Origin of the sequence: Cumulibacter soli (genome assembly GCF_004382795.1) — a bacterium.
Classification (GTDB): domain Bacteria; phylum Actinomycetota; class Actinomycetes; order Mycobacteriales; family Antricoccaceae; genus Cumulibacter; species Cumulibacter soli.
Map to the genome: position 1 here is coordinate 1 of NZ_SMSG01000001.1, position 115343 is coordinate 115343.

At 63.9% G+C, this 115343-nt stretch carries 110 protein-coding genes, 1 tRNA gene and 1 other RNA gene (1 of these 112 running past the window's edge); 39 read left to right on the plus strand and 73 right to left on the minus strand.

The features are described 5' to 3' along the window. Positions 1–106 precede the first annotated feature (106 nt). Genes E1H16_RS00005 through E1H16_RS00015 form a run of 3 tightly spaced genes read right to left on the minus strand, consistent with a single transcriptional unit; the run spans position 107 to position 2930 of the window. Complete coding sequence (locus tag E1H16_RS00005) at positions 107–1108, minus strand: alanine racemase (protein ID WP_134321660.1); 1002 nt, start codon at positions 1106–1108, stop codon at positions 107–109. Positions 1109–1140: 32 nt separating this feature from the next. Further along, entirely contained in the window at positions 1141–1785 is a 645-nt protein-coding gene (locus tag E1H16_RS00010; protein ID WP_134321661.1) for a response regulator, read from the minus strand. Next, positions 1782–2930 (minus strand): sensor histidine kinase, encoded by a 1149-nt coding sequence (locus E1H16_RS00015; RefSeq protein WP_134321662.1) that lies wholly within the window; start codon positions 2928–2930, stop codon positions 1782–1784. The genes E1H16_RS00010 and E1H16_RS00015 overlap by 4 nt, the downstream gene beginning before the upstream one ends. 129 nt (positions 2931–3059) lie before the next feature. On the opposite strand from E1H16_RS00015, the gene E1H16_RS00020 reads away from it, so the two are divergent. From E1H16_RS00020 to E1H16_RS00030, 3 genes are all read left to right on the plus strand, one after another. Next, complete coding sequence (locus E1H16_RS00020) at positions 3060–3986, plus strand: ABC transporter ATP-binding protein (protein WP_134321663.1); 927 nt, start codon at positions 3060–3062, stop codon at positions 3984–3986. Further along, entirely contained in the window at positions 3961–4872 is a 912-nt protein-coding gene (locus E1H16_RS00025) for an ABC transporter permease subunit (RefSeq protein ID WP_134321664.1), read from the plus strand. The genes E1H16_RS00020 and E1H16_RS00025 overlap by 26 nt, the downstream gene beginning before the upstream one ends. Positions 4873–5233: 361 nt before the next feature. Then, positions 5234–6781 (plus strand): ABC transporter substrate-binding protein, encoded by a 1548-nt coding sequence (locus E1H16_RS00030; protein ID WP_134321665.1) that lies wholly within the window; start codon positions 5234–5236, stop codon positions 6779–6781. A gap of 72 nt (positions 6782–6853) precedes the next feature. On the opposite strand, the gene E1H16_RS00035 is transcribed toward E1H16_RS00030, so the two are convergent. From E1H16_RS00035 to E1H16_RS00045, 3 genes are read right to left on the minus strand one after another with little or no spacing between them, the layout of a single operon-like run. Further along, on the minus strand, positions 6854–7771 hold the full coding sequence (locus tag E1H16_RS00035; RefSeq protein WP_208378766.1) for a hydroxymethylglutaryl-CoA lyase: 918 nt from the start codon (positions 7769–7771) through the stop codon (positions 6854–6856). Between the two features lie 25 nt (positions 7772–7796). Beyond that, positions 7797–9035, minus strand: a complete 1239-nt coding sequence (locus tag E1H16_RS00040; protein ID WP_134321666.1) for an acetyl-CoA hydrolase/transferase family protein — start codon at positions 9033–9035, stop codon at positions 7797–7799. 37 nt (positions 9036–9072) lie between these two features. Next, on the minus strand, positions 9073–10239 hold the full coding sequence (locus E1H16_RS00045) for an acyl-CoA dehydrogenase family protein (protein ID WP_134321667.1): 1167 nt from the start codon (positions 10237–10239) through the stop codon (positions 9073–9075). A gap of 203 nt (positions 10240–10442) precedes the next feature. On the opposite strand from E1H16_RS00045, the gene E1H16_RS00050 reads away from it, so the two are divergent. Continuing rightward, positions 10443–11153: a FadR/GntR family transcriptional regulator gene (locus E1H16_RS00050; RefSeq protein WP_208378767.1), complete on the plus strand. Its 711-nt coding sequence runs from the start codon at positions 10443–10445 to the stop codon at positions 11151–11153. Between the two features lie 8 nt (positions 11154–11161). Here the strand turns inward: E1H16_RS00050 and E1H16_RS00055 are convergent, their stop codons facing one another. The 8 genes from E1H16_RS00055 to E1H16_RS00090 form a co-directional block, all read right to left on the minus strand. After that, positions 11162–11944: an enoyl-CoA hydratase/isomerase family protein gene (locus tag E1H16_RS00055; RefSeq protein ID WP_134321669.1), complete on the minus strand. Its 783-nt coding sequence runs from the start codon at positions 11942–11944 to the stop codon at positions 11162–11164. Between the two features lie 114 nt (positions 11945–12058). Continuing rightward, entirely contained in the window at positions 12059–14323 is a 2265-nt protein-coding gene (locus tag E1H16_RS00060; RefSeq protein WP_134321670.1) for a CoA transferase, read from the minus strand. A gap of 30 nt (positions 14324–14353) precedes the next feature. Beyond that, positions 14354–15283, minus strand: a complete 930-nt coding sequence (locus E1H16_RS00065) for an SDR family NAD(P)-dependent oxidoreductase (RefSeq protein ID WP_134321671.1) — start codon at positions 15281–15283, stop codon at positions 14354–14356. A 49-nt stretch (positions 15284–15332) separates the two neighbouring features. Then, on the minus strand, positions 15333–16172 hold the full coding sequence (locus tag E1H16_RS00070) for a MaoC/PaaZ C-terminal domain-containing protein (RefSeq protein WP_134321672.1): 840 nt from the start codon (positions 16170–16172) through the stop codon (positions 15333–15335). Between the two features lie 24 nt (positions 16173–16196). Further along, on the minus strand, positions 16197–17345 hold the full coding sequence (locus E1H16_RS00075) for a thiolase C-terminal domain-containing protein (protein ID WP_134321673.1): 1149 nt from the start codon (positions 17343–17345) through the stop codon (positions 16197–16199). Beyond that, complete coding sequence (locus E1H16_RS00080; RefSeq protein WP_208378768.1) at positions 17339–17737, minus strand: Zn-ribbon domain-containing OB-fold protein; 399 nt, start codon at positions 17735–17737, stop codon at positions 17339–17341. Before E1H16_RS00080 ends, E1H16_RS00075 begins: the two co-directional genes overlap by 7 nt. Next, positions 17734–18861, minus strand: a complete 1128-nt coding sequence (locus E1H16_RS00085; RefSeq protein ID WP_134321674.1) for an acyl-CoA dehydrogenase family protein — start codon at positions 18859–18861, stop codon at positions 17734–17736. Before E1H16_RS00085 ends, E1H16_RS00080 begins: the two co-directional genes overlap by 4 nt. Next, complete coding sequence (locus tag E1H16_RS00090; protein WP_134321675.1) at positions 18861–20012, minus strand: acyl-CoA dehydrogenase family protein; 1152 nt, start codon at positions 20010–20012, stop codon at positions 18861–18863. Before E1H16_RS00090 ends, E1H16_RS00085 begins: the two co-directional genes overlap by 1 nt. Positions 20013–20278: 266 nt before the next feature. On the opposite strand from E1H16_RS00090, the gene E1H16_RS00095 reads away from it, so the two are divergent. The 4 genes from E1H16_RS00095 (at position 20279) to E1H16_RS00110 (ending at position 25992) form a co-directional block, all read left to right on the plus strand. Then, positions 20279–20488, plus strand: coding sequence for a heavy-metal-associated domain-containing protein (locus E1H16_RS00095; RefSeq protein ID WP_134321676.1), 210 nt, complete (start codon positions 20279–20281; stop codon positions 20486–20488). Then, positions 20488–21402, plus strand: coding sequence for a hypothetical protein (locus E1H16_RS00100; protein ID WP_134321677.1), 915 nt, complete (start codon positions 20488–20490; stop codon positions 21400–21402). The genes E1H16_RS00095 and E1H16_RS00100 overlap by 1 nt, the downstream gene beginning before the upstream one ends. A gap of 69 nt (positions 21403–21471) precedes the next feature. Further along, a complete protein-coding gene (locus E1H16_RS00105; RefSeq protein WP_134321678.1) occupies positions 21472–23739 on the plus strand; it encodes a heavy metal translocating P-type ATPase in 2268 nt (755 codons plus the stop codon). 105 nt (positions 23740–23844) lie between these two features. Beyond that, on the plus strand, positions 23845–25992 hold the full coding sequence (locus E1H16_RS00110) for a heavy metal translocating P-type ATPase (protein ID WP_208378769.1): 2148 nt from the start codon (positions 23845–23847) through the stop codon (positions 25990–25992). Between the two features lie 83 nt (positions 25993–26075). On the opposite strand, the gene E1H16_RS00115 is transcribed toward E1H16_RS00110, so the two are convergent. Then, positions 26076–27221 (minus strand): serine hydrolase domain-containing protein, encoded by a 1146-nt coding sequence (locus E1H16_RS00115; RefSeq protein WP_243837634.1) that lies wholly within the window; start codon positions 27219–27221, stop codon positions 26076–26078. A 147-nt stretch (positions 27222–27368) separates the two neighbouring features. Here E1H16_RS00115 and E1H16_RS00120 point away from each other — a divergent pair, with 147 nt between their 5' ends. Then, on the plus strand, positions 27369–28913 hold the full coding sequence (locus tag E1H16_RS00120) for an acyl-CoA synthetase (protein ID WP_134321680.1): 1545 nt from the start codon (positions 27369–27371) through the stop codon (positions 28911–28913). Between the two features lie 249 nt (positions 28914–29162). Then, complete coding sequence (locus E1H16_RS00125) at positions 29163–29675, plus strand: hypothetical protein (protein WP_166741557.1); 513 nt, start codon at positions 29163–29165, stop codon at positions 29673–29675. On the opposite strand, the gene E1H16_RS00130 is transcribed toward E1H16_RS00125, so the two are convergent. Then, positions 29672–30457, minus strand: coding sequence for a helix-turn-helix domain-containing protein (locus E1H16_RS00130; protein WP_208378770.1), 786 nt, complete (start codon positions 30455–30457; stop codon positions 29672–29674). The genes E1H16_RS00125 and E1H16_RS00130 overlap by 4 nt on opposite strands. A gap of 120 nt (positions 30458–30577) precedes the next feature. Between E1H16_RS00130 and E1H16_RS00135 the strand changes: the two genes are divergently transcribed. From E1H16_RS00135 to E1H16_RS00150, 4 genes are all read left to right on the plus strand, one after another. Further along, the gene (locus E1H16_RS00135; RefSeq protein WP_134321682.1) at positions 30578–30928 is read left to right on the plus strand and encodes a nuclear transport factor 2 family protein; all 351 of its coding nucleotides are present in this window, start codon (positions 30578–30580) and stop codon (positions 30926–30928) included. A 109-nt stretch (positions 30929–31037) separates the two neighbouring features. Further along, positions 31038–32180, plus strand: a complete 1143-nt coding sequence (locus tag E1H16_RS00140; RefSeq protein ID WP_134321683.1) for a helix-turn-helix domain-containing protein — start codon at positions 31038–31040, stop codon at positions 32178–32180. Positions 32181–32214: 34 nt separating this feature from the next. Beyond that, the gene (locus tag E1H16_RS00145) at positions 32215–33831 is read left to right on the plus strand and encodes a flavin-containing monooxygenase (protein ID WP_134321684.1); all 1617 of its coding nucleotides are present in this window, start codon (positions 32215–32217) and stop codon (positions 33829–33831) included. Between the two features lie 90 nt (positions 33832–33921). Continuing rightward, positions 33922–34902, plus strand: coding sequence for an alpha/beta hydrolase (locus E1H16_RS00150; protein WP_134321685.1), 981 nt, complete (start codon positions 33922–33924; stop codon positions 34900–34902). Here the strand turns inward: E1H16_RS00150 and E1H16_RS00155 are convergent. The 10 genes from E1H16_RS00155 to E1H16_RS00200 all read right to left on the minus strand — a co-directional run bounded on the left by E1H16_RS00155 (position 34899) and on the right by E1H16_RS00200 (position 44053). After that, positions 34899–35525 carry a transcriptional regulator gene (locus E1H16_RS00155; RefSeq protein ID WP_134321686.1) on the minus strand — a complete coding sequence of 209 codons (627 nt, stop codon included), beginning with the start codon at positions 35523–35525 and terminating at the stop codon, positions 34899–34901. The genes E1H16_RS00150 and E1H16_RS00155 overlap by 4 nt on opposite strands. Beyond that, on the minus strand, positions 35522–35914 hold the full coding sequence (locus E1H16_RS00160) for a DNA-binding protein (protein WP_134321687.1): 393 nt from the start codon (positions 35912–35914) through the stop codon (positions 35522–35524). The genes E1H16_RS00155 and E1H16_RS00160 overlap by 4 nt, the downstream gene beginning before the upstream one ends. A 184-nt stretch (positions 35915–36098) precedes the next feature. Then, on the minus strand, positions 36099–36716 hold the full coding sequence (locus E1H16_RS00165; protein WP_166741558.1) for a TetR/AcrR family transcriptional regulator: 618 nt from the start codon (positions 36714–36716) through the stop codon (positions 36099–36101). Positions 36717–36724: 8 nt separating this feature from the next. Then, positions 36725–38197: a PH domain-containing protein gene (locus E1H16_RS00170; protein WP_166741559.1), complete on the minus strand. Its 1473-nt coding sequence runs from the start codon at positions 38195–38197 to the stop codon at positions 36725–36727. Positions 38198–38274: 77 nt separating this feature from the next. Next, on the minus strand, positions 38275–38778 hold the full coding sequence (locus E1H16_RS00175) for a PH domain-containing protein (protein ID WP_208378771.1): 504 nt from the start codon (positions 38776–38778) through the stop codon (positions 38275–38277). A gap of 104 nt (positions 38779–38882) precedes the next feature. Beyond that, a complete protein-coding gene (locus tag E1H16_RS00180) occupies positions 38883–39608 on the minus strand; it encodes a VIT1/CCC1 transporter family protein (protein WP_134321690.1) in 726 nt (241 codons plus the stop codon). Positions 39609–39677: 69 nt separating this feature from the next. Beyond that, the gene (locus E1H16_RS00185) at positions 39678–40133 is read right to left on the minus strand and encodes a GNAT family N-acetyltransferase (protein ID WP_134322322.1); all 456 of its coding nucleotides are present in this window, start codon (positions 40131–40133) and stop codon (positions 39678–39680) included. A 5-nt stretch (positions 40134–40138) separates the two neighbouring features. Continuing rightward, complete coding sequence (locus E1H16_RS00190) at positions 40139–40708, minus strand: TetR/AcrR family transcriptional regulator (protein WP_134321691.1); 570 nt, start codon at positions 40706–40708, stop codon at positions 40139–40141. 34 nt (positions 40709–40742) lie between these two features. Continuing rightward, positions 40743–42239 (minus strand): MFS transporter, encoded by a 1497-nt coding sequence (locus tag E1H16_RS00195; protein ID WP_134321692.1) that lies wholly within the window; start codon positions 42237–42239, stop codon positions 40743–40745. Positions 42240–42385: 146 nt separating this feature from the next. Further along, the gene (locus tag E1H16_RS00200; protein WP_134321693.1) at positions 42386–44053 is read right to left on the minus strand and encodes an ABC-F family ATP-binding cassette domain-containing protein; all 1668 of its coding nucleotides are present in this window, start codon (positions 44051–44053) and stop codon (positions 42386–42388) included. A gap of 391 nt (positions 44054–44444) precedes the next feature. On the opposite strand from E1H16_RS00200, the gene E1H16_RS00205 reads away from it, so the two are divergent. Both E1H16_RS00205 and E1H16_RS00210 read left to right on the plus strand, forming a co-directional pair. Beyond that, positions 44445–44801: a VOC family protein gene (locus tag E1H16_RS00205; protein ID WP_134321694.1), complete on the plus strand. Its 357-nt coding sequence runs from the start codon at positions 44445–44447 to the stop codon at positions 44799–44801. A gap of 174 nt (positions 44802–44975) precedes the next feature. After that, complete coding sequence (locus tag E1H16_RS00210) at positions 44976–45716, plus strand: sulfite exporter TauE/SafE family protein (RefSeq protein ID WP_166741560.1); 741 nt, start codon at positions 44976–44978, stop codon at positions 45714–45716. Positions 45717–45843: 127 nt separating this feature from the next. Here E1H16_RS00210 and E1H16_RS00215 read toward each other — a convergent pair whose 3' ends face one another. Together E1H16_RS00215 and E1H16_RS00220 are read right to left on the minus strand one after the other, a co-directional pair. After that, positions 45844–46416, minus strand: coding sequence for a DUF6928 family protein (locus E1H16_RS00215; protein ID WP_134321696.1), 573 nt, complete (start codon positions 46414–46416; stop codon positions 45844–45846). Positions 46417–46529: 113 nt separating this feature from the next. After that, the gene (locus E1H16_RS00220) at positions 46530–47072 is read right to left on the minus strand and encodes a hypothetical protein (protein ID WP_134321697.1); all 543 of its coding nucleotides are present in this window, start codon (positions 47070–47072) and stop codon (positions 46530–46532) included. Between the two features lie 172 nt (positions 47073–47244). On the opposite strand from E1H16_RS00220, the gene E1H16_RS00225 reads away from it, so the two are divergent. The 5 genes from E1H16_RS00225 to E1H16_RS00240 all read left to right on the plus strand — a co-directional run bounded on the left by E1H16_RS00225 (position 47245) and on the right by E1H16_RS00240 (position 51542). After that, positions 47245–48435: a PEP/pyruvate-binding domain-containing protein gene (locus E1H16_RS00225; protein WP_134321698.1), complete on the plus strand. Its 1191-nt coding sequence runs from the start codon at positions 47245–47247 to the stop codon at positions 48433–48435. A 16-nt stretch (positions 48436–48451) separates the two neighbouring features. After that, positions 48452–48610: a histidine phosphatase family protein gene (locus tag E1H16_RS18515; protein ID WP_208378772.1), complete on the plus strand. Its 159-nt coding sequence runs from the start codon at positions 48452–48454 to the stop codon at positions 48608–48610. Beyond that, entirely contained in the window at positions 48591–49052 is a 462-nt protein-coding gene (locus E1H16_RS00230; protein ID WP_208378773.1) for a histidine phosphatase family protein, read from the plus strand. The genes E1H16_RS18515 and E1H16_RS00230 overlap by 20 nt, the downstream gene beginning before the upstream one ends. A gap of 205 nt (positions 49053–49257) precedes the next feature. Continuing rightward, the gene (locus tag E1H16_RS18985) at positions 49258–50931 is read left to right on the plus strand and encodes an ABC-F family ATP-binding cassette domain-containing protein (RefSeq protein WP_134321699.1); all 1674 of its coding nucleotides are present in this window, start codon (positions 49258–49260) and stop codon (positions 50929–50931) included. 5 nt (positions 50932–50936) lie between these two features. After that, positions 50937–51542: a TetR/AcrR family transcriptional regulator gene (locus E1H16_RS00240; RefSeq protein ID WP_134321700.1), complete on the plus strand. Its 606-nt coding sequence runs from the start codon at positions 50937–50939 to the stop codon at positions 51540–51542. A gap of 173 nt (positions 51543–51715) precedes the next feature. Here the strand turns inward: E1H16_RS00240 and E1H16_RS00245 are convergent, their stop codons facing one another. From E1H16_RS00245 to E1H16_RS00280, 8 genes are all read right to left on the minus strand, one after another. Then, on the minus strand, positions 51716–51955 hold the full coding sequence (locus E1H16_RS00245; RefSeq protein WP_134321701.1) for a toxin: 240 nt from the start codon (positions 51953–51955) through the stop codon (positions 51716–51718). Continuing rightward, a complete protein-coding gene (locus E1H16_RS00250) occupies positions 51952–52209 on the minus strand; it encodes a ribbon-helix-helix domain-containing protein (protein ID WP_134321702.1) in 258 nt (85 codons plus the stop codon). The genes E1H16_RS00245 and E1H16_RS00250 overlap by 4 nt, the downstream gene beginning before the upstream one ends. 366 nt (positions 52210–52575) lie before the next feature. Further along, positions 52576–52648 (minus strand) — tRNA-Ala (locus E1H16_RS00255). Positions 52649–52741: 93 nt separating this feature from the next. Further along, the gene (locus tag E1H16_RS00260) at positions 52742–53995 is read right to left on the minus strand and encodes a hypothetical protein (RefSeq protein ID WP_134321703.1); all 1254 of its coding nucleotides are present in this window, start codon (positions 53993–53995) and stop codon (positions 52742–52744) included. A gap of 20 nt (positions 53996–54015) precedes the next feature. After that, on the minus strand, positions 54016–54648 hold the full coding sequence (locus tag E1H16_RS00265; RefSeq protein ID WP_134321704.1) for an SCO family protein: 633 nt from the start codon (positions 54646–54648) through the stop codon (positions 54016–54018). 19 nt (positions 54649–54667) lie between these two features. Continuing rightward, the gene (locus tag E1H16_RS00270) at positions 54668–55219 is read right to left on the minus strand and encodes a copper chaperone PCu(A)C (protein ID WP_134321705.1); all 552 of its coding nucleotides are present in this window, start codon (positions 55217–55219) and stop codon (positions 54668–54670) included. Next, positions 55209–56975 (minus strand): copper resistance CopC/CopD family protein, encoded by a 1767-nt coding sequence (locus E1H16_RS00275; RefSeq protein ID WP_134321706.1) that lies wholly within the window; start codon positions 56973–56975, stop codon positions 55209–55211. The genes E1H16_RS00270 and E1H16_RS00275 overlap by 11 nt, the downstream gene beginning before the upstream one ends. Further along, the gene (locus tag E1H16_RS00280; protein ID WP_134321707.1) at positions 56972–57643 is read right to left on the minus strand and encodes a hypothetical protein; all 672 of its coding nucleotides are present in this window, start codon (positions 57641–57643) and stop codon (positions 56972–56974) included. The genes E1H16_RS00275 and E1H16_RS00280 overlap by 4 nt, the downstream gene beginning before the upstream one ends. 72 nt (positions 57644–57715) lie before the next feature. Here E1H16_RS00280 and E1H16_RS00285 point away from each other — a divergent pair, with 72 nt between their 5' ends. The 4 genes from E1H16_RS00285 to E1H16_RS18525 all read left to right on the plus strand — a co-directional run bounded on the left by E1H16_RS00285 (position 57716) and on the right by E1H16_RS18525 (position 61099). Next, a complete protein-coding gene (locus E1H16_RS00285) occupies positions 57716–58267 on the plus strand; it encodes a sigma-70 family RNA polymerase sigma factor (protein ID WP_134321708.1) in 552 nt (183 codons plus the stop codon). A 195-nt stretch (positions 58268–58462) separates the two neighbouring features. Next, positions 58463–59110, plus strand: a complete 648-nt coding sequence (locus E1H16_RS18520; RefSeq protein WP_208378774.1) for a hypothetical protein — start codon at positions 58463–58465, stop codon at positions 59108–59110. A gap of 223 nt (positions 59111–59333) precedes the next feature. Beyond that, the gene (locus tag E1H16_RS00295; RefSeq protein ID WP_134321709.1) at positions 59334–60098 is read left to right on the plus strand and encodes a hypothetical protein; all 765 of its coding nucleotides are present in this window, start codon (positions 59334–59336) and stop codon (positions 60096–60098) included. A gap of 221 nt (positions 60099–60319) precedes the next feature. After that, on the plus strand, positions 60320–61099 hold the full coding sequence (locus E1H16_RS18525; protein WP_208378775.1) for a hypothetical protein: 780 nt from the start codon (positions 60320–60322) through the stop codon (positions 61097–61099). Between the two features lie 67 nt (positions 61100–61166). Here the strand turns inward: E1H16_RS18525 and E1H16_RS00305 are convergent, their stop codons facing one another. Next, positions 61167–61565, minus strand: coding sequence for an MmcQ/YjbR family DNA-binding protein (locus tag E1H16_RS00305; protein ID WP_134321710.1), 399 nt, complete (start codon positions 61563–61565; stop codon positions 61167–61169). Positions 61566–61634: 69 nt separating this feature from the next. Here E1H16_RS00305 and E1H16_RS00310 point away from each other — a divergent pair, with 69 nt between their 5' ends. Together E1H16_RS00310 and E1H16_RS00315 are read left to right on the plus strand one after the other, a co-directional pair. Beyond that, positions 61635–64019, plus strand: coding sequence for an ATP-binding cassette domain-containing protein (locus tag E1H16_RS00310; protein ID WP_208378776.1), 2385 nt, complete (start codon positions 61635–61637; stop codon positions 64017–64019). Between the two features lie 245 nt (positions 64020–64264). After that, the gene (locus E1H16_RS00315; RefSeq protein WP_134321712.1) at positions 64265–65053 is read left to right on the plus strand and encodes a 2-keto-4-pentenoate hydratase; all 789 of its coding nucleotides are present in this window, start codon (positions 64265–64267) and stop codon (positions 65051–65053) included. 56 nt (positions 65054–65109) lie between these two features. Here the strand turns inward: E1H16_RS00315 and E1H16_RS00320 are convergent, their stop codons facing one another. Together E1H16_RS00320 and E1H16_RS00325 are read right to left on the minus strand one after the other, a co-directional pair. Continuing rightward, positions 65110–65709: a TetR/AcrR family transcriptional regulator gene (locus tag E1H16_RS00320; protein ID WP_134321713.1), complete on the minus strand. Its 600-nt coding sequence runs from the start codon at positions 65707–65709 to the stop codon at positions 65110–65112. Next, entirely contained in the window at positions 65709–69236 is a 3528-nt protein-coding gene (locus E1H16_RS00325; RefSeq protein WP_166741561.1) for an indolepyruvate ferredoxin oxidoreductase family protein, read from the minus strand. The genes E1H16_RS00320 and E1H16_RS00325 overlap by 1 nt, the downstream gene beginning before the upstream one ends. 226 nt (positions 69237–69462) lie before the next feature. Between E1H16_RS00325 and E1H16_RS00330 the strand changes: the two genes are divergently transcribed. Both E1H16_RS00330 and E1H16_RS00335 read left to right on the plus strand, forming a co-directional pair. Beyond that, the gene (locus E1H16_RS00330) at positions 69463–71037 is read left to right on the plus strand and encodes an ABC transporter substrate-binding protein (RefSeq protein ID WP_166741562.1); all 1575 of its coding nucleotides are present in this window, start codon (positions 69463–69465) and stop codon (positions 71035–71037) included. Between the two features lie 195 nt (positions 71038–71232). Continuing rightward, positions 71233–72096: an NAD-dependent epimerase/dehydratase family protein gene (locus E1H16_RS00335; protein ID WP_134321716.1), complete on the plus strand. Its 864-nt coding sequence runs from the start codon at positions 71233–71235 to the stop codon at positions 72094–72096. Between the two features lie 185 nt (positions 72097–72281). Here E1H16_RS00335 and ssrA read toward each other — a convergent pair. Next, positions 72282–72652: a transfer-messenger RNA gene (gene ssrA, locus E1H16_RS00340) on the minus strand. A gap of 222 nt (positions 72653–72874) precedes the next feature. On the opposite strand from ssrA, the gene E1H16_RS18990 reads away from it, so the two are divergent. Both E1H16_RS18990 and E1H16_RS00345 read left to right on the plus strand, forming a co-directional pair. After that, positions 72875–73120, plus strand: coding sequence for a transposase (locus E1H16_RS18990; protein ID WP_424948518.1), 246 nt, complete (start codon positions 72875–72877; stop codon positions 73118–73120). Beyond that, complete coding sequence (locus E1H16_RS00345; RefSeq protein WP_424948516.1) at positions 73011–73460, plus strand: IS5 family transposase; 450 nt, start codon at positions 73011–73013, stop codon at positions 73458–73460. Before E1H16_RS18990 ends, E1H16_RS00345 begins: the two co-directional genes overlap by 110 nt. A 41-nt stretch (positions 73461–73501) precedes the next feature. Here E1H16_RS00345 and E1H16_RS00350 read toward each other — a convergent pair whose 3' ends face one another. The 9 genes from E1H16_RS00350 to panD all read right to left on the minus strand — a co-directional run bounded on the left by E1H16_RS00350 (position 73502) and on the right by panD (position 81112). Next, on the minus strand, positions 73502–73954 hold the full coding sequence (locus E1H16_RS00350; RefSeq protein WP_243837527.1) for an acetyltransferase: 453 nt from the start codon (positions 73952–73954) through the stop codon (positions 73502–73504). 135 nt (positions 73955–74089) lie between these two features. Beyond that, entirely contained in the window at positions 74090–75007 is a 918-nt protein-coding gene (locus tag E1H16_RS00355; protein WP_134321717.1) for a LysR substrate-binding domain-containing protein, read from the minus strand. Then, positions 75004–76596 carry an alkyl hydroperoxide reductase subunit F gene (gene ahpF, locus E1H16_RS00360; RefSeq protein ID WP_134321718.1) on the minus strand — a complete coding sequence of 531 codons (1593 nt, stop codon included), beginning with the start codon at positions 76594–76596 and terminating at the stop codon, positions 75004–75006. Before ahpF ends, E1H16_RS00355 begins: the two co-directional genes overlap by 4 nt. A gap of 103 nt (positions 76597–76699) precedes the next feature. Next, positions 76700–77275: an alkyl hydroperoxide reductase subunit C gene (gene ahpC, locus E1H16_RS00365; protein WP_134321719.1), complete on the minus strand. Its 576-nt coding sequence runs from the start codon at positions 77273–77275 to the stop codon at positions 76700–76702. Between the two features lie 147 nt (positions 77276–77422). Continuing rightward, positions 77423–78334, minus strand: a complete 912-nt coding sequence (locus tag E1H16_RS00370; RefSeq protein WP_243837529.1) for an amidohydrolase family protein — start codon at positions 78332–78334, stop codon at positions 77423–77425. Positions 78335–78366: 32 nt separating this feature from the next. After that, the gene (gene smpB / locus E1H16_RS00375) at positions 78367–78840 is read right to left on the minus strand and encodes an SsrA-binding protein SmpB (RefSeq protein WP_134321720.1); all 474 of its coding nucleotides are present in this window, start codon (positions 78838–78840) and stop codon (positions 78367–78369) included. A gap of 94 nt (positions 78841–78934) precedes the next feature. Beyond that, a complete protein-coding gene (gene ftsX / locus E1H16_RS00380) occupies positions 78935–79852 on the minus strand; it encodes a permease-like cell division protein FtsX (protein WP_134321721.1) in 918 nt (305 codons plus the stop codon). A 58-nt stretch (positions 79853–79910) separates the two neighbouring features. Next, the gene (gene ftsE / locus E1H16_RS00385) at positions 79911–80600 is read right to left on the minus strand and encodes a cell division ATP-binding protein FtsE (RefSeq protein WP_134321722.1); all 690 of its coding nucleotides are present in this window, start codon (positions 80598–80600) and stop codon (positions 79911–79913) included. An 89-nt stretch (positions 80601–80689) separates the two neighbouring features. Further along, positions 80690–81112 (minus strand): aspartate 1-decarboxylase, encoded by a 423-nt coding sequence (gene panD, locus E1H16_RS00390; RefSeq protein ID WP_134321723.1) that lies wholly within the window; start codon positions 81110–81112, stop codon positions 80690–80692. A gap of 85 nt (positions 81113–81197) precedes the next feature. On the opposite strand from panD, the gene E1H16_RS00395 reads away from it, so the two are divergent. Together E1H16_RS00395 and E1H16_RS00400 are read left to right on the plus strand one after the other, a co-directional pair. Next, entirely contained in the window at positions 81198–81992 is a 795-nt protein-coding gene (locus E1H16_RS00395; protein WP_134321724.1) for a thioesterase family protein, read from the plus strand. After that, complete coding sequence (locus E1H16_RS00400) at positions 81989–82777, plus strand: DUF817 domain-containing protein (RefSeq protein ID WP_166741554.1); 789 nt, start codon at positions 81989–81991, stop codon at positions 82775–82777. Before E1H16_RS00395 ends, E1H16_RS00400 begins: the two co-directional genes overlap by 4 nt. Positions 82778–82882: 105 nt before the next feature. Here E1H16_RS00400 and ccsB read toward each other — a convergent pair whose 3' ends face one another. The 5 genes from ccsB to E1H16_RS00425 all read right to left on the minus strand — a co-directional run bounded on the left by ccsB (position 82883) and on the right by E1H16_RS00425 (position 88417). Further along, the gene (gene ccsB / locus E1H16_RS00405) at positions 82883–83821 is read right to left on the minus strand and encodes a c-type cytochrome biogenesis protein CcsB (protein ID WP_134321726.1); all 939 of its coding nucleotides are present in this window, start codon (positions 83819–83821) and stop codon (positions 82883–82885) included. Positions 83822–84055: 234 nt separating this feature from the next. Then, positions 84056–84880 carry an Fpg/Nei family DNA glycosylase gene (locus E1H16_RS00410; protein ID WP_134321727.1) on the minus strand — a complete coding sequence of 275 codons (825 nt, stop codon included), beginning with the start codon at positions 84878–84880 and terminating at the stop codon, positions 84056–84058. Beyond that, positions 84880–86061 (minus strand): acyl-CoA dehydrogenase family protein, encoded by a 1182-nt coding sequence (locus E1H16_RS00415; RefSeq protein ID WP_134321728.1) that lies wholly within the window; start codon positions 86059–86061, stop codon positions 84880–84882. The genes E1H16_RS00410 and E1H16_RS00415 overlap by 1 nt, the downstream gene beginning before the upstream one ends. Before the next feature lie 63 nt (positions 86062–86124). Then, positions 86125–87330 carry a TerC family protein gene (locus E1H16_RS00420; protein ID WP_134321729.1) on the minus strand — a complete coding sequence of 402 codons (1206 nt, stop codon included), beginning with the start codon at positions 87328–87330 and terminating at the stop codon, positions 86125–86127. 115 nt (positions 87331–87445) lie between these two features. After that, positions 87446–88417 carry a GlxA family transcriptional regulator gene (locus tag E1H16_RS00425; RefSeq protein ID WP_134321730.1) on the minus strand — a complete coding sequence of 324 codons (972 nt, stop codon included), beginning with the start codon at positions 88415–88417 and terminating at the stop codon, positions 87446–87448. Positions 88418–88479: 62 nt separating this feature from the next. Between E1H16_RS00425 and E1H16_RS00430 the strand changes: the two genes are divergently transcribed. Further along, complete coding sequence (locus E1H16_RS00430) at positions 88480–89787, plus strand: MFS transporter (RefSeq protein ID WP_134321731.1); 1308 nt, start codon at positions 88480–88482, stop codon at positions 89785–89787. Here E1H16_RS00430 and prfB read toward each other — a convergent pair. Beyond that, positions 89784–90896, minus strand: a complete 1113-nt coding sequence (prfB, locus tag E1H16_RS00435) for a peptide chain release factor 2 (protein ID WP_134321732.1) — start codon at positions 90894–90896, stop codon at positions 89784–89786. The two genes, E1H16_RS00430 and prfB, sit on opposite strands and share 4 nt — an antisense overlap. A gap of 75 nt (positions 90897–90971) precedes the next feature. Next, positions 90972–91190 carry a CsbD family protein gene (locus E1H16_RS00440; protein WP_134321733.1) on the minus strand — a complete coding sequence of 73 codons (219 nt, stop codon included), beginning with the start codon at positions 91188–91190 and terminating at the stop codon, positions 90972–90974. Positions 91191–91460: 270 nt separating this feature from the next. Between E1H16_RS00440 and E1H16_RS00445 the strand changes: the two genes are divergently transcribed. Then, positions 91461–92546 carry an NAD-dependent epimerase/dehydratase family protein gene (locus E1H16_RS00445; protein WP_134321734.1) on the plus strand — a complete coding sequence of 362 codons (1086 nt, stop codon included), beginning with the start codon at positions 91461–91463 and terminating at the stop codon, positions 92544–92546. A gap of 291 nt (positions 92547–92837) precedes the next feature. Here E1H16_RS00445 and E1H16_RS00450 read toward each other — a convergent pair whose 3' ends face one another. From E1H16_RS00450 to E1H16_RS00490, 8 genes are all read right to left on the minus strand, one after another. Continuing rightward, a complete protein-coding gene (locus E1H16_RS00450; protein WP_134321735.1) occupies positions 92838–93344 on the minus strand; it encodes a pilus assembly protein TadG-related protein in 507 nt (168 codons plus the stop codon). Beyond that, positions 93341–93808: a TadE/TadG family type IV pilus assembly protein gene (locus E1H16_RS00455; RefSeq protein ID WP_134321736.1), complete on the minus strand. Its 468-nt coding sequence runs from the start codon at positions 93806–93808 to the stop codon at positions 93341–93343. The genes E1H16_RS00450 and E1H16_RS00455 overlap by 4 nt, the downstream gene beginning before the upstream one ends. Continuing rightward, positions 93805–94167 carry a TadE/TadG family type IV pilus assembly protein gene (locus E1H16_RS00460; RefSeq protein WP_166741564.1) on the minus strand — a complete coding sequence of 121 codons (363 nt, stop codon included), beginning with the start codon at positions 94165–94167 and terminating at the stop codon, positions 93805–93807. Before E1H16_RS00460 ends, E1H16_RS00455 begins: the two co-directional genes overlap by 4 nt. A 266-nt stretch (positions 94168–94433) precedes the next feature. Further along, positions 94434–95369, minus strand: coding sequence for a type II secretion system F family protein (locus E1H16_RS00470; RefSeq protein ID WP_134321739.1), 936 nt, complete (start codon positions 95367–95369; stop codon positions 94434–94436). Next, a complete protein-coding gene (locus tag E1H16_RS00475; protein WP_243837531.1) occupies positions 95366–96217 on the minus strand; it encodes a type II secretion system F family protein in 852 nt (283 codons plus the stop codon). Before E1H16_RS00475 ends, E1H16_RS00470 begins: the two co-directional genes overlap by 4 nt. After that, complete coding sequence (locus E1H16_RS00480; protein WP_134321740.1) at positions 96217–97455, minus strand: TadA family conjugal transfer-associated ATPase; 1239 nt, start codon at positions 97453–97455, stop codon at positions 96217–96219. Before E1H16_RS00480 ends, E1H16_RS00475 begins: the two co-directional genes overlap by 1 nt. A 208-nt stretch (positions 97456–97663) precedes the next feature. Next, entirely contained in the window at positions 97664–98413 is a 750-nt protein-coding gene (locus tag E1H16_RS00485; RefSeq protein WP_134321741.1) for an alpha/beta fold hydrolase, read from the minus strand. Between the two features lie 3 nt (positions 98414–98416). Continuing rightward, a complete protein-coding gene (locus E1H16_RS00490; RefSeq protein ID WP_134321742.1) occupies positions 98417–99289 on the minus strand; it encodes an LLM class F420-dependent oxidoreductase in 873 nt (290 codons plus the stop codon). A 132-nt stretch (positions 99290–99421) separates the two neighbouring features. On the opposite strand from E1H16_RS00490, the gene E1H16_RS00495 reads away from it, so the two are divergent. Then, complete coding sequence (locus tag E1H16_RS00495; protein WP_166741565.1) at positions 99422–101041, plus strand: acetate--CoA ligase; 1620 nt, start codon at positions 99422–99424, stop codon at positions 101039–101041. A 28-nt stretch (positions 101042–101069) separates the two neighbouring features. After that, positions 101070–102113, plus strand: coding sequence for an amidohydrolase family protein (locus E1H16_RS00500; protein WP_134321744.1), 1044 nt, complete (start codon positions 101070–101072; stop codon positions 102111–102113). A gap of 56 nt (positions 102114–102169) precedes the next feature. Here the strand turns inward: E1H16_RS00500 and E1H16_RS00505 are convergent, their stop codons facing one another. The 4 genes from E1H16_RS00505 to E1H16_RS00520 form a co-directional block, all read right to left on the minus strand. Beyond that, positions 102170–102571 (minus strand): TFIIB-type zinc ribbon-containing protein, encoded by a 402-nt coding sequence (locus E1H16_RS00505; protein ID WP_208378778.1) that lies wholly within the window; start codon positions 102569–102571, stop codon positions 102170–102172. Positions 102572–102648: 77 nt separating this feature from the next. After that, positions 102649–103539, minus strand: a complete 891-nt coding sequence (locus tag E1H16_RS00510) for a glycosyltransferase (protein ID WP_134321745.1) — start codon at positions 103537–103539, stop codon at positions 102649–102651. Positions 103540–103569: 30 nt separating this feature from the next. Continuing rightward, a complete protein-coding gene (locus tag E1H16_RS00515; protein WP_134321746.1) occupies positions 103570–104907 on the minus strand; it encodes a lipopolysaccharide biosynthesis protein in 1338 nt (445 codons plus the stop codon). Between the two features lie 61 nt (positions 104908–104968). Beyond that, complete coding sequence (locus E1H16_RS00520; protein WP_166741566.1) at positions 104969–107275, minus strand: YncE family protein; 2307 nt, start codon at positions 107273–107275, stop codon at positions 104969–104971. 139 nt (positions 107276–107414) lie between these two features. Here E1H16_RS00520 and E1H16_RS00525 point away from each other — a divergent pair, with 139 nt between their 5' ends. Then, a complete protein-coding gene (locus E1H16_RS00525) occupies positions 107415–109943 on the plus strand; it encodes an alpha/beta fold hydrolase (RefSeq protein ID WP_134321748.1) in 2529 nt (842 codons plus the stop codon). Next, on the plus strand, positions 109940–110776 hold the full coding sequence (locus tag E1H16_RS00530; protein WP_134321749.1) for a glycoside hydrolase family 16 protein: 837 nt from the start codon (positions 109940–109942) through the stop codon (positions 110774–110776). The genes E1H16_RS00525 and E1H16_RS00530 overlap by 4 nt, the downstream gene beginning before the upstream one ends. Before the next feature lie 835 nt (positions 110777–111611). Here the strand turns inward: E1H16_RS00530 and E1H16_RS00535 are convergent. The 5 genes from E1H16_RS00535 to E1H16_RS00555 all read right to left on the minus strand — a co-directional run. Further along, positions 111612–111923, minus strand: coding sequence for a hypothetical protein (locus E1H16_RS00535; RefSeq protein ID WP_134321750.1), 312 nt, complete (start codon positions 111921–111923; stop codon positions 111612–111614). After that, positions 111920–112237, minus strand: coding sequence for an AbrB/MazE/SpoVT family DNA-binding domain-containing protein (locus E1H16_RS00540; RefSeq protein WP_134321751.1), 318 nt, complete (start codon positions 112235–112237; stop codon positions 111920–111922). Before E1H16_RS00540 ends, E1H16_RS00535 begins: the two co-directional genes overlap by 4 nt. 392 nt (positions 112238–112629) lie before the next feature. Further along, complete coding sequence (locus E1H16_RS00545; protein ID WP_134321752.1) at positions 112630–112779, minus strand: RHS repeat protein; 150 nt, start codon at positions 112777–112779, stop codon at positions 112630–112632. 92 nt (positions 112780–112871) lie between these two features. Then, complete coding sequence (locus tag E1H16_RS00550; RefSeq protein WP_134321753.1) at positions 112872–115217, minus strand: hypothetical protein; 2346 nt, start codon at positions 115215–115217, stop codon at positions 112872–112874. Then, positions 115214–115343, minus strand: partial view of a glycosyltransferase family 2 protein gene (locus E1H16_RS00555; RefSeq protein WP_134321754.1) — the 3' end only. It continues 851 nt past the right edge of the window; the window shows 130 of its 981 coding nt (coding positions 852–981); its start codon lies off the right edge, out of view; the stop codon is at positions 115214–115216. The genes E1H16_RS00550 and E1H16_RS00555 overlap by 4 nt, the downstream gene beginning before the upstream one ends.

Here is a 115343-nt window from a genome sequence, read left to right on the forward strand (position 1 = left end):
TAACCCACGACTATTTGTGAGTGGGGCCCCGGCCTGCAACCCTCAGGAGCCCTGAGCGGTCACTCCATACCGTCTAGGGCATCGCTGATTCGCGATCGGTCGTTGGTTACCAGCCGCGCAGGTCGACCGGCCATTCATCGATCACCTCATCGTCGCGGACGACGTACATCCGCTCGTGCAATGCGATAGTGGGATCAACGTGCGACGGGGTGATCCGGATCCGGTCCCCTACCATCGGCGCGTGCCCGCCGGCCACGAGGGTGATGTGCTCGTCGGAGACGAACGACACGTCGGCACCATTAATCGCTGGATTGCCGTGGTCGAGGGACATCGCCTTCAAACCGGCGTCCGCCACCTGCCAGCTATCGTTACTGGATATCACTGTGCCGAGCACCCAGAACGCCTGCGCGAAGGGGGTATCGAGTTCTCCGTATTGAGAATCCATTAATACATAGCTTCCGGCTTGAATCTCGGTGACCCATCTGTTCGCGAGATAGGTTCCGGTTCCGCCACCGGTGACCAGTTCGCCGCCGACATTTTGGTGAACGTCAAGCAGGGCGCGCATCGACTCCTCAACCGCTTTCCGCTTGCGGTCGTCCGGCATCGTCATCATGAGGTGGCCCTCGTAGCCCATCACGCCACGTACCCGAAGGCCACGACCACGCGCATGCTCGGCGAGCGATGCGGCGTCGGCAGGGGCGCAACCACAACGTCGCAGCCCCACGTTCACATCGATGACCACCTCACGAACACCCCCGCCGATGGCCGCATCGATGGTCTGTAGCGAATCGACGGCGACGGTTACCCGAGCACCACTGGCGAGAACCGCGCCGATGCGCCGAGCATCAAGAATCTCGTTGGCCAACAGCAGGTCCTCACCCAGACCGGCCGCGGCCATCCCCTCGACCTCGCGGATCGTCGCACAGGTGAAACCGCGATGGCCCGCGTCCTGCTGCCGACGAGCGATCTGGGTGCACTTGTGCGCCTTGACGTGTGGTCGCAGTCGCGCACCAGGAAGAACCGCACTCATAGCGGCAATGTTGCACATCATCACGTCGTAGTCGACGACCAGGGCTGGCGTGGGAATCTCGGCGATGGATCTGGGCATACCCATCCTTATCACGCGTCGGGCGCGGGTCCCTATAGTCCGCTTTGGATCGCGAACACTACGAGCTGCGCCCGATCGCGCGCACCGAGTTTGATCATCGCCCTCGATACGTGGGTACGCACCGTGTCCGGGCTCAAGGACAGTTCGGCGCCAATCTCCGAATTCGATCGCCCGGTCGCGACCCATTGCAGGATCTCGCGCTCACGGCTGGTGAGTTGATCGATGTGTGGATGCGCACCTCCGGTGGTGGCGCGGCCGAAATGCTCGATGACACGACGCGTGACCGACGGGGCCAACAGCGAACCGCCCTCATGTACTACCCGAATCGCGCGCAGTATCTCGGCTGGTTCGGCATCCTTCAGCAGGAACCCGGAGGCGCCGAGGCGCAGCGCCTCGAACACATACTCATCGAGTTCGAACGTGGTGAGCATGACGACTCGGACGCCGCCGAGCGCCGGATCTGCGCCGACGTCATGCAGCATCCCGAGCCCATCCAGGATCGGCATCCTGATATCACACAGGACGACGTCCGGTCGTTCGCGCTCGACCATCTGTAGTCCCGCGCGCCCTTCCTCTGCCTCACCCACCACAGTGATGTCAGGTTCTGAGTCGATCAGCGTGCGTAACCCCATTCGCACCAACGACTGATCGTCGATCAACGCCACCCGGATCGTCACGACTGCTCCTGTCCTGCCGCCGTGAGCGTGGACACCGGGATCCGTGCGCTCACCAGGAAACCGCGGTCAGTGAATCCGGCAATGCATTCCCCACCGAGTTCGGACGCGCGCTGCCGCATACCAGCGAGACCGAGACCTGCGGGCTTCGCGCCGCCCTTCCGAGGAGTGCCGTCGTCGCGCACCTCGATGATGAGCGCTTCCTCAGCCACGTCGATCACCACCTCAACCGCACTCGCATCCGAATGCCGCAGCACATTCGTCAGCGACTCCTGGACGATCGAGTACGCCGCTGACTCCGCCCGGCGTCCACAGCGATCGGAACCGATCCTCGGCAGGTCGACGGCGATATCCAGCCCAGCCGCTCGGACCCGGTCAACCAAAGCCGGAACGTCGGCGAGGGTCCGAGACGTGCTCCGCTGTGGCTGGCCGGCCAGTTTGGAGAGCTCACCACGCAGCGCCTCCAGCGATTCACGTGACGTATCGCGAATAGCTTGCAGCGATCGCCGCACGGCCGCCGGGTCTTGATCCAGCACGTGCAGTGCGACACCGGCCTGCATCGCGATCACCGCTAGACCATGCCCGACGCCATCGTGTAGGTCGCGCGCCATGGCGAGCTGTTCCTCGGTCGCTACCCTCGCCACCCGTTCGCGGGCGCGTTCGACACGACCACGAATGACGCTGCCCAACAGGGCGGCCGCCAGGCATAGCGCGAGTGCGCCGACCGACTGCCACCACGACTGCATCACCGGCGCATCCCACACGAGGGTGCGCATGGCAAAACCCACTAGCACCACGCAGGCGGCGACGACGACTGACCACGCCCAGGTTCGCACGCCTGCGTAGCGCCCCGCGAAGAACGCCGCGGCAATTAACGGGAGCCAGATCGGGCCGTCCGGTAACCCGACGGCAAAGTGCACCGTCATCAGCGCTGCAGTTCCCACGAGCACGAGAGCAGGAACGCGACGCGAGATCAGCAGCAACGCACAGGACGTAATCGCGAGCAGGACCGCCGTTACCACCCCCGGCGCGCCAACATTCCCTACCGAGGAAAACCCGGCACCGACGCCAGTAAGCAACGTCAGTGGCAGTGCCCACGTGAGGTCAGTAATCACCGGCATACGCGGGGTCGAGGCGAATTGGGCCATGCGATCAGACTAGGCGCTGGTTCGACGCAGCCCGTACGTCGAACCGCGCGAGAGCCATACGCAAGATTGCGTACCCGATCGCGCACTGGCGCGGATTCGCCGGCTACGCCCACCGGCAACGCTAAGACCATGAACGTCATCGAAACCACACACCTGACCAAGAAGTACGGCGATCGCGCCGCCGTACTCGACGTCCACTTGACAGTCGCGCGCGGCGAAATCTATGGCTTCCTGGGCCCGAACGGAGCCGGCAAAACGACGACCCTGCGGATGATTCTCGGGCTAGTCCGCCCCAGCAGCGGGGCAATCGACGTCCTCGATGGACATCCTGGGGACGCCGACGTCGCCTACCGGATCGGTGCTCTTATCGAAGGTCCGGGATTCTTTCCCTACCTCAGTGGACGCAACAATCTACGCTACATCGCACGCATGCGCGGTTTGGCAGAGTCCGCGGCTGAGGAGGCCCTCACGCGCGTCGCTCTGACCGACCGCGCCGACGAGCGATACAAGAACTACAGCCTCGGCATGAAGCAGCGCCTGGGCGTAGCGTGCGCGTTGCTCGGCTCACCCGAACTAATCGTGCTCGACGAACCCACCAACGGCCTCGATCCGTCCGGAATGGCCGACATGCGCACTCTGATCGTCTCGCTCGCGTCCGAAGGACACACCGTCCTCCTCTCGAGTCACCTTCTAGCCGAGGTACAGGACATCTGTGATCGCGTGGGCGTCATCGACGGCGGGCGCCTGCTTCAGGAATCGACCGTGGAAGGTTTGCGCGGGGACGCCCAAGTGGTCATACGCGCGACTCCCCTCGACCAAACGCAGCGCATAGCCAACAACTTCTCTGGTTCCGGGTCGGTCATCCGCGAAGACGACCACCTAGTGCTGCCCGGGTCCGTAACTGTCTCCGACCTGGTCGCCGAACTCGTCGGCGCCGGTATCCAAATACACGAAGTAATCAGGCGCGAGCGAAGCCTTGAAGACGTGTTCTTCGAGCTCACTACACCGCGACAAACCGAGGAGAACCACGATGACCATCACGCACTCACAGCCTGAACTCCATTCCAGGCACCATCGACCGACGGGTAGTTCGGGCATCCTGCGCGTTGCGCGCGCCGAGCTGCTACGACTTCGTCGATGGCCGGCCGTCTGGGTCACCGTCGCCACGTGGTTGCTACTGACTTCGTTGTTCGGCTACGTGTTCAACTACGTCAGCTATCTCACCGGCGACGAGTCCTTCGCGAACGAGGGCGTGCCGTCAAGCGCGCTGCTGCACGATGTCCTGCCCATCAATATCGGCGAGGCCATGATGCAAGGCACGCCGATGTTCGGCGGAGCGCTGCTTATGGTGCTTGGCGCGTTGGTGGCAGGATCTGGATTCTCCTGGGGAACCTGGAAGACGTCCTTCATCCATGGACCGAGTAGGGCCCTCACCGTGCTGGGCAACGCGCTGGCGCTCGCCGTTGTTGTGGTCACGACGGTGTTGGTCACCCTCGTGATGTGTATCGCGTTCTCGACCGGAATCGGCCTCATCGAAGGACAACCACTGACGTGGCCCGGGCTCTCCGACCTGCTGCTGGACGTCGGCGCCTCAGCGCTGATCCTGCTCATGTGGGCGTCGGTCGGCTTCTTCCTCGGCATATTGGCGAAAGGTCCGGCGCTGTCCGTCGGCTTGGGGCTCGTATGGGCGCTCGCCATCGAGAATTTACTGCGTGGAGTCGGGTCCGTTCTGGGACCCATCGAAGCGTTCACCACCGTCCTGCCTGGGACGTCGGCGGGCTCACTGGTCGGAGCTCTGGTTGGCGCGGACGCCAGTGGCGAGGGCGCTCCCGGCGTGCTCACCACCGTCGGCGCCGGGCAAGCAACGTGGACGATCGTCGCGTGGATCATCGCAGCGATCGCGATGTCCGTGGTTGTGGTCCGTCGCCGCGATGTTACGTGAACCTGCCAAAACCGACTGGCTGATCGCCGTTCGCCGCGCAGATAAGGATGCGGTCTGCTCAACCAAAATGATCGATAGTGCCTCGAGGCGCTCGTCCACCCGGACGAGCGCCTCACTTTTGTGCATCGGCGTGCTCAGCACTGGTCCTGTCGCGGCGCCGGTCCCAGTCGGCGCGGCACACTCGACTAAACGGTCTGACCAAAAGACTTCCATTGCGGCAATCGCCTTGCTAATTTGGTCAGACCATAACGGATGACGCCGTCACACCACCTCTTGCGTCCCCACAGCGACCAGCTTCTATGCAAACCGCACGCCCTGAGAGGACTAATAATTGAACCGTCTATCGAGACTCGTAGGCACCATGCTGGGCACAAGTTTGCTGATTACCGGCTGCGGCGACGCGCCCGAGCAAAGTTCAGGAGCCGAGAATAACGAGTATGGCAACTCGATCGAGGCTGCCGATGATTTTTATCCAGATGCCCATTTCGACTGGGCCTACCCAGAAGCACTGTCCAGTTGGGATCCGATCGAGAGTCCCAGCGGTAACAACATTATTTTCTACAAGCCGGTGTATGACCGGTTGCTGCACGAGGGCATCGACGGCGATGTCACTCCGATGCTGGCTACCGAGTACACGGCGTCCGAGGACGGCAAGACGCTCACGCTCCAACTGCGCGAAGGTCTCGCCTTCTCCGATGGAGAGCCGTTCAACGCCGACGCGGTCAAATTCAACCTCGACCGGGCGCGAGGAGAGGGAAGCACGCTCAGCGGTGAGCTGACCCAGGTCACATCCGTCGACGTGGTCGACGAGTACACCGTGGAACTGAAACTCTCGGGACAGATCGGACCAATACCGGTTACGCTCTCCAGCCGCGCGGGAATCATGGTCTCCCCCGCCGCCGCAAAGAGCGGCACGTTGGCGACTCAGCCGGTCGGCATCGGGCCCTACTCCGTCACCCAATACGTCCCCGGCGACAAAGCCGAATACGAAAAGACCCCCGACTATTGGGACCCCGACGCCCAACGGGTCGCCAGCATGACCTACTACGCGATGCCCGACGACCAGACCAGACTCAACGCCCTCAAATCAGGCGAGATCGACGCCGCACGGGTCAACGCGGACCAAATGGACGGCCTCGCCACCGACAACTTCACCCCTCTCGTGCAGCCCAGCGCCAGGTACCTCTACTTCATGGTCAACGCGTCGCAAGAACCGTTCGATAACCCCGAAGTACGTAAGGCGCTGAACATGGCCATCGACCGCGAGGCGATCTCTCAGGGCCTTTACGACGGATACTGCACCCCACAGATCCACCCGTTCCCCGAAACAGGTCCCGGCTACAGCAAGACAATCGGCGACGGGCTAGAGGAATTCCCGTACGACCCCGAGGCCGCCAAGAAGGCACTGGAAGACGCGGGCGTCGCAGATCTTCAAATCAGCACCACCACCTCGAACATCACCAGCAATACGAAGCTCGCCGAGGCGATCCAGGAACAACTGTCCGGGGTCGGCATCGACATGACTATTAAGCCGGTCCCCACCGCCGAAATGGTGCAAGCGTTCGTCGTAGATCAGAGCGTCGAAGCCATCACGTCGATCGCCACCGGAATCAATGACCCGGATGTCTCAAACGCCCGGTACGTCAAGCCCGACGCATACCTGAACGCCGGAGGGACCGAGTATCCGGACTTGAACACGTACGGCGACGAAGGTGCGGCCTCGTTGAACCCCAGGGACCGGGCGCCGTTCTACGAGAAGTACCTCGAATCCTGGATCGAGACCCCACCGCACCTGATCCCGATCTGCATGAGCCACGAAGCATCCGCATACGCGCCGAACGTCTCCGGCGTGAGCCAGCGGACCAACGGCTACTCAGATCTTCGCGGTGTATCCATCGCCCAGGAGTAGCACGGCGTTCGGCGTGACAACCGAAGGAACCCCGCTCGATCTGAGCGGGGTTCGTTCGGTGGTACGACGCGGCTACCTCGCCTCGCCCACCCAGTCCACGGGGCCGGCGATGATTGAGTGGCTCGTCAGCGTTCGGCCCAGCACATTCTGAACCTGACGCGCGGCATCAATCAGCGTCGGGAGGTTGATGCCGGTTTCGATCCCCATCTCGTGGAACATCCCGACGAGATCCTCGGTAGCGATGTTGCCGGTCGACCCAGCGGGCACAGGGCAGCCGCCGAGTTCGCCGAAGCTGGACTCGAAACTCGTACACCCTGCAGTGAGCGCGGCATACGCGTTGGCCAGACCCTGGCCGCGAGTGTTGTGAAAGTGCGCGGTGATCTCGACCCCCGGGAGGCGATCAATCGCGGCCGCGAAGAACTCCCCCGCGTACTTCGGATTGCACATTCCAGTGGTGTCGCCGAAGCCGATCTCGACGGCGCCGGCCGCGGCAAACTGCTCAGCTATATCGAGAACGGTGCCGATCGGCACCTTGCCTTCGAACGGACACCCGAAGGACGTGGCAATCACTGCGGCACACCGGAGGTCCTGCTCTCGGATACGCCGGGCGACAATCTCATTTCCTGTCATGGAGTCCCGAACAGATCGGCCGACGTTTCGAAGATTGTGTGTCTCGGAGGCCGACACGAAAATCGCAGCCTCGTCGAAGTACTCTCTGGCACCGAGCGCGTTATCCAGTCCCCGCTCATTCGGAATGAGCACCATACGGCTGACCTCGTTCGGCAGATCAATCCCGTGCAGCACCTCCAGGCCGTCGGCCAACTGCGGGATGACATCGGGGCGTACGAAACTGGCGACCTCTATGCGGTCCAGGCCAGTTCGCCCGAGCTGATTGATCAATTCAATCTTCTGGGCGGTCGGGATTCGCTCTGGCTCATTCTGGAATCCATCCCTCGGGCCGACTTCACGGATGTGTACACGTGCTGGCATGGCGGTAATCATGACCTGTCCTTCCTCATCCTTCTCGAGTGCGCTGGTGTATTGCTCGGCTGAGGCGTTCGCGGTGTTCTGGGGCAGCAATTTCGATCATCCGCCGGGCACGTTCGGCTAGTGAGCATCCAGTCAGATGGGCGGCACCATGCTCGGTGACAACCACATCGACGTCCGCGCGGGACGTGGTCACTGGACCATGAATCAGTTGCGGGGAAATCGTGGACTGTCCACGATTTGTCGAGCGGAGCGCGATGATCGACCTCGAACCGGTGCTGGACGCTGCGCGCGCAAAATCGGACTGACCACCGATCGCGCCGACCTGGACGCCGTTTACCGTCTCAGCTCCGACATTGCCGGACAGATCGACTTCGATCGCAAAATTGACCGCGATCAGCGAACTGAGCTTCGCGAGCATCGATGGATCGTGGGTATAGCTGACCGGGCGGAACTCGACGGGGAGGTCACGAACTGCTCGATATAGTCGGTCGGTGCCCAGCCCGGCGCCTGCGACCAGTAGCCCACCGTCAAGCTCCTTGCGTCGACCGGTCATTACCCCGCGTTCGACAAGGTCGACGACGCCGTCAGCAATCATTCCCGAGTGCAGGCCAAGGTCTCGATGGGACCGCAATCCCTGCAGGATCGCGTTTCCGAGCGTTCCGACGCCCACCTGAAGGGTGGCGCCGTCGTCGATCAGCGCGCACACGTTCTGCGCAATCTGTGCGTCAACGGCACTCGGTTCACGATTGGGCGGGCTGGGAAGCGGACGATCGGTATGGATGACGGCGGCGAATCGCTCCAACGGGATCTGCGGTCCGCCGACCGTCTGGGGCATCTGTTGGTTGACCTCCGCGACGAGCAGGTTCGTCGCAGCGAGCGCGTCAGCGGCGTAGTCAACTCCGATCCCGAGCGTGACTAGCCCAACCTCGTTGGGCGGTGACACTTGCACCAAGCCGACGTCGGCAGCAATTCGTCCCGACCGAAACAGCCGTGGCAGCGCAGAGAAGTGGCACGGGACAACGTCCAACTGATTGGCTGCACTCAATCGACGCAGCGTTCCCAGACCGCCGTACGACCGTATGTGGATCTCCTCTGGCAGCGGTTCACTGAATCGTTCGTGCCAGCTAAGCCCGCAGAACGCAGTTATACCGCCGATCCCGTGCACCTGGTCGATCAGCGTGTCGACGAGTGGATAGGGCTCCGCCGCTCCCTGGCTCCACCAGATGCCTGCGCCGGGCCGAACCGTCTCACGGAACTCAATCATGCGTACTCGCACTCACGAGCGTCGTGCCGGACATCACTCAGTAGCTTCTCGGTAGCTCGAGAACGTGCTCGCCGAGGAAGTTCAGCACCATTTCCTGGCTCAGCGGCGCAATCCGTGTCAGCCTGGCCTCGCGGAAGTATCGTGCGACGTTGTACTCCTCGGAGTACCCCATTCCGCCGTGTGTCTGCAATGCGCGATCGGCCGCGTCAAATCCAGCGTCGGCGCACAGGTACTTCGCCATATTCGCTTCACGAGCGCTGGGCCGGTCATTGTCATACAGCCAGGTAGCCTTTCGCAGCACGAGTTCGGCGGCGTCCAGCCGCGCCAACGAGTCGGCCAACGGGAACTGAATCCCCTGATTCTTGCCGATCGGACGCCCGAACACCTCGCGCTCGTTTGCGTAGCGAACCGCCGCGTTCAGCGACGCCCGCCCAATGCCTAGTGCCTCCGCTGCCACGAGCATCCGCTCGGGGTTCAGTCCATCGAGCAGGTAGTAGAACCCTTTGCCTTCCTCACCGACGCGGTCCTCGATCGACACCGGCAGGTCATCGATGAACAGTTCATTGGAGGTCACCGCGTTTCGGCCCATCTTCCGGATGGGCCGTATATCGATGTGTTCGCGATCGAGGTCGGTGAGGAACAGGGTCAGCCCATCAGTCTTGCGGGTAACTTCGCCGGCGGGCGTTGTACGAGTCAGTAGCAGCACTTTTTCAGACTCGACGGCCTTCGAGATCCACACCTTTCGGCCGTTGACGACGTATTGGTCCCCGCGACGCTCTGCACGGGTGGTGATCTTCGTCGTGTCCAGCCCCGCGCCCGGCTCGGTGACCCCGAAACACACATGCAGGTCCCCGGTCACGATTCGCGGCAGTGTGCGTTCCTTCAGTTGCTCTGATCCGTGCTTAATGACCGGATGCATGCCGAAAATCGACATGTGGACCGAGCTCGCTCCATTCATCCCGGCACCCGAAGCGGCGATCTCCTCCAGAATGATCGACGCTTCTGTAATACCCAGGCCATGACCGCCGAACTCCTCCGGCGTCGTGACACCGAGCCAGCCACCGTCGGCCAGTGCGTCGTAGAAGGCGCGAGGAAACTCGTGGTTGAGGTCGCAGTCCATCCAATACTGGTCGTCAAAACGCGCGGCCAACTCACGCACCGCAGCGCGAACCGTCTGCTGGTCCTCGGTCATCTCGAAGTTCATACAATCTCCTCATAGGTCCGCGACATGCCCGGCGCCGAGGCGGCCGTGCAGGAATGCTCACATCTGACATCGTTGGATCGGCCCGTCGGCGTGCGAGAATGCTTCGACGCTGGCCACCACGCCAGATTCGAACGGGAACGGAAGTACTGCAGGTGACTAGCTCGGGAAAACGAGTAACGCGAGAACCGATTCGGCTTGATCCGGTGTCTGCACCCAAGGGCTCGAACGTGCTTGCCGCAGAGCTGCGTCGACGGATACTTAACGGTGAGTTCCCCGAGGGGACTGCACTTCCCACCGAGCGCGATCTGGTTGAGCAGACCACACTTAGCCGCGCGAGCGTCCGCGAGGCGATTCGGGCGCTCGAAGTCCAAGACTTGGTGACGATTCGAACGGGACGCTCCGGAGGGGCGTTCGTACACCGGCCGAACAGCGAGTCGATGGCGGCGAGTGTTCGCTTGTTGATCCAAGGCAGCCGGCTGGGTTTCAGCACCCTCCTTGAGGCTCGCGAAGGTATCGAGCCATTCTGCGCACTGTTGGCAGCGCGACATCGCACCGACGACGACCTGGATGAGTTGATTGCCATCAACGATCGGCTGTCGCAGGCCGCGGATCTCGAGAATTTCTTGGCCGCGAACGTCGATTGGCACGTCGCCGTCGCAAAAGCCAGTCACAACGAAATCATCGAAGGCCTCATGCTCGCCCTGGCTCCCGCGATCCACACGGCGACAGACAACGAAGCATTCGTGGACGACGAGGTCATGCACAACGTCGCGAAAGCACACACCGCTGTTACCCGGGCAATCGAGAAACAAAACGAGTCCTCTGCGGAACGCAGCATGGCCAATCACATCCACGCCTACGCTGTGCAGATCACGCCAGTCGAGGTACGCACCCGAATCGAACTCGACCGGTAATACACCGCTCATCGGCCAACCCACCGCGGCTCCCGCTTCTCGGTGAACGCGGCCACCCCCTCGCGTAGGTCATCGGTCGAAAAGACCAAGGCCAGTTGGTCACGCATGACATCGAGGGCGCGGTCCAACGGAATGTCGCGCGTCTTGTCGATGGCTTTCTTGCCGAATTGCATAAGTAGCGGCGATTTGTCGGCGAGGCGCCCGGCCAACTCATCGACCTGTGCGTCGAATTCATCAGCCGCGGCGACCTTGTTCACGATCCCCAACTCACGGGCCTGATGCGCGTCGATCAAATCACCGACCATCATCAATTCATTCGCTAGCATCCGTGGCAGGTTGCGGTAGATCAGAGCTGAGATCATGAAGGGAAACACGCCGACGTTGATTTCCGGACAACCAAAACGAGCGCCGTCCTTGGCGACAATCAGATCGCATGCCAACGCGAGCCCGAACGCGCCGGCGAGTGTGTCACCGTTCGCGGCGCACACCACCGGCTTCCCGATCGCTCCAATCAGGCGATACAGCCGCGGAAACCGATCAAGCCCACGATGCTTGTTCATCAATGACTGCGAACTTGCAAATCCCTTCAGATCCCCACCAGCACTGAAGACGCGCTCATGCGATGAGCGCAGCACGATCACCCGCACCGAATCATCATCGCCAACTGTCTGCAGCGCGTCGATGAGATCATCGAGTAAATCGTCACTCAACGCATTACGTGTCGCTGGACTATCGAGAATCACATTCGCGATGGCGTTCACACGCTGGATCTCGACCAATCCATTGCCCATCCGCGGCATGGTTACTCCCTTCGATTGGCTGCCTCCGGGCAGCGCAGCGCTGCCGACGCGCCCCCTCGTCCCGTTCGGGATACCTCAGCGGTGACACGCAGCAACTCCGTACCGCTACCGGTAGACCGGTCCGAGCTGTTGCAACATCGGTTGGCCTTGGGCTAGCGATCCCGACTCCAGTAGCGCATCAATGTGGTCCTGCGCCAGACCGCTGTCCCGCAGCACAGCCACACTGTGCTCCCCGGCGCCGGGGGTGCGCAGCGGGCCGTTACGCTGCGTCCTGCTGAAGGTGGCGCACCTCCCGGGGGCGCTAAAGACCGTGCCGTTATCGGCTGCGACTAGCTGCAGGACGCCTGCCGAGAGCAGTCGGTCGTCCCGAATGACTTCCGTCGCCGCACGGGCACGAGCCGCTGCCAACCCCCGCGCCTCGAGCATCGCGATCGCTTCTTTCCCGCTGCGATCGACAATGAGCTCCCCCACGTCACCATCGACGGTGGGACTGCGGTCTGGTCGCCTAGCCACCCGAATCCACCCATCGGCCACCGGGTACAGGCGCTCGAGTTCGCCGCCGCCCTTGTAGTCCGTCCCGCCCTCACGTCGCTGAGGGCGACCCTCATATTCCACGAGGTCTGGGTACTGGCAGAAGGTAGCGGTGCTCGCCAGACACACGTCAGCTCGCTGCCCGCGGCCTCGGGTCCGCGCGTCGTACACCCCTAGCAGCATTCCGAGCACCGAAAGCGCGGCGCTGGTGAAGTCGGTAATTGCGAGCGTATTGACCATGGGGGTTTTGCCGCCTTGCGCGAGCATCATGCCGCTCATCGCTTGCAGCACCATGTCGACGCCCGGTTTGTCTGCCCATGGGCCGCGGTTTCCGTATCCCGACAGGCGCACGATGGCCAAGTCCGGACGGAAGGACCGTAACTGTTCCTCATCGATACCGAGCTTCTCCGGTACTCCCGGTCGCAGTGAGCTCATCAGGCCGTCACTGGAGCTGACCAGTTCACCGAACGCTGCACGACCATCGTCGCTTGCCAGATCGATCGCTAGGCTTCGCATCCCACGCGAGTACATGAATCCAGCGCTGCGGAACGGATCTCCAGTCGGCTGCTCGATCTTGATGACATCGGCGCCGAGCTCTGCCAGCAGCGACCCGGACATCGGACCGGCCACGAAGGTCCCCATGTTCAGGAATCGGAGGCCGTGCAGTGGTCCCGGCCGAAGCGGCGCACGGGCGCCCGCGGTTCGTTCCACCGGTGCCGTACGCCGTGACGGGAGTTCGGTGCTGCTACCGAGCACGCGAGCGGGCTCGGCCGTCTTGGGTGCATTGGACAGTTCCACCGGACGCGCCGGCATCGCCGTCCGGCCCACGCGCGGGTCCTCGAGTTCATCCCGAAGGTCGAGCGCTTCGACCAGTTCCCCATCAAACCAATCCGGCCGGCGTTGCACGGGGCCACACGGAATTCCGGCACGATCCAGCCGGTCGAGCCACTCGTCGCGAGGGTGCAGTTTGTACGCCTCGGACACCTCTCCGCGAAGCCAGGTCAACGTTTCGGTGGACAGCCCACCCCCTGTGGAATCCGCCAAGCGCGGATCGTCAAGCAAGTGGCCTTTGCCCAACTCATGCAGTAGTCGCGCTTCGAACTTTCCGCCGAGCGCTCCGGCCGCTAGCCAGCGGCCGTCGCCGGCCTCGAAGACGCTGTACAGCGGGTGCCGACCGTACGGCCCAACGGCAGTGTCCGGATCCGGTAGGTCGACATCGATCGACAGGGTCCCGATGCACGCGAGCAAAGCGCCTTGCACACCGTCCACGCTGACTTCTTGCCCCGTGCCACTCGACGTGCGTTCCACGATCGCCGCCATGGTGCATGCGGCCGCCCAGATTCCATGCATGGTCAGGATGTGATCGTGCACGGGTTCGACCGGTGTTCCGCTGAACGAGACTTGACGGGCGGATAACCCATACATAGCGGAGATGAGCCCGTTTGACTCGTGTCCGCCTGCCCATGGTGCGCCGCCGTCGACTGTCGGCGCCTTGAGCACGATGAGGTGCGGGGACTCGTCGCGAAGCGTCGACGAGCGAAGGTCGAGTCCGCGGAGTTGTTCATCATCGTCGACTGCGAGTACGTCGGCTGCCCGAACGAGACGAAGTAGCTCGTCCCGACCGGCTTCAGTCCCCGGCTCCATAGGTGCAAGTAGCTTCCCTCGCCGGCGCATAGCGGCTCCCGCATCGGCCGCTTCCAGCCGCTCGTACTCGATGCGTACAACCTGCGCGCCGTAGTCCGCAAGCAACATCGTCGCCAACGATCCCGCAACCGACGTGGTCAGATCGACGACCTGTATCCCCGCAAGGACAGGATCTGCTTCGCCTTGCCCGTTCACAGCATCACTCCTCGCTTTGGCGTACGCGCGCTAAGACTGCGCTTTGACCTGGCTGGAGAACAGCGTCTCTGGCGGGCCGTCAGCTAGTGGGCGGAACGTGCGCTCGAGTTGGTCCGCGAGGTTGTCAAACTCCCACGGGCCCTCGTTCTCGACGGTGGCAATGGGTTCCGGGTTCGGGAATAACCCGACGGAGAAAGCGCGCGACTCGACGACGCGACCGGTGAGCCAACCCGCTTTCTCGCTGGCCATGTAGAGCGCTAGATCAGCGACGTTCTGCGGCGAACGGCTCGGATCATCATCAGCGGGGCGGCCCTGGATGGCCTTCTTCTCTTCCGGAACTGTATTGACCAGTCGCGTCGCGGCGGCCGGCGCGATCGCATTCGCAGTGACGCCGTAGCGGGAGAGTCCCTGGGCGAGCGAGTAGGTCAAGCCCACGATGCCCATCTTGGCCGATCCGTAGTTCGCCTGGCCCGGCGATCCGTAGAGGCCGGAGTGCGAGGTGAAGTTGATGATGCGGTGGTGGCCCGACTCGCTGCGATTGTTGCGGAAGTACGCCGCCGCAGCACGACTGTTCACGAAATGCCCGCGCAGGTGCACGCGAATGACCGAGTCCCAGTCCTCGTCTGTCATGTTGAAGACCATGCGGTCGCGAAGGATCCCTGCAGAGTTGACCAGGATGTCCAGCTTCCCGAACTCGTCGACGGCGAGTTGGATGAGCTTGTCACCGGTCGCGGTCTCGGCTACATCGCTGCTGTCGGCCACCGCCCGACCGCCGGATTCGCGGATCTCGGCGGCAATAGCCTCCGCGGCCGACACGTCCGCGCCGGTGCCGTCGGTTGCGCCACCGAGATCGTTGACGACGACGGCGGCCCCCTCACGGGCAAAGGTTGTCGCGATCGCGGCGCCTATGCCGCGTGCGCCGCCGGTCACGATCGCGACGCGTCCATCAAGTACTCCCATGGTGCTCCTTCTTTCTTCGAGTGCGATTGCTGCCGAAATGGCGTGGCTACTACTGCGAGATACGGGCTGTTCCCCGGTCCAAGATGACAGCGCCGTCTTGCAGGGTCTGAAAACGCGCCTCGTCACCGTCAACCCAGATCCGCACGGTAAGCGGGATCCCGGTTAGCGCGGGTTTGGTGAATCTGCCCGACATGCCGGTCAGCCGAGCTGGGTCCCCACCGCAGATCTCCCGAACGAGCAACCTCCCGGTGATTCCGTAGGTGCACATCCCGTGCAAGATCGGCTGGGCAAAGCCCGATCGCTGCGCGAACGCAGGATCGCTGTGCAGTGGATTGCGGTCCCCGGTAAGGCGGTACAGCAACGCCTGCTCGGGCCGAACGTTCCCGACTGTCTCCGAGTCGGGTGCCCGATCGGGTACCACCCACGGCTCGCGACGCGGCGCCGAAGACGAACCAAATCCACCTGCACCGCGGACGAACAGTCGCTGGGTCGTACGAGCGAGCACTTCCGCGGACTGCGCGTCCTCGAGCACGCCGTCAATGGAGATAAGCGCGCCGCTACCCTTGTCCTCCACATTGGTGACCTCGGTCCGCAGAGATCCGCGGCCACTCGTGGAAAGCGGATTCGGCAGCGAAAAGTCCTGCTCCGCGTGCACCATCTTGCTCATATCGAGCTCGAACTCGGGGCGGCCGCGAGTGACGATGTTTGCGTAGGTCGGCAGGGCCTGGGTAACCACGCCATCGCTGTTCTCGGTCGTGAGGTTGAGCTCACGAGTCGGGTCATCCTGTCCAGCTCCGACAGCGACCGCGTACAGCAGCACATCGTCGACGTCCCACGACACGTCGCGGGCAGGACTGCAAAGACCAATCAGGTCGGGTGTAATTGCCATTGTTGTGGCCTTTCGGTGGGATCGTCAGGGCTGTCGGTTACTGAGGACGAGGGTTCCCGAGGTCCAGAAGAAGCCGCCCACGCCCTGCACAAGGCTGAGCTCGATATCCGGCAGCTGGTTGAAAGCAGTGCCGCGCAGTTGACGCACGGACTCCTGGATCGCGAACATGCCGTACATCCCTGTGTGGGTGTACGACAGGCCGCCACCATTGGTATTCATCGGAAGTGCGCCGTCGCGCCCGGTCTGCCCGTCGGCAACGAATGCCGCGGACTCTCCACGTCCGACGAAACCGATGTCTTCGAGCATGTACAGCGGAAGGTGCGCGAATGCGTCGTACCCCATGAAGTGATCGATGTCGCCGGTACCGATCCCGGCCTGTGCCAATGCCTCTGCGCTCGAGCGGCGGAACCCTTCGAACGACCCAAGGTCGGGCATCTGGGAGACAAGCGGCGAGCCGTTGGCTTCGCCGGCGCCGAGCAGATACACCGGCGGACTCTTCGGCGATAGGTCAGCCGCGCGCTCTGCGCTGGTCATGATGAGCGCGCCGCCACCGTCTGTGACGACACAGCACATGTCTTTGGTGAATGGATAGGCGATCGGCGCTGCCGCGAGGACGTCCTCGATCGAGACCGGTTTCGTCCGCGCGGCGCGCGGGTTACCGATTGCCCACTTGCGCTGCTCGACGACCACGCTGGCGAGCGCGTCGACACCGAGTCCACGCTCATGCAGGAACCGCATAGCCGGAATGGTGAACGTCGAGTACGGCGTCACCGCTCCATACGGCTTATCGAACTGCCCCACAGGCGTCGCGCTGTCATCCGGTGCCCCAAGCGCCCCGACTCGCGATCGGCCGGACTCGCCATGCGAGATCAACACGACATTCGCTGCCCCGGCGGCGATCGCTGCCGCCGCATGTCGAACGTGGAGTAGGAAGCTAGTACCACCGACCGCCGTACCGTCGATCCAACGTGCGTTGATGCCCAGGTAATGCGCGACGTCGAGCGGAAGTGGTCGTGCGGTCGCGATGCCGTCTATCTCCGACATCGAGATCCCGGCATCCGCTGCTGCGGCGCGCGCCGCCTCGGCGTGCAACTCCAACACCGACATCTGCGGCAATGCACCGAGGCTCGCCGTTTCGCTGGCTCCGACGATCGCTGCGTGCGCCCCTACCATGAGCCCACCGGTCCAAAGACGGCTAGCGACTGCCCATCGCGGTCGACAAACGCGACCTCCAAGGCCATATCCAATGTCAGGTCTTCCGGCACCGGTTCAACGTTGACGATGTTCGTCATCATCCTCGGCCCCTCCTCGAGTTTCACGATCGCGATGATGAGCGGGTCACCTGCGGGTATGGGGCGGTGATTGATGATGTAGCTCTGCAATGTCGCTCGGCCGCTCGCCGCTCGCCATTCGATCTCAGCGCTGCCACAATCCGGGCAGGTCCGTCGTGGGTAAAAGAAAGGGGCCCCGCATGGGACGCACCACGGCAGTCGTAGTTCGCCCATAGCGGTGCCCTCCCAGAACGGGAGTGTTTCGGGCGTCGGTACTGGAACCGCTGGATTCACTGGGTAGCTCCGTTCGTGGAATCGGCGAAACGCGCCACGGCAAGCTGACGCCGCGCCTCCCCTGGCGTAGTAAGAAGGAACTCGTCGGATTTCGCCTTGCGGTAGTACAGGTGCGCGTCGTATTCCCAGGTGTAGCCCAGCCCGCCGTGCAGGTGCAGGGCATCGCGCGCAACCTGGAAGAAGGACGGGCCGACAAAGGCGCCGACCAATGCGGCGGATTCTGCTACGCGCAATCGATCCCCACCGTCGAGGGCGTCGCACGCGTGGCGCACCAGCGATACGGCCTGCTCAACCAACAGCGCCGCATCGGCGCACTGATGCTTCACCGCCTGGAACGATCCGATGGGCCGCTCGAACTGGCGACGGTCTCGGACATAATCCAGCGTCATCTCCAGCACGCTCGTCATCGCGCCAACCTGTTCGGAGGCGAGCAGCACCGCACCGACCTGGTAAGCGCGAGCGGCGGCGTCGGTCGCGGAGGCGACATCCAGCCGGTGCGCTGGCGCGTCATCAAATCTCAGCCGCGCTATGCGCCTGGTCAGGTCGATCGTGTGCAGTGGGGTGCGAACTACCTGCGGGGTGTTCAGCGGCACGGCGAAGACCGCCGGACCGGCGTCCTCTGCGGCGATAACCAGCGCAATGTCTGCCTCGGCTCCGTGCAGGGCGTTCGGCACGTCGCCGGTGATGCGGAAGCCGTCGTCGGAGGTGCGCGCCTTCAACTGGGCGCTCGCCGCTGGGGTGAGCATCGCCGCACCCGCCGGGACACTGGCGATTACACGCCCGCTCACCAGTTGTCGCAGTAGTTCGGCGGAGTAGTCATCAGCACCGGCCGCTGCGAGTTCAACGCCGATCACGCTGGTCGACAGGTACGGTGTCGGCACCAACCGCCGCCCAAGTTCTTCAGCGATAACGGCCTTTTCGCGGTGAGATCCACCGCTGCCCCCGCGATCTTCGCTCACTCCCAGGCCCAGCACGCCGAGTTCATCACCCAGCGCTCGCCAGACGTCGGGATCGAACCCGGTCGGGCCGTCGAGGAACTCGCGGGAGCCCTGCTCGGTACGATCGGTCAGGAAGTCACGCAGCGCGCTCCGCAGAGCTCGCTGGTCATCGGTCTCGGTCAGCATCAGGCCTCCTTCACGATCGGCTCGCGGGGTAACCCGAGGATTCGCTCGGCGATGATGTTGCGCTGGATCTCGTTGGTACCGCCCGCGATTCCGCTCGCCGGCATGCTCAAGATGCCGTGCGAGAGCCGCTCGGCCTGGTGATCATCGGGAGCCCAAGCGACGAGGTCACCAGCGGTGATGACTCCCGCGACGTCGACGGCCTTTCGCAGCAACATCGAGGCCCCCAGTTTTGCGAAGGATCCGCGTGCGCCGATCGGGGTGCCGGCTAAGGCCTCCTGCCGGTAGCGAGCACGAAGGAGCTCGAGTGCGCGTTCTTGCGCATAGATGTCGCCGACCGCGGCAAGCACGCCATCATCCTCAAGAGTGCCCAAAGTGCGTGCGCGCTCGGCCAAAGCGGCTGCGGTCAGCCCTTCGCTGCGTTTCTGGCGCATCTCGCTGATCGATACGCGTTCGTGACCGAGCATGGTGACGGCCGCGGTCCATCCGCCGCCAACCTCGCCTAGCACTGCGGCGTCGGAGAACCGGACGTCGTCGAAGAAGACCTCATTGAACGGGGACAGACCGGACATGTCCTTCAGTGGCCGAACGGTGACGCCCGCCTGACGCATGTCGAGGATGAACATCGTCAAACCCTTGTGCTTCGGAGCCGTTGGATCGGTCCGCACCAGTGCCGCGCCGAAGTCGGCCACATGCGCGTAGGAGGTCCAGATCTTCTGGCCATTCACCAGCCACTCGTCGCCATCACGTACCGCTCGGGTGGTCAAGCCGGCCACGTCCGAGCCGGCACCCGGCTCGCTGAATAATTGGCACCAGATCTCCTCACCCCGTAGCAGCGGCCTGAGGTGGCGTTCCTTCTGCTCGGGTGAACCTAGATCGACGATCGTCGGCCCACACATGCCGAGTCCGATGGAGAACGGTCGCGTTGGCAGCGCGAAGGACGCCGCCTCCTCGTTGAATGCCTGAAGGTGCGCCTGGCTCATCCCCTGGCCACCGAACTCCGCCGGCCAAGTAATTCCCGCCAGACCGGCATCGTAAAGCGCCGCCTGAAACTGTCGCGCCTGATCGAGATCTTCAGACCCCTCACCGCCACGCACCTCGTCGGGCACGTTTTCACGCAGCCACTGATTGACACGCGAACGAAACTCGTCCACCCGATCTCCCACCTTTGCAATCGCTCGACGCATATTTGGTCTGACCTTTTACGCGAATCGAGTCTTACATTCGGGGCTCCGCGTGTCAACACTGCCCCGCAGTCAGCTCCACCCCGCCACAGAAGTCGACTCCTTCGTAGAGCGTGCGCGGGCGCGAGAATGCCCCGCGTCGTCGTCCTACCGAAGACTTGCGGTATACCTATAGGGGGTATATGTTTACCCCTGCACGCATACCCCACCGGGGTACATCACGGAGAGGGAGTCCAATGACGTCCAGCGAATTTCAGGTCACCGGCATGACGTGCGGACATTGTGAAATGTCCGTGCGCGAAGAAGTCAGCGAAATCGCCGGCATCGATGACATCGAGGTCAGTGCGCAGACCGGGAAGCTAGTGGTCAGCGGCGCGAACGACATCGACGACGCGAAAGTCATCGCGGCGGTCGAGGAAGCCGGCTACTCGGCAGTCCGCATCTAATGAACACTGCGGGGCGGCTCACGCTATTCGGTGCTGGACTGGCGGTGGCGTTCGGCGCGGCCTTCGGGATCGCTAGCGTCGCCGTCCCCGACAGCGTCGTAACCGCGTGGGCAGAGGACGGCGAGGCCGATGCACACGGCGGGGGTCACGGCGATGGCGCACACGACGCGTCTGCACCGAACGCCACAGGCCACGCGATCAACGGGGTGTCGACAAGCGCCGAAGGCTACCTTCTGTCGGCCATCCAGGCACCTGACAGCACAGGCTCCGAAGGACAACTGAGCTTTCAGATCCGCGGCGAGGACGGGCAGCCAGTGACGCAATTCGCGACCGCACACGAGAAAGAACTGCATCTGATCGTGGTGCGCAATGACGGCGCGCTGTTCCAGCACGTACACCCGGTGATGGATTCGTCCACGGGTACCTGGTCGATCCCGTGGACATGGCAGGAGCCCGGTACGTACCGCGTGTACGCCGACTTCACTCCGGCAGCGCCGGACGCCGAAACACTCACGCTTACCCGCACCGTCGAAGTGGCTGGCAACGTCGCACCCGTCGAAAAAGGGCCGCAACGCGTCGACGAGGTCGATGGCTACACGGTCACTGTGGCCGGGGACCTGACTGCCGATGGCAGCAGCGAACTGACGTTCACCATCGAGCAAGACGGGCAGCCAGTGACGACACTGCAGCCGTACCTGGGCGCGTTCGGGCATTTGGTTGCGCTGCGGGAGGGCGACCTGGCGTACCTCCATGTGCACGCGCTCGGCAACGAACCGCAATCCGGCGAGAACGCCGCAGCAGAGATCGGGTTCGCCGCTCAGGCACCGTCTGCCGGACGATACTTCCTATACCTGGACTTCCAGATCGACGGCGAGGTCCACACCGCCGAATTCGTACTCGACGCCGAACTCTGAGCAACCGCCAAACCGGCTCATTAGTTGCCGACCCGGCCGCCACTTGAGTGCAGAGAGAAGGAACGGAAAATGACCACACCAGCGCCGCTCACCGCGGATGCCGGTATCGAACTGGAGATCGGCGGGATGACGTGTGCGTCCTGCGCGAACCGGATCGAGCGAAAGCTGAACAAACTTGACGGCGTCTCGGCAACGGTGAATTACGCAACCGAGAAGGCCAAGGTCACCGTGCCTGAAGGGTACGACCCGGCGTTGCTGGTCGCTGAGGTCGAGAAGTCCGGCTACACCGCGGCACTGCCCAGGCCGCAGACGACAACTGCGGGTGAGGCTTCGGATCCAGCCGATAAGGCCGATCCGGAACTGACCTCGTTGCGACAGCGCCTGATCGGTTCGATCGTGCTCACCGTGCCGGTGATCGCCATGGCGATGATCCCGGCACTGCAATTCACGTACTGGCAGTGGGCATCCCTCACGCTCGCGGCGCCGGTGATCGTGTGGGCGGCATGGCCGTTCCATAAGGCGGCATGGATCAACCTGCGGCATGGCGCCGCGACCATGGACACGCTCATCTCGATGGGCACCAGCGCCGCTCTGTTGTGGTCGCTGTACGCGCTGTTCTTCGGCACAGCCGGCACCCCCGGCATGACCCACCCGTTCGAATTCACGATCGCACGCTCCGATGGCGCGGGGAATATCTATCTCGAGGCCGCCGCGGGCGTCACGATGTTCATCCTTGCCGGTCGCTACTTCGAGAAGCGGTCGAAACGCGAGGCCGGCGCGGCGCTACGCGCGCTGCTCGAACTCGGCGCGAAGGAGGTCGCGGTTCTTCGCGACGGCGTCGAGGTCAAGATACCGACGTCCGAGTTGGTGGTCGGCGACGAGTTCATCGTCCGCCCGGGAGAGAAAATCGCCACCGACGGCGTCGTGGTAAGCGGCACCTCGGCGATCGATGCCTCGATGCTCACTGGCGAGTCTGTACCGGTCGAGGTCGTTTCGGGCGACTCTGTCGCCGGTGCGACCGTGAATGCCGGCGGCCGGCTCGTCGTACGCGCGACCCGCGTCGGCTCGGACACCCAACTGGCCCAGATGGCCAAACTCGTTGAGGACGCACAGACCGGAAAGGCAGACGTCCAGCGTCTTGCCGACCGCATCTCGGGCGTGTTCGTCCCGATCGTGATCGTGATCGCCGTCGCCGCCCTCGGTGCATGGCTCGGTGCCGGTTTCGGAGCGTCCGCAGCCTTCACCGCGGCCGTCGCGGTCCTCGTCATCGCCTGCCCTTGCGCACTCGGTCTGGCCACGCCCACTGCCCTGTTGGTCGGCACTGGCCGCGGCGCGCAGATGGGCATCTTGATCAAGGGACCCGAGGTTCTCGAGTCCACCCGCGAGGTCGACACTGTGGTCTTGGACAAGACCGGCACCGTGACCAGCGGCAAGATGACACTGGTCAGCGTCATCACTGAGGCGGGCGTCGACCGCGCCGACCTGCTGCGTTTCGCCGGAGCGCTGGAGAACGCTTCCGAGCACCCCATCGCCGCGGCCATTGCCAAGGGCGCCGCCGCCGAGGTCGGTCAACTGCCGACGGTCGAAGAGTTCTCCAATATTGAAGGTAAAGGCGTGCAGGGCATCGTTGATGGTGTCGCCGTGCTCGTCGGCCGCGAGTCTTTGCTGGCCGGCTGGTCTCAGCGCCTCTCCAACGATGTCGCCGCCGCCAAGGCGGACGCCGAGGCCGAGGGAAAGACCGTCGTTGCCGTCGGCTGGGACGGGCAGGCCCGCGGCGTGCTCGTCGTCGCTGACACCGTCAAAGAGACCAGCGCCGAGGCCATCGCCGGCCTGAAAGAATTGGGCCTGACCCCGGTGCTGTTGACCGGCGACAATGCGGCCGTCGCGAACCGAATCGCCGCGGAAGTGGGCATCGACGAGGTCATCGCTGAAGTCCTACCCCAGGACAAGGTCGATGTCGTCAGCCGCCTGCAAAGTGAGGGCAAGGTCGTCGCCATGGTCGGCGACGGCGTCAACGACGCCCCCGCGCTCGCCCAGGCGGACCTCGGATTGGCGATGGGTACCGGCACCGACGTCGCGATCGAGGCCAGCGACATCACCCTGGTGCGCGGCGACCTGCGCGCGGCGGTCGACGCGATACGGCTGTCCCGCAAGACCTTGGGCACGATCAAGACCAACCTGTTCTGGGCCTTCGCCTACAACGTCGCAGCAATCCCGATCGCGGCCTTGGGCATGCTCAACCCCATGCTTGCAGGCGCGGCGATGGCGTTCTCCAGCGTCTTCGTTGTCGGCAACAGCCTGCGCTTACGCGGCTTCCGCAGCGTGGCGGTGCGGTAACGGCCATCGACTATCCGGTAATACCTCGGATTCCGCTACCGTTGCGCCCTCGCTGGGGTGAATGCGCAGCTTCGAGCAAAACCGCGCGCTGAGAGGAGAGAAGCGATGCCAGACTCGCACCAGGATCACGGGCACGGATCGAGCCCACTCACCCACGGTGAGCATCACCACGAGTCAGCGCCCGCGCAGCATTCGGTGGACACACACGAAGGCCACCGCACCGGACACGCGCCGCACTCCCACCAGGCCGGCCACGACAACCACAGCGAACATGGCGGGCACGCCGACCAGTTTCGGAAGTTGTTCTGGATCAACCTCATCATTGGGATCCCGGTCGTGGTGTTCTCCCCGATGTTCGCGATGCTGCTGGATTACACGGTGCCGAGCTGGGCGACCTGGATCGCGCCGGTGCTCGGTACCGTGATGTACGCGTGGGGCGGCCGACCATTCCTCACCGGTGCCTGGAGCGAGGTCAAGGCCCGCAAGCCGGGGATGATGCTGTTAATCGCGCTCGCGATCACCGTCGCGTTCTTCGCGTCGTGGGCCGCCACCGTCGGCCTGGTCCACCATGAACTGGAGTTCTGGTGGGAACTGGCGCTGCTGATCGTCATCATGCTGCTGGGGCACTGGGTCGAAATGCGGTCGCTGGCGCAGACCACCTCCGCCCTCGATTCATTAGCCGCCTTGTTGCCCGATGTGGCCGAACGCGTCGACGGAGATGAAGTCGTCACTGTCGATCCCGCGGAACTCCGGGTAGGCGACATCGTGATCGTGCGCCCCGGCGGCAGCGTTCCTGCCGACGGCACGGTGATCGACGGCCGGGCCGACATGGACGAGTCCATGATCACCGGTGAGTCCCGAACGCTATCGCGCGGTGAAGGCGATGCCGTCACCGCCGGTACGGTCGCCACTGACTCGGGCCTACGAATAGCGATCACCGCAACTGGCGACGACACCGCGCTGGCAGGCATCAACCGGCTCGTCGCCGAGGCCCAGAACTCTTCCTCACGCGCGCAGCGCATCGCCGACCGGGCGGCGGCCTTGCTGTTCTGGTTCGCGCTGGTGGCCGCCGTGATTACCGCGATCATATGGACCGTCACCGGCGATCCGGACGCGGCCGTGGTGCGCACGATCACCGTGCTCGTCATCGCGTGTCCGCACGCGTTGGGTCTGGCGATTCCGTTGGTGGTCTCCATCGCGACCGAACGCGCCGCCCGCGGCGGTGTGCTCATCAAGGACCGCTTGGCTCTGGAGTCGATGCGTCGGATCGACGTCGTTCTGTTCGACAAGACCGGCACCCTGACCATGGGCGAACCCGCCGTCACCGACGCCGAAGCCGTGACCGGGTACGACGTCGACACCGTCCTGTCGCTCGCGGCCTCTGCCGAGGCTGACAGCGAGCATCCCCTCGCCAGAGCTATTTTGGCAGCGGCGGCCGAACGCGGCCTGCCACTGGAGAGGGGCACCAACTTCTCCTCCTCACCGGCCGTCGGCGTCACCGCCAGCGTTTCCGGTCACGAGATTCGGGTGGGCGGACCACGTCTGCTGGAGGAAGTCGGTCAGCTCGAAATCGCTGCCGCCGAGGCGTGGCGCCTCGAGGGCGCGATCATCCTGCACGTCGTGCGTGACGGCGTGGTGATCGGCGGGCTCAAGCTAGCGGACGAGGTACGCCCGGAGTCGCGTGAGGCGGTGCACGCGCTGCACCGTCTCGGCATCGAGGTCGTCATGATCACAGGGGACGCCGAGGCGGTCGCGAATGAGGTCGCTAAGAAGCTTGGCATCGATCGGGTCTTCGCCGGCGTGCGGCCCGAGGACAAGTCCGCAAAGGTTACTGCGTTGCAGGCCGAGGGTAAACGGGTCGCAATGGTCGGCGACGGCGTCAACGACGCCCCCGCGTTGGCCCAAGCCGACGTCGGCGTCGCGATCGGCGCCGGCACAGATGTCGCGATTGCTTCATCCGGCGTCATCCTCGCCAGTTCCGACCCGCGCAGCGTGCTGTCCATTGTCGAACTTTCCCGGGCCACCTACCGCAAGATGAAGCAGAACCTATGGTGGGCCGCCGGGTACAACCTCATCTCAGTGCCGCTTGCGGCCGGCGTACTCGCACCGATTGGGTTCGTCCTGCCGATGTCCGTCGGCGCCATCCTGATGTCGCTATCGACCGTTGTGGTCGCACTCAATGCCCAACTGCTGCGACGGATCGACCTCACTCCCGAATCCAGCACCCGTTCCGTCTCGGAACGGGTGGGCTAGCGCGCCGCGAGCACGTCCGCAGACAACACTCAAATGGCTACGTCAGGACGCTCGCCGCAAAGGCAACTCGCAACGGACCTCCGCTAGCGCGAGGACCGCCATGACCGCACCAAGTCGATGACGCCGGCGCCCGCGTACCCGGTCTCGTCGAAGCCCCGCTGAGACAGCACGACGACGGTGGCATCGATGTCCGGGAAACTGATCCAGCGGGTACCGAGCCCGCCGTCCCAGCCGTACGAGCCGTCGGCGTACGCCGCGACGCCGAAGCCCCACCCGGCGCCGTCGAGGATGTCGAATCCGGGCCACACCCGAGTCCGCTGCTCGTCGGTGAGGTGATTGCGCGTCATGTCCGCGACGGTCCGCGTGCTGAGGATCGGAGCACCACCGTGCAGCAGCGCCGACCCGAACGTCAGCATGTCATCAATCGAGGACACCAGTCCGGCGCCACCGTCCTGGAACTGTGGCGGCACGCTCCACTGGCCATCGGCCGCGTCGTACACCTGCAGTTCGCCGTCGTGGCGCAGGTATGACGTCGCTAGCCGGTTTGTGTCAGTGGTGTGGAAGGCGGTGTCGCTCATACCCAGCGGATCGAGTACCCGTTCTCGGAGGACGTCGAGCAACGTGGCGCCAACGGCTCGTGCGGCCAGCACACCGAGCACTTGGAATCCGCTGTGATACAGCCATCGCTCCCCCGGCTGGGTCATCAAAGGCAATTCGCCAAGGCGCGCGATCCAGGTATCGGCATCGGGCATCGCAGCTGGGTTGGGTGGGCCGAAAGTCTCCAAGTTACGTTCTGCCGCAGCATTGACGATCGGCCAAGGCGCGCCTCCGAAGAGCGCACCTTGTTGGCCGAAACCCCAGGTGAAGGTCAGCAGATCTCGTGTGGTGATCGCGCGTGTAGCGGGGACCGTGTCCGTGATCGACCCGCTCGGCTCGCGCAACACCTGCCTGTCGGCGAGTTCAGGCAAGAGCCGGTCGATCGGCTCGTCGAGGGCGAGGGTGTTCTCCTCGACTAACGCGAGTACGGCCGCGGCGGTAATCGGTTTGGTCATCGACGAGATCCGAAACAACGAATCTCGGCCGACTGGGCGCCCATCGGTACCCAGCGATCCGGCAGCGGCCACATAGCGCTCGCCGCGCATGAGCACACCGGCGGCGATTCCTGGCGCCTCGTCGCGCGCGACAGACTCGTCCACCAGCGCTTCGATGCGAGCTTGGATTGACATCATCACCCTCTCGACCCTCCTCCTCGGAGGGTATTGGCGCTCCGCTTCGGAGCATATTGCAGAGCGCCGACTATGACGCGCGTCGCATTTCCTGCCATAGTCGGTGCCAGCAGCCCCGACTGCGGGGCCTCGATCCGAAGGGAAGTTCACGTGTATCCAGGAGCGTACGTCGCAACAACTCCCGACAAACCGGCCCTGATCATGGCCGACACCGGTCGCACTTTGAGTTTCGCTGAGCTCGACGAACTGTCGATCCGACTCGCGAACGTGCTGCACGAGCAGGGATTACGGCGCGGCGATTCGTTGGCGTTGCTCTCCCCCAACGACCCGGTGTATTTCGTCGCGTACTGGGCGGCAATGCGCAGCGGTTTGATCATCACCGCCATCAACTACAACCTCAGCGCCGACGAAGCCGCCTATATCGTCAACGACTGCGGAGCTCGCGCGTTCATCGTGCACAGCGCCATGCCTGAACTCGCCGCACAACTGGTTGAGCTCACCGACAAGGTCGAGTTGCGACTATCGGCGGACGGCCCGCTGCCGCAGCACACCGAACTCGACGTCGCCTTGGCGGGGGCGTCGGCAGAGCCGCTGCCCGAGCAGCCGATCGGCGGACGCATGCTCTACTCGTCTGGTACGACGGGCCGCCCGAAGGGCATCAAGGCACCGCTCGGCGAGTATCAGATCGGTGAGGTACAGGAGCCGCTGACGACGTTCTTCGCCGCCGCTTATGGAATGGACTCGAACACCGTCTACCTCAGCCCCGCGCCGATGTATCACTCGGCGCCGTACGGCTTCACTACGATGACCCAATCGCTTGGCGGCACCGCGATCGTCATGTCGAAGTTCGATCCGCAGAACGCGCTGCAATTCATCGAGCGGTTCTCGGTGACGCACAGCCAGTGGGTCCCGACGATGTTCATCCGAATGCTGAAATTGCCAGACGACGTTCGCGCCAAGTACGACCTATCCAGCCACAGGGTGGCGATTCACGCCGCTGCCCCATGTCCGGTCGAGGTCAAGCAGCGGATGATCGAGTGGTGGGGTCCGATCCTGCACGAGTACTACGCGGCGACTGAAGCCGTCGGGGTAACGCTGATCGACTCACAGACGTGGCTGAGCAAGCCCGGCACGGTCGGCCAGTCGAAGCTCGGGCTGGTCCACATTTGCGATGACGAGGGTGACGAACTGCCGACCGGCGAGCGCGGCGTCATCTACTTCGAACGAGACGAGTTGCCCTTCAGCTATCACAATGCGCCGGAGAAGACGGCTGAGGCGACGAACCCGAAACACTCGAATTGGGGCACTACCGGCGATATCGGGTACCTCGATGAAGACGGCTTCTTGTTCTTGACCGATCGCAAGGCATTCATGATTATCTCCGGCGGCGTGAACATCTATCCGCAGGAGATCGAGAACGCGCTTGCCTTGCATCCGAAGGTGCTCGACATCGCCGTGATCGGGATTCCCGATGATGAGATGGGTGAGCAGGTGAAGGGCGTCGTCCAACCTGCTGAAGGCGTCCAGCCCGGACCCGAGTTAGAACGTGAACTGATCGACTTCCTGCGGGAGCGAATCGCGCATTTCAAGGTGCCGCGCAGCATCGATTTCGTGACCGAATTGCCACGCACCCCCACCGGAAAGCTGGTCAAGGGCAAGGTGCGCGAAAGGTACCTCGCCGATCAGGGCAAGTAAGCGGAGCAGAGCGAGTAAGTCCGTCGACCACCATCAACGGCCAAGCGTGCCGAGCGGCGCGAACTCCGACCAGTTCGCGTTGCTCGGTGCCGACGGTCGCCATTCGAGCGCAGCGAGATCCCGGCGGCACGCAGTAGGTATACCTCAGCAATATTGGCGATTAGACCTGTCCACCGGAAACCAAGCCGCTAGCCTCGGCGTCGTAGCCGCACTATCATCGCAATTCATACCGAAGGGCAGCATGCCATGATGGCGCGTCGCATTCTTTCCGTCATTCCGTTACTCCCGGCCGTCGTCGCGCTCATCGGCGTCACTGGCTGCTCGAATAACGACACCGGTGGCGCGGGCGGCGGCTCCGGAGATCAGCAACAACCGGTCGCTGATGAGGTTGACGCGTGCAGCTCGTTGAGTGCCGACACCATCGATCAGCTCGGGCTGAGCCAGGACGACGCGATCGAGCTCACCGATCCGGACGAGCCGGGTTGCGAGTGGAAAGGCATCAACGCTGCCGACGGTGCGGATGCCGACATTCTGTTCTGGGTGCTGGAGCCTGGAAGCCACACAGACTCAGTCGGCAGTGTCACGATCGCCGGGATCGAGGTGACGATCTGGCATATCGGCGATACGAGCGGGCGATACGTGGTCCCCTGCGGCGCCGATGAGCTCGTGCTGAATTACATCCAGAACCACGGACCGCTCACGCCGACCGAAGCGCTGGATCTCGCCGCCGCAGATCTGATTGATGCCTACGGCTGCGCCTAGTTCCCGCCAGTACTGAAGAACGCGCGCGTTGCGTCATCCGCCGGCAGGAACGTCTCCAGGTGAAGTCCCTCCAGCGCCACATCCCAGGCAGTACTCAACTGCGCCGCAACGCTGTACATGCGGAGGGTTTGACCGCCGACCTCGAGGTGCATGGCTAACACCGGTTCGCCGGTCGGTTCGGTCCGCGGGACCTCACCGCGCAGATCGGTGATCTCTCGCGCCAGTTCGCGGTGGCGCGGATCGCGTGATCGGGTGGCTCTGTTGAGCACCTGGTTATGCAGATGTGTCGCCCATTGGTCCAGATTCTGGATACGGCCAGCCAGACCCGCCGGGTGCACACTGAGCCGTACGACGTTCACCGGCGGTTCCAGCAACTCTGGCGCACATCCAATCAGAAGCGCGTCGACGGCGGCATTGGCGTCCACGAGCTCCCAATAGTCGTCTAGCAGCAGCGCGGGATAGGGCAGGTGGGCATCCAGCAGGTCGCGTAGTCCGGCCATGACCGCTGACAGCGAGGGATCATTGAGCGCGGTATCGGCGAACTTCGGCGCGTATCCAGCGGCGAGCAGCAATTGGTTGCGCTGCCGCAGCGGAACCTCGAGGTTCTCGGCGAGATGCAGAATCATCTTCGGCGTCGGATGCGCCTTACCGGTCTCGACCCGGCTCAGATGGCGGGTCGAGACCGTCGTCAGGTTCGACAGATCCTGCTGACTCAGACGGCGACGCTCGCGCCATTCGCGAAGCATCATTCCAATATCCGGTGCTACGGCAGTTGCGCTCATACCCCAACCCTAGGCACCCGGTGGCGCCGTCAACATGACCTGGTAGGTCATGGATTCGACGCGCCTTCGCCCACACAGTGGATGTCGTCAGCGATGAACAACCTTCGAACGGAGCACACCATGACCACCACTGTCGATGCATACCTCGCGAGCTGGAACGCGACCGGAGACGCACGTACCCAGCTGATTGCGCAACATTTCGCGCCCGGCGTTACCTACACCGACCCGATGGCCGAAGTCGCCGGGCACGACGGTCTCGACGCACTCATTGGCGCAGTTCAGGAGCAGTTCCCGGGATTCGTGTTCAGCCCGGTAGGCGAGGCCGACGCGCACCATCGGCAGCTGCGATTCAACTGGGGACTGGGCCCCGCCGGGGAGGAGCCCGTAGTCGTCGGCTTTGACGTCGTGGTGGTCGATGAGGACGGTCGGATTCGCGACGTCCGCGGCTTCCTGGACAAAGTCCCTGCCTGAAGCTTTGAGACCAGCGGCGACATCACCGGTGATGTCGCCGCTGTTCGCGTCTGGTAATTCGGCGATCGCGCACCATAATCGTTTCAACGGGCTGACCTAGGAGGCCGCGGTGCGCGACGAAACGGCAAATCCCCTGCTGGCTGCGGCCTTCGACGCGATTGATGCGCAGATCGAAGTCGACGCCGACCTGCAGCTGATTCTGGATCAGACCGCCGGCATCCTCGGCTGCCGACTCGGCGTATGCGGGCCGGACGACGAACGCACTGCCGGCGGACCGAGCCGGGGTTCCCCGGCCGCCGCCGGGCGTACGACGCACGCGGTCCCCGGCGTCGGCGAGGTCTGGCTTGAGAATGCCGCAGGCCTGTCCGAGCGGGATGCTCGCCGAGTCGCACAGCGCCTCGGGATCGCCGCTAAGTTCGATCGACTCCGCCGCCGCAGTGCTGGGGAGTTACCGCTGATGAGCGTCGTCGACGAATCGCTATCGACGGAGATCCGCGGCTCCGTTCTGCGCCGTCTCGGCATGGAGCCCTCCAGCCTGGTCACGGTGTTCGCGCTGGTTGCGTGCCACGAGGACGCAGCGGTGTTCGTCGCGCAGCTACGCACTCGCGCCACCAAAGTGCTGCACGCCGAGGATCGACAGTTCCATCTCGTCATGGCTACCGACCTCACCGACTACGGCGCGATTGGCGTACCGGTGGGATCTCGGGCTGCCCACTCCGGCCCGGCGCACGCGATCAATGCACCCGCCGCGTGGCGGCAGGCGAAAATCGGGTTACGGTTCTGCCGACCGAGTCGCCATCCTTGCGGGCCCTATGCGCTGGAGGAAGCAACGTTGGTGGACGCCGATCAACTCGGCGGGTACGCCTTGTTCGCCGAAGTCGCGACACCTCAGCAGATACGGGAAGTCGAGGACGTACGGCGATTGAACCGCTTCGTCGACGAAACCGACGACGACGTACTGATTTGCCTGGAAGCCGTAGCGGCTACCGATTCCATTCGTAAGGCCGCACGCCACCTGCATCTGCACCACAACTCGGTGACCGACCGCATCCGCCGCGCCGAGCGCTACCTTGGCTATCGCTTCACCGCGCCGTACGGCCGGACGCGGCTTTTTCTCACGCTGGTGATGCGCAGGCTGCTGGAATCGGCAGACCTCGTCGAGGCCAGTAGCCAGTTGGCTACCAACCCCAGCCATTTGAACAGTGACCCTCATCACGGCCTGAGCGAGTCTGGAGGAAGTCACGGCGCGTGACTGGCACCACAGCCGACAGAGGGATGGGCGAACCATGGCCACGGGAGACACTACAGACCACGACGTCATCGTGATTGGGGCCGGTTTCGCCGGCATGTACCTACTGCACCGTCTGCGCGACGAGCAAGGACTCCGCGTCCAGGTCTACGAGCGCGGCAGCGGCGTCGGCGGCACCTGGTACTGGAACCGCTACCCCGGGGCACGCTGCGACGTCGAGTCGAAGTACTACTCCTACTCATTCGACTCCGAGTTGGAGCAAGAATGGGAATGGACCGAGCGCTTCCCCGCACAACCCGAACTACTCACCTACGCAAACCACGTCGCCGATCGATTCGACCTACGCAAGAACATCCAGTTCGATACTTCGGTCGAATCCGCCGTATTCGACGACGCAACGAACACGTGGTCGGTGACCCTGGCGGACGGAACCACCGCCACCGCGACCTACCTGGTCACTGCCGTCGGCTGCCTGTCGGCCTCGCAGATCCCACCGTTCGACGGAATCGACTCCTTCTCCGGTCCGACCTACCACACCGGTCGCTGGCCGCATGAGGGCGTGGATTTCAGTGGCAAGCGGGTGGGCATCATCGGCACCGGATCCTCCGGCATCCAGGCTATTCCGGTCATCGCCGAACAGGCTGCCCACCTCACCGTCTTCCAGCGCACCGCTAACTTCTCGCTCCCCTCGCGCAACCGACCGCTGAAGCCCGGCGAGCAGGATGAATTCAAGGCCGACTACCCGAGCATTCGCGCGGCGCAGCGCATGGCCAGGGGCGGACAACCGGTGGCCGATCCGATCGGTAACGCACGCGAGATTGACCCAGCGACCCGCGCCAAGACGATGGATGATGCATGGGCAGCGGGCGCCGTCGCATTCATGGGCGTATTCGCCGACACGATGCTCGATGAGGACGCCAATAAGGTCTCGGCAGAGTACGTGCACGACCGGATCCACGACATCGTCGAGGACCCAGACACCGCGGACCTGCTGTGTGCGAAGACCCACCCGATCGGCACCAAACGGATTTGCCTGGATACCAACTATTTCCAGACCTACAACCGGGACAACGTCAAGTTGGTAGGCATCGCCGATACGCCGATCGAACGGATCACCGAGAAGGGGGTTCAGGTCAACGGAACCGAGTACGAGTTTGACGCGATCGTGTTTGCCACCGGCTTCGACGCGATGACCGGCCCGCTCAACCAGATCGACATCCAGGGCGTCGACGGGATCAAGTTGAAGGACGAGTGGGCCGCCGGGCCGCGCACCTATCTGGGTATCGCGTCTGCCGGCTTCCCGAACATGTTCATGGTGACGGCACCGGGTAGCCCGTCCGTGCTGACGAACATGATTCCGACGATCGAGCAGCACGTCGACTGGATTACCGACTCAATTCAGTACAACCGCGAGCACGGAATTGCCCGTATCGAGGCGAAGCGTGACGAGCAGGATCAGTGGGTCCAGCACGTCAACGAGGTAGCGCACACGACGCTGTATCCAAAGGCGGCGTCCTGGTACATGGGTGCGAACATTCCCGGAAAGCCGCGAGTGTTCATGCCGTACATCGGCGGGCTCAACGTGTACCGGGACATCTGTGACGACGTCGCAGCAGATGGATACCGCGGATTCACCCTGAGCCCGGCCGCCTGAGTGCGCGCTGGTACACACGCGGAGGCGCTCGGCCTCCGCGTGTGTCAGCACGCTCCCATGAATTCCTAGCCTTGAAGGAAAGTGAGCAACGTGAGCACTACTGACCAGCCGACGTCCACACGTCACCTCGTCGATCCCGAGACCCTGCCTGTCCTTGATGCATTCCCACCGTTGAGCCTCTCGGCTGAGTCTCTGGCGTCGGTTCGCGAGATGATGGGCGCTCCGGTTCCAGACGCACCTGACCCGGCGGCGCTCTTCCCGGACGTCACTGTCAGCGAGAAGCACATCCCCGGCGTAGACGGCGATCCGGACGTGCGCATCTTGCATTATGACCCCAAGTCGCGCACGACGCCGACGGCCGCCCTGGTATGGATTCACGGTGGCGGTTATGTCATCGGAACCGCAGATTCCGACGAGATGCTATGTCGGCGGATCGCGACCGAGACGGGGGCTGTCGTCGTCTCGGTGGATTACCGTCTCGCCCCGGAAACAGTCGCACCGGGGTTGGTCCACGACTGCTATGCCGCCCTGGCATGGGTCCATCGGAACGCCGATGAATTGGGCGTCGATCCCGCCCAGGTCGCAGTGGGCGGCGCGAGCGCCGGTGGCGGCCTGGCTGCCACGTTGTCGATCTTGGCTCGCGATAAGGGCGAGTATCCGGTCGCGTTCCAGTTCCTGATTTACCCCATGCTCGACGATCGCACCTCAAGCAGCGTGCCCGCGCACGCGTACGCGGGTGAGTACATCTGGACACCGAGCGACAACCGATTCGGCTGGGCGTCGATTCTGGGACACGAGCCCGGCGGGGACGGCGTATCTGCGCACACCGCCGCGGCCCGGGTGGAGTCAGTCGAGGGCCTGCCTCCCGCGTTCATCGCGGTCGGCGCCCTCGATCTGTTCCTAGAAGAGGATCTCGCGTATGCGACACGGCTGATCCGGGCGGGCATCCCCACGGAATTGCATGTGTATCCAGGTGGATGGCACGCGTTCGACATGGTCGCCGATTCGCGGATCGGGCAGGCGTACGCTCGCGACTTCATGGCTGCGTTGAACCGACAGTTCAACGGTTAGGCCTCGGTCGCCCGGTCGATACCCAACGTCGCGATGAGGTCTTCGTGCAATTCGAACCAGACGCGATGACACGAGTCGATATTTGTTCCGTCAACCCAACGCAGCCCGCCGGCCATCGCTTTGGCCAGCGCGGCATCGAAACGGAGGTCGTAGCCGGAAAATCTCGGTAGTGCGTCGACGAGCCGCCCGATGAGCACCCGAAGTTCTGCGCTGAGTTCTCCTAGCTCATAAAGAATTCCCGTGTCACGCGCGATGTCCACGTGCACATTCGGCGCCAGCGGATCGTCGTGCGTCGGGGCGAGTTGCCAGTCCGACACCGCACGCACCAGACGGCCGTTCAATGGCAGGAAATCTCGATACGCGGACGCGACCGCTGCGGTTGCTCCAGCCTGATTCCGTTCCGCGGCAAGCCTGCGTTCATTCTCGGCCCGTCCCGCAGTGGTCAACGACCATCCATCGAGATCGGCGAACGCGGAGCGTTGAACCCACCCGACGTTCTCGGCAGCGTCAAGCGCAGCAATCGCCACGTCAACATCGACCGCTGCTCGTTCGGCAGTGGCAGCGGCATCCGCGAACCCGAGCAGCCGCACTGCATGTAGGACCTCCACGCCGGCAGTCGTCACCTCTCCTCCTGGCGTGCGGTGAGGCGTGCGACGTATTGCTGGCACGCCTGCGGCGAGCGAAACCCCATCGCGTCGGCGATCTGGCTCCAGGTCAGACCCGCACTGCGCGCGATGAACAGCAGTCCTGCCTCCGCTCCATCGACCTCGGCGCGTGCAGCCGGCAACAGTGTCAGCGTTGCCAACACATCATCCGGCGATAGGTCCCCCGCGCGCCACAGCGCAAATTGGGTCAGGTCGACGGCAGTGAGCGGTGCTGGCGCAGGTCGCCACGGACGCGCCTCAAGCTCATCGGCGCCGAGTGATTCCAGACGATTCCGCGCCGCGAACTCTCGCTCGGCCCGTTCTCTGTCCGCATTGCCGTCCGTATCCCATTTTGGCTCGCGACTCATACGGGCCATCCTGGTCCCCTCAACATTCTATTGTCAATACTTTGTTGACCACATCCCGATTCTTCCGCTGACCGAAGCCACCGCACAGATTCGCACCGGCGACCCGCGCACATCGACCCCGCACACACCGACGGCGTGCACGTCAACGGCGGCGCCGGAACGGACCCGGCGCCACGAGCAGTTCCTAGTTTCGGGCCGCAGAACTATCCGGCGCGATACCGCGGAAAACGACCTCGACAATCTCTCGCCGCAGGTCGGTCAAATCCGCACTCAAGTCGCGTTGCAAGGTCGTTGTCGCGATATCGAGTACCGCCTCAACGAGGGCAACCGCGATGCCGATCGGCATCGTACGGAACTGACCTCGCTGGATCCCCGCGCGCAAGATACCCCCCAGGAGAGCTGCCTCCTGCCCCGTATCGGCCAAATACATCGGAACGCCGTCCGCCCCGCGATGGGTAACGACGATCTCGATCCCGGCGACTATGTCCGCACGGTGGGCATCAGCAAAGTCGAGATAGGCCTCGAGATACGCCAGCAACTGCTCGCTCGGCGTCGCGAACCGCTCGACCGCCTGGACCAGTTGCCGCTCGAGTGCTGTGAACACGCGCTCGACGACTGCCAGCAGGAGTGCATCCTTCGACTCGAAGTAATAGACCGTAGCGCTCTTGGCAACCCCAGCAGTGCGCGCGATCGCCGCGAGCGACGCCTTGGGGTACCCCACCTCGTTGACCGTATCGATCGCCGCCCGCAGCAGTTGTTCGCGGCGGACCTGTTCGGTGAAGGTGGGAGTCGAGGACGACATGTCATGCATTATCGCTCGTCGGCCTCGGCCAAGAAGTCATCGAGTACGCCGCCGGTAGTGAGACGCGCGAATTCGATGCCGTTGCTCGTGCTGACATCCGGCGCCTCGTAGACGCCCCATCCGGCAGCCGTCCTGGCCGAGACCGTGCAGAGATTCAACCGCCGCTGCAGTACCGATTGGCGCACGACGATCGTGCTGACGGCATCGCGTCGTAACGCGGTCGTCGCGCGCGCAGCCAGACCCGAGCGAACGACGAGGTACTCGCCGGAGATGGCGTGCCCTAGCGCACGATAGGCAATCCACGCGCCGCCGAGCGCAATCAGCCACGCCCCGACCGCGACCCACACGAGCCACATCGGGAGCAGTCCGGTCGTCCATGGCCAAGCGATCAGGCCAATTGGGATGAGCACGCCCAGCGTGGCCCACCACAACCTGCGGCGCAGAGCCGCGCGGGGATGAGGTTCCAGTACCGCGTCGAGCGGACACGGTTCACCCAGAACGCGGTCCGCGACTCGCCGTGCGACACGAACGGGGCCGCGCGGCAAGATCGCCGTCGGTTCTTCGGGATCCCACACGCTCAACCCGGTCGTCACGATGTTCGTGTCGGCCATACCCATCCACCGCCACAGCAACGGTTCGCTGATCGTTAGACCACGACGACGGGCCTCGTCTCGGTTTACTTCGCGGGTGCTGAGCAGGCCACGTCGCGTGCGCAGGAACTCCTTGTCACCTCGTCGAACTCGGTCAAGTTCGAAGCCCCAGTTCGCAGTCAGATAGCGAACTGCCATCCCCACCGCGCCGAGCAGGCCGCACGCGACCAGGCCAAGGACGATGGTCCACCACCACCCTCGCGAGCCCGGATCCCATGCCCAACTGAGCGCTCCGAGGACGTCCACCCCTACCGAGGCCAGGATCCAGTACGCACCCCAGAGCATTCCGGCGGCCATGACGTACGCCCACACGCTGAACATGTTGTAGACCGCCCACCACGGGCGAGCCTTACCCAGCGGCTCAGCACGCTCCGCAGTGGATCCGGTTGGTTCGGCGACCTCCGTAGACTCTGCCGATCCGCCAGAGAGCAATTCTTCGCGCAGCGCGGCCGCGTCACTCTTGGTCAGCGCATCCAGGCGGAGCGCCGCTTCGCCGGCACCCACTTGCTGACCCGCGCCGATCGTCACTACTCGCAGGCCCGCGATGCGATGGCGCAACTTGGCGTGCGTATCGGCGCTACGTATGCGGTCCCGGCGTAGCGTGCGGGTACGTCGTACGAACACTCCAGTGTGACGCTCGACCTCGTCCTCAGTGACTCGATACCGCGTGAATGCCCAGCGGACGACATCGCCCATGGCGCCGCCGACACCAACGACGGCCACCAGGATCACCGGCCACATCGACGACCACGCGAGATCCACGTTGGTGAACGCAATCACGACGATGCTGGGCGTCAGCGCGAGCATGCTCTTCAGGAGGTCGACCCACACCACTCGCGAGCTCAGACGTCGAAATGGCACACGCTCCGGTGACGGGCGGCCCGTAGTCGACACCGCTACCTGCGATGTCACGTCGCATCGCCCTCGCTCAGTTCAGCAACGGCGGCCAACTGCGAGGCCGCGCGCTCGGCAGTTCGGCGATCGAGTCCGACGATATTGATCGCGCCGGCAGAGGACGCCGTGGTCACACGAAGCGTGGACAGGCCAAGGAATTGTTCGAGCGGTCCGCGAACGGCATCGACGGTCTGGATTCGCGAGGTCGGCGCCACCCGCCACTCTTGCACTACCCACCCCGTCGTTGCGTACGTCGCGCGGTCGGTGATTTCCCAGCGATGAACCCGAAAACGCCACCATGGGGCAACGAACAGCAGCACCAGCACGAGCACGCTCGCGCCGATGATCGGCGCGAGCAGCCATGGCCACGCCGAACTCCACAGCAGCCCGATGACGACTAGCACCACCAGGATTAAGCCCCACGACAATAGCGACCTCAGCATCCACCAGGCGATCGCGCGTCGCTCGATTCCGTTCGCCGCGGGCCTCATCATGCTCGCCACTCGGGTGTCGTCCATCGATCCCCCTGATCGATTAGTCCGCTCGGTCTAACTATAGACCGATCGGACTAACCGTGCCACGCGCTAGATTTGCGGCCCGCGACGTTAATCGACTCGCGCTGTTACCCGACGACCGCGCCGAACAGCGATCCAACGAGGAACGTCGCACCCAACGCCGCGGCGCCACCGATGATCGTGCGCAAGATTGCGCGCCAGCGGTTCGCGCCACCCACCCACGCCGCGACATACCCGGTAATAGCTAAGGCGGTGAGCACGGCGAGGAATGTTCCAAGGATCCGGACACTCTCAGGCAGTAACAAGATTGTGAGCAGTGGTAGCAAGGCGCCGATCGTGAAAGCCACCGCGGAAGCCGCCGCCGCGCGCCACGGGCTGACGACGTCGTCCTGGTCGATGTTCAGCTCGACCGAGAGATGCGCGGAGAGCGCGTCCTGCGCCGAGAGTTCGGTCGCCACGCGCGTCGCCGTCTCTCGGGTAAGCCCCTTCTGCTCGTACATCTCGACCAATTCGGCGAACTCAGCCTCCGGATCGTCGGCGAGTTCTTCCCGTTCCTTATCGATCAGCGCACGCTCGGTGTCACGTTGGCTCGAGACGGACACATACTCGCCCAGCGCCATCGAGACCGCCCCACCGACCAACGCAGCCGAACCGGACAGCAGCACGGGCGTCAACTCATCTGTGCCGCCGGCGACGCCCACGATGACAGCCGCGGTCGACACAATGCCGTCATTGGCGCCGAGAACGCCCGCACGTAGCCAATTCAACCGTTGCGCGAGTCCGGGGCTATGCGGCTCGTTCGCATGGTGCTCGTCGCGAATCTCCGTGGTCATACTGGTCACCGTAGAACTCCGCGATGCCAATCTCTAGCAAGGACAGGCGTCCCTCATCGCACCCGATGCTCAGTCGAACTCCCGCAAGTACATCAGCATCCGGTAGTCCGTGCCCGGTTCGACGTTGACGAAACCGTGCCGTTCGTAGAAGCGGCGGGCGTCCACATCGATCTCATCGACGTTGATGTGCATTTCGCCGCCGCCGCGTCGAACTACCTCATCGATCGAGCGCTGCAGGAGGGCGGTACCGATCCCGTTGTTGCGCTGCGCCGGTACCACATAGAGTTCGTCGAGGACAGCGAGCGGTCCATCGCAGTAGACCGTGGGACGCAAGGTGACGACGGCGTACCCGTCCGGCTCTGCGCTACTTCCGGCCAATAACGCCAAACCGGCAGGATGCTCGACCAGCCGGCGGAATCGCGGCAGCAATACCTCGTACGGCGGCGTTGGGTCATCGAACTCCACCGAGAACGCGACCTGCATTCGCGCCAACACCTCCGCGTCGTCAACGCCGGCAATGAACATCTCAGTCACCGCTGAGCACTCCTCAAAGTCATTTCGATGAGTTCCGCTTCTAGCAATTGATTGTCGGCGTCGGACAACACCGCGCCCCACAACGGACCACTGCTGACGCCGTCCGCTGCTGACACCACGATGCGCACCACCGCCGGGTCGAGACCGTCTCCATGTAACGCCGCGCGCCACCAGTCCGCATCCTGCTGCGCGATCGCGCTCATGCCCGGCTCGAACATCAGGTGCACCGCGAGCGCCACGTAATCACGCAACCCAGAGGTGTCGCGCCCCATCGCGAAACTGGTGCGGATGTACGCACGCGCAAGTCGACCCGGCGCGTCCTCCGGCTCTTGCGCGGCACGCTCCTGGACCGCCGCTCGGAACTCGTCATTCAGGCTGACTGCCATCTCGCTCAGCAGCGACTCTTTACTCGGGAAGTGATAGAGCAAGCCTCCCTTGGACACCCCGGCGGCCGTCGCGATGTCGCTGATCGGTACCGCAGTGCCATGGCGTCCGATCAGTTTCGCGGCCGCGTCAAGAATGAGTCGCTTGGTGTCACCGGCACTACGCCCGGGCGTACGCGCCATGTCTCCCCTTCCCTTCGAGCATCATTGTGCTTGATTAATGCACTGCCTCGCTCGTGGCCGCCGCCCGATCGTTCGGAATAAGCCGGAACGCCACGAGCGCGCCCAGGACCATCACGCTGCTGGCGATCAGCGTCGTTACTTGCATCGCGTGGACGAAAGCATTCTGAACGAGACCAAGCAATTCGCTGGAGGGCTCGAGAACAGTGACCGCTGAGGCAAGCGAGTCCTCCATCAGGTTGGCTACGTCCGCGGGCACACCGTCAGGTACGGCGACATTTCCGCGATAGAAGGCAGTCATGAGTGAGCCGAGTACGGCGATACCGATCGCCGTACCAAGCTCGTAGGCGGTCTCGGACACCGACGCCGCGGCCCCAGCCTTGGCCGGTTTGACCGCGGATACGACCGCATCGACGCTCAAGGTTTCGGCGATACCCAGACCGAGCCCGAGCGGCACCAATGCCAGCAATACCCAGACCAACTGTTCACTGCCTTCCAATGCGGCAATCAGCGCTAGGCCGAGCGCTCCGCCGAGCAGACCCACACCGATCGCCCGCCCGCGTCCGAGCCGCGCAACGAGGTAGCCCACCACCGCAACCGCCGCCATGGCTGCAGCGGCCGCGGGCAGTTCAGCCAGACCTGCCTCCAGCGGTCGCAACCCACGCGCGAGTTGCAGGTACTGCGAGAAGAAGAACAGCGCGCCGCTCAGCGCAAACACTGAGAGGAAGTTGACCAACACCGCACCGCTAAACGCCGGATTCCGGAACAGTTCGACGTCGATCATCGGTGCATCAACTCGGCGCTGCCGCCGTGCGAATGCCACCCCGGCAAAAACGGCGACCACGATGGCCGCGACCGTGGCGTTATCGAACGCACCGGTCGCGATCTGCTTGATGGCATACACGATCGGCACGATTGCCAGCATCGATAGCGCACTGGAGATCAGGTCGAACCGGCCGGGCTGTGGGTTCCGCGACTCCGGCAACCACCATGACCCAAGGGTGAGCACGAGCAGCACCACCGGCACGTTGATGAGGAATACCGAGCCCCACCAGAAGTGCTCCAACAGCGCACCACCCACGACCGGGCCCACGGCGATGCCGCCGGCGGCAGCAGCTGACCAGACCGCGATAGCGCGGGTCCGCTCGACAGGATCGGTGAAAATATTCCGGATCAACGAGAGGGTCGACGGCATGATTGTCGCGCCCGCCATGCCTAGCAGCAGTCGCGCCGCGATCAGCACTTCAGGTGTCGGCGCAAACGCGGCGAGTAGCGAGACGAGCCCGAACGCCGCGGATCCGAACAGTAGGAGCCTTTTGCGGCCGATCCGGTCAGCCAGGTTGCCCATCGTCACCAGCAGACCGGCTAGTGCGAGCGAGTAGATATCGCCAACCCACAGCACCTGCACCGCGCTCGGCGCCAGATCGGCAGTGAGGGCCGGGACCGCCAGATACAGCACCGTCGCATCGACTGCCAGCAGCAGCACCGTCCCCGCTAGCACCGCTAACGCAGACCACCTCCGCCTCGGCGTCATCGGTCACCTCTCCTCAGTTACTTAACCGTCCAGCCGGTATAGTATCTGAACAGGCTCTCGCCCGGCATCTACAGAAACGATCTGTGACGCGATTCGCGTCCGCGACCAGACCCACGACCTTCTGAAACGGGTCCGCGGTACGTGCCCTAGGTCGTCGATTGACACTTGTGAGCGCCTCGCGACGTCACTGATTCGGTATCTAGGCGCAGGTGCGGCCAGTCATCGACGTCGCGCAGGAGTTGCCGGTCATGGGTGGCCAGCACCACGGCCGCTGGAGTCATCCGCAACGCGTCAGTGAGTTCGTCAACGAGCGCGATCGACAGATGATTCGTCGGTTCGTCCAGTAACAACACGTGTGGACGGGTAGCGAGCACGAGGGCCAGATCAAGGCGTCGCTGTTGCCCCATGGACAACTCGCCGACGCGCTTACCTTTCTCGCGCGCGGAGAGCAGACCGAACTGCGCCAGTCCGAGCGCTCCGGCGTCGGACAGGACCCCGGTAGCGACCAGCGATTCGACGTGATCGGCGTAGACGTCGGCGGTCCGCGCGTCCGGCGGCAAGGCGGATTCCTGACGCAGGACCCCGATCCGGGTTCCGTGGGGCACTCGAACCGAACCTTCGTCCGGCACCTGTTCACCGCTGGCGATGCGCAGCAGCGTGGACTTCCCCGCCCCGTTCGGACCGGTCACCACGAGCCGACCGCGGTGCGACAACGTGAACGATACGGCCCCCGGGAGCCTGCCCTCAAGCGCTACCTCCTCGACGCTCAGCAATACCGCTCCGGTGCGCGTCGCCAGATCAGGGAAGCGGAAGACTAGCGGTGGCTCCGGGACCGTTAGCGCATGCGCCTGCAACGCGTCCTGACGCCGACGCACGCTCTGCACAAGTCCGCCCGCACGCGTCGCGCGGCCGTGTTTGTTGGTCCCCTTATCTGGTCGCCATCCAGAGACGAGTCGATTCTGAGCAGCGCTCAATTCGTCAGTCAGCCGAGCATGCTCGGCCTGCTGGCGCTGGTACTCGCGTTCCCAGTTCTCACGCTCAACTAGGCGCCCCGCACGGTAGCCGGCGTATCCATTGCCATAGGTTCGCGGCCGCTGGTCGTACGTCGGGTCGAGGTCGAGGATCGTCTGCGCGAGGTCGCTCAGCAACGCACGATCGTGACTGACGATCAGCACTCCTCCAGAGCGCGACCGCAAACTAGCGGTCAGGAAGTTCAGCCCGTCACGATCTAGGTGGTTGGTCGGTTCATCCAGCAGCAGGAAATCATCGTTGGCGCCGAGCAGGCACGCTAGACGCACACGATACCGCTGGCCAACCGACAATTCAGCCAGCAGCCTGCTCATATCGGTCTCGGCGCCGAGCGATTCAAGGGCGACCTGCACTCGACGTTCGGCGTCCCATGCGTCCAGTGCCTCAACACGTTCAAGGGCTGCGGAGTATCGGTCCTCCGCTGCGTCGCCGTCGGCCAGGTGCAGGCCGGCGATCTCGAGTTCGGTGAGGGCGGCGAGTGGTTCAGCAACCGCGCTCGCTACCGCATCGCCGACCGTCCTGCCTTCGGCTGCGTGCATCTCCTGTTCGGCGACGGCGACCGTCCCGATCCGCCGTACGGATCCGCTGTCTGGAGCGAGCGTGCCAGCGAGCACGTGTAGGAGAGTCGATTTCCCCCTGCCGTTCTCGCCGACGACGGCGACGCGGGAGGTCGGGCCGAGCGTGAGGTCGACGTGCTGAAGCACTGGCGTTGCGCCTCTGGCTACGGAGATATCTGAGGCGATGAGCTGCGCGCGATGGCGCGCGGGAATTCGGTGGGTAGGCATACGTGTCCTTCGACATGCGCACCAGGCGTCGTCAGCCATATAGGGTGCGCGAAACGGGCGACCCGTGTCGGGTCATGGCCATGGGCCACCGCGAATCTCGGATGAACTCGACGAGCGCGGAAGGCCTACCCAGGCTTTAAAGGAAGAACAGCAAATGCATGCCCGCCACGCTACCCGGTGCCATCGCGCGGCGCATCCCATTTTCGGGCGCATCCCATTTTCGACAGCTAACCCGGACCGTCCTGCGCCCGTGCGAAGATTCCGCCCGTGCGTGGCGGTGCACGTGCGGCACGACACTTGGTCGCGCGCGCTCACTCGGCGCATTAGGCTGCGTCCATCGCCGCGTTATCTGGATTGGCGTTACCACCCGACTGCTTTCGGAGGTACCTGAATGTCCTCGATCCACCACGCGATCAGCTACATCGAGCTCGGCGCGAACGACCTCGAAGCCACCCGCACCTTTTATGAAACGGCCTTTGGCTGGGAGTTCAACGACTACGGACCCACGTACTGCGGAATCAAGTCGCCGGACGGAAATGGTGAGGTGGGCGGTCTCAACGCCACTGCCACCTCCAGCGATGCGGGCGTGTTGGTCTTGCTGTTCTCGAACGACCTCGATGCAACGGTGCGAGCCGTGCGTGATGCGGGTGGCAGGATCGCGGCCGAGCCGTACGACTTCCCCGGCGGACGACGATTCGAGTTCCTGGATCCCAGCGGTAACCGACTCGGCGTGTTCGCCGACGCGTAACCTCGCCGCTGTTCTACCCGGTCGGAGGCGGTGATCGACAGCCCGCCACGGACGATTCGCCCACCGCACCGGCCAACGAGCGCATACTCGGCGAAGGCCGGCTGACGGGTTCGATATCGTCGTGGCGATGCAACGACTCGAGGAACCCAGCAACCGGCACGACCGGGTGAGTTGGTGAGCCTCGTAGCGATCGTCCTACTCGGGGTTATCGCCGGTGGGTTAATCGGTTCCATCGGGATCGGCGGCGTGATCGTTCCGCCGGCGTTGGTGTTCGCGATGGGGTTCGACCCCCATCTTGCCGCGGGAACCAGCAGCTGGAGTTTTCTGTTCACCGGAATCGTCGGCAGCATTGTCTACTCACGCAGGGCCGTCATGCCGTGGCGCATGGTCGGCTACCTCACGCTGGGGATCGTGCCCGCCGCATTGGCAGGGGCATTCGTGAACGCAGCGATTCCCGATGCGGTCGCGATGCTTCCGCTGGCTGCACTCACGCTTGGAGCTGGCCTGTTCCAACTCTGCGCCCGCAGCGGGACACAGAGCGGCGGTCTTCGACAATTTCCGGCGTGGTCACTGATCTGCATCGGGGTTGCCGTTGGGTTCTGCTCCTCACTGACCGGCACGGGCGGGCCCGTCGTGCTCATGCCGATCCTGCTGACACTCGGTGTACCGGTGGCCCTGGCCGTCGCCGCCGCGCAGGTGATCCAGATACCGCTCGTTCTGTTCGCCACCGCTGGTTATGCAGCACACGGGCAGGTTGCGTTCGGTCTGGGCACGCTGCTGGGGATCGCGGCGGCTGCGGGCGTTCTCGTTGGGGTGTGGTTCGCGATGCGTCAACCCGAACGGCGCCTTCGCCTGTTCGCGGGCGCGGCCATGCTCGTTATCGGTGCCGCGCTGTTGATCTCAAGCTTCGCGTAGCGGCGTACCGGACCACGCGGGCGCCAGCTGCAGGCGTTGTTCGCTCCGGCGATGCGGGTGGCACGTCGTCAAGCAGCGGCACGCGGCACGTTCTCGGTCACCTTGACGGAGATTCGCCGTGCTACCTCTAGGCCCGCGTGAACTCGTGGAGCTGGACCTGATCCCACGGGACGCTCGCGCTCGTCGCAGGAGCGGTGTCGCCGTCGAGGCGAAGAATCGACGCCAGGGCGGCATTGGCTAGCTCCAGCCAGTGCTCAGGGGCGAGCGGGATATCTGCTTCGAACGGCTCCGGCGTCCCGCTGTCGCGGTGAACCCCGGCAGTGTGGTTTACCGAGAATCGGCGCTGCAGGGCACCGTCGAGCCAGCGACCGTACGCGACCATGCTCGTCGTGGAGTCCGAGGTCAGCAGTCGCAGGTCGGGCCACTCAGTGAGTTTCAGGTACCTGGCGTGCAGGATCGCGGGATCGTAGAGCTGCGCGTCTCGAGTCGCGATGAGCACGCCGTCCAGGAACGCCCCCACCGCCAAGGTCCCACGCGCGGGGAACGCCGTCCCTAGTAGCGGGCGAGTTTCGGCTAGGCGGTAGGCAGTGCGCGGGAACAAACGTCGTACGACCGCGTCAGCATCCGCCTTGCTACCGGGACGAGTGAGATCAACGGTGCCCGCACGAGAAAATGCCAGGAAGGAGAAACTGAGTCCCATGGCTCAAGACTACTCGACGATACGACCGCCGGTCGGCTGCGAGCACTCGTCTTCCGCTATATATGCAATCCCACCCGCAGCGAACACGATGCTGCGAACAGTCGGAGTACCGCTCAGCGAGCGGCCTCCTCCAACCGCGCGAGCGCGTCGGCCGCGAGTTGCGGGTCATGCAGGTTCTCTGTTGTGCTCCAGATGATTCGCTGGCCGTCACGCCAGACAGCGTAGAGCCGTTCGAGAACGGGTTCATTCCCGTCGTCCAGCCAATCCAGCGCATCGATGCCATGAGCAGCAAGATCGTGATCGAGACTCTCCAGCCTGTCCAGCCGGAACGGGACGCCCTGAGACCTTGCCCATGCCAACACCGCCAGCCCGATCGGCCAATAGTTCTCCGCAGCAGTCCGTCGCGCGGTGGCGCGCCGGAGAGCTACCGCTTCAACTCGGCCCCGTTCGCCATGGAACACGACATACCAGTTCTTGTATTGGATCCGGAGGTGGTGCACCGCCATTTGTACGGGCCCAAATGCCTCGATGACCAATCCGCCTCGGTTAAGAAGCGAGCGAGCAAACTGCGCGGCGTCCGGCTTGTTTTCCGCGAGGTACTCGAGGACACGGCCCACGGCGCACTCATCGGGCTCATCGAACGAAGACTCCGGCACGAGCAGAGGATATATCTGCGCCCTGCGCAGAAGCAGACGGATCGCTGTGCCGCCGCGTCTGTCGGGCTGGCGGTCGGCTAGATGACAGTTCCCCACCGAGCGCGCACCCAACGATCGCAACCCTTGCTATCCTCAACATAGTATTGTCAATATTTTGTTGATTGGTGGAGAGATGCTCACGACGCTCTCTAAGGCGACCCGGGCGGACGCAGGCGGGAAAGCGGCGACGCTCGGAGTGCTGCTACGTGCCGGCCTGCCGGTCCCCGACGGGTTCGTCGTACCGAGCGGCATCGATGACGGGGAGTCGTTACACGAGGCCGTTGCCCGCGCACTGGCGCGATTGGGCGACCCGGTCGTGGCCGTGAGGTCGTCGGCGATGAACGAGGACGGCGCAGTGGCGTCGGCCGCCGGTCAATACGAAAGCATCATCGGCGTACGCGGCGCAGACGCTGTGTGCCAAGCGATCACAAAGTGCCGAGCATCGGTGCGCGCCGCCCGCGTGGTCGATTACTGGGCACACTCCGGCGGCGAGTCGACGCGAGTTGCGGAGATTCCAGTACTCGTGCAGCCGGTCATCGAGGCCGATGCCTCAGGAGTCATGTTCACCCCTCAACATGCCGGAGGGCCGACGCGGATCGAAGCCTCCTGGGGGCTCGGGCTAGCCGTCGTGGGAGGAACGGTCACCCCCGACGCCTACCACGTCTCCCCCGATACGACTATCGACTTCTCATTGGGAAGTAAGGCGACTCGCGTCGACCTGGATGACGAGCGCGACGGGCTCATAACGAGCACCGTCGCCCCTGACAGACGATCCACCCGCACCTTGGACGACGCCACGATCACAGCCTTGGCCGAGCTGGGAAATCGGATCGCGATCCTGCTCGGCGGCCCGCAGGACATTGAATGGGCACTCGCAGGCAGCACCGTGTCGGTTCTCCAAGCCCGCCCGATCACCGCGGCACTTCCACCCCGCGAGGTACGTGATTCGGCCGATGCAATCGGGACGCTGAACGGTACTCCTGGCTCCCACGGAACCGTCACCTCGGCGGCTCGGATCGTGCGCGACCCCTCGGACTTCCCTACGGTTCGCCCCCGCGACATCGTGGTCTGCCCATACACCGACCCCGCCTGGATGCCGCTGTTCACCATCGCGGCCGGTGTGGTCACCGAGACCGGCGGCGCGCTCTCGCACGCCGCCATCGTCGCCCGCGAATACGGCATCCCCGCAGTGCTCGGGATCGACGGCGCCACTACCCAGATCGAGAACAGCGCCCGCATCACGCTCAACGGCACCTCCGGAACCGTCACCATTCTCCGCCCCGACCCCGCACCCAGGCGAAAGGAGGGCGGGACGTCCTCGTGATGCGCCCGATCCGCTCATGGCCACCAGATATCTCTACATCGCACGGCACGGCGACGCCGACGCGTTTGGCACCCTCACTGACACCGGACGCGAACAGGCCCGCCTGCTCGGTCAGCGACTGGCGCATCTTCCCATCGACGCCGTGTGGCACACCTTTGCCGCGAGCTGCCGATAGTGCCCAGCAGCTCAACATCTTCCTCGGTGGTGCTGCGCCCGTCAGCGAAGCGCCCGAGTTGATCGACCACGTGCCCTATGTGCCCACGCCGCAGGAGACCCCGCCGTCGTGGGTGCCGTTCTTCGACGGCTACGACGCGGACGAGGCCGAGGCCGGGCACAAGATCGCGCAAAGCCTCATCACTAGGTTCGCCACCCCGCCGGAGGGTGACGACGATACGCATGAAGTGCTCATCACCCATGCCTACCCGATCGCGTGGCTCATTCGTCATGCCCTGGACGCACCGGCGGTGCGATGGCTCGGCCTCAGCAGCGCCAACGCCGCGCTGACCGTGATCGAGAACCGACCCGCATTGCCGCCGAGCATCACCATGTTCAACGTCATGAGTCATCTTCGCCCCAATCTGCGATGGACAGGTTTCCCCAAAGCGCCGCGCCCCTGAATGCGGCGAGGTGGATGAAATCGAACTCCTGGTGCGCGTCGGTTTGCTACCTCCATCAGCACCACGGAGGCGTGATCCTCGACCTGCTCCAGCCTGAGATCGTCCGCAATTAGCCGGACTTTCGGTCGCACCCGGTCGAGCACATACTTCGCCTAGCGCACGAGCGCGACCCGCCTATTTATCACATGCGTGATAGTTTTCGACCATGGTTCATCTCGGTGCCGCCTCGGTGACTTACACGCTGTCTGATGGTCGGCCGCTGCTGCGTGATGTCTCGCTGGCAGTGGGCCCGGGTGAGCGGGTCGCCCTGATCGGGGCGAATGGCGCTGGGAAGAGCACGTTGCTGCGGATCATCACTGGCGAACTCTCACCTGAACCCGGAACGGTGACCCGTGACGGCGGCCTTGGCGTGATGCGTCAGTTCGTCACGGGCACGACCGTCGGCGAGCTACTGCTGTCAGTCGCGCAGCCGTTGATCCGCAATGCCGCCGCACGACTCTCCCGCTCCGAGGCCATGATGAACGAGCAGGGCAGCACCCAATCGCAGATGGCGTACGCGTCGGCGATCGCTGCATGGGGTGAGGTCGGCGGTTACGACGCCGAGGTGCTGTGGGATGTCTGCACGGTCGCCGCTCTCGGGGTGCCGTTCGAACGGTGTCGCGACAGGGCGCTGTCTACGCTGTCGGGTGGCGAGCAGAAGCGCCTCGCGCTGGAGGCGCTGCTGCGCGGCCCGGATGAGCTACTGCTGCTCGATGAACCGGACAACTCCCTGGACGTGCCGGGTAAGCGCTGGCTGGAAGAGCAGTTGCGCGCGACGAGTAAAGGCGTGCTGTACGTGAGCCACGACCGTGAGTTGCTGGCCCGCACGGCGACCTCGATCGTGACGCTGGAACTCGGCGCGGCGAGCAATACCGCATGGACACATCCGGGTGGATTCGAAAATTACCACCGCGCGCGGGAGCAGCGGTTCGAGAAATTGGACGAGCTTCGCCGACGCTGGGACGAAGAGCACGCGAAGCTGCGCTCGCTCATGCTCATGTACAAGCAGAAGGCCGCTTACAACTCCGACATGGCCTCCCGGTATCGGGCAGCGCAGACCCGGCTGACGCGGTTTGAGGAGGCCGGGCCACCGCAGGAGCAACCTCACGAACAGCGCCTTCAGATGCGGCTGCGCGGTGGGCGGACCGGGAAGCGGGTGTTGACCTGCGAGGCGTTGGAGCTGATGGGGCTTATGCACGGGTTTAACTTCGAGGCGTATTTCGGTGATCGGGTCGCGGTGCTCGGTTCGAACGGGTCGGGCAAGTCGCACTTCCTGCGCCTGCTCGCTTCCGGAGGCACCGATCCCGCGCCGGGCCAAGAACCCGTCGCAGACACGGAGATTGAACCCGTACCGCACGGGGGCTCAGCACGGCTCGGCGCAAGGGTTCGGCCAGGATGGTTTGCCCAGAATCGAAGCCGCCCTGACCTCTTCGGCCGCACCCTGCTGGACATTCTGCATCGCGGTGATGAGCACCGCACCGGGATGCCACGCGAGGACGCCTCGCGGGTGTTGGCCCGCTACGAACTGGCGAAGTCCGCAGAGCAGTACTTCGATTCGCTCTCGGGCGGGCAACAGGCGAGGTTCCAGGTGCTGCTGTTGGAACTCGGTGGGGCGACGATGCTGCTGTTGGACGAGCCCACCGACAACCTCGATTTGGTCTCCGCCGAGGCCCTCCAGAGCGCGCTGGCCGCGTTTGGGGGGACCGTGCTCGCAGTGACCCATGATCGATGGTTCGCACGCGACTTCGACCGCTTCCTCATCTTCGGAGCAGACGGCGACATCTACGAAAGCAGCGAGCCTGTGTGGGACGAGGCCCGCGTCGCTAGAGAGAGGACGTAGGAGCCATGCCCGCAAGGATCGACCCGGAGCTGCGTCGTCAGCAAGTCATAGAGGCGGCATTCCGCCTCGTGGTAGCCGAAGGGATCGAGGGGGCGTCGCTGCGGAAGGTCGCCGACGAATCCGGTCTGAACATCGGCTCTGTCCGGCACTACTTCGATGGCCACCACGACCTGCTCAATGCCGCTGCAGAGGAGGCGGGCGCCCGTATGGGCGATCGCGTCGCCGCACACTCGGCCGAAGGACTGCGCGGGCTCGAGGGGGAGGCTGCGCTCGACGCCCTGCAAGCTTTGGTCGAAGCAGTCATGCCGGTCGATGAGCCGCGTCGCAATGAAGCGATCGTGGTGGTCGAATTGATCATGGCTTCCCGAACGATGCCGGTATTCCGCGCCATGTCTGAGCGTATGGCGAACGACCTCGCCGTCGTCCTTCGCAACGCACTCGACGCTCTCGGCCTCCCGGACGCGGACCTCGCCGCAGCACAGCTCAACGCCGTAATCGGCGGCCTGACCCTGGACACGGTGACCCCGCACGGCGGTCTCAGTGTCGAACGCTTGCGAGCCATCCTGCGGGCACACCTGCGAATGCTGCTCGCCAACGCACGTCACGGGTGATGCATATGTCCGCTTGTTTGTTCACTCTGCTAACAGCGCCCGGACGTGAATACTCGCCCGACGTCATACTTGACCTTGACCTCATCGCCGATGACGCTTGAGCACGATTCAATGTGCACCGGGTGACCGTTTGGGAGAAGACCCGGGCGACGTGAGCCCAACCTGCGCTCCGGCTACGGGAGAAGGTCGAGCATCTGCGGTCGCGCCTTCATCGCATAGACCCCGAGTTCGTTGCCGCTATCGAAGACCAGCACGACAGTCTCCAGCATGCGGCCGTGGGTATCGAAGCCGAGACGCAGTTGCCTTGCGGGGCTGTCGTCATCGAGGTCTGCGATCCAGGTCGCCCACGTCGCAGCCTGGATCGCATCCTCGGGCTCGATGCCGTGCTCGCGAGCGGACGGATGAACTCTCACCCCGAGGCCAAGGCCTCACGGATCACCTCGGAGCGAGACTTGCCTTCGCGTTCGGAGCGGGCGTCGAGGGCGGCGAGCTCGTCCGCGGTGAGACGCAGCGCGACGACCTGCGTCGGTTCAGCGCCACGGCCTGGTCGTCCACGGCCGCGCTTCTTCAGCACCTCGACGTCGTAGCCGGCCTCAGCCTCATCTGCCCACGCTGCAATCTGTTCTTCGGTGACGGGCGTCCCGTTGATCGTCTCGCGCTCAGCCACACCATTAATGTTATACGAAATTGCGGCCTCGGCACACCCCAACGGGTGGATCGGTGCGCCGACCCGTGCCACCAGGAGCATCCGCACGGGGCTCGCTGACATCGACCACAGGCTTGCCGGCGAACAACGACCAGCGCAAGGGATCACGCAAACACCTCGGCACCGCGCTACGGCCCCTCCTGGACGGCAAGCAGATGTACACGCGCACGAACGACCAAGGCAAACGCCTCGCGAGCCAATCACTCACCAACGGCATCGAGATCAGCGAAGACGAAAGGGCGACGATCCGACTGACTGAGCCGTTCGCCGCCCTCACACCAGAACCCGCATCAACCAATGCCAGGAGTTCCAATACGCCTTCAGCTGTGGAGCTAAGGGGACTCGAACCCCTGACCCCCTGCATGCCATGCAGGTGCGCTACCAGCTGCGCCATAGCCCCGTGTTGCGAGATTCAACATTACACCCCGCGACTTCGATACGCAGCACGGGGTGACCTAGTTCGCATCGCCCAGCGGCCACCGCGCGCAAGCCATCAGATGGGGTCGTCGTCCTGCTCCCGAGGACGCCTGCGCTGACCGAGAATGCGCTGTTCATCCTGCATCTGCCGCATTTCCTCGTCACTCGCGATATCGAGCCCGCGGCCCCCACCCGAAGGGCGTAATCGCGGTTCACTTCCGGGCGGATCGACGGTGATCGCAGCGTCCGCATTACCGGTGGCACGGTCACTCATCACCCGCCGAAGCATCGCGATAACCATCCCGACACCAACGCCGATTACTGCGGCGATGATCAACCGCGCCAGCCAATCCGGCCCGCCGTGCTCAAGTTGCGAACGGGTCAGCACCGTGACATCCGAAGACCCTTGAACTGCCGCGAGCGCCCCCGCTCCGCCCAATAAGTACGGCGCGGACTCGTCGCCACTGCGGCGCAACGCTCGAACGCCCAATAGACACAAACCGAGCACCGCCAGCGCCGGTACGGCGGCCGACACCAGAATGAAGGAGAACTCGCCCTGATACTCGTCCTGCGGCAACGGCGAAATCACAGCTTGTGCCACGGCCAGCACCGCCAGCACGCCACCGGCAAAAGCTATGACCATCCGCCAGTTGCGCAGCACGCCACCGACGATCACCGCTATCGCCAGCACGACGACCACGATCCACCACGGCGCGGCCTGCTGAGGCATCCAGCGCAATTCGCCGGTGATCGTCGATTCAGGCTGATCGCCGTACTTCGCACTGATCGCCCACTCGGCAATGACCAGATGCTCGCTGCTGGGATCCGCGGTGACGGCCGGCGGCGGATCGGGTGACATCCAGTGGATTCGATGATCGTGCCACCGGTACACGCCCTCGTCGGAGACCTTCTCCCATACCGGCTCACCGTCACCGAGATCATCCACAAGGTGGTCGGGAACCTTCTCCGGGGCCCCGTACAGCGTCTCGTTCAGGTAGCCGGCCTGCGATTCGGTATTGACCCACACACCGTCCGCGCTGACCTTCAAGTAAGGGTCGCGATCGCCGGGTTCCTTGTGCTGGTAGCCATAGATGATCAGCGGCGTCGACGAGGTATTGCGCACCTCGATCCGATCAGCGCTATCAGTCAGCGTGAACGACACGCCAGGCATCTGCGGCGTTACGCTCAAAATTTCGCCGCGCCAGTTCGAAGGCTCGCGTCCACCACCAAAATGTGCGGAAGCCGCGTCGGCGCCGCCGACGGTCACACATACGGCAGCGATCACGACGACGAGCGTGTTCGCGAGTCGCCGAATCGCAGCGCCTAGCACGGCGAATGCACCCGCATCGCCTATTTCACGCCGATCGGCAGGTCGTGCAGAATGTCCTCCGCGCTCGTGTTGGCCAACCACGCGACATGCGACTTGTTCGCGGAGCCGTAGTAGATCGCCATCGTCGAGTGCGTCTTGCCGCCGTCCTCGGCAACCGGCACACCAGCGGCCTCCTGCGCGGCCTCAACCTCATCGAGCGAACCGGTCAAGCCGATGTACTTCACCGGCAAATCGGCGTCGAACTTTGCGAGGTAATCGCCCAACACCGCAGGCTTGTCGGTCGCCGGGTCCGTCGTCACGAACACCACCTGCAACTCGGACTTGATCTCGTCCGGAGCCTGCGACAGCGCCGAAGACACCTGCCCCATAATCAGCGGGCATACGTCCGGGCAATGCGTGTAGCCGAAGTACAGGATCGTCGGAGTGTCCGCAGTCTGCGCCCCGAAGTCATATGTATCGCCGTTCTGGTCAGTCAGCGTGAACTCCGGCCGTGGCGGCTCGGGCTGCATTTCGATACCCCGATACGCGGAGTTGTCGTTGACCGCAGTCACGTCGGCAACGCCACCTCCGGAATCCTCTGCCGCACTACACCCCGTGAGGGCGACCAGTGCGGCCGCGAGCAGGGCGGCGACGGTACGAATTCGGCGATACATGAGCTACATTCTCCCGTTCCTAGGACGTGGGCGCCGGGTCCGTAAGCGCGATCACATGCGCCTTCACGGTGATCGTCCCAGCGTTTTCGAAGACCAGATGCAAGTTCACCGTCGAACCCGGCTCGAGCGTTCCGCTGACACCCTCGAGCATCATGTGTCCCGCGGTCGGCGCCAAGGTCACGGTCTCCCCCGGTTTCAGTTCGACCTCGGGGGTCGGCGTCATCGAGCCGGAGTCCATTCCGCCGGTACCGTTCAGTTCGTCTTTGCCGACATCGTGCAGCATCGCGGACGTCGATACCGGAGAGGACACCGCAACCAACGTATCGCTCGAATCGCCGACGTTCGTCATCGCGAAGTACGCCGCCGCGGTGTCGGTCGCCGGCTCACGCACGTACGCGCCGTACACCGCGATCCCGCCCTGCCGAACGGCATCCGAGGGCAACGTCGGCTCTGCGGTGTCAGTGCGGGTCAGCCCGACAATCAAAGCGGTCGCGCCCACAATCACCGCGAGCATCGCGATCACCAGGCGCACCGGCAACTTCCCGGGCTCAGGCTGCTGCTCAGCTGACATCGATCTCCCCCTCGTCCGTCACGGCCCCGAAACCCGGCTCGGTGAACGTAATCGACACGGTCCAGGTGCCATTGATCGGCAGGTCTACGGCGTCCGCTATGAAATGCCCCTGCCCGACGTTGCGCGCGTTGAGGTCGATGGGGCCCACCTGCGCGCCCGTGTTCTCGATGGTCACCGCGACCTCGTCCACCCCATCGGCCAGCACATTGTCGCGATCGAAGAGATAGAGGTGCAGCGTGTTCACACCGGCACGGCCGGGATCCAGGCTGAGTTGGGCGGTGTAACTGTTGTCGAACGTCACGATCGTGTCCTTCGCGACCGAGTACGTATCTTGTGCCGGCGGGGTCGCCACCAGCACCGCGGCCACGGCGATCGCCGCAGCGCCCGCGACCGCCTCGGTGAGCACCGTTCGCCGCAACCGCCGAGTCGCCGCAGACACACCAGAGGCTGCGCCCGCACCCTCACCGCTCGCCTGAGTCGCATCAGCTGAGTCGTCGGGTGTGGACGCCGCAAGTTGCTCCGAAGCTGTGGCACGCCGCAGCACCCAGCGGCGCGACAACGCTGCCGCGGCCAACGCCACGACTAACAGCGCGGCCTTGCCGATCAGTAACCAGCCGTACGTAGTACCGAACAGCGCCCCGAACGACCCGACCCGTACGAAAGCCTCGATCACGCCAGTGAGCACCAACGCGGCCACCAGCCAGACAGCGACACCAGAGAACCGAGTGACTACCGCTCGCTGCTCACGCGACTCCAGCGCGGATCCTCGCCGTAACACCACCCGCAACAAGAGCACCAAACCGCCGGTCCAAACCGCTGCCGCCACCAGGTGCACCGCGGTCAACGGGACACTAGTCCACGACATGCCGTCGGCGATCGCGTGCCCGCTCGCCGCATGAGTCACCGCAATAGCCGCCACCCCACTCAGCGCCGTCCACGCGAGTGGACGCCGATCGCGCTCGGCGTTGAACCATTCCCAGATCAGTACCCCGAGCACGCCCAGCAGCATCAGTCGCAGCGCGAGCATCTGCCCCAGCACCGTTTCCAGGGTCGCCGACATCAGCGTCGGATCGAACATCGCGCCCAATCCGCGCCCCGCCGCGTACGGCCCCTGCAGTAACCCGCCGAGGACCGCGCCCGCGAGCGCGAGATCGAAGCCCACCCAGGCCCATCGCCGGGTTCGCGGCTGCGCACGCAAGGCCGGATCCAGCAGTCCCATCAGCAGTACGCCGGCCAACAACGCGATTCCGGCGTATCCCAGCCAACGCACGAGCGGGTACGCCACCGACAGGGCCAGATCGTCGGACGACCCGCCGATCTGTGTGCCGCCCGCCGAGATCTCCGGCGGCGCGGCGTCCCCGACCGCGAACGCCACGCCACCCGATACGGGGTGCGAATCCGCGGACACGATCCGGTAACTAATGATGTATCCGCCGTCCGGCAGACCCGCCTCTAACTGGACGGTGGCTTCCTCGCCCGAAACCGTGACGTTGCCGGTATCGACACGCTCGCCGTCGTCATCAATCACGCGCAGGTAGCCGGGGCCGAGCGAGACCTCCTCTGTGAAGGTCAGCGTGACCTGCGTCGGCGCCTCCTCGAGGACGTCCCCGTTACCTGGCGATGACGTCACCAGCGTCGCGTGCGCGAAGGCCGCCTGAGCTCCGCCGAGCAACACGATGATGGCGAGCAGTGCGGTGATAACGCCGCGCATCCAGCGGCGCACCGAGATGTGCCGCGTAGTCAGATAACAAGTCACCGCGGCAGCAGCCCCCGAACGGCCACTGGCTGCAGCGCAGAGCGCGGCGACGGCATGACTCGGCGACGGCGCATCATCCACGCCAGCGAGGCGAGCAAGACGAGACCGGCCGCGATTAATGCGTGCTCCAGCACCCGCGCGACAGACACTTCGGATGCCAGCAGGTCACGCACACTGGCGTACCCGAGTATCGCCACCAGCCCACTGACCATCGGCAGTACGGCGTACGCGATGTTCGGTCGCAGTGCCGCAGTGGCGAACCCGATACCGATCGCGACGCTCCATGCACCTAGCTCGGCAGCCGTGTGACCGGCGGAATCGTCGTGCGCGAACAAATGCAGTACGCCGACGAACACCTGCACAAGGGCTGCGGCCATGAGTGCGGCGCGCGCCAGGCTCATCCCCAGCGACGGCCGGGGTACGTCTCCCAAGATCGCCGTCAAGATCCGTTCGGCGAGGTCCGGTACGGCGTCCGCCGACTGCATCCGCAGCGGCCGTTGGATATCCGGGACGATCCGTGCCCACTCGGCGCACGATGGGCAGGCCGCCAGATGCACTGCGGTCTCGACGGGCGCTTTTTCGCCATCGAACTGTGCGGACAACGCCTCGCGGTATACCGCGCAGGTCACATCAAGCTGCGCATTACCCTGGTCATCGTTACGTCGCATGAGCCCTCCTTGCCACACGGTGATAGTCGGGCTTGCCGGCGGCAAAGTTCCCACGCGATTGGTCAACGTCCGATGAACACGCAGCCCAGCCACGCTGAGGTGACGCGATGGGCGTTACAGGCGGGCGCGGGCGATATGACGGCGATGGCGCTGTTCATCCGTGCCACCCAGGCTGAGGTGTGGCGGGTCTGCGCGCATCTCGGCAACCGGTGGGCCGCCGACGACCTCGCGCAGGAGGTTTACCTGCGAGCGCACCGCTCATTGCCGCGCTTCCGCGGAGACTCCTCGGCCCGGACGTGGCTGCTCACCATCGCGCGGCGCGTGTGCGCGGACCATGTGCGCGAGCAGCAGCGCCGACCCGCGCCAGCCCCTATTGACGAGATCACCGATCCCGCCGATCCCGCAGCCGATCACGCAGGGCACGGCGCGCTTCGCGATTTGCTCGAGCGGCTCGACGAGGACCGCAAAGAGGCCTTCGTGCTGACGCAGGTGCTGGGCTTGAGCTATCAGGAAGCCGCCGAGGTCAGCGGTTGCCCGATTGGGACGATCCGCTCGCGCGTCGCCCGCGCCCGCGAGGATCTCGTGGCCGCGGTCCGTGCCGCGGACGACGCCGCGCAGTCGTAGCACGCTCGCCGCGCACTCATATCACGATCATTCGTGCCCGGGCGCTCCGGAAAAATTCCTAGAAAAAGTTTTGAACCCTTGAGGAACCGCTCGGCGAGGGTGACCATCAATATTGATGCACAACCTAAACGGGTGCACACAAGAGGCCCCGAACCCCTCACACGCAATTGAGCGAACTAAACCTAGGAGATCATCATGGAGTACTACGACACCGATGGCGATGGCGTTGCTGACTCGGTTGGCTACGACACCAACGGCGACGGTCTGATCGACACCTACGAGATCGACACCAACGGCGACCAGTACGCCGACACTGTCGTGACCGACTTCGACAACGACGGCTACGCAGACTCCGGCTCCGCCGACGTCTCGGCTCCGGGCGGCGACTACTACGCCGGTGGCGAGACCACCTCCGACGGCGGCACCACGTTCGACTCGGATGGCGACGGCGTTGCTGACCAGGTTGGTTACGACACCGACGGCGACGGCGTACTCGACACTTACAACATCGACACCAACGGCGACCAGTGGACCGACACCACGGTCACGGACTGGAACGGCGACGGTATCGCCGACAGCGGCTCGGCCACGGTCTTCCAGAACGAGTACGACACCGGCCAGAACTCCGGCAGCACCTCCAGCGACGGCGGCAGCGCCAGCAGCAGCTCCGGCGGCCCGAACTACTACGACACCAACGGCGACGGCGTCGCCGACCAGATCGGCTACGACACCGACGGAAACGGCGTTGACGACGTGTACGAGATCGACACCGATGGCGACGGGTACGTCGACACCACCGTCACCGACTACAACGAGGACGGCTGGTCGGACCAGCAGGTCTAACCTCCACACTCAGCACGATGTAAAGGGCCAGGCGATTCGCCTGGCCCTTTATGTTTGTCCCAGCCGACGTCTGCCACTAGCAAAATCCCCACCGGCGGTAAAGGATCAGTTATCTCGCGGAACCTTTTAGCGCCACCACACCGTCTGCACCTAGGCAGCACCTCAACCGCCACCGCGGCGGATTCATTACTACCGCACATCAATATCCTGCGAGGAGATTCCCATGGCCAGCAACGCGAACGGGCCTGTTAACGCAACCGGTTACGACACCGACGGCGACGGTGTCGTCGACACCGATGGCTTCGACACCAACGGGGACGGCGTTCTCGATTCCTCCGACGGCGCGTACACCGAGCCGTCGCCGACCGTCACCGGCTCGGCGACGTCGTACGACACCGACGGCAACGGGGTGACCGACACGATCGAGTACGACACCGACGGCGACGGACTGGTCGACTACATCGAAGGCGACCTCAACGAGGATGGAATTGTCGACGCCGTCGCCTACGACACCAATGGCGATGGCGTCATCGACTACGCCGAGGCCGACACCGACTACAACGGCGTCACCGACACGTACGCCGAGGACGTCGACGGCAATGGCGTCATCGACGCCGACGAGGTCTTCCTCGATGCCGACGAGAACGGCGTGATCGACACTGAAGAAGGCACGATCGACGCCTCCTATACCGAAACCACAACGACCAGTACGACGACTACCAGCGCGGACGGCGCCAGCAGCACCACCGTCAGCGAAACATCCACCGCCACCTACAGCGACTACTACGACGCCGACGGAGACGGATACGCCGAAGCCCAGGACATCGACTCCAACGGCGACGGATACGTAGACATCATCACCTACGACACCGACGGCGACTACGTCCAAGACACGGCCGTGGTCGACTCCGACTACGACGGCATCGCGGACACCGTCCAGTACGACTACGACCAGGACGGATACGTCGACACCGAAACCAGCTTGTAAGACCGCATTCACAGGGGCGCGACCGGGTGACCGGTACGCGCCCCTGTTGCATGTCGGCTGCGGGGTCTAGCACCTTCTGCACAAAAGTTTTATATTGCCTAAAACCTTCGTTATCCTGCGGAACCTTTAGTTGGCGTTCACACGTCAGCACTAGTGCAACACCTAAACCGCTACGGCGGACCTTTTATATAACGCGTATAAAACTCTTCAGGAGAAGACTCATGTCCAGCTACGAAGGCAACACGGCAAACACCTCCAGCAGCGAACCGACGGTCACCGGCTCCGCGACCGCCTACGACACCAACGGCGACGGCATCACCGACGAGGTGCGTTACGACACCAATGGCGACGGGTACGTCGACTACATCGAGGCGGACACCAACGGTGACGGCATCGTCGATTACGTCGAAGTAGACACCAACGGCGACGGCATCACCGACCAACTGGCCTCGGACACGAACGGTGACGGCATCATCGACACCGTTGAATACGACACTGATTACGACGGCGTCGCTGATTACGCCGAAAGCGACACCGACGGCAACGGCATCATCGACACCTACGTATACGACACCGACGGTGACGGGGTTGCCGACACCGTTCTGACCGACGCCAACGAGAACGGTGTGATCGACTCCGACGAGGGCAAGGTCAACGCCTCCTACACCGAAACCTCGACGGTCAGCACCACCACGACCAGCGCGGACGGAACCTCAACTACCGTCAGCGAAACGACCTCCGCCACCTACAGCGACTACTACGACGCCGACGGAGACGGATACGCCGAAGCCCAGGACATCGACACCAACGGCGACGGATACGTAGACGTCGTCACCTACGACACCGACGGCGACGGAGTGCAGGATTCCGCGCTCGTCGATTCTGATTACGACGGCATCCCCGATACCGCGTACATCGACACTGATGGTGACGGGGTTGCCGACACCGTGCAGTACGACTACGACCAGGACGGTTACGTCGACACCGAAACGAGCCTGTAAACCTCAATCCCCACAGGGGCGCGTACCGGGAAACCCGGTACGCGCCCCTGTCGCGTTAGGTCGCCGGCTACCGCATCGCGTCCAGCTGCCGCACGAGCGTCTTGATCGCCGTATTGCGATACGACATCTCGACCAACTCGGCGACCTCCTGCCAGTCCGGTTCGCTCACCCGGAAATTCAGCCCCAACCACCCACTCGGACCGTAATAACCAGGCACGAAGAACCGCTCATCCTGCACGAGCGCGTCACGCTCGATCGCATCCGGCAGGAACACCACTGACTGCGCGCACTCGTCACTGGCGTGATCGCCCTTAACCACCGCACCGAAGATCGCGAAGATCTTCTTCGTGTAGAAGACCGGGTGCCCGTGCGAGATCTTCTCCTCCGCCGCCGGCAAATCCAACGCGACCGAGCGCAGTTCGCGCAAGTAGGGATCGTTCTCGTCAAAACGCGGTGGGTGAGCCATACATCGACGATAACCGCCGCCCGACGATTCACTGCTGTGATCGCGTCGTACTCGCCTAGAGTTATGCGCATGAGTTCCAAGGCCGCCGCCACCTCCGTGTCCGCCACCCACCCCGCCGACAGCCACGAAACAATCAGCGTCGTCGGCGCCCGGGAGAACAACCTCAAGAACGTCAGCATCGACATCCCGAAGCGGCGCCTGACCGTGTTCACGGGGGTCTCCGGTTCGGGCAAGAGTTCGCTGGTGTTCGACACCATCGCCGCCGAGTCGCAGCGGATGATCAACGAAACCTACAGCGCCTTCGTACAAGGATTCATGCCGAACCTCGCTCGACCGGACGTCGATCACCTGGACGGACTCACCACCGCGATCATCGTCGATCAGGAACGGATGGGGGCTAATCCGCGCTCGACGGTCGGTACGGCGACGGACGCGAACGCGATGCTGCGGATCTTGTTCAGCAGGCTCGGCTCCCCCAGCCTCGGCGCGCCGAACGCGTACTCCTTCAACATCCCCACGGTGCAAGGTAGTGGAGCGATCACCGTACAGCGCGGCGACAAGACGAAGGCGGAGAAAGCGACGTTCACCCGCCTCGGCGGAATGTGCCCGCGGTGCGAAGGCATGGGTGCGGTCAATGACTTCGACATGACGGCGCTGTACGACGATGAGAAGTCGTTACAGGACGGGGCGCTGACCGTCCCCGGTTACAGCATGGACGGCTGGTACGGCCGCTTGTTCCGCGGCGCCGGATTGCCGATGGACAAGCCCATCCGCTCGTTCACCAAGAAGCAGATGCACACGCTGCTGTATTCGGAGCCGCAGAAGATCAAGGTGGACGGCGTCAACCTGACGTACGAAGGCGTCATCGGCAAGATCCAGAAGTCGATGCTGTCCAAAGACCTCGACTCGATGCAGCCACATATCCGTCGATTCGTCGAACGCGCCGTCACGTTCCAGACCTGCCCGGAATGCGGCGGGACCAGACTCGCGGCCGAAGCTCTCGGCTCAAAGATCAACGGTAAGAACATCGCCGAGTTGTGCGCGATGCAGATCAGTGACCTCGCCGAGTGGGTGCGCGCCGAACTCACGGACGCATCCGTCGCGCCGTTGGTGAAGGGGCTTCAGCACCTGCTGGACTCATTCACCCAGATTGGTTTGGGGTACCTGTCGCTGGAGCGTCCGGCGGGCACGCTGTCTGGCGGTGAAGCGCAGCGCACCAAGATGATCCGCCACCTTGGGTCCTCGCTGACCGACGTCACCTACGTTTTCGACGAACCGTCCATCGGACTGCATCCGCACGACATCGATCAGATGAACGGCCTACTGCAACGCCTGCGCGACAAGGGCAACACCGTGCTGGTCGTCGAGCACAAACCCGAGATGATCGCGATCGCCGACCACATCGTCGACCTCGGACCGGGCGCGGGAACCGCCGGCGGCACGATCTGCTTCGAAGGCGACCTCAACGGTCTGCGCGCCAGCGATACGACCACCGGCCGCCACCTGGATGACCGCGCAGCAGTCAAGTCCGAGGTACGAGAATCCGGCGATTCACTGCAGATCCGAGGAGCAGCGACTCACAACCTGCAAAAGGTTGATGTCGACGTACCGCTCGGGGTGCTGTGTGTGGTCACCGGCGTCGCCGGTTCGGGCAAGAGTTCGCTGATACATGGATCGGTCGCGACCCGCGAGGACGTCGTGGTCGTCGATCAGTCGGCGATCAAGGGATCACGGCGCAGCAATCCGGCGACGTACACCGGATTGCTCGAGCCGATTCGTAAGGCGTTCGCGAAGGCCAACGGCGTCAAACCCGCGCTGTTCAGTTCCAACTCCGAGGGCGCGTGTCCGACGTGCAATGGCGCGGGCGTGATCTACACCGACCTCGGTGTGATGGCCACGGTCGAGTCGACCTGTGAGGACTGCGGCGGCAAGCGTTTCCAGCAGGAGGTGCTGCAATACACCTTTGGCGGCAAGAACATCGCCGAGGTGCTCGCGATGTCGGTCGCCGAGGCCGAGGCCTTCTTCGCAGACGGGGATGCCAAAACGCCTGCGGCGTACAAGATTCTCGACCGGCTGGAGGATGTCGGGCTCGGATACGTGACCCTCGGTCAGCCCCTAACCACGCTGTCCGGTGGTGAGCGCCAGCGGCTGAAGCTCGCCGCGCAGATGGCGGAGAAAGGCTCCATCTACGTACTCGACGAACCGACGACCGGTCTCCACCTCGCGGATGTCGAGCAGCTGCTGGGGCTGCTGGACCGCCTGGTTGATTCGGGCAAGTCCGTCATCGTGATCGAGCACCACCAAGCCGTGATGGCGCACGCTGATTGGATCATCGACCTCGGCCCGGGCGCCGGTCACGAGGGCGGGAAGGTGGTATTCGAAGGCACCCCGGCGCAGCTGATCGCCGATGCCTCGACGCTCACCGGTAAGCACCTCGCACAGTACGTCAACTGACACTGGTTACCTCGCGCAACGAGCTTGACGTCGGTTGACGCGTCGGGCCTCGAGCATCGGACCGCTCTCCCGCGCTGAACGTAGCGTGGGAGAGCAGGCGCCCCGCAACGAGGAACCCTTCGTGAGCGGCCGTCAGGCGTGTACCGGGGCGCGGCTCGGCGGTAGTGTCGCAGGAAAGGCGCCCTCACGGCGATGCAGCCACCCGGCGCCGTGATGCCCGTGTCGCTCGATAGATAGGAACCCGCGTGTCCGACTCATCCCACACCGTTGACGCCCAGCTGGTCAGCGAGGTCGTCGCTGCTTACACCCAGGTCGGCGGTGGGCCCGGCGAGCTGTCCCAGGCACCGGCTCCGCTGGCACTTCCCGAAGCGTTCACGGACCTGTCCGAATCCGAGGCCTACGCATTCCAGGAAGCACTCATCGACGGTCTGATGAGCACTTACGGTGGCCAGCGCCGCGGATACAAAATCGGCGGCGTCGACCCGTTCTACGGCGTACTGCTGGATTCCCACCTGATCAGCGAGGACGACGAGATCGAGCTCGCGACCGCGAACTCCCCGGTGTTCGAGCCGGAGATTTTGGTGCGCACCACCGCGGAGCTCGATGCGCAGGCCAGTACCGAGCACATCGCCGCATCCGTTGAGATGGCCGCCGGCATCGAGATGCCGGTCAGCAGATTCGCGAACTGGAGCCTCGCCTTCCCCCGCACCGCGTTGATCGCTGACAATGCCTTGTCGACCTACGTGGTGACCGGTTCGTCGTGGCTGCCGTCGCTCGCTCCGGAGGCCACGGTCAATGTCACCCTCACGCATCCCGATGGGGTTTCCACCGGATCACGCACCGCGGCGTCGGTCTACGAGGGCGTGGCCTGGCTGCTGAGCGCGCTGTCGTCACGTGGTCAGACCCTCGCGGCTGGGTCGCTCATCGCGACCGGCACGCTGCTGGCCAACCCGCCCGCGATCCCGATGACCGCAGGCACCTACAGCGCGTCGTTCGACAACGGACTCGGGACCGTCGCCATCACCGCGAAGTAGCCAACGCAAAGGCGGGGCGTCCGCAACGGACGCCCCGCCTTTCGGTTGCTGAACAGCTAGCGAGAGTGGATCTCGCCGGTCACGAACAGTTTCATTCCCTCGACGCCGTCGTACGGACTGCGCCCAGTGACGCTAATCGCCGACACACCCCACAGCATGCACCGGATCGAATCGACGGCCTGCGGCGCGGTCTGCTCGGTTACCTCACCGGAGCGGATCCCGATCTGCGCGATCGAGTCGTAGAAATCCAGGATCTCCTGCGTCACCGGCATCGGCTCCTGCTGCTCGGCGTTACGTTCCACCCAAGCGCGCAGGATGAACACGCCGACGTCCGGTTTGGTCACCGAACGACGGTACGCACAGTCCAACAGCGCCGCCGTGCACTCGCGAATCGTCTGCAATTCGGCGCACGTTGCTTTGAAGTCGCTGAGTTGGTCATCGGTCGCCGCGAGGTACGCCTCGTGGTACAACGCCTGCTTCGAAGAGAAGTAGTGATACAGCGTTCCCGAGGACACTCCCGCGGTCTCGGCGACCTGCCGCAATGTCGTACTAGCAAGACCTTGTCGCGCGAAGCGATGAATGGCGGCCTCGATCAACCCGGCGCGGGTACGCTCCGAGTCGGCGTCTGGTGGACGTCCGGCGGTCTTCGGCTCCATCAGCCCTCGGTCACCATGGCGTTCGGAGTATCGGCGAACTCCCGTACGAGCATCTGCATCTTCTCTTCCACTACTACTGCCGCTTCATCCTTAATCGTGTCGAATCCGCGGATCTCCGTTGGCAACGAGGCGATCTGGATCGCTAGATCCAGGTTCGCCGCATTCAGCTCGGTCGTGATCTCACCGAGGACCTTAATGTAGTCGAAGATGCGTGCGCGTTCGGCGCGACGGTGTTTCGTCATACCGAACACGTCCAGCGACGTACCGCGCACCTTGCGCGCCATCGCGAGTCCGCGCAGTAGCGGCATCGCCACCTGCGACGGGATCTCCCACTTCGCCGCGCGCCCGGTGTCCTTACTGCGGCGATTGAACATTTGCGGCGCGAAGTTCAGCTTGTACCGGTAGCCGGGCTCGAAAGCCTCGTCGAGTTGACGCTGGAAGTCGGCGTTCGTATAGAGTCGCGCGACCTCGTACTCATCCTTGTAGGACATCAACTTGAACAGGCTCTGGGTCGCCGCCTTCGTCAACTGCCCAGCGGATCCTGCGACTCGCGATTCAGCGTCGTACACCCGTCGCACCATGGCACGGAAGCGATCTGCCCACTGCGCGTTCTGATAATCGGCCAGGAATTCCGCTCGACGCTCGATCAACTCCTCGATGTTCTCCTCAACCGTCGCTGCATCGTCGGTCTGGTCGTGATCCACATCGGCGATCCGCTCGACGGCAGGTAGGTCCACGGCCGCGTGTCGGCCCCACATGAAAGCTTCCTGATTTGCCTTCACCGATACGCCGTTGATTTCGATGGCCCGCGCTATCGAAGCCACCGAGACCGGTAGCGCACCAATTTGAGCGGCGTACCCGAGCATGAAAAGGTTTGCGTAGATACCGTCGCCCATGAGGCGCGTCGCCAGCCGGGTTGCCGCGAGCACGTTGAGTCCTTCGCCGAGAGTCCGATCCAGACGACGAACCATGCCCTGCGTCGACATGTCCAGATCACGCGATCCCGCGAAGGCGACGGTGGGCGACACGTCGGCGTTAACCAAGGCCGTCGTACTACCGGAGCGTGCCGTGCTCAACATCGTTTGTGCGGCCGCGACGATCATGTCGGCGCCGAACAAGAGGTCCGCCGACGCCTTGCCGATCCGTGGCGACAGCTCGATCCCCGCCTGATCGACGATCCGCACGTGGCTGTGCACCGTTCCGTTCTTCTGCGCCAAACCGGACTCGTTCAGCACGCTGGCAGACTTGCCTTCGAGGTGGGCCGCCATTCCCAGCAGCGCGCCCACGGTCAGCACCCCACCGCCGCCGACCCCACCGATCACGATGCCGTACGGCGAGGCTGCATCGGCGATCTCGGGCGTCGGCAGGTCCCACCCGTGCTCTGCTGCGCTTGTTGCGACTCGGCCACGCTTGCGCGGGGTTGCGTCGTACACGGTGACGAACGACGGGCAGTACCCGTCGACGCAGGTCATGTCCTTGTTGCAGGAGGACTGGTTGATCTTGCGCTTGCGGCCGAGGTCGGTTTCCAGCGGCTCGACGCTGATGCAGTTGGACTGCACGTTGCAGTCACCGCACCCTTCGCAGACATCGGGGTTGATGAACGCGCGCTTGTTCGGATCCTCGGCATTCCCCCGTTTGCGCTCGCGGCGCAGCTCCGCCGCGCAGGCCTGATCGAAGACCAATGCCGTGACGCCGCTGATGTCGCGTAGCCGCCGCTCGACATCGATCAGGTCGTGCCGCTCATGCACCTTGACCCCGGTCGGGAACGCCTGCCCGCCGCGGTACTTCGCCGGGTCGTCGGTGAGTACGACGACCTCTCCGACTCCTTCGGCCAACAACTGGCGAGCGACGTCCTGCGCGGTCAACTGGCCGGGGATGGACTGCCCGCCGGTCATCGAGATGTAGCCGTTGAGCAGAACCTTAAAGGTCATCGTCGTACCGGCCGCGACGGCTGCTCGAATGACCATCGACGCGGAGTGCGAGTAGGTGCCATCACCGACGTTCTGGAAGGTGTGCTCCTGCTCGGTGAACGGCGCCATCCCGATCCACAAAGCGCCCTCACCGCCCATGTGGGTGGACATGAAGGTGTCGCGGCCCGGGACATTCAACATCCCAGCCATACCGTGACATCCGGTGCCGCCGATATTGAAACTGCCCTCGGGGACCTTGGTCGAGGAGCTGTGCGGGCATCCGGAGCAGAACCCTGCGGCGCGGACGAGTTCATCACCGCCGGCGTTCTGCACGGTGAGACCCAACAAGTCCAGCGACTGACGCGGGCGCATCTTCTGCAGTTCGTTCTCGTCCAAGCCCGAGGTCGAAATCCGGCGGAACAGCACTCGTGAAACGAGTTCGGCGTCGAGCGCGCCATGCTCGGGAACAAGTCGCGCACCGGTCTCATCAGTCTTGCCCACCAGCACGGGCCGCTTGTCGATGGGTAGTTGGCGGATGAGCCGCGCGACCTGGTCCTCGATGATCGGGTGTTTGGGCTCAACGACGATGATCTCATCGTGGTTCGCCGCAATATCCAGGATGCATTCGGGCTCGACCGGCCACGTCATACCGAGCTTGAGCACGCTGATACCGAGCTCAGCCGCGCGAGTGGCATCCAGACCGAGGTCACCGAGTGCGTCCATCACATCGAGGTGGGTCTTGCCGGCGGTCACGATCGCGATAGTCCGCGGCATAACTGACCCGGTGCGCGCGACGGTCACCTTGTTGAGGTCGTTCGCCCGCGCGAAAGCGCGTGCGGCGTCGTACCGCACGGTGCGGATTTCCTCTTCAAGTCCGACTGCGCCGCCGAGGCCGGCGGCCCCGGGCCGAGCGGCGCCTAGCGGCAGCGGCCGCGCGGTGCCCTCGGGCAACACGATTCGCGGGTGCGCGGGGTCAACGGTGACCGTTGCCGCGCTGTCGATGATGTCGTTAAGACAGATGAAGCCGACCCAACTGCCCGAGAACCGAGATAGCGCCCAGCCGTACAGCCCGTAGTCGACGACCTCCTGAATCGAGGACGGATTCAGGATTGGCATGTGCATATGCACGAAGAGAGTGTCACTCTGCTGCGCGGTGATGGTGCTGCGTGCGTCGTGGTCGTCACCGGCGAGAGCCAGCACACCACCTAGCGGCGCGACGCCCCGGTAGCTAGCGGTCCGCATCGCGTCGACCGATCGCTCGACACCAGGACCCTTGCCGTACCACATGCCGAAGACGCCGTCGTACTTCGACGTGACCGGCCCGATGTTGAGGTATTGAGTCCCCGAGATCGCGGTCGCCGCGATGTCCTCGTTGATGCCCGGCTCAAAGTGGATGCGGTTCTTCTTCAGTCGATCGACCTCCGCGCGCAGCAACGAGTCGAGACCACCCAACGGCGAGCCGGGATAGCCGGACACATAGCCGGCGGTATTGCGGCCCTCAGCAACGTCACGCGCACGCTGCATCAGCGGTAGTCGGGCGAGCGCGTCCCAACCGGTGAGGTACACACGTCCGGTTTCGCGGTCGAACCGATCGTCGAGGGTGTAGTCCCTGTCCATTCTGTTGCCTCCAGTCACCGATGCGCATCGTCCGCCGCCGGTGTGGCGGTGGCGCGATCTAGGCCTCCAGCAATAATCGGCCGATCGGCCGATCATGTCAACCGGACACCCGAGCGCGACGCTGCGACGCTTGACCTCTCGACTCGACACGTGTTATTCCTGTTTGATTCGACCGACCGGCCGATTCATTGCGACACGTTCGGCCGCGTGGCCACGAGGAGATCCCATGAAGTTTCCCGTCCGCCCTGCATCAGCGGTGCTCGCGCTGACCTTGCTCACGTCCGGTTGCGGGTCCGCTCCGGAGAAGTCGACCTCCCAGGCCGTCACGGATTTCCCCAACAGCATCGACGTCCAAGAGGGATGGGACCCGGAGGCTCACTTCGATTGGGCATACGCCTCATTCGTCGGCTCGTGGGACCCGATGCTCAGCTCCACCGGCGGCGACATTGTCTGGTACAGCCAGATCTACGACACCCTGCTCAACCTGACGCTCGAGGGAACGCCGGAGCCGAGACTCGTTACCGAATGGGAAGCGGCAGAAGACAACAAGTCGGTCATCTTCACCCTCCGCGACTCAGTGAAGTTCAGCGACGGCACACCATTCGACGCCGACGCCGTCAAGTTCAATCTCGAGCGCTACCTGAGCGAAGACAGTCTGATCTCCAGCGAGATCGCGCAGATCACCTCGATCGACGTCATCGACTCCGCCCACGTCAAGATCACCGTCAGTAGCGGCCTCGGCGCCCTGCTCTCAGCGCTGACCGCGCGCGCCGGGATGATGGTCTCCCCCACGGCAGCTAAGGCAGGCAACTTGGGTGGGACGCCGGTCGGGTCCGGCGCATACACGATCACGAAGATTCTGCCCGGAGATCGCGTCGAGATCGAGAAGACTGACGACTACTGGGATCCGGACGCTCAACGCGTAGCCACGATGACGCTGCATTACATGGTCGATGACCAGGCTCGGCTGAATGCGCTGAAGTCAGGTGAGCTCGATGGTGCCGTACTGACCCCCGACCAGATCGACTCGGCGGATGCCGCCGACCTGCAGGTGGTCGCCGAACCGAGCACCGCGTTCATCTACTTCATGGTGAATACGGGTCAGGAGCCGTTCGATGACGTCCGGGTGCGCAAGGCGCTCAATCACGCTGTCGACCGCGAAGGCATCGCGAATGGGCTATACCAGGGCCACTGCACCCCGTCGGTACAGCCGTGGCCTTCCTCCAGCATCGGCTACAGCGAGACGGTCGGCGACGGACTCGACGTGTACAACTACAACCCGCAGAAGGCAAAAGACCTGCTGGCTGAAGCCGGAGTCAAGGACCTGAAGATGACGTCAGTGTCCGTCAACATCCCCACCTACGTGAAGGTCGCCGAGGTGGTTCAGGAAAACCTCAAGGACGTTGGGATCGACCTGACGGTCACACAGGTTCCGGCGCCTGAGGTCATCGACGACTTCGTCACCAACCAGACCGCCCAGGCAAACATCAACCCGTACAGCGGTTTCTCCGATCCGCACGGGGTCATTGCCCGCAACTTCATGCCCGAGTCCCTGTTCAACATCGGCGAACCGATGCCTCAGGAGATGCTAGATCTCGCCATTTCCGCGGCGGACCCGGTGGATCCGGCCGACCGCACCCCGCTCTATGACGAGTTCATGCAGCAGTGGATGGAGAACCCGCCGTACCTGATGTCGATCTGCCTGCAGCACAGCGCAGCGGCGTACGGCCCGGGCGTTTCCGGTGTCTCGCAGGACCTGAGCGGGTGGGCGAATTACCGCGGCGTCGCCGTGGCAGAGTGACGCGGCTGCGTTTGCAGATAGATCTGCGCGAATGCGCTTCGTCCGATCCTGGACGCCCAGTCGCTCGGTCGGTTCGACACCGATCGCGTTGGCGGCCTTCGTGCAGCGCACAGGATCGCGTGAAGCAGACTAGAGCCGTGACACCACACTCGCTGAACTCACCGACCACACCGCGCACGCCGATTGCTGATATCGATGCATGAGCCCACGACGCTGATTGTCGGCTGCGGCGATCTGGGTACCGAGATCGGGTTACGGCTGATCGAGCGTGGTCATCGCGTCATCGGATGGCGCCGCGCCGTGCCTGCCGACATGTCGCCCATCCAGTTCCAGGCAGTGGATGTGCTGGCACCAATAACGACGGGCATTCCCCGCGTTGAGTACGTGGTGTGCGCGCTCGCTCCGCGCCGCGATGGCAGCGATATCTATGAACGGACCTACGTCGAGGGCGTACGGAACACGTTGCAGGCGCTGAATGCCGCCGGCGTCACGCCACGTCGGGCGCTACTGATCTCTTCCACCTCGGTGTACGGCGATATGGCTGGTTCCATCTCCGAGGAAACGCCGATCGCGGCGGCATCAGGGCGCGCAGCCGTGCAGTTGGAGACCGAGGCGCTGTTCGGCTCGCACTTCGCGACGAGCGCGACGACGGCAACAGTGCTGCGATGTGGCGGCATATATGGACCGGGGCGTGGCCGCCTTCTCGAGCAGGTACGCACCGGGTCCGCGGTTATTCCGCAGCAGTCGACGAAGACCAGCAGGATCCATCGCGACGATGCGGCTGGCGCCGTCGTCCACCTGCTCACCCGGCCCGACGAGCCGGAATCGCTTTATCTAGGCGTAGACGACGAACCGGCCGAACTCGGCGACGTACTGCGCTTCATCGCCGACCAACTCGGCGTCCCCGCGCCCCTTATCGGAGAGGTGCAGCGACGACGCGGCGGAAATCGTGAGTGCTCCAACGCGCGCTTGACGGCGACCGGCTTCAGGTTTCGCTATCCGGACTTCCGCTCCGGATACGCCCAGGAGATCGGTTCTCCACGCGAGCGCCACCCGTAGGACGATCTGCGGTGGAGTTGAGCACGCTAACGTGCGATTAGCGTGCTCAACTCCCCCGCAGATCCGAAAAGTGGAGGTGCCGGGAGCCGTCGCCGCTCGTACCTCGCGGCATCCTCCCGATTCCCGCAGAACGCAAAAGTCGTTCTGCGAACCCACTCGCAAGCTCGGGGTCCGCAGAACGACTTCGGTGGAGGTGCCGGGAATCGAACCCGGGTCCTATGGCGGTTTAACAGGGCTTCTCCGGGCGCAGTGCACGTGGTCTCTACTCGGCCCCAGGATTCATGTGCACAAGATCCTGTGACAGGCCCAGTCACTGTGAAATGTCCCGCGCGACCCCGTGACCGGGTCGGTTGGTGATCCTCCTAAACGATGCCAGGGTCCGGGCCGGAGGCCTCCCGGTCTGACAGACTCGCCTACTGCTTAGGCAGCGAGGGCGAAGTCGCGCTGATTAGATTCGGCGCTTATTGGTTTACGACGCGTGGTTTACGAGATCATCGTCGCCTTCCTCGGCCCGCTTCACCTGTCGCGACGTCCACAGTCGAGACCGTTCACCCCCTGGATGGGGATAACGCTGGTGACAGCGTTATGTTTCCCTATTGAGTTGTCGGTTGATCATCCTACAAGGCCTCAACGACACGCGGCCAGCCAATATTCCTGGCCGCGACGCACGAAGTCCATCGCCCGATCCGGACGCCGGCGGCTCCACTCCCGCGCTAGGGCGTGTTGCTAAACCCTTCTGACCGGCTGTTCGACGAGTCTTGAACGCGTGTCGCGTGATGTGATCTCGGATGAGGCCTGGGCTGCGATCGGCCCGTTGTTCCCGAAGATGAAGTCGACGGGCCGGCCGCCGGTGGATCGTCGCACGGTGGTGGAGGCGACGGCGTGGCGGTTCCGGACGGGTGCTCCGTGGCGGGTTGACGACGAAGAACCACCTGGTCTGCGACGGGAAGGGCCGCGCCCTCGCGTTTATCCTCACGCCCGGGCAGGCAGGGGACACCAGCATGCTGACCGCGACGTTGAGTGAGATCCGCGTCCAGGGCGCGAGAGGCAGGCCACGGTCAAGGCCGGACAGGGTGCTCGCGGACAAGGGCTACCCGTCGAAGGCGAACCGAGCCTGGCTGCGAGAGCGCGGGATCGCTGCGACGATCCCCGAGCGTGACGACCAGATCGCCCACCGTCGCAAGCGCCGAGGACGACCGATCGACTTCGGTCAGGACCAGCGGGCCCGGTACCGAGACCGCAACGTCGTCGAGCGGTGCTTCAACAAGCTCAAGCAGTGGCGCGGGATCGCGATGCGCTCAGACAAGACGGCTCGCAACTATCACGCGGGAGTGTGCCTCGCTGCGACGCTCCAATGGCTGTAGTTCGGCCAGGAGAGCCTCTTACGGGGTGGCGGATACGCGGGTCAGGACGGCTCGTTGAGCTTCATGTGGAGCAACGGGTACGGCCGACCAGCCTCGTCCGTCTCGCTGCGACCAACGACCTCGAATCCTCGGTGAGCGTAGAAGTCTGCAGCCGACACATTCTGTTCGTTGACATCCACCTTGGCGACGCCGCGCTCCGTGATTGCATGGTTGAGAAGCGCCGTGCCGATTCCAGCTCCGCGTCGCGTCGCGTCAACGAACAGCATCTCCAGATTACTGTCGAGAACACCGGAGAATCCCACCGGCTCACCATCAAGCTCTGCGACCGAGAGGGTCACGGCCGGGAAGTAGTCAGACTGCAGGCGGCTTTCGATCTCGTCGCGATGAGCATCCGCGAGGAAGTCGTGCGTCGCATCCACCGCGCTGCGCCAGATCTCAACGAGCGCCGGGTACTCCGCAGCCCCGGTTGACGGCCGAATACACAGAGCAGGCACGGTGGGTTCCCCTCGCGAAGACATCATCAGCCCATCATCCCAGGGCGATGGCCGACGCATACGCAGCGGTCACCTGATTAGCAACACGTCCTAGGGGCTCACTCCGCCGACGATCCGTGAGGTGCTATCGGCGGCTTACGACGAAGGTAGCGGGGAGACTTCCGACGGCAGGGCTGCGCGGATTGCGCCGGCGATCTCATCCAGCAGATCCCGCTGCACGCTCGTACGCCGCCACACCATCGCGATGTCTCGGTGCGGTGCTGGCTCGGCGAATCTACGCAACGCCACACCGGGATTAGGCACCACCGGGTGCACCACAGACAACTGCGGCATCAGCGTGATCCCCACGCCGGCGGCAACCATCAACCGCAACGTCTCCAGGCTCGTAGCCTGGAATCCGCGGCGCTCATCCGTCCCCGCTGCCCGGCAGACTTCGAGGGCTTGATCACGCAGGCAATGCCCCTCGGTGAGTAGCAGCAGATCCTCCCCCGCCACCTGCGAACTCGGCATCGGCGTCTTGTCGTCGGCCAGCGGATGCGTCGCCGGTACGGCGAGCAGGAATTCCTCCCGGAACATCGGCTGGACGGCGAGCGATTCGTCGTCGACCGGCATCGCTATGAGCGCCGCATCCAACGTCCCGGCATGCAGTTGCGACAACAGCACGGGGGTCTTCTCCTCGACCAACAACACCTCGAGATCGGGGAAACTGGCGTTGACGGTCCCGATCACGTGCGGAAGCAGGTAGGGCGCCAGCGTCGGAAACACGCCGAGCCGAACCGATCCCGCGTGCGGATCCCGCGACTGTCGGGCGAGACTGCGTATCTCGTCGGCGTCCGCCAGAATGTGCCGAGCGCGCCGCACGACGCGTTCGCCAACGGCGGTGAACAGGACCTGACGCGACCCACGCTCCACGAGGTCGGCACCCAACTCGGATTCAAGTTTGCGAATCTGAGTCGACAAAGTCGGCTGGCTGCAAAAACTCGCCTCCGCGGCTCGGCCAAAATGCCGATGCTCGTGGAGCGCTACGAGGTACTCCAGGTCCCGGATGTTCACACGCTCGCCAACTCACCAGCCTCGGTGGGCACGTCCTGGCGGATCAGATAGTCAAACGCGCTCAGCGCGGCTGTCGAACCGCCGCCCATAGCGACCACGATCTGCTTGTACGGCGTGGTCGTCACGTCACCGGCGGCGAAGATCCCTGGGATGTTTGTCGCACCCGCGGCGTCGACGATGATTTCGCCGCGTCCGGACAGTTCGACGCCCGAGGAACTCAGCCATTCGGTCACCGGCAGCAGGCCGATCTGCACGAATACCCCGTTGACCTCAACGGTCTTGAGGTCGCCGCTGTCGCGATCTTCGTACTGCACCGCCGTCACCTCGCCGCCATCACCCACGATTTCGGTCGTACGCGCCGATCGTACGACGTCCACGTTCGGCAGGGAATCCAGTTTGCGCAGCAAAACAGTGTCCGCGCGCAACTCATCGAGGTACTCGATCACGGTGACATGACCGGTGACCCCCGCGAGATCGATCGCGGCTTCCACACCGGAGTTACCGCCACCGACAACCGCAATCGGCTTGTTCTTGAACAGCGGACCGTCACAGTGCGGGCAGAACGTCACGCCCTTGTTGCGGTACTCGTCCTCGCCGGGCACACCGAGCGTGCGCCACCGCGCGCCCGTCGCCAGCACGATCGACTTAGCTCGCAACACTCCACCGCCTGAGAATCGGACCTCGTGCAGCCCGCCGTCCGTCGCCGGCACCAACTCGGACGCGACGACGTTGCGGATCTGATCGATCTCGTACTGCGCAGCATGCTCGCCCAGCGCGGCAGCAAGTTTCGGTCCTTCGGTGTACGGCGTCGACACAAAGTTCTCGATCGACATCGTGTCGAGCACCTGGCCACCGAGCCGCTCACCGGCTAGACCAGTGCGGAATCCCTTACGTGCCGCGTAAATCGCCGCCGATACGCCGGCCGGGCCAGACCCCACGACGAGTACGTCGTACGGCGCCCGCTCATTGAGGGATTCGGCGGCACGCGCCGCGGCGCCGGTATCCAACTTCGCGAGGAAGTCGGCGATGTCCATCCGGCCGGAACCGAACTCGGCACCATTGAGGTAGATCGTCGGTACAGCGAGGATCCGGCGCTCATTGACCTCGTCCTGGAACAGTGACCCCTCAACCGCAGTGTGCTTGATCCGCGGGTTGAGCACGGCCATCGCGTTCAGCGCCTGCACGACCGTCGGGCAGTTCTGGCAACTCAGCGACATATACGTGGTGAACTCGAAATCTCCCTCGAGTGCCTGCACCGCGTCGATCAGTGACTGCTCTTCCTTCACCGGGTGGCCACCGACCTGCAGCAGGGCGAGCACGAGCGAGGTGAACTCATGGCCGAGCGGCAGTCCGGCAAATCGCACTGAGATGTCGGTACCGGGGCGCACGATCGCAAACGACGGGGTGCGCGCATCGTCATCGGTCCGAACGTGGGTGACGCGATCAGAGCAGGCAGCGATCTCATCGAGCATCTCGCGCATGTCCTGCGACTTGGGCTGATCGTCATCGAGCGAACTACGCAACTCGATCGGTTCACGAACGAGCTCAAGGTATCCGGTCAATTGGGCAATCAGGTCTGCTTCAAGCATGTGAATCTCCACTGGTCAGCGGGTGAAAGGACTAATCGCGGTGGCAACGGCCGATCGGGCCGTTGCCACCGCGATCAGTGAGGTGCCGGTGAGCGCAGATCGGTTAGATCTTGCCAACCAGGTCAATTCCGGGCTTCAGCGTTGCGCTGGCCTCTTCTTCTTCCCACTTCGCCGGGCAGACCTCACCCGGGTGGTTGCGGACGTACTGCGCGGCCTTGACCTTGCGCATGAGCTCAGCGGCGTTGCGCCCGACACCTTCGCAGGTGGTCTCGACGAACTGGATGACGCCGTCCGGGTCGATCAGGAAGGTCGAACGGTCGGCCAGTCCTTCGCCTTCGCGCATGTTCTGGAAGTTGTTGGTGATGACGCCGCTCTGGTCGCCGAGCATGTAGTAGTTGATCTTGCTGATCTCCGGCGATGCATCGTGCCACGCCTTGTGCACGAAGTGGGTGTCGGTGGACACCGAGTAAACCTCAACGCCGAGCTTTTGCAGCTCGTCGTAGTAGTCCGCGAGGTCGGCGAGCTCAGTCGGGCACACGAAGGTGAAATCGGCCGGGTAGAAGAAGACGATCGCCCACTTGCCGAGGACATCCTGCTCGGTGACCGCGACGAAGTCCTTCTCTGTGGCCTTGTAAGCCATCGTGGAGAAGGGAAGGATCTTGGTGTTGACAAGCGACATGCAGCGGCTCTCCGTACTCGATTGAATGCGCCTCAGGATCGGCGAGGCGTTATAGCCATCCTATATCGATACCGGACTTTTCAAGAGTCAGAGTCGATTGTTTGTTCGAATGCTAACGATAGACGTCGTCTATCGACTAGTAGCCTTTCAATTTGTAGCATCTGTCACATCGGCTAGCCTAAGTAACCGTTTCCCGTTCTCCCAGAGGACCTTTCGCAGCCACTCATCGCCCAGCCCCAACCGATCCAACGCCTCCAGCTGGTGCGCATAGGGATACGGGATATTCGGGAAATCCGAGCCAAGCACGACCTTGTCCCCCAGCTCGGCTAGACGCCACACGTAGTGGTCCGGCATCGGCGTCGTCGCCTCGACGAAATCCGTTCCCGCCATCGTGGTGTCCAGGTGCACGTTCTCGAACTCACCAGCGAGATCGGCGAATGCGTCGTACTCAGACATACCTAGGTGCGCGACGACGAACGTCATTTTCGGGAATCGTTTCAGCACGCGCCGTACCTGCTCGCTACCGGTGTGCTCGCCAGGCACCGGCGCGTCGCCGGCATGAATCACTACTGGAGCACCGGCGGCCTCCAACTGCTCCCATGCCGGGCTCAGCTGCGGATCCTCTGGCGAGAAACCACCGACCTGAATGTGGACCTTGAACAGCCACGCCCCGCGATTGAGCGCCTGACGCACGTACCGCTCAACGTCCGGCTCGGGGTACAACGTGCCGCAATGGATCGAGTCGGGAACGCGCCGCGCGAACTCAGCACACCAGATGTTCAGGAACTCAGCCATTCCGGCCTTATGTGCGTAGGTCAGCGCTGGTATGGCCCTCATACCGAACTCGCGGCACAACTCCAGCCGTCGTTCCTCATCGAACCGGTACGTGATCGGCCACTCGCGGCCATACTTCTCTGGCGAACCGGCCGCGTCAAAGTACGCCCAGACCTTCTGCAACACGTTGTCCGGCATGAAATGCACGTGGATATCGGCCAAGCCGGGGACACCGAGTCGTTCCAGGTACGCGGGGATCTCGGAGTCAGTCTTCGGAGGATTCACGTGCCCCACGGTATCGAATCCGAATCGCCGTCCTACATGCCCTTGATCCGGCGTCCCATCTCCCGGCGGATCTCGCGATCAGCGTCACGTTTGGCGATGTCCTGGCGCTTGTCCCATTCCTTCTTACCCTTGCCCAGCGCGATCTCGACCTTGACGCGACCGTCTTTGAAGTACAGCTCCAACGGCACGATCGCCACGCCGCCGTCCTTGACCTTGACCGCGATCTTGTCGATCTCCTTGGCGTGCAGCAGCAACTTGCGCGTACGCCGAGGCATGTGGTTGGTCCATGATCCCTGGGCGTACTCGGGGATGTGCAGGGCGTGCAGGAAGATCTCGCCGTCCTCGACCATGCCGAACGCGTCGATCAGGCTGGCACGACCCGCACGCAACGACTTCACCTCGGTGCCGTGTAGGACGATGCCCGCCTCATACGTATCGAGAATGTTGTAGTCGTGGCGGGCGCGCTTGTTGCGCGCGATGACCTGCTGGCCGCTTTCCTTGGGCATTCGTTCATTCTCCCACGGTCCGGCAAAGCAATTGCCGCCGAGCGTCTATGCGCTCGGCGGCAATTGCTACCGATTGTGTCTTGAGGCTGCAGTATTAGGTGCGCACGTACAGCCGCAGCGTCAGCCACGCGGTCACACCGGCGAGCAGGACACCCGCGCCGGCGATCAGCGGCGATACGGCCCAGATGTCCGATGCGTGCACCGGCGGAATCGTGCCGCTCTCGATCATGCTGGCGAAGGCGCCCTCGACCAGGAAACGCTTGGTGGCGAACAGGCCCGCGACCGCCAGCGCCGCACCGAGCAGACCCGCCACGGCGGCTTCCAGCACGAACGGCACCTGTGTGTACCAGCGCGATGCGCCGACCAGTCGCATAATGCCGGTTTCGGTACGTCTGGTGAACGCGGCCAGCTGAACCGTATTAGAGATCAGCAGCAACGCTGCGATCGCGCCGGTTATCGCGATAGCAATCGTGGCGTTACGTAGGCCATTAAGAACCGAGAAGAGTTTGTCGAGCACCTCCCCCTCGTCCTGCACGGTGTTGATGCCTTCATCGAAGGCCACCTCACCACCGCTAGTAGACACCGTGAAGGCCTCAGCGATCGCCTCATAGCGCTCGGCGTTAACCAGGCTCACGCGGTAGGAGGCCGGGATCGCTTCAGCTGGGGTGTTCTCGACGAAGGCCTGCTGCGTCTCGAACTGCTGCTTGAACCGCTCGTACGCCTCTTCCTTCGACTCGTAGAAGTACTCGGAGACCTCATTGTCGGCCTCTAGGTCGTCGAGCTTGCCCTCGATGGCGTCACGCTGCTCGTCGGTGACGTCGTCATCGAGGAAGATCGACACCTGGACCTTGTCGTAGTAGATGTCCTTCATGGTGTCGATCTCGCGCTTGATCAGCAGACCAGCGCCGAGCAGGCCAAGGGAGATCGCCGTCGTCAGGATCATGGCGATCGTCATCGTCAGGTTGCGACGTAGACCCGCGCCCACCTCGGACAGGATGAACTTCAGACGCATTGGTTCCTCTGGGGTTGGTGGCTACCGAAGCTAGCCATGGGAAGAATGACTGGCTCCGCTAGCGGCCGACGCCGTACACGCCGCGGGTCTGGTCACGCATCAGCTGACCCTCATCGAGCTCGACCACGCGACGACGCATCGCGTCGACGATATTGGCATCGTGCGTAGCCATCACGACCGTCGTGCCGGTGCGGTTAATCCGCTCGAGCAGCAGCATGATGTCCTGGCTGGTCTCGGGATCGAGGTTTCCGGTCGGCTCGTCGGCCAGCAGCACCAGCGGACGGTTCACGAACGCGCGCGCGATAGCCACGCGCTGCTGCTCGCCACCGGACAACTCATGGGGCATACGGTCGGACTTACCTTCGAGGCCGACGAGCTCCAGCACCTCGGGGACGACTTTGCGGATCGTGTTACGCGGCTTGTTGATGACCTGCAGCGCGAACGCGATGTTCTCCGAGACTGTCTTGTTCTTCAACAGTCGGAAGTCCTGGAACACGCAGCCGATCGTGCGGCGCAACTTCGGCACCTGCCACTTGCTCATCTTGTTCAGGTGCTTGCCGTTGACGTGGATGTCGCCCTTCGACGGCGTCTCCTCGCGCAACAACAACTGTAGGAAGGTCGACTTGCCGGAGCCCGACGGGCCGATCAGAAAGACGAACTCGCCCTTCTCGACCTGAAGCGACACGTCGTCCAAGGCGGCACGGGTGGACGTCGAGTAGAACTTGCTGACGTTCTCAAAGCGAATCACAACGGACGAGCCTACCCCGTCGTTATCAATTTGTAGTCAAATTCGACTGTGACGCTCGCTGCGTGCCGTGCATCGGCAACTCAAATGCGTTATCGGGCGCCCGCGATCGCGTCGCCGCGGACCAGCGTTTCATCACCAAATGTGTCGGCGGGGTCAGCGCCCAGGTTCACGATCGTGTTGTCGGCATCGACGAAAACCACGCTCGGCTGGAATTCCTTGGCCTCAGCGGTGTCCATCTGCGCGTACGCGATCAGAATGACCAGGTCGCCGGGATGCACTAGGTGGGCGGCGGCGCCGTTGATACCGATCACGCCACTACCGCGCTCGCCGGCGATCGTGTAGGTCTCCAGGCGAGCACCATTAGTGATGTCGACGATGTGTACGAGTTCACCGACGAGGAGATCGGCGGCATCCAGCAGATCCTCATCAATGGTGACCGAGCCGACGTAGTGCAGGTCGGCCTGAGTCACCGTTGCGCGGTGGATCTTGCTCTTCATCATGGTGCGAATCATTCGCGATTGTCTCCTGGGACTGGACTGGATCACGTCCTAACCACTCCACAGGATACGGCCAAAACCCACCGTCTAAGTTAGGTGTATGTCACACCCCACGCTCGATGCCGAGGCGTACTACCTGCCGGGCGGAGATAACCGCTACCGGCCTACTGAGGCCACCACCAGCCCGTGGAACGACGCCGCGCAACACGGTGGGCCGCCGTCGGCGCTGCTTTCCCGGGTGATGAGCGACCTGGTGGATCCCGGCTTGCGCCTGGGCCGCCTCGCGGTCGACTTCCCCGGACCGATCCCACGTACTGAGTTCACGATCGACGCGAAGGTCACCCGCCCTGGACGTCGAGTGTGCCGGACCGAAGCGGCAATGATCGTCGATGAGAAAGTCGTGGCCTCAGCGAGTGCTTGGCACATCGCGACCGGCGAGCGCCCTCCGACGGACGGCGTCCACGACTTTGCTGCGCCGGCGTTGCCGGATGCGCAACCCCAGCGTTTCTTCCCCGGCATGGACGACTGGGGCCATGGCCGATCAGTGGAGTGGCGCTTCACTCACGGCGCGCTCGCCGAGCCGGGTCCCGCCGGCGTCTGGACCCGGTTGCGTCAGCCACTGATCGCCGGACGTGATCTCGCCGGGTTCGACCGCGCGATCGTGGTTGCCGACTCCGCGAACGGGGTCTCGAACGAACTGCCGTTCGGCGAGTGGCTGTACATCCCGCCCACCATGACGTTCACGGCACTGCGCGCACCGGTCGGCGAATGGGTATTCCTGGATGCGCGAACGACCCTCGCGGGCGATGGGGTCGGTATCGCCTCCGGGTCGCTAGGCGACGCCGAAGGGCTGTGCGGTCTGGTCGCGCAGCCGCTGTTGGTCACCGCCGTGTGAGGAGGTTCCTTGCGCAACTGGTCCGGTTCGGATACCAGCAGGCGCTGTCATGCCTCTATCCCGCGTTGGTGTTCGCCGGGATCGCTGTGGCACAGGTCGTCCCGTTACCGATCGCGGCGTACGACGCACTCCTTATTTACTGTGTCGCGCTGACGTTCGGGTTCTGGGCGCTGGGTTTGGAAACCTGGCGAGAAGTGGCTGTGATCTTCGGGTTTCACCTCGTTGGGCTGGCGCTGGAGATCTTCAAGGTCGCCGAGGGATCGTGGGCATATCCCGGCGAGGGCTGGACCAAGATCGGCGGCGTACCCCTGTTTTCCGGATTCATGTACGGCGCCGTCGGTTCGTATATCTGCCAAGCGTGGCGTCGACTCGACCTGCGGCTGGCGCACTATCCGGCGGTCTCAGCTGCGATCATCGCGGTGCTGATCTACGCGAACTTCTTTACCCATCACTGGATCGCGGACCTGCGGCTCTACCTTGCGCTGGCGATGCTCGTCGTCTTACGTCGCTGCTGGGTGTATTTCACCGTCGGTGATACGCGCTACCGGATGCCGCTGGCGCTATCGTTCGTGCTGATCGGATTCTTCCTGTGGCTGGCCGAGAACCTCGGGACTTTGCTGCAGGCGTGGCAATACCCGAACCAGACCGAAGTGTGGCAGGCCGTACACGTGGAGAAACTAGGGGCGTGGGCCCTGTTGGTGACTATGAGCTTCGTGATGGTCGCCGCGATCAAGTCGCGTGAGGGCGTGCTGTACCACCGTGGCGCCGAGCCGACTGTGACCTAGCGGCCAGTGCCTACTAGCGGTCGGCGCCCTACTCGGCGGCCGGTGCCTACTCAGCCGCAGGTGCCGCTGCCCGTACCCCGGTCGCGCCGCGATTGAGCAGCGTTGTCACGCGTAGGAATGCAGTCCCGAGATGAGGTAGTTGATCACGAAAAGGTTGAAGATGATCGACACCAGGCCTGCGACCGCGATCGATGACGCCTTCTCCCGCCACCCGGCGGTCGCACGCGCATGCAGATACGCCGCATATAGCAGCCAGGTCACCAGCGAGATGGTCTCCTTCGGGTCCCATCCCCAGAAACGTCCCCATGCCGCCTCGGCCCAGACAGCGCCAATGATCAACGCGAAGGTGTACAGCGGGAAGGCCAGTTTGACGACTCGATGCGTCGTGGCGTCCAGCGATTCGCTCGAGGGCAGCTTGTCCCACATCGTGTGGCGGTCATCATCGCTACGCGTAGTCCGCTCCCGGCGGCGCTGGATGATCGCCAGGACGCCGAGCACTCCGGGGATCAGCAACAATCCGCTGGTCGCCGAGATCGACGTGACATGAATCAGTCGCCAGTAGGAGTTCAGCGAGGCCATCAGCGGCCCTGCCGGGGTAAACACCACCGTCCCGGCCACGAACGCGAGGATCGTGACGGCGCCGAGCACGAACACCGCGAGCCCACTGTTGCGGAACGGCTTGGCCACCGCGACGTACGCCGCGGCCACCAGGCACATCAGCATCAACAGTTCGTAAACGTTGCCCAGGGGGAATCGCTCGGCGGCAATCCCACGAAACAGGAAGGCGGCTGCGTTCAGCGCGATACCCGTCAGCAGCATCACCATCGATGCGGCCGACCATGCCCTCCGGCGTTGCGTGGAATACGCGGGCTCAGCCGCCTCGGCTTTCTCCAGCAGGTCGCCGGGGTCGCGCTGAGCTGCGACGGCGAGCGCTTTACGGCGAACCGGCGTGTGTGCGAAGAGTACGGCGAGGCAGATGGTGGCCAGTGCGTACGCCGTAGCGGCACCGACGAACAGTTGATCGGAGAGCTGGGCGACGTTCATACACACACCATATTCACTTCAAGGCCGGGATACGCACGGCCGGTCAGGTGACTGCCGTCCCACAGGACATAACCCGTCGTCCCGAGAGCCTCGCCCCGCCGTCGGAAAGGCAGCGCCTCGTCACTGGAAGCTTGTAAGGGCGCTGCTGAAAACGCAGTCTGTGCGCTCCCTTACCTCGCATACATCGATAAGGCGCCGCAGACGCTGCGTGTTCAGCACGTTGGGTCGACGAGATCAGGTGCGGCGTTGGCAGCCGCCGCACCAGTACAGTTTTCGCCCGGCCAACTGGCGCATGCGGATCGTGGACCCGCAGCGCTCGCATGCCTCACCATCGTGTTGGTAGACGTAGTTAGGGCGGTCGTACTCGGCTTTCAGTCTTCCGGAAGCGATGTCCTGCTCGGCCGCGATGACGTCTTCCTCAACGGTGATGATCCGGCCGGTGTGGACGCCGACATTCATCAGCCGCACCAGATCGGCCCAGATCCCGTCGAAACTCGCCCGCTTGATTCTCCTGCCTGCGTACGCCGGGCCGATGCGTTGCCGGTACAGCACTTCGCACCGATAGATGTTACCGACGCCGGCGATGACGCTCTGATCCATCAATAACTCGCCGATGCTCTTCGTGCTTCGCTGCAGTTTCGCCCATGCCGGGTTTGGGTCGGCACCGGGCTGCAACGGGTCGGGGCCCTGCCGGGCGATGAGGTCCTCGATCTCCAGCGGCTCCACGATCCGACAGACCATCGGTCCTCGAAGGTCAGCCGCGTACTGCTCGTTCAGAATCCGCAGCCGCACGATCCCCGTCACCGGCGGCTCGATGCCTCCGGCGGCGTGCGTGACGTCGAACTTGCCGATCAGCCCGAGGTGCACATGCACCGTGCGCCCGCCGATTTCCAGGAACAGCAGTTTGCCGTGCGCCCAGGCACGCTCAAACAGATGCCCGTCCAGCAGCGCAGCCGAGGAGGCAAAGCGCCCCTGCGGGCTGGTGACCTGCGGACTGGTGCCCGCGAAGACCGCCGTGAGCCGACGTGCGAGCCGGTGAAGCGAATGACCTTCGGGCACTAGTACGACCGCGGCAGACCGAGTTCACGCTCGGCGATGTAGTTCAGCACCATCTGGTTGTTCACCGGCGCGATCCGCATCAGTCGCGATTCCAGGAAAAACCGTCCGATGTGGTACTCCCGAGCGAAGCTGTAGCCGCCGAAGGTCTGCATTGCCCGATCGGCGCACTCAAACGCAGCTTCGCTGGCGAGATACTTGGCCGCATTGGCCATGGTGCCGACCTCACCGGCGCCCTTCTCGGCGTACTGCGCGGCGCCGTCGTACAGCACGTTCGCCGCCGAAACAAGTTTCAGGAAGGAGTCGGCGAGCGGATGTGCGACCGCCTGGTTCTTGCCGATCTGACGATCGAAGACCACCCGTTCCTTCGCGTACGTCGTTGCCGCGTCCAAGGCCCACCGCCCCATACCAAGCGACTCGCTGGCGAGCATCAACCGCTCGGAGTTCAGGCTGTGCAGCAGGTGATAGAACCCGCGGCCCTTCTCCCCCACGATGTCGTCCTCGCTGACCGGATGGTCCTCAAAAAAGACCTCGGCCGAGGCGACTGCATTGCGGGCGATCTTGCTGATCGGCTGGATCTTGATCGTGTCGGCCCGCAAGTCGGTGAGGAAGAGCGTGAGACCCAACGACTGGTTCTCCTCGCGCCCCGGGGTCGACGTGCGGGTCAGCACCATGATCTTGTCGCCGCGGAGCGCACCTGAGTTCCACACTTTGCCGCCGTTGATCAGGTACTGCCCCGACGAGGCCTCGCGCGCGGACGTGCGGATCTTCGTGGTCTGGGTTCCCGCGTCCGGTTCGGTCACGCCGAACGTGACGTACTGCTGGCCGCCGGCGATCGCTGGGAGCACCTCGCGTTTTTGCGCTTCGGTGCCGAACGCGGAGATCGCCGCCAGACTGAGCATCGGAATGTGCACCGTGGAGCAGCCGTTCATCGCTGCGCCGGAATACGCGATTTCCTCGAGAATCGCGCACATGTCCGCCAGTTGACCGCCGTCACCGCCGTACTCCTCGGGTACGAGCACACCCATGAATCCGGCGTCGGCGAAGGCGCGGAAGAACTCCTCGGGGAACTCGTGCGCGCCGTCGCGCTGTTCCCAGTACTCCGGCGGGAACTTCGCGCACAGCGCGCGTACGGCGTCCCTCAAGTCGGCATTGGTCTGCAGATGCGGGAACCGCGCGCTCACGTCGGGCCCTCCTCGAGTTGATCCGTGCACTGACGCACTGGACGATACGCGGCCCGCCGTCCGTCACTCTGCGGGCGGCCCAGTGGGCGGTCGCGGTTGGTCGTGCTCGGCGTGCGCACGACCGACCAAACTGGCTAACTCCTCGTCGTCGCGAGCCCGCACCCGCAATTCTTTGCGCAGCGAGCGCAGATACGCCTCGTGCGAGAGCATCCGCTGGTAGTGCCGCTCACGCAGCTCAGGGTCGGTCTCGTAATCGGCATCGAGGTACTGGACGGCCATCCTCCGCAGGTTGTGGGTCGCCGTCTGCGCCTTGCCCTTAGGACTCAGCAAGGACGCCGCAATGGTGATCACCAGGATGCCGATGATGACTGTGAGCGACAGTTCGATGCCGACCTCAATGACCGGCACCTTTTCGCCATCGTTGATGAACGGCAAGTTGTTCTCGTGCAACGCGTGCAGGATGAGTTTGACTCCGATGAACGCCAAGATCGCCGCGAGTCCGTACGCCAGGTAGATCAGCCGGTCGAGTAGCCCGTCGATCAGGAAGTACAGTTGCCGCAGACCAAGCAGCGAGAACGCGGTCGCCGTGAAGACCAGGAACACGTTGGTCGTCAGCCCGTAGATTGCCGGGATCGAATCGAACGCGAACAGGATGTCGGTGCCGCCGATCGCCACCATCACCAGCAGCATTGGCGTCATCACCTTGACGCCGTTCTCGATCGTGAACAGCCGGTCGCCGTCGTACTTCTCGGAGGTGCGGAAGAGTTTGCGCGCGACCCGGATGATGAAGTTGTCGATCTCGTCGTCTTCGCCCTCGTTCTTCTTGAGCATGTTCCCCGCCGTGAGCAGCAGGATCAGGCCGAACGCGTAGAAGATCCAGGCGAACTGGTTGATCAGCGCCGCACCGAGCAGGATGAACCCGGTGCGAGCGATCAGTGCGAACACGATGCCGAACAGCAGTACCTTCTGTTGGTCGGCACGTGGCACCCGGAACGACGAGATGATGACCAAGAACACGAATAGGTTGTCGACCGACAGGGCCTTTTCCGTGAGGTAACCGGCGAAGTATTCCGCCCCCATCTGGTTTCCGCCGAAGATCAGGACGGCGACGCCGAAGAGTACGGCGATGCCGACGTAAATCGACGACCAGATCGCTGCTTCACGCAGGGTCGGGGTGTGGGCGACCCGCACGTGAAAGACGAAATCGAACACCAACAACAGAACAATGAACGCGATTGTCAGTGCCCATACCCAGCCGGGTACGTCCATGCCCCAGACCCTTCCATAACTGGCCGCGACAGATGCTGCACCCGTGCAGTGGTGGCGACCGGTCACCGGGCCGGGCGGGGTGACGTGCGATCTCTAACTTACCTGGATTCTGCGGTCAACCGGCGGCGTTCGTACCGCGAAATGTGCGTCGGTAAGTGGCCGGACCAACCCCCGTCGTACGGCGAAAGTGCTGACGTAACGAGGCGCCGGTTCCGAGTCCGGAACGCTCGGCAACGACCTCGATCGGAAGGTCGGTCGCCTCGAGCAGGCGTTGCGCGGCGCGCACTCGCTGTTGGTTCAGCCATAACGCAGGCGTTTGCCCGGTCTCCTCCTGGAACCGGCGAGCGAACGTGCGGGGGCTCATGTGCGCCTGTTGGGCGAGCCGCGCGACGGGGAGTTTCTCGACCAGATGCTGCAACGCCCACTCCCGTACCGCGGCTGTGCTGTCGCTGGCATCCTGTGGGACCGCGCGGTCGATGAACTGCGCCTGCCCACCTTCGCGCCAAGGCGGTACGACGAGGAACCGCGCGACGGCGTTGGCCACGTCGGCGCCGCAGTCTTGGCGCACCACGTGCAGGCACAGGTCGGTTCCTGCGGACAAGCCTGCCGAGGTCAGCACAGAACCGTCGTCGGTGAACAACACATTCGGCTGTAGGTCGACCCGCGGGTAGAGCCGCCGGAACCGGTCGGCGTACGCCCAATGGGTCGTCGCGCGGCGGCCATCGAGGAGCCCGGCCGCAGCAAGTACGAACGCGCCGGTACAGATCGAGATCATTCGGGCGTGCGTCGGCGCCTTACCCAGCCCGGCGCGCAGGTCGTCAGGCAGGTTGCCCTCTCGCAGCGGGCCTGGCATCCGGGTGCCGGGAACGATAATCGAGTCGGCGGTCGCGAGCGCTTCGATGCCGGCATCGGGAACAATGCTGTAGCCGTGGTAGCTACGGACGGGGTCAGCCGTGAGCGCAGCGATCTGGACGTCGTACCGCTTCCGATCGAGCACATTGTTGGCGACGCCAAACACCTGCGAGGGAATCACCAGGTCGAAGCCGATGACCGGCGGGAGCGCGAGGACGACGATGCGATGCGTCATGGCAGTATTCTTTCACACCTTGTCATTTCTGCCACTACCTTGATGCCCAGCAGTGCGGCAGGATGCCTAGCGTGACCGATACCCAACTCGCTCCTGAGGTGCGCAAACGCCCGTCGTGGCTGCCGCACCGCGCGTGGCTCATCGCCGCGATCACGTTTATCACGCTGATCGGCGCAGCCGGCTTCCGCTCGGTCCCTGGCGTGCTGATGGAGCCGTTGAACGCCGAGTTCGGCTGGTCGCACGGCACGATCGGACTTGCCGTCTCGATCAATCTGCTGCTGTTCGGATTGATCTCACCGTTCGCGGCGGCGCTGATGGATCGCATCGGCATCCAGCGCGTGGTCTCCGCCGCCCTGCTGTTGGTCGCGCTCGGCAGCGGACTGACGATCATGATGGATCAAGTCTGGCAGCTGATGCTGCTGTGGGGCGTGCTTGTCGGAGTGGGCACAGGATCAATGTCGATGGCCTTCGTCGCCACGGTCGCCTCGCGGTGGTTCATCGCCCGACGCGGGCTGGTCACCGGCGTGCTGACCGCCGCCGGCGCGGCCGGTCAACTGGTGTTCCTGCCGTTGATCGCTTACCTATCGGAAAACTACGGCTGGCGGGTGCCGTCGATCGGCGTGGCGGTACTCGCGCTCGCGGTCATTCCGCTGGTGCTGCTGTGGCTACACGACCATCCGCACGCATTGGGTATGGAGGCCTACGGGGCGAGCGATACGCAGCCCACGCCGCCGCGTGCGGCGATCGCCAAGGGATCCGCCGGGCGCGCCGTGGAGGTATTGCGCGCAGCCGCACGCCGTCCGGTGTTCTGGCTGTTGGCCGGCGGATTCGCGATCTGCGGCGCCTCCACCAACGGTCTGATCGGCACGCACTTCGTGCCGGCCGCACACGACCACGGGATGCCGGCGACAACTGCGGCAGGCCTGCTGGCGATCGTCGGCATCTTCGACATTGCGGGCACGATCGCTTCCGGCTGGCTCACCGACCGCGTGGACCCGCGCGTACTGCTGGCGACGTACTACGCGCTGCGCGGCGGGTCATTGCTGGTGTTGCCTGCTCTGCTGGGTCCGGACGCCGCTCCCCCAATGTGGGCATTCATCATCTTCTACGGTCTCGACTGGGTCGCGACCGTGCCGCCGACCGTCGTGCTGTGCCAGCGATACTTCGGGATGAGCGGTCCGATCGTGTTCGGCTGGGTGTTCGCCTCGCACCAAATCGGTGCCGCGCTCGCTGCGCTCGGTGCGGGGGTAATCCGAGACGCCTCCGGCGCCTACACCTTGGCGTTCCTGATCAGCGGCGGGTTGTGCTTCTTCGCCGCAGCCTTATCGTGGGCGATCCGGCGGCCACCCGCCGTACCGCACGAGATCTAACTGGCGGTTTCGCGTTCCTTGCGCCACTTGATACCCGCCTGCAGGAATCCGTCGATATCGCCGTCGAAAACCGCCTGTGGGTTGCCGACCTCGAAATCGGTGCGCAGGTCTTTGACCATCTGGTAGGGGTGGATCACGTAGGACCGCATCTGGTTGCCCCAGGAGTTGCCGCCGTCGCCTTTGAGCGCGTCGATCTTCGCCTGCTCCTCTTGCCGCTGCTTCTCCAGCAACTTCGCTTGCAGCACCACCATCGCGGTGGCGCGGTTCTGGATCTGTGAGCGTTCGTTCTGACAGGAGACGACGATCCCGGTCGGTAGGTGGGTGATCCGCACCGCTGAGTCCGTCGTGTTGACGCCCTGCCCGCCGGGTCCCGAGGAGCGATACACGTCGATCCGCAACTCGTCTTCGGGAATGTCGATCTCGTCGGACTGTTCCACCACCGGGACTACTTCGACACCGGCGAACGAAGTCTGCCGGCGTCCTTGGTTGTCGAACGGCGAGATCCGCACGAGCCGGTGTGTGCCCTGCTCGACCGATAGGGTGCCGTAGGCGAAAGGCGCGTGTACGACGAAAGTGGTCGACTTAATGCCGGCTTCTTCCGCGTACGACGTTTCATAGACCTCGCTCTTGTAGCCCTTGTTCTCGGTCCAGCGCAGATACATCCGCATCAGCATCTCGGCCCAGTCAGCGGCGTCCACTCCACCGGCTTCAGCACGAATCGTGATCAGCGCATCGCGTTCGTCGTACTCACCGGACAACAGCGTGCGAATTTCCAGATCCTCGATCTGGGCGCTCACCGCGGCGAGTTCGCTGGCAGCCTCCGAGCGGGTGTCCGCGTCATCTTCGGCGTCAGCGAGCTCAAGCAGCACGCCCACATCGTCGAGGCGTTGCCGGATCTCCTCGGCGCCGCGGACCTCGCTCTGCAACCGGGACAGTTTGCTGGTTACAGCCTGGGCCGCGTCCGGGTCGTCCCAAAGGTCTGGTGCGGAGGCCTCGCGCTCAAGTTCGGTGATCCGGGCACGCTTCGCGTCGAGGTCAAGCACCGCTTCGATGTTGCCCAGGGTGCTGTCTAGGTTGGTGAGCTCGGCGGAGATATCAGCAGACACAATCTCTTAGCCTACTGCCGCGCGAGAAGAATCGTCGGCACGACGTAGCTGAGACCTCCGCCGGGCGCCACCGTGCGACTAGTTCTTTCCGTCGCCGGTCAGCCGGTCCTTGACGTCGCTCACCGCGTCCGCCGCCTTGTCCTTGAGGTTTTCGACGCCCTCGCGCAGGTCACCCTTACTCTGCTGTGCCGCGCCCTCAGCCTGGGTCGACTGGTCACCTGTCGCGTCGCCGACCTTCTCCTTGGCGCCACCGAGGATCTGATCCTTCTTTGCCTTGAACTTGTCACCGATCGACATCTTGCTGCCTTTCGTCAGTTCTTCAGAAATCGGCCCATACGGCCGACGTCGCTCACGTTACTCACCAACTAGCGTTCGCGCACAGACGATGGACGCGGTACCCGGTGGACGGCGACGCAGATCTGCTGCATATTGACGGTCAAGTCCGGTGCGGTTAGTGAATCGGAGCCCGATGTTCGTGGCTGCGCGAATCGGCGCGCCTCATGATCGCGGTTGCGTCGGCGCCTCGTGATCGCCGATGTTGATCGCAGACATCCCTAGGAGTGCTCAGTGCGTAGGAAAATTGCTGTCGTGGGAGCCAGTGGGCTCATCGGTACCGCCGCGATCGAACGACTGTTGACCGCCGGACATCAGATTCTCGCCATATCGCGCCGATCCCCCGAAATCGATGCTGATGGTGACATCACGCACGTGCCGCTGGACCTGATGGACGCTGACGCGTGCCGCGACATCCTCTCCGCGCACACAGACATCGACACCGTGGTGTACGCCGCTGTGTACGAGGAGCCAGGCCTGATCGCCGGATGGCGATCAACGGCGCAGATGCAGACCAACTTGGCGATGCTGCGCAATGTGATGCAACCCCTTCTGGCTGGCGGTTCGCTCGAACAGGTGGTCCTCATGCAAGGGACCAAGGCGTACGGCGCACACATCCACCCCATTCGCGTTCCGGCGCGCGAACGCTTTCCACGCGACGAGCACGAGAACTTCTACTGGCTACAGGAAGACTGGATCCGTGAAGCCGCAGACAAGCACGACTTCACCTGGACGATCTTCCGCCCCACGGTGGTCCTTGGTCCGAACACCGGCGTGGTGATGAATTTGATTCCGGTGATCGGGTTGTACGGCGTGATCTGCCGCGAGACTGGGCGTCCCTTCGGATATCCGGGACATGTCTCGCGCGTGCAAGATGCAGTCGATACCCGGGTGATCGCCGGTGCAATTGAATGGAGCCTCGGCAACGAACGCGCCGCCGGGGAGCATTTCAATCTGACGAACGGCGAGGTGTTCAGCTGGCCGGACCTATGGCCGTCTGTCGCCGACACGCTCGGCGTCCCATTCGCCGAGCAGCATCCGACGAGCATCTCGGAGTTCTTACCCACCCAGGAACCGGTGTGGGCGGACATCGTGCGCAAGTATGAGTTACGGCCTACTCGAATCGCGGATTTGGTGGGCGAGTCGCATTATTACGCGGATGCCCTACTCGGCTACGGCGCCAAGAAACCCGCCGCACCGTCGTTCCTTTCGAGCGTGAAGATCATGCAGGCGGGTTTCACCGAGGTTTACGACACCGAACAGAGCGTGTGCCATTGGCTACGCGTGCTGCAAGATCGGCACATTCTGCCACCACCCTGAACGCGCGTACACCGTGCGCCGGGTCTCCCTTCCGTACACCGCGCCGTGTCCCCTGCGTCAACCGCGCGCCGGGTCTCCCTCCGTCCGCTGTGCGGGCCCTTGCACACCGTGCACCGCTCACGTGCACCGGCGCACCGGTGCGGCCGAGCGGCCGGAGGTCCGTGCGTCGTGGCCCGGCTGCGCGGCGACTCACTCAACACGCAGCCCCAGCGGCGCCTTGTCCACGCATACGCGATAAGCAGGCTCTCAGACTGCGTTTCCAGCAGACTGACCGTCGCAGCGCTGCCGGACCTAACCGGCCAGCGGAGCTCGGGCCGAAGCCGTCACCGACTGGGCGATGCCTTCGGGGGCGAATACCACTTCAAACGGCACATGCGCGGTTTTCTCACAGGTGACGGTCACCTGATCGCCATTCACCTGCACGTCAAGCGATACGGCGGCTGCTTCGCCCTGCCAAGTCGTCGCGGCGTACGCCATCACCGCTGCCTGCGCGGCGTCGGGATCAAACGGCAAGTTCGCGCCCAGATGGGTCCCGCCGCGATCGAACCCGTTCGCGGCAGCCGTCGCCGCGCCGTCGCAGGCGGACTGCAGTGAGCGCAACTGCAAGAACGCCGAGGAGGCGACGACGCCTCCGGTGAGCATGAGTCCCGCAAGAATGAAGAAGCCCAGCATCAGCGGGATTGTCGACCCGCGCTCGCCAGCGGATTCACCACGGTCGCCGGGGAGGTCACCGCGTTCGCGAGGGCGCGACAGCGGCCGTGTCCCTCGAACGACCTGGCACCACCGCCTGCCAATCATCGGAACGAATCCATCGCCACGACGTACTTACCCGTCGCGGTATTGCTGGAGAGTAACTCGGGAAGCAACGGCAGTCGGATGGGGATTTCAACGCACACCGCGAATACCTCGCCACTCGTTAACGCCGCGGCGTACGCCTCATCACTGGAGGCGCAGTCGGTGTCCGCGGGCGCGGTCCATACTTGAATTCCGGCAGCGTCGATGTTCTGCGCGTCTGCGGCCAGTGCGGCGGCGTACTCGGCCCGCTCCAGCGCGATACTCGGATCCGATGCCGTCGCGATTGCACGGCCGGCCTGTCGCGCCGCGTCCGTGGACGCCAGCACGGTGGACTGCACCGCGCTGAACGCGAGCACGCCATATGTCAGCGGAATGAACACGATCACGGCCAACAGAACGAACTCGACAACGCCCGATCCGCGATCGTCGGTCCGAATTCGGCGGCAGAATCGCCCGAGTCGCCTCATTGGGATTCCTCGATAGCGCTGGCCTCGCTACTAATTGGCAGCACTGGGCCGAGCACACTTGCCAGCGACGGCACCGATCCATCACAGCGGACCACGACCAATAACAGTCCGCCCTCGCCAACCTCTTCACTGGCGACACAGGTGATCCCGGCCGCGGCGGAGTCCGATAACGCGTCGTTGAGCAAGTCGTGTGCTCTCACGCTCCCCTGCTCCGTCGGCACATTCGCGTTAGCCGCATACCGTGCAGCGGCGAGCGTGGTACTGGCGATGATGCTGCGTTGGTAGAGGTAGATACCCACCTGGAGTACGACGAAGAAAATCGCAGCGAGCAGCACCGAGATCATGCTGAACTCGACCACCGCCGAACCGCGATCGCCGTGAGGATCAGCAATGCGGCGGCTAGGTGCCCGTAACGCTATCGATCGCATTCTGCACGGCCTCAACAATCGCCTCGCGGAACGGAATCAGGATCGCGATCACTAATGCCGCCGTCATCACAACCACCATCACCCAACCGGGCACATCACCCCGCTCCCGGTCACCATCCAGCGGCCGACTCAACCGCTCGAGGGTTCTAAGGACTAATTCATGAGGTCCACGCATGGCTCGTCTCTTCTCGGTTCGGTCATTGGGACAACTGCACAATTGAGAACAACCCCGGAAACATCGCCAAAATTACTGTTGTCGGCAATAGCAAAAAGACAACCGGAATCATCATCGACAACTCGTTGCGGGCACCGCGCTCCAGCAGGTGCCGTTTGCTCTGTTCCCGGACGTCGGCGGCCTGAGCGCGTAGTACTTCGGCGAGCGGTGTGCCGCGCTCCAAGGCGATGACGATGCCGTCGATGAATCTCGACAGCGGTTCGAGGTTGCTGGCGCGCGCCACCTTCTCCAACGCGTCCGTGATGGGCATGCCTGCGCGGGTATCGGCCAGGGCGCTTTCCAACGAACGACCGAGCTCACCACCTACCAAGTGAGCCACCCGAGCAAGGGCGCCTTGCGGGCTCTCACCGGCGGTGACGACTAAGGCAAGAAGTTCAGCAACCACGGGAAACTCCGCGATGATTCGCTCGTCCCGCTTTCGCACCTGCACCGTAAGCCACCAGTCTCGGCCAAGAACGCCGCCGACCGCACCGGCCGCCGCCAGCAGCAACGCGGAGGCGATCTGTACCTGCCCGCTGAGCAGCGTGATGAGTACGCCCAGCGCGGCGCCGCCGGCCAACCCGAGTGCACCCCAAATCACTTGCTCGAAACGGATGTCCTCTATCGAACGACCGTCATCGAGTGCGTCCAACCGGCGCCGCACGGACCCCGAACCGCCCACCCATTTATCCAGCAGCTCCACTGCGCTCCGGGTGCGCGGGCTGATGCGTTGCCGCAGAGATCCGCGCTGCCGCTGGGGTACGGCCAATAACCGCGAGGGCTGCGTTTGCCCTCGAACGAACGGCGCGATCCGGTCAGCCAGCGAGGGACGCCGCATTGGCGGCGACCCGAATATGATCAGTAACAGCCCGACTGCGGCGACGAATCCCAGAGCCGCACCGACGATGGTCAGACTCATCGCAGCACCCGCGTCTCGTCGGGCAGTTTGCCCAGGCGCAGCATCAACCGATATGCGACCACGCAAACAGCTGCGGCGCCAACGAGGAGGGCGAACCCGAGGGGCGTGTCGTACGCCGCCAACGTCGTCGATTGCGTACCCAACAGTAGAAGCACCAGCCAGGGTGCGGCGACCGCTAGCCGAGCACCATTGATCGCAGCCTGTTTCCGACTGTCGATTTCCGCTCGGATACGGGACTCTTCCCGGACGAAACGGCCCAGTGTCGTCAGCACGACACCTAGTTCGTTGCCGCCCACCTCACGAGTGACGCGCATGGTTTCGCATACGCGATCACCGATCGGGTCGGCCAGCCGATCCTTCAGCGCGTCCAGACAATCGGCGAACCGCCCGGAGGTGCGGTAGTCAGCGTCAAAACGCGCGAACGGTTCCCGTAACGCCTCCGGGCCGCGGATGGACAATGCGCCGAGCGCCTCGGGGATCGACATCCCTGCACGGACGGCGCTGATCAGGTGATCGATCGCTTCGGGCCAGACCTCTCGCAGATCTCGCTGGCGCTTGGTGTGCAGCCGACGTACCCACCAGATCGGCGCCCACCCGCCGAAGACTGCGAACAGCACAGCGATAGCCACTGAACTCGTCGTCAATAGCACCAGGACGCCAATCGCCGCAGCAATCGCGATCTGGATCAAACCGAGTTGCGCAGAGCTGATCGCCCGCAGTCCAGACTCCACGAGCAGGCGCTGGCGACGCCCGACTTTCTTGGTACGCGTCCGAGGTGGTGCTCCGCTCAACGCTGCGTAAATGAGCAGCATCCCGATCCCCGCAACGAGACCGATCAGCGCGCCCACTACCCCATCACCGACTCATCAAGCAGCCGAGGCAGGTCGATACCCGCACGCGCGTACCGATCCTCATGCGGCGGGAATCCCTGCGCCCGCAGGAGTTGTCCACCGGCGCTGCTGAAGATGTCAGTCATTTCTACTGTTGCACCCTCGACTCTGCCCGATAGCGCAACAATCTCCGAGATCCGGCGTCGGCCGGCCGACTCGAGCCTGGTGTGCACGATGAGATCGACGGCGCTGGCGACTGACGGCACCACGAACTGCGAGGTTATGTTCTCGCCGGCGAGAAGCGGAAGGGTGCAGAGTTTCTGCACGGCTTCACGGGCAGAATTGGCGTGGATGGAGCACGCGCCGGGCAGCCCAGAATTCAACGCGATCAACATATCCAGCGCTTCGGCCTGCCGCACCTCGCCGACGATGATCCGCGACGGGCGCATTCGCAACGATTCTTTGATCAGCCGTCGGAGCGAGATCGCACCCTGCCCTTCCAGGTTCTCCTGACGGGTCTGCAGCGGAACGATGTCAGGCTGTTTGATCCGCAGTTCGAAGACTTCCTCGACCGTTACGATCCGTTCCTTCGGCGGAATCGCCGACGCCAAAGCGTTCAGGATCGTCGTCTTTCCGGCTTGCGTTCCGCCGCTGACAATCACGTTCAGGCCAGCGATCATGGACGCTTCCAAGAACGCCGCAGCGTGCGGCGTCACCGCACCCAACCGCACCAGATCGGCCAACCTGTCGGCCTTGACCACGAACTTGCGAACATTGATCGCCATGTGCCGTCGCGTGATGTCCGGGATTACCACATGCAGACGCGACCCATCGGGCATCAACGCATCCACGAACGGCGTACTCAAGTCCAGGCGGCGTCCGGAGGTGCGCAGCATCCGTTCGACCAAATCAGCCAACTCGGGCTCGGTAAGCACGACCGTGGTCAACTCGCTCACGCCGTTTCGCGCGACGAATATGCGATCGGGCTGGTTGATCCACAATTCCTCGACCTCGGGATCGTCGAGGTACGGCTGCAGGGGCCCGAATCCAGCGACCGTGTTGAGTACCGATGAGGCGATCGCATTGGCATCCCCCAGCGGCGGTAACGAGGACGTGAGTGTCCGGTCGCCGTAGTCGCTGATGACCTCGTCAACGAGTCGGCGTACCGCGTGTGGATCGCGCAGCGGGTCGACGCCGCGACGCCTGATCAACTCTCTGACCTCGACATCGACGAGTTCCTGCGCCGACTGCACCATGCCTGTTCCCTCGTGTTGCCTAAGAATTTCTCGAAACTATAGACAATGCTTCATTGGGCTTTTACAGATATACACAGCGAGCGGGGCGCTACCTGTGGATAAGTCGGAGCTATCGTTCGTCACCGATGGCCGTCGCAGCGGCGAGCGCAACGTTCACCGTGATCGATTCCTAAGGCGCCTCGCTAGCAGCCGCACTCGGCGCATCAGGCTACTGCAGGGTGCGAATCACGATCGCGTTGAAGTCGTCCACAGCCTGCATGTTCACGGCATGACCGGCGTCCACGTCGTGGACGGCAATATGTGGCGCGCGCTGCCGAATCTCTCGCGCCGCCGGTTGAAACGAGCGCTCGAAACGCCCGTTGATCAGCGTGACCGGGACCGTCAACTCATCGAGCCGCTCGCGCATCGACAGCTGCCACACAGTGCGCATCAAGCCGCTGACCGCTTCCGCCGCCGTACCGTCGGCGGCCTGGATCAACGAATCGTGTAACTCCCTCGGCAGTCGACTCGCGTTCTTCGGGTGGAACGGCAGTCGTCCGATCGCTCCGGGCTGCAGGATGTTCGCCGCGTTTCGGGCGCACTCGGCCGCGTCGGGGATCGCCATCGATGCCCGCGAGTTGGTGAACACCACCGCATTGGTGTGTTGCGCGCGGCGGACGGCATACTGCAGCGCTAGCGCCCCACCGTACGAATAGCCGATCAGCGACCACCGCGGTACGCCGACCGCACGCCGAACCTCATCGAGCGCATCGACCATCGCGTCGACGTCAAACGCCTCCTCGCGCGAGGGTACCGGCGAATCCCCATGGCCCCACACCTCAACCATGACCAACTGAAAATGTTTGCTGAGAACCTCGACGTTCGGCGCCCATTGCGCACTGCTGGAGAGCATCCCGTGCAGCAATGCAACTGTCGGCCGGTCGGGATCTCCGAGGACTTGATAACTCAGCGCATCCACGGGTCAGTCCTGGAACTTCTCGGCGAGTACGGCGTACTGATCCAATATCGGCAAGATGACCTCCGCCGTCGCACCGCCGATGTCGGTGAACCTTTCCTCCGGCGGCAAGCCAAGAGCGACCCGCTCGACGCCGAGTTCGCGGTAGTGCTCCAGTCGCCCCTCGTCGGGTTTGACACCGAACAGGTTCACGCTGAGTTCGTTCGGATCGCGACCGATTTCCTCTGCAGCGGCACGCATCGCGCGAATGTCATCGACGAGCCCTTTACCGCCGATCGGTAGCCAGCCATCGGCGTACTCGGCCATGTGCTTGAAGAATCCAGGACCGGCACCGCCACCAAGCAGGATCGGCGGATGCGGCTTCCGAGCCGGTTTCGGATACTGCCAACTCGGCTCGAACGACACGTACGTTCCGTTGAAGGACGCCTGCTCGTTCTCCCACAACTCGATCATCGCCATGACCTTCTCGCGGAACACCGAGCGCCGGCGGCGCGGATCGACACCGTGGTGTGACATTTCGTCTTCGTTCCAGCCGAACCCGGCCCCGAGAACGAAACGCCCCTGCGAGAGGTGATCGAGTGTGGCGATTGCCTTGGCCAGCGCGATGGGGTCGTGTTGGTTCACCAGCAGCACTCCGGTGCCCAACTCGATCCTGGAGGTGACCGCAGCCGCCATCGACAGGGCAACGATCGGGTCCAGAAAGCGGTAGTACTCGTCCTTGAGCGGCTCGCCTCCGGGGTACGGCGTACGGCGACTGACGGGAATATGCGTGTGCTCGGGAAGAAACAGCGAACTGAGGCCGCGCTCTTCGACGGCGACGGCCAAATCTGCCGGCGGCATCGTCCAGTCGGTCGCGAGGGCCATCACACCAAGTCGCATGGCAAGGCTCCAAACTGTGGGCTCGATTCGTTGACGCACGACGCTGGCGGCTCGCCCGTCATTTGTTGTTATCCAGCAATCTACTCATTCGCATGTGGTAGAACTCGGCTACACCGGTCATCAGGAGGAACCTTGCCGCCGTTCACCCACGTTCGCGATCAGGTCGTCACCGATGCGAGTTCATGGCAGGACGCGGTGAGCAGGCACGCTTGGAAGGTTCCCGAGCACTACAACATCACCGCGGACATCGTCGATTCGTGGGCACTGAGCGAGGAGCATTCCGATCGTGCGGCACTCGCGGTGCTCGACGAGAACGATCACCTCGATGAGGTCAGTTTCGGCCGACTGCGTGAGCTCACCGCCCGGCTCGGCACCGCGCTGGGTGAGCTCGGCGTGCGTCGCGCAGACGTGGTCTCGATCGTGTTGACACAGTCGATCGAGGCCGCAGTATCGCAACTCGCCGCCTACCGAATCGGCGCCATCGCCTGCCCCATCTCACACCTCTACGCCGGGGATGCGCTCATCTGGCGACTGCAACATTCGCAGACCCGAGTCGTGATCGCCAACAACGAGGCCGCCGCGGCCATTGCCGCGCGCCGCCAGGAGTTACCAGATCTGCGACACATCGTGCGCGTCGATGAACTCTGGTCGCTCATCGACCGCGCGGACGCCGATTGCTCCCCGGCGAACACTCGCGCCGAAGATCCCGCGCTGCTGATCTACACCTCAGGCACAACGGGAAACCCAAAGGGCGCCTTACATGCACATCGAGTCGCGCTCGGGCACGCGAACGTCAGCTACCTGCTCGAGGGGATCAACGAGACCGATCGCTACTACTCCCCGAACGATTGGTCCTGGATCGCCGGCGTAGGCAATGGATTGCTGGCGCCGCTCGGTTTCGGCGCGACGGTGTTGAGTATGGGTTCTCGCCCGTTCGATCCACATGCGACGGCGGATTTCATCGATACCTACCGGCCTTCGGTCGGCTACTTGCCGGTGTCCGGGATGCGACAAATGCGGCACGTCGGCACCCGCCTCACCCACCGGTACCGCGCGATCCTCACCGGCGGCGAGACGCTCAGCGACGACCTTCGTGATTGGTGCCTGGCCAACGTGACCGACACGATCAACAACGGATTCGGCCAGACCGAAGGGAACGACACGCTGGGGGTCGTCAGCGGCTGGGAGAACCCGCCGCCGGAGACGGTCGGGCGGGTGCTACCGGGACACGAGGCGATAGTCTCGGACGCCGAGGACGCCGAACTCCCCGACGGGACCGAAGGACAACTGCTACTACGCGAGCACGGCCGGCCAGTATTTCTGCTGGAGTACTTCAAGAATCCCGAAGCCACCGCCGAGCTCAAGAAGGCCGGCTGGATCCACACCGGCGACACGGTGAGCCGCGATGAGCGCGGATACTTCCATTTCGCCGGCCGCGGGGACGACGTCATCAAGAGCAGCGGATACCGGATTGGCCCATCGGAAATCGAGACCGTCGTCGACGCCCACCCGGACGTGCTCGAATGCGTGGTCATCGGCCTACCCGATCCCGATCGCGGGCAGGTCGTGACGGCCGTCGTCCGACTCGCTCCCGGGGCTGACGAAGCCCTCGTCCGCGAGCAGCTCATCGCCTCGACCCGCGCGAAAATCGGAAAGCACGCATACGTACGGCGCGTCGAGGTGATCGACGAGTTCCCGAAAACTGTGACCGGAAAGCCTCAACGAGCCGTCGTACGCCAGCACTTCAGTTAGCCCACTCGGGCAGAAATGGAGACACCGCATGACCGAAATCGGCCTCGAACCCGATCTGCCGATCATCGATCCCCACCATCACTTGTGGGACACGACCGCACTGTCGCCTCGTCCGCAGACCACCCACCCGTTCGGAAGTATTCGCCGGACGACGCCGCGGTATCTCTTCGACGAGTTGCTTGCCGATAGCCGCGACACCGGACACAACGTGGTCGGCACCGTCTTCCTGCAATGTGGGTCGTTCTACCGAGCCGATGGCCCGGAGGAACTCAAGCCGGTCGGCGAAGTGGAGTTCGTGAACGGCGTCGCGGCCCAGTCCGCCAGCGGGCTGTACGGCCCATTCCGGGCGTGTGCGGCGATCGTGAGCCAGGCGGACCTGACCCTTGGTTCAGCGGTCGGCGCCGTTCTCGACGCGCAGATCGCCGCCGGTAACGGGCGCTATCGGGGCATCCGCCACATTGGCGCGTTCGACGCGGACCCGGACGTGCTCGGTCCGCTGGCACGCGCGCCGCAGGGGCTGTACGCCGACGGTACGTTCCGCGAGGGTTTCGTCGAACTCGGCAAGCGCGGGCTGACATTTGATGCGTGGGTGCTCGAGCCTCAGCTCGGCGAACTGATCGATTTGGCCCGCGCGTTTCCCGAGCAACCGATCGTGCTCGACCACGTCGGCACACCGCTCGGTATCAGCGCCTACGAGGGTGAGCTCGATGCACGGTTCGATACCTGGGCCGCGGCTATCCGCGAACTCGCCTCGTGCCCGAATGTGACGGTGAAGCTCGGCGGGCTGGCCATGCCGTTCTGCGCACTCGATGGGGTCGGTCCGGACACCCGTGTCGGGTCCGAGGTGTTGGCAGAACTGTTCCGGCCGTACGTCGAGACCTGCATCGAGGCCTTCGGCGCACCGCGGGCGATGTTCGAGAGCAACTTCCCGGTAGATCGTTGGGGCGCTGACTACGGGACGCTGTGGAACGCGTTCAAACTGATCGCGAAGGACGCGAGCGCGGACGAGAAACGTGACCTCTTCGCCGGAGCCGCCGCGCGGTTCTACTCGATCGAGCACATTCTCAACTGACACCGGCCGGCACGGACGCGCCCGCGTCCCTGCGCACATCGACGCTTCGGCGCGCCTCAGTCGAAGATGTCCATCAGTTCGCCGAAGAAGCTTTCCTTCTTGCCTCGCTTACCGTACTTGCCGCGGTCGTATCGCGGATCGTAATCGCGATCCCGATCGCGACCGTCATATCGACGATCGTCGTACCGGCGATCGTCATACCGCCGATCATCGCGCCGTGGATCCTCGTAGTAGCGATCATCGCGCCGGTCGTCGTCGCGACGATCGCTACGAGGCTGGCGCGGCGGCAGCGGCTGAGCGTCCTGCGGGTTGTAGTAGTTGGCCTCTGCCTGGGCTAACCGCTCGAGTTCGCCACGATCGAGGAAGATGCCACCACATTCGACGCACTGGTCAATCACGACGTCGTTGCGCTCGTATTGATGCATCGCATTGGTGCATTTGGGACAAAGAAGATTCACAACAACGACGTTACCCGGATTTCAGGATGGGACGCCGTTGATCCCGCTCCCTTTGCCTGTGTACACGCTCGCGCCAGTTACGGTGCGGAGCGCGCGGCGTTGAGCACGTTCTCCACGAGAGTACGGCTGCAGAATCGCGCTGTCTCCACCCCGGGCCGCCTGCTGAGCGCACGCGTGGCGGCCCATGCTGTCCTCGCTGCGGTACCGAAAACTCCACGGGAATCAGGCCACAACAGATTACGCACGACCTCGTCCGGCAGCGGGCGGGCGCGCGTTCGGCGCGCGTACGACGCTGCGACCTGCACATGCACGTCACGCAACGCGTCGCGGTGACGCAGGCTCGCTTGTGTGTCGTGGATCCGATACCGGTAACCGACCTGTGGGAGGTTCCCGATGACTCCGTGCTCAGCAACCCTGGTAATGAACTCGTAGTCCTCGGCGTACGACAGCCCGGCGTCATATCGCAGACCCGCGTCCTCCAGCACACTTCGGCGCAGCATGATGGACGCTCCACAATGACAACTCGACAGGAGTAAACGCTGACGGCACGCGGTATCCGAGACCGGCATGCGGACCGTCGCGTTGATCGCGCCAAACATTTCATAGCCGGTCCCGCACATCACTGCTTCTGGATGCTCATCCATCCATCGCATTTGCGCGGCGATTCGCCCGGGAATAGAAATATCATCGGCATCCATCCGCACGACCAGTTCGCCACGCGCGGCGTCCAGACCTCGATTGAGCGCCGCGACGACGCCCGCTTGAGGTTGGTGCAACAGTCGAATTCGATCGTCCTTCAGCGCCATTAGCTCGGCGATCCCCCGGTCGGTCGAACCGTCATCGACCACGAGTACTTCCAGGGCAGACACATCCTCTGCCAACACCGACCGCACCGCGTCCGCGATGAAACCCGCTGCATTATGCACAGGTATGAGAACAGTGACGCGCGGAGCCATGATCCCTTTCATCCCACCATCCGACTACTGCGACTACTGCGACTACGCAGACGAATCCGCAGACTCGTCGCCCGTCCTCGCGCCGAGTTGCTGAGCGACCTTGCCATCGCGCACCAAGCGCGCCAGTGGTACCGCGATGATCAGGACACACAGCAGATCGGCGCTCATGATCGCGACCCCGACGCCGGTCATCCCCAATGGACCCACCAATAACAACGAACCACCGATGATGCCGATGATGCCGAGCGCCTGGACCGGGACCAACAGACGTAGTCGCCCGGCGATTCGACTGAGAGCGGCGAAGAACGAGATCACCTGCTGCAGCAGCAATGCCGGAACCATGAACAGCAGGTATCCAACGGCATCGAGATAGGCGGGTCCCACAAGCCACAGAACAAGCGGGCCACAGACCGCCAGACCTCCGATACACAGCACCGCCATCCGTCCGACTACGCGGGCCATCCGCCGCAACAAGTCGTGCCGCTCGCCTGCGGGTACTGCGGAGGCCTCAACCACGAAGGCCGACATCATCGTCGACAGCATCAGGCCCACCGAGGAGACCAATGTCCAGGCGATATTGAAGTGCGCCGCCGCGACGGGCCCTTCGGACGAGATCACGATCAGCGGTACCACCAACGGCGCGACCACGCCCATCGCCATGAGGAACACCAGCGCAACATGGTGCCTGGCCAATTCTCCGGTCGGCGGGAGTGCCGGTGGCGCAGTGGATCCCTGGCGTAGGCGCCGGGCAGCAGCAATCGTGGCGATACCGGCAGCGAGCGCCGCCAGCACGGTCCACGATCCGGTAATCGCCAGCGCACCGCCCCAACCTGCGAACAGGAATAACGGCAGGATTTTCGCGATCGACAGCAGCACATTCTTGGCCGCGACCCATTCGGGACGCCGGATCGCAGTGAGAATCGAATCAAGCAGCGCGTACAGCGTCAGGACAGCAACAGTGATCGGGAACGCGATCTGCTGGGCCGCGTCGTCGAAGAGAGTATTCGTCGGCCCTACGAGCAGGAAAATCCCGCCAACGACCAGCCCCAGCGCGGCGGTGCCGCCGAGCCCGGCGAGCACGAAGCGCGAACGATAACGACCGGCGTCCGCGAGGAATCGTTCGTACATACCCCCCAGCGACAACCCACTGAGTGAGCTGAGCATCGTCGCGGTGCTCATGACGGCGGATGCTCGACCGACCTCAGCAGTCGGGAACAGTCGTTCGGCGATCATCCAGTACACCAGCCCGAGCACGCCCGTGAGCGCAGTCGACATCGACAGGGTCAGCGCGCTCGACTCCATGCCGCGGCGTCGCGCGAGCGCACGCAGGGTGCCGAGCCGTGTAGACGGCGGCACGGTTGCGAGCTCGAGAGTTCCCATTGGGTCCTTATTACATCGGCTACCCCACCGGCGATATCGCAGGTGGGGCAGCCGATTGCGGTTAGCTCAGCGTCAGGGTCAACACCGAGGAGTACTTACCCGCAGGCGTCGAGGTCGGCGCCTCGAGCTGTAGGGCGGCGCCCAGCCTCGCGGTGCCGGCACCGGCACCCGGCGCAGCGGATGCGAGCACGCCGCCCGTGCCCAGGCCCGTCCCGGGAGCCACGACCGCACCGTTCGAGACAGACTGGCCGTCATCGCTGTCGAGCACTTCCGGGGTCCACCCCAGGTACTTCGCCGCGATCGATCCATCCTTCGAGGAGAAGTCGCCCGCGGATCCGGTCAGGGTCCAGCCCGGGTTCTGCTCGACGCGCAAGTCGGTAACGGTCACCTGCGGCAGGTAGCCGTCAGCGACGAGCGCACTCGCCTCCGATGACAGCTTCGCTTCCCCGAGGTCAGCGGTCGTCGAGTCCACCGCCAGCGACAGTCCGCCGGTCGACGGAATGCCGACGACAACCTCGACATCGGCGGACGTCGGCTGCGTGGGCTCGTCCGGATCGTCGGGATCCTCAGGGTCGGTCGGATCCTCGCCATCTGCGATCGCGACTGACGACCAGCTGTAGACATCGCCGCGCCAGTCCATGATCACCAGGTCATGTGCGCCGGCCGGCGTGTCCTGCGGCAATGCCACGTTCAGCGCACCGCCGGAACCGACGTTGTGCCAGCCGAGGAACTGGCCACAGAACCACACGCCGAAGTCGCGACCGCTCAGGGTTCCAGGAACGCTCAGATTCAGTTCCTGACCTACCTGCGCCGACGCCGGAGCGTCCACGACATCCTGCTTCGCCGGATCCAGGTCGCCCAGCGCGGGAACCTCGGCCTTGGTGGTCTTGACCGCGAGGGTCACCGCAGTGACCGGTTCGCTGTCGAGGAAGTGCAGCGTGTGCCAGCCCGCCGCGGTCAGTTCGCCCGCGTCGCTGACGATCGGGATCCTGATTGGTTCATCACTGAACTCGCCGTTGCCGTCGACGACGATACGATCGTCGATTACCTCAGAACCGTTCTCGCGCAGCATCCCGTACGCGTCCTTGTCCATTTTCACCGCGATCTGCTGTCCGGGAGTGAAACCGCTACCGGAGACGGTCACGACCTCGCCTGGGGTGAGGTCGCCGTCGGCATTGACGGTGATCTCGGCACCGGCGGGCTTCGGGTCAGGAACCGTCGGCTTGTCGGGATCGGTTGGCTCGTCCGGGTCGTCCGGATCGTCCGGGTCGTCGGGATCCGTCGGCTCCCCGTCCTTGACGGTGATCTTCCAGATCTGGTCGGCTCCGTTGGCGCCGGCGCCGCTCTTGTCGACGGCGTACACCGCGCCCTTGGCCACCATCAGATGGTTGGGGGTGGAGCCGACCGGGATCTCAGCCACCGGGCTGTTGTCCTCGGCAGATGTCACGAATACCTGCGATCCGTAGAAGCCCGCATGGAACACCAGGTCGTGCTCGGCGTCAAACGCGCTATTGAGCAGACCGACTGGGGCTTCGGTGCGCTGGGTTGCGCCCGTTGCCAGGTCCATCATGACGACATCGCTGCTGTCCTGGCTGGAGATGTACGCGCGGTTGCGCTCCGGGTCTACCGTGATGCCCGACGCGCGGGCGCCACCGGACGTGCCGACCTTCCGGTTGGACTGCGCGATGTTGTCCAGCTCGTAGACGTCACCGGTCTCCAGGCTGACGGTGTACAACTTCGAAGTGGTCTCGTTCTCGATGAGTTCGATGGACATCGGAGACGCACCGCCACCGAGATTGATCACCTTCGTCTCGTACGACGTGGTGTCGATCTTGGTGATCGTGTGGTTGTACGGGTCGCTGACGTACGCGAATCCGCGGTACTCATCGATCTCGACATCACGGGGATGGTCCGGCACCGAGATTGTAGTGAGTTGCTCGCCACTGTCTTGGTCGAATACCGATACCTTGCCCGAGCCGTCGCCATACATGCCCTCACGGGTGTCGGTCGTCCACACCGTGTTGTGGGTGTCATCGACGGCGACGCCGTATACGGCCTGCTTGCGATCGGCCGGGTCGTCCTCGGTACCTGCGCCCACCGTGGGAGCGTCGTACTTGTCGAGCACTTCGAGTGTGTCCGGGTCGATCTTGTAGAGCGCCGATTGGGTGATCGGTGGCCGCCCGACAGCGGTCGTCGCCCAGATCACGTCGTTCTTCTCGGAGTACGCCACCTGATAGAGCCCTGGTCCTACCGAGGCGCTTTGCGTCTCGAACTCGAAACCGTCGCCTTCGACGGTTGCCGCGGACGCAGTGGTCGCGCCCATGCCGGCGAGGCCCGCCGCCAGCGCGACGGAGGCGACAATTGCCACGCTCCTGCGTCGAGGTCTGGTCTTGGTTATGGACATATCCGTATACCGTCTCCCTCTCTCGGCGAGCGCCGCGACTCGGTCGCCCGCGATTGGTGTTAGGCAAGCCTAAGCACAACTTCGTTAGGCTATCCTAACTAACATGCATTCCACGTCACTGCCCCCAACGCTTGCTGCCTCCCGAGGCCTGACCGACCGACTGATGCGCGGATTGCGGACGATCGGAGATCGCACCGCTGTGTGCTCGGACGACCTCGCGGTCAGCGGCGATGACCTGTACCGCCGCGCAGCGCATCTCGCGGTGCGTTTGAACGAGGTAGGCGACGGGCCGGTCGCCGTGCTCTGCGACAACTCTCCACCCAGCGTCAACGCATTGCTCGGCGTACTGCTATCGGGCCGGCCTGCGGTATTGCTGGATGTGGCCCAGCCGGCCGAACGTCTGCAGCGCATCGCGGTAGATAGCGGCGCGACCACGCTCATCGGCCCGCCGCGCGCCAGCGACGAACTCGCAACCGGGCTCGCGATGATCGACGATGAGAAGATCGCCGCAGAGGCTGACTCGACAGCAACACCAGAACTCGCCGATATAGATGCGAACGCGCCAGCGGTGATCGTCTACACCTCCGGTTCGACGGGCGCCCCGAAAGGCGTCGTGCTCAGCCATGGCACCGTTGCCAATGGCGCGCGCCTGTCGCAAGAACAGTTCGCGTTAAGCACCACCGACCGCGTCGCGCTCGTCGCCCCGTTAGCTTTCGCGCTCGGTTTGGAGGTCGCGATCATGGCGTTGTGTGCCGGCGCTGCCTTATACGTCCAGGATCCCCGGACGACGGGAATCCACGCGCTGGCCGACGGATTGCGCTCAGCGCAGGCCACGACGCTGCACCTCACGCCGTCACTACTGCGCGCGCTGACCGACTCCACTTCGGGACCCCTGCCGGGCGTCCGTCTGTTCACCACTGCCGGCGAACCGGCCCAAGGCGCAGACATCAACGCAGCACGGAGCGTCCTGCCGCACGCCGACTATGTCAACTATCTAGGCTCCTCAGAAACCGGACATCTCGCGTTCCTTCGCATTCGGTCCGGTGAGCGGGTGCCCGACGGACAACTTCCCGCCGGGCACCCCGCTGATGGCAAACTGATCCGGCTGCTCGGCGAGGATGGCACCGAAGTACCGGCCGGCACGCCCGGTGAGATCGAGATCGTCTCGCGGGACCTGGCCCTGGGTTATTGGCGTTCGCCGCGCAAGACCGCCGAACGATTCACCGTGCTGGACTCCGGCGAGACCGTGTATCGGCCGCACGACCGTGGGGTATTCGATTCCGACGGGGCGCTGCATGTGCTGGGACGCTCGGATGATGCCCTCAAGATCGGTGGATACCTGGTCGAACCCGCCGAGGTGGAGGGAGCGCTGCGTCGCATCCCCGAGATCGTCGAAGCGACGGTCGTAGCACATCGGACGGGCACCGACCCGGCTCGCCTCGTTGCCTACGCCGTACCGGATCCAGACCGCCGGGTTCCGTCCTCGGCAGCGATCCGGTCGCAGTTGCGCGCCACCTTACCGAGCTGGATGGCGCCAACTCACATCGTGATGCTCGCCGAGCTGCCGCGTAATGAACGCGGCAAGATCGACCGCACCAGGCTGCCCGAGCCGCCGGAACGCAACACCCCCGGACGCGCCACGACCGGCTGGGAACAAGCAGTCGGCGTCGAGTGGGCCGCCACCCTTGGTCTGGAGTACGTCGGCCCCGAGGAGCAGTTCGTCGAACTCGGCGGTGACTCACTCGCTGTCGAAGAGATGTTGCAACGAGTCGAGGACCAACTCGGGATTCGCTTAGCGAGCGGGGATCTGACTGCCGCGCCGACGCTGCGTGAGTTCGCCGAGGTCGTCTCCAAGGCCCGTACCCAGCGGCCGCGACGCAACCGCCACACCACCTGGGCGCGGCTCACGTCCGGTACGCGAACCGGAACGCCGGTGTTCTGCTTCGCCGGCGCGGGCGGAACCATTGGCGCGTTCACCGGGCTGGCGGGCAAGATCTCACCGCGTAGCAGTGTTATCGCGTTTCAGGTCAACGGCCTTGAGAACATCGGCATTCCGGACTGGTCCGTCGTGCGCACGGCCCGTAGATACGTGCGCACCATCGAGACGATGTTGGCCCCGAATCAACGTGCCGTGCTCGTCGGCCATTCTCTCGGCGGGCTATTTGCGCTTGAAGTCGGCCGCCTGCTCACTGAACGCGGCTTCCCCCGTCCCCACGTGATCATTCTCGACACCGTGTTGCCGCCGACGGCGGTGCGCGCCGCTGGCGCCACAGTCCCATCTATTCGCATCCCTGGCGGCAAACCGCAGACCCGTCGCGAGTTATGGCGCACCCGTGGCCGCCTCCTGGGCGCGGGCCTGGTGAACTACGACCGGGCCACGCGCGACGAGGTCTTTTTCCAGCACGGCCTGCGCCTGATGGAGCACTATCGACCCAAGCCCTGGCCTGGCTCGATCGATATCGTGCTGACCAGAGAAAATATCGATGATCGTTCCTGGTGGCGCAGTATGACTACCCGCCCGGTGACGCCGATCGAGTTGAATTGCAATCACGCCGCCGTGCTTCGGTCACCGTATTTCGAAGAGATTGCCGACTTGATCAACTCCGCCGTCGACCGTGACGCAGACTCATGACACGACGGAGTCCCGTCTCTATCGCGATGACGATGTGCGCCGTACTGCTCGGCGCTGGGTGCACCGTTGCCGGTACCGAAGCGAGTCCGGAAGCCGAGCCCACCTGGAGCCAGGAATTCAACGGCCCGGCCGGATCGTCCCCAGACAGTGACGTCTGGATGTCGATGGATCTCGCCGGCGGGTGGGGCAATAACGAGCTGCAGGCTTACACACCGCGGCCTGAGAACGTGCGTCTCGATGGGGAGGGCAACCTGGTTATCACCGCCCGTCAGGAGCAGTACGTCGATCCGCAAGGCAATACCGCGGAATACACCTCTGCGCGGCTGGAGACGGTCGAAGCGTTTCAGTATGGAACCTTCGAGGCCCGGATGAATGTCCCGGCAGGCCAGGGATTGTGGTCAGCGTTCTGGCTGTTAGGTAAGGGCCACTGGGACGTTGGCTGGCCAAAGGTTGGCGAGATCGACATCGTGGAGATTCTCGGCGAGGCCGATCATGCCAACAGCACCACCCACGGATTCGCCGAGGGCTCGGGACATTGGCAGAACGGCGCCGCGCACAGCGGTGAGTACGGCGGTACCTGGCACACGTACTCCGCCACGTGGACGCCAGAGGAGATCCGGTTCTATGTCGACGGCACCGAACACCACACGGTGGCCAAGGCCGATCTCAAGCCCGGCGAGGAATGGCCGTTCGAGAATCCGCAGCACGTGATCGTCAACCTAGCTGTGGGTGGCGATTGGCCGGGCTCGCCTGATGAGAGCACGTCGTTCCCGGCCGAACTCTTGATCGACTACATCCGTATTCACGACAGCACCATCATGCAGCGCGACTGATCCGCTCATATCTCTGCGACGGGCAAACCGCAGGCCGGCTTTGTCGGGTCAAGCAGGCGAACTGAATGCACGCTCCGCTGCACCGCGTCGTCATTTTCGGTCTGATGCACCTGGCATCCGGAACGTACTGAGTCTCGTGAAGATGGTCGTATGGGATCCTGCCCATGGAGTCAGGTGCGGGCACAGGTCGGATCGGACCCGGTTAATGAGCCACTGTTGGTGAGCGACTAATGCGAGCCAGTCGCCGACCAAGGTGGTGAGCGGCCACCTCTGCTGGTCGGTAATGTGATCCCGCAGTGCGTTCACATCACCGACGTCAACGATCATTTCGCAGAGCCTGCTGGTCGCGATCTTGCTGGCCGCGTCGTCGGACCCCGGCCTGAGTATTACCTCACGACTCGATACCGTCTGTTGCCAAAGCCGCGCGAGCTGCCGACTCAATTCCCAGTCGATCTTGGACTGGGCGAACCAGATGAGCGACTCGCTGACCCGCTCGGAATAGACTGGCGAGTCCGGCAGGAGGAAGCCCGTAACTGCAGCGTTCTAGCGACCTCGCACTTCAGCCGAAACCTTAATCGTCGTCCTGGCAGCCATGGCATCAGCCTTCGTTCAGTTAGACCCATACCCCAGATTCGGACGGCAACCGTAGCCATGGACATGGCCATCGTTGCAGGTTGTGTGGATCACTGACGGGCTGCTGTGCACGAGCATTACGATGCGTGACGCATAGTTGAAGGCGCCGTGCTAGGGCCGGGCGGTCATCGCGCGGCAGATCCTTCCGCGACCGCGGCGCACAACCCGCCTACCTTCCCACTGGCATATCAGCTGAATCGATCTACGGATTCCTGAAGACATCGTGGTCGCCCACTCGTCGCCAACGGCACAGCAGTTCGTTCTCGACGGCGACCAACTCGAACGTCGCACGCCCGTCAGGGCTCGCGAACGACCAGGTCATTTCCAGGATCCCGGGAGCAGAGCGGACTGATTTGACACGCAAAGATGCCGGCCACCCGGCGGCGGGGTCCGACGCATACGCGTCGCACGCGGGCGCGAACTTCTTCCGAACGACGTCGCGGAACGTCGCACGGTGCTCCGGCTTGAGCCGTCGATAGTCACCATCGAACGCCGGTGTCGTCTGAAACTTCACTCGTCATCGAGACCGTCGAGCGCGTCCAGGTGCTCCGCGAACGCATCGGTCGACTCATGAACGACCACACGGCCAGCAGCGACATGCTCGTCGACCTCGCGCTCACGTTCTTGCCAACGCTCCGTCCAGAACCACCGTTGATCCGCGGGCACCGGCAACGCCGGTCGCAACTCAATGACTCCGTCTTCGCGTTCGGTCATTTCCAACTGCGCACCGGGCTCGTCCAGGTGCAAACGACGACGCACGTCCACAGGCAACGCAATTGTCCCGCGTCCCTGGACACCGAGATAACGAGGTTCAGCTGAGGCAGTCATACCACAGAGCATACGCCCGTCGCCCCGTAATGCGACAATACTGCTTCGCCGCAAAACGAGAAAACCGTCGCTGTGCATCGCCTATGACGAGGGCGGCACGCAGAACGCGAGCGACGGCCTTCGATACGGATGTCGTCGGCGCGGTGCCAGCGCAGCAGTACGAACGCCGTGTTCAATACTGTCTGCGACATCTGCGTCACTTCGTTCAATGCGTGTATGTCACCTGGTTCACGTATGGATACGTGCTACGCAACAGCCCATTCGGACGCCCGAGGTTCGTTTAGCTCGTGGTGACTGTCTCCGTTGGTAGCCCGCCGATGGCGGGGTGTTTCACGGTCTTGATCTGGTTGTTCACCGTGTACGTGTACGCCGTCGTATAGGTCCTGGCGAGATCACTGGCCAGGTCCGATTCGGGGATGGTGATACTCGAGCTCGTCGGCAACCCCGCGGCGTGGTGAGCCCGCTGTCGGGTCATCGACGCTGACCTCGTTACCGGCCAGGTCGTAGTCCCAAGTCCATTCATTGCCGGCAGCGTCGGTCATGGACGCGAGTTGACCGGCGGGAGCGGTCGGTGGCTAGCTCAATCGCTGTCTGAGATCACGACGGCCGGCCCCGGACACAACGTTAGGCCGTGTTAGCCCGGTGGAAGGGTCCAGTCGGCCGCCGGCGCCCACTCTGCTTCCGGTGATACATACCGCCACACGCGGACGTCGCCGCGTTCACCCACCAACGTCCATCCGTCGCGCTCGGCTAGTTGCGCTTCGAGGTTGGCCAGCGCGTTCGGCGCATACAGCCCCTTCAAGTCGCTGTATACCTGCATTTTGTCGCTGACGACAAAGAAGATCGGCACCCAATCGGCAGCAATTAGTCCGGCTTCGATCGTCGCGACGTCCTGCGGTGCGGACAGATCGCTGCCGGTCAGCTCGTTGCTGTACCCAGTGGCGTCGAATGCCCAGAACCACCGCTCGCGATCGACGTACGCCGCTGTCGTTCGATCGGGCCAGGCCGGCACCGCAGACGCGATTCGTGCCTCCTGCGGCAACTCGTTCAAAAGATCCTCGGAGACTGACACCTCGGCCGCGGTCACTTGATAGGCGAACCACGGCCCGAAGTAGGCTTGCGCGCTCATTGCGACCGCGACGACGAGCCCGCCGGTGCCCAGCGCAGCCAGCGGCCACGACCGTCGCAACATCGTGGTCAGTCCCCCGGCAATCAGCACCGAACACCCGATGATCGCGTACAGATACACGCGCAGGATTGCCTCGCCGCCGTAGTTCTGCATCACCAGCAGCCCCATCGGACTAAACGCGATGACCGCCGCCGCGGCCCACGGTCGGCGCCGACGTATCCGTAGTACGACGACGATCGCGGCGAGCAGCCACAGGCTCAACGCGGTCGCCCGCGACAGCAACGACAGCAACGCCTGCGCATCGGTCACGATTGGCCCGATATTGCTCGTGGCGTTCTCCAGCACATCACCGCCCGAGAACACCCCGTAGCTCTCGACCAGTTCGATCCGGGGTGCCACTTGCGCAACCACGATCAACGAGGCGACGAGCGGGACCCAGATACGCGATTGCTTCATCACCAACAGCGCCCACAAGACGATCAGCACCCACACCGGCGTCAATTGGTGGCTCACGGTCATCGCAGCGAAAAGACCCAGCGCGCCCAGGCCCGCAGCCATCGACGTGCGCGCCCGCATCGCGAGCGCAAGAATCAACGGCGCGAACACAATCGCAATTGCCTGCGGTGCAAAGTAATCCTGCCCGACCCAGTTCATCGTGACCGCGATGAATCCAGCGACCGCCTGAGTGATCGGGTCCGCACCCAATTGCCGCGCGAGGTAGGCGACGCTCATCGCAAACAGCAGGCACACCACTGGGGTGGTCCACGCCGCGATGCTCAGTACGCCGATGCCGGAGGCCGAACTCAGCCATGCGGTACCGCTGAAGAATCCCGGCCAGTCGTGGTAGATGTCGACGCCGGGGATGAGCGAGCCGTACGTCGAGATGGCGTCCGTAGCGCCAATATGCTTGTACGTCCAGGCATACCGCGGCACCTCGTCAACGACGGAACCAGCGGTACGGTACGTCAGGACCGCGAGGACGATCGCCACCCAGCAGCGCACGAACGAACCGCGGCGTACGGCGAGCACGAGTAGCAGCACCGGCAACGCCAGCGCAACGACCAATAACGGTTGGCCTGCGGTCAACAAGCCGTATGGCGACACGTCGGGGGTCACAGCGGCATTCAGGGCGAATGCCCACACCACGACGGTCCCCGCAACGAGCGCCCACCAGGTGTAGCCGTAGCTGTCCGGTGCGCGGGCACGTTGCACTCGGCGCGCGAGTCGTTCACAGGACGGCAGAAGCACGCGACGATTGATAAGTAGCTGGATGAGCGCGGTCGCGAGCACACAAGCCTGTACCAGTCGGGTCCCCGTCAGTGGATCCCACACGCCGACCCACAGACTCAAGGCGGATCCGAGCATCAGAGCGCCCAACGAGACGGGAACCGCCAGAGTCACCATTGCACGCGCCGAGACTCGCAATGGAGCAAGCAAACTGAGCCCCGGCGCGATGAACAGGAACGCCAGCGTGAGGATTCCGCCGCCGAAAGTTAGTACTGCCAGGAACGCGGCGATCAGTGCCGCCCACGCGGACACTGCTGCTCGGCTGCTTTGACGCGATTCGTCGGCTTCCTCGACTGACCCGCCCGCGCTCTGCGGCTCAGTGTCACCGGGAGGGTCGGGCTCGGATTTGTGCTCCGAGGCAAGCTCGCCGTCGGTTCGGCCGTCACGGACGGGCGCGATCGCAATCGACTCCGCGCACGCGCCATCAGCGCTGGCCTGTGGTGCGTCATCAGCGCTGGCTTGTGGCGCGTCGCCCGAGGAGGACGAATCGCCGGACACCAAATCGAGCTGCCCGGTGACCACACGCCCCCACAACGGCGACCGCCGCGAATGCTGAGGGCTCATCGGTATCTCAATACGCGCCCATACAGCGCAGGAGAGGCCTTCAGCATCCCCGCCGCCAGAGCCAATCGTCGATGACCATTCAACGCCAGCATCGGCATATCGGACACGCGCAGCAATCTCCGAGCA

Coding starts and splice junctions, on each gene's coding strand:
- E1H16_RS00430 (WP_134321731.1), top strand. CDS start 88,480: ATGCCTAGCGTGACCGATACCCAACTCGCTCCTGAGGTGCGCAAACGC.
- E1H16_RS00530 (WP_134321749.1), top strand. CDS start 109,940: ATGACACGACGGAGTCCCGTCTCTATCGCGATGACGATGTGCGCCGTA.
- E1H16_RS00240 (WP_134321700.1), top strand. CDS start 50,937: ATGCCCGCAAGGATCGACCCGGAGCTGCGTCGTCAGCAAGTCATAGAG.
- E1H16_RS00550 (WP_134321753.1), bottom strand. CDS start 115,217: ATGAGCCCTCAGCATTCGCGGCGGTCGCCGTTGTGGGGGCGTGTGGTC.
- E1H16_RS00055 (WP_134321669.1), bottom strand. CDS start 11,944: ATGGGCAATGGATTGGTCGAGATCCAGCGTGTGAACGCCATCGCGAAT.
- E1H16_RS00490 (WP_134321742.1), bottom strand. CDS start 99,289: ATGCGACTTGGTGTGATGGCCCTCGCGACCGACTGGACGATGCCGCCG.
- E1H16_RS00100 (WP_134321677.1), top strand. CDS start 20,488: ATGAACACTGCGGGGCGGCTCACGCTATTCGGTGCTGGACTGGCGGTG.
- E1H16_RS00030 (WP_134321665.1), top strand. CDS start 5,234: ATGCTGGGCACAAGTTTGCTGATTACCGGCTGCGGCGACGCGCCCGAG.
- E1H16_RS00515 (WP_134321746.1), bottom strand. CDS start 104,907: ATGGGAACTCTCGAGCTCGCAACCGTGCCGCCGTCTACACGGCTCGGC.
- E1H16_RS00225 (WP_134321698.1), top strand. CDS start 47,245: ATGCTCACGACGCTCTCTAAGGCGACCCGGGCGGACGCAGGCGGGAAA.
- E1H16_RS00455 (WP_134321736.1), bottom strand. CDS start 93,808: ATGAGGCGACTCGGGCGATTCTGCCGCCGAATTCGGACCGACGATCGC.
- E1H16_RS00070 (WP_134321672.1), bottom strand. CDS start 16,172: ATGGCAATTACACCCGACCTGATTGGTCTTTGCAGTCCTGCCCGCGAC.
- E1H16_RS00335 (WP_134321716.1), top strand. CDS start 71,233: ATGCATGAGCCCACGACGCTGATTGTCGGCTGCGGCGATCTGGGTACC.
- ftsX (WP_134321721.1), bottom strand. CDS start 79,852: ATGCGTCTGAAGTTCATCCTGTCCGAGGTGGGCGCGGGTCTACGTCGC.
- E1H16_RS00160 (WP_134321687.1), bottom strand. CDS start 35,914: ATGAGTCGCGAGCCAAAATGGGATACGGACGGCAATGCGGACAGAGAA.
- E1H16_RS00165 (WP_166741558.1), bottom strand. CDS start 36,716: ATGTCGTCCTCGACTCCCACCTTCACCGAACAGGTCCGCCGCGAACAA.
- E1H16_RS00125 (WP_166741557.1), top strand. CDS start 29,163: ATGGCGCGTCGCATTCTTTCCGTCATTCCGTTACTCCCGGCCGTCGTC.
- E1H16_RS00145 (WP_134321684.1), top strand. CDS start 32,215: ATGGCCACGGGAGACACTACAGACCACGACGTCATCGTGATTGGGGCC.
- E1H16_RS00185 (WP_134322322.1), bottom strand. CDS start 40,133: ATGTTCATTGCCGGCGTTGACGACGCGGAGGTGTTGGCGCGAATGCAG.
- E1H16_RS00325 (WP_166741561.1), bottom strand. CDS start 69,236: ATGGACAGGGACTACACCCTCGACGATCGGTTCGACCGCGAAACCGGA.
- E1H16_RS00085 (WP_134321674.1), bottom strand. CDS start 18,861: ATGCTGACCGAGACCGATGACCAGCGAGCTCTGCGGAGCGCGCTGCGT.
- E1H16_RS00425 (WP_134321730.1), bottom strand. CDS start 88,417: ATGACGCATCGCATCGTCGTCCTCGCGCTCCCGCCGGTCATCGGCTTC.
- E1H16_RS00525 (WP_134321748.1), top strand. CDS start 107,415: ATGCATTCCACGTCACTGCCCCCAACGCTTGCTGCCTCCCGAGGCCTG.
- E1H16_RS00545 (WP_134321752.1), bottom strand. CDS start 112,779: ATGACCGACGCTGCCGGCAATGAATGGACTTGGGACTACGACCTGGCC.
- E1H16_RS00265 (WP_134321704.1), bottom strand. CDS start 54,648: ATGTATCGCCGAATTCGTACCGTCGCCGCCCTGCTCGCGGCCGCACTG.
- ccsB (WP_134321726.1), bottom strand. CDS start 83,821: ATGAACGTCGCCCAGCTCTCCGATCAACTGTTCGTCGGTGCCGCTACG.
- E1H16_RS00035 (WP_208378766.1), bottom strand. CDS start 7,771: ATGCCAGCACGTGTACACATCCGTGAAGTCGGCCCGAGGGATGGATTC.
- E1H16_RS00285 (WP_134321708.1), top strand. CDS start 57,716: ATGAACACGCAGCCCAGCCACGCTGAGGTGACGCGATGGGCGTTACAG.
- ahpF (WP_134321718.1), bottom strand. CDS start 76,596: ATGCTTGAAGCAGACCTGATTGCCCAATTGACCGGATACCTTGAGCTC.
- panD (WP_134321723.1), bottom strand. CDS start 81,112: ATGATTCGCACCATGATGAAGAGCAAGATCCACCGCGCAACGGTGACT.
- E1H16_RS00305 (WP_134321710.1), bottom strand. CDS start 61,565: ATGGCTCACCCACCGCGTTTTGACGAGAACGATCCCTACTTGCGCGAA.
- smpB (WP_134321720.1), bottom strand. CDS start 78,840: ATGCCCAAGGAAAGCGGCCAGCAGGTCATCGCGCGCAACAAGCGCGCC.
- E1H16_RS00310 (WP_208378776.1), top strand. CDS start 61,635: ATGAGTTCCAAGGCCGCCGCCACCTCCGTGTCCGCCACCCACCCCGCC.
- E1H16_RS18515 (WP_208378772.1), top strand. CDS start 48,452: ATGGCCACCAGATATCTCTACATCGCACGGCACGGCGACGCCGACGCG.
- E1H16_RS00200 (WP_134321693.1), bottom strand. CDS start 44,053: ATGCCTACCCACCGAATTCCCGCGCGCCATCGCGCGCAGCTCATCGCC.
- E1H16_RS00095 (WP_134321676.1), top strand. CDS start 20,279: ATGACGTCCAGCGAATTTCAGGTCACCGGCATGACGTGCGGACATTGT.
- E1H16_RS00180 (WP_134321690.1), bottom strand. CDS start 39,608: ATGACCACGGAGATTCGCGACGAGCACCATGCGAACGAGCCGCATAGC.
- E1H16_RS00190 (WP_134321691.1), bottom strand. CDS start 40,708: ATGGCGCGTACGCCCGGGCGTAGTGCCGGTGACACCAAGCGACTCATT.
- E1H16_RS00330 (WP_166741562.1), top strand. CDS start 69,463: ATGAAGTTTCCCGTCCGCCCTGCATCAGCGGTGCTCGCGCTGACCTTG.
- E1H16_RS00065 (WP_134321671.1), bottom strand. CDS start 15,283: ATGGGAGTACTTGATGGACGCGTCGCGATCGTGACCGGCGGCGCACGC.
- E1H16_RS00270 (WP_134321705.1), bottom strand. CDS start 55,219: ATGTCAGCTGAGCAGCAGCCTGAGCCCGGGAAGTTGCCGGTGCGCCTG.
- E1H16_RS00395 (WP_134321724.1), top strand. CDS start 81,198: ATGTCACACCCCACGCTCGATGCCGAGGCGTACTACCTGCCGGGCGGA.
- E1H16_RS00320 (WP_134321713.1), bottom strand. CDS start 65,709: ATGGAGCCGAAGACCGCCGGACGTCCACCAGACGCCGACTCGGAGCGT.
- E1H16_RS18525 (WP_208378775.1), top strand. CDS start 60,320: ATGTCCAGCTACGAAGGCAACACGGCAAACACCTCCAGCAGCGAACCG.
- E1H16_RS00015 (WP_134321662.1), bottom strand. CDS start 2,930: ATGGCCCAATTCGCCTCGACCCCGCGTATGCCGGTGATTACTGACCTC.
- E1H16_RS00500 (WP_134321744.1), top strand. CDS start 101,070: ATGACCGAAATCGGCCTCGAACCCGATCTGCCGATCATCGATCCCCAC.
- E1H16_RS00470 (WP_134321739.1), bottom strand. CDS start 95,369: ATGAGTCTGACCATCGTCGGTGCGGCTCTGGGATTCGTCGCCGCAGTC.
- E1H16_RS00115 (WP_243837634.1), bottom strand. CDS start 27,221: ATGATGTCAATCCAAGCTCGCATCGAAGCGCTGGTGGACGAGTCTGTC.
- E1H16_RS18985 (WP_134321699.1), top strand. CDS start 49,258: ATGGTTCATCTCGGTGCCGCCTCGGTGACTTACACGCTGTCTGATGGT.
- E1H16_RS00510 (WP_134321745.1), bottom strand. CDS start 103,539: ATGAAAGGGATCATGGCTCCGCGCGTCACTGTTCTCATACCTGTGCAT.
- E1H16_RS00205 (WP_134321694.1), top strand. CDS start 44,445: ATGTCCTCGATCCACCACGCGATCAGCTACATCGAGCTCGGCGCGAAC.
- E1H16_RS00135 (WP_134321682.1), top strand. CDS start 30,578: ATGACCACCACTGTCGATGCATACCTCGCGAGCTGGAACGCGACCGGA.
- E1H16_RS00020 (WP_134321663.1), top strand. CDS start 3,060: ATGAACGTCATCGAAACCACACACCTGACCAAGAAGTACGGCGATCGC.
- E1H16_RS00440 (WP_134321733.1), bottom strand. CDS start 91,190: ATGTCGATCGGTGACAAGTTCAAGGCAAAGAAGGATCAGATCCTCGGT.
- E1H16_RS00045 (WP_134321667.1), bottom strand. CDS start 10,239: ATGAACTTCGAGATGACCGAGGACCAGCAGACGGTTCGCGCTGCGGTG.
- E1H16_RS18520 (WP_208378774.1), top strand. CDS start 58,463: ATGGAGTACTACGACACCGATGGCGATGGCGTTGCTGACTCGGTTGGC.
- E1H16_RS00295 (WP_134321709.1), top strand. CDS start 59,334: ATGGCCAGCAACGCGAACGGGCCTGTTAACGCAACCGGTTACGACACC.
- E1H16_RS00075 (WP_134321673.1), bottom strand. CDS start 17,345: ATGGTAGGGGCGCACGCAGCGATCGTCGGAGCCAGCGAAACGGCGAGC.
- E1H16_RS00450 (WP_134321735.1), bottom strand. CDS start 93,344: ATGATTGGCAGGCGGTGGTGCCAGGTCGTTCGAGGGACACGGCCGCTG.
- E1H16_RS00280 (WP_134321707.1), bottom strand. CDS start 57,643: ATGCGACGTAACGATGACCAGGGTAATGCGCAGCTTGATGTGACCTGC.
- E1H16_RS00005 (WP_134321660.1), bottom strand. CDS start 1,108: ATGCCCAGATCCATCGCCGAGATTCCCACGCCAGCCCTGGTCGTCGAC.
- E1H16_RS00420 (WP_134321729.1), bottom strand. CDS start 87,330: ATGGACGTACCCGGCTGGGTATGGGCACTGACAATCGCGTTCATTGTT.
- E1H16_RS00215 (WP_134321696.1), bottom strand. CDS start 46,416: ATGGGACTCAGTTTCTCCTTCCTGGCATTTTCTCGTGCGGGCACCGTT.
- E1H16_RS00480 (WP_134321740.1), bottom strand. CDS start 97,455: ATGGTGCAGTCGGCGCAGGAACTCGTCGATGTCGAGGTCAGAGAGTTG.
- E1H16_RS00130 (WP_208378770.1), bottom strand. CDS start 30,457: ATGAGCGCAACTGCCGTAGCACCGGATATTGGAATGATGCTTCGCGAA.
- E1H16_RS00175 (WP_208378771.1), bottom strand. CDS start 38,778: ATGGACGACACCCGAGTGGCGAGCATGATGAGGCCCGCGGCGAACGGA.
- E1H16_RS00110 (WP_208378769.1), top strand. CDS start 23,845: ATGCCAGACTCGCACCAGGATCACGGGCACGGATCGAGCCCACTCACC.
- E1H16_RS00040 (WP_134321666.1), bottom strand. CDS start 9,035: ATGATTGAGTTCCGTGAGACGGTTCGGCCCGGCGCAGGCATCTGGTGG.
- E1H16_RS00105 (WP_134321678.1), top strand. CDS start 21,472: ATGACCACACCAGCGCCGCTCACCGCGGATGCCGGTATCGAACTGGAG.
- E1H16_RS00540 (WP_134321751.1), bottom strand. CDS start 112,237: ATGACTGCCTCAGCTGAACCTCGTTATCTCGGTGTCCAGGGACGCGGG.
- ahpC (WP_134321719.1), bottom strand. CDS start 77,275: ATGTCGCTTGTCAACACCAAGATCCTTCCCTTCTCCACGATGGCTTAC.
- E1H16_RS00025 (WP_134321664.1), top strand. CDS start 3,961: ATGACCATCACGCACTCACAGCCTGAACTCCATTCCAGGCACCATCGA.
- E1H16_RS00195 (WP_134321692.1), bottom strand. CDS start 42,239: ATGACGCCGAGGCGGAGGTGGTCTGCGTTAGCGGTGCTAGCGGGGACG.